Raw genomic sequence first — 109,784 nt, forward strand, 5'->3', positions numbered from 1 at the left:
AATCGTGCCTTCATTTGTCCGTCCTTTTGTTGGGCGGACTCTACACAAATTTGGAGGAGTTTTAGGGGCTCAGGTCACCGCGAACATTGGACAGAACATTCATCCACGATGCAGTATTTCCTACGCTGGAGGTTGGGTAGCGATTAGTTCTCCGAATTCTATGGGACTTCAACAGTCGACAATCGAATAAACATTAAAATTAAGGGCTTGATCGGTGACTGGAGATCGGCAAAAGCTGCAATGCCACCGATGCGCGGTTGCGCAATTGTTCGGAGTTCCAAATGAGAATTTTAAGCGCCTATTTCTTCACTGTTGCTGCTTTTGCCTTTGCTGGTAACTCGACTGCCTTAGCGGCGGACATTCAAATTACGCAGCAAGATACAGCTACACCGTCCATCATCGACATCACGGGACCAATCGAAAGCGGGAATGCCGAAAGGTTCTATGAACTTTCACAGCGAACTGAGAAGGCTATCGTATTTCTCCAGTCGCCGGGCGGTCTCGTAGGCGAGGGCCTGTCAATCGCCGCAGAAATTGGGCAACGTGGCTTTACTACAATCGTAGCGCCAGGGGCCGAGTGCCACTCGATCTGCGCTGTGATCTGGGTCAGCGGTGGCAGCCGAAGAATGGATAGCACCTCAATAATCGGTGTGCACGCGGCTTACCGCAACAAAGCAATGGAAGATGGCACATCACAGAAATCTGAGTCTGGGGTAGCCAATGCCGACATCGGTTCCTTTCTTACACACGTAGGACTTTCGCGGGAAGCTATTCGCTATTTTACAACTGCCGGAGCGAACCAGGTTCTTCCTATAACTCCCGCAATTGCACAGCGGCTCGACATTGACACGGCAGTCACCGACGGCGGTCAGATTATAATGCCGGAGGAAAGGCCGACGCCGCGGCGCATAGCCTTGCAGTCAGTCACCTATTTTGAGCTAAGCGGCGATTGCGCGCCGCTCCTTGATCTCGATGCCGCGTTCTTGCAGCAGCAGGGCAGTCAGAGGCTTAAACTTGGACATGAACTTTTTGGTGGAGAACTCTTTGCTAATCTAGTTCCCGAAATGAACAACCGGGTCAATTCTGAAAAAGTAAGTCTGCCGCTTAAAGATTGGTGCATTGGTGCTGCCAAAGACCTTTACCAAGCGGGAATGTCAGTCGGCATTGTCGGACCAAGCTACGATTGCAACAAGGCAACGACAAGAACCGAGCGCACGATCTGCGGTAGCTTCGAACTGTGGCTGGAGGATCGAGCGTTGGGCTCAATCTACTCCGTACTTAGGACTGCAAGCAACGGTGAAGAGCGAACTACGCTGACAGAGAAGCAGCGCAGTTGGATTAGTCAGCGAGACCTTTGCGGTCATGATGTCGCCTGTATTTTGGACCGCTATAGGGCGTGGTTTTTGGATCTGAGCCTGATTGCAGTGACTGCGAATTAAAAACTAGGGACTTAGATCAGGTCTGAAACGGTGTGGCTCGAAGTTTCATGACCCGACTATTTGAATGCCTGTTTCCGCTTTTGAGGGAAGAACCAAATCCGTTTGGAGCGAATACGCACTGCGGGATGGGCCCTGAAAATAGTGGCTTGGGGTTCATTCGCATGATCTGAACAAATTCATACTGTTAGTCATTCTGACAAATCCCGTTGCCTTTGGCATCGGGACCGCGCCTTAGGCTTACGCCCGAAGCCCCCCTACCCTGTTCGCCCTGTGGCCTGAAGCTGCGGAATCTGTCTCTCCGAGCCAGTTTCCACCGCGGCCACATGGTCGATTAGGGCAGTGTGTCTTCGCCCTTCGGGTAACAGTCGCTTTTGCGGATTGGGGCACTTTATGACGCGTGGGTCATAGTCGTGTGACGTTCGACAGCCGCTTTCGTTTCTTGGGCCAGCGGGATTTGGACAAGCCAAACGCCCCTGGCCGTCAGGGTGAGGGCGCTGCCCTCCCCCTCGGGCAACCCCATTAGACAGGGCCGTGTCCTCGGCTGCGCCTGCGGGCCGCACCAACCCTGTCGAATAGCATTGCCTCGCCCCCTCCCGCGTTCGCCACGTGGCAGATCAGCAGGAACAGGCGGCTTCGCCGTCTGATCTGCAAATCAGCCCTGATTTTCCGAAAAGGAAGTCAGATTAAACGAAACCGCTTGCAGGAGCATGAAATGAGGAAGTTGGGTCAGTTTGTGACGCAAAGGTCAAAGTTGTCTGACATTCAACAATGGGAAAATGGCGCTCTGGGGAGGATTCGAACCCCCGACCCCCTGATTCGTAGTCAGGTACTCTATCCAGCTGAGCTACCAGAGCGCGTTATGTGGGCGGTCTAATAGTAACCGCCGGAGGGTGCAAGAGCAAAATCTGAAAAAAATTAGATTTCTGCAACATCCCCTTTTGGAAGGATGATTTCAAAGCATGTACCCTGCTCATTGCTACCTTTCAAAGCCAGGCTTCCGCCATGTCCTTTGATGAGTTCAGCCGAGATTGCGAGCCCCAATCCAGTACCACCTTTTCTCATACCGCCCTGAAATGGCTGGAATAAATACTCGATCGCTTTGGGTGGAAGTCCTGGACCTGTGTCACTTACCGTTACCTTCCAAGCATCATCTGTTGCAACGGCCGCAACCATAATCTCACCGGCTTTGCCGGTCGCCACAATCGCCTGTCGTGCATTGCGGACAAGGTTTGAGATCACCCGGAATAGCTGCTCTGAGTCGGCGCGCAACATTAGACCATCGGGAATGTCCTCGCTAAGGCTGAGATCAAAGTCTCCGACGGCCAACCGCTCGGATTCTAGGACATCCTCTACCAATTCAGGCAAGTTAACCTCGGCCAAGCGTGGTGCAGGCTCTTCGGCCTTTCCGAATGCCAAGGTACTTTCGCATAGGTGCACAGCCCGCGTGATTGAGTTCACAAGCTTTGGAGCCAAGCGTGTCACGGTTGGGTCTTCGGACATCTCAATGCGGTCAGTGAAGAGCTGTGCCGAAGTCAGGATATTGCGCAGATCATGGCTTACCTTAGCTACAGCACCACCCAATTGCGCCAATCTATCTTTTTGCCTCAACGAAGCCGTGAGTTCGACTTGCAGTGACTGCAGCGCTTCTTCTGCTTCGCGCAGCTCTGTCACGCCTGACTGCGGCTGAATAATGCGGCGCGCATCCTCTGGTGCTGCTGCGTAACTTTGCATGTACCCCACGACCCCCTTGATCGGTCTAACCAAGATCAATCGAACAGCGACGAATAGCAAAGACGCCGTAAACGCAGAAATCACCGCGGACAGAAGAAGAATATTCAATCCATAGTCGATCATCGCCGCACGAAGATCTTTGGTCCATATCGTGACTTCGATCAATAACCCAGCTTCACGAACAGGTGCCCCAAGGACACGAATGACTTCAGGTTCAGGCTTAAACAGCCGGTCCATCGCATCCATAATCAACTGAAAGGCCGTTGGGTCGCGCAAATCAAACGTAGCATCAATAGGGGCAGGCATCGGAGAGGACAAAATCAGCTGACGGATTTCATCTCGTCTAAGCACCACATTATAGACCTCTGCGTTTCGCAACAGCTCTGCTTCAAGGTCGGCATCAATCATGTCATCAGCCAAAAGGGCCAATGAGGCGATTTGCGCCCGCTCTAGGCGGGACAACAAATAATCTTCGCGGAACCGCGCGACGGACGGCACGAAAATCAAGATTTCTCCCAACATCACAAAGATGATGGTTAAAAACAAAAATCGCCCTGAAAGAGTCTTTAACATGGCCCCTCGCCTAGTCGTTTATGGAAGCCAGCGTTGAACAAAGCCAACGATGCGTTTCACTTTAGGGTTCTCAAATAGTCTTGGTGTGAAATATGCGCCTGCTGCACGTTTATTCAACTCACCCACGGTCGGATAAGGCGCCACCATATTGGCGACGTGGCTCATCTTTAACTTATTCGCAATCACCAAAGCCCAAAGGTTGATCAGCTCGCCGGCCTGAAAGCCCGCGATTGACGCGCCAATTGGGCGACCTTTGACAACCATGACTTTGATCAGCCCCACGGTTTTACGTTCGGCAATGGCCCGGTCATTGTGACTGAAGGGAAAACGCACCACCTCTAGCGCATCGCCATGTTGCTCTTTTGCTTGCGCTTCTGTCAGGCCAACATGTGCGAGTTCGGGGTCCGTATAAGTTGCCCAAGGGATATGGTCCGTGCGTTGCTTTGCAGGCAAGCCAAACAAAGCGGAACGAATAATAAGACCGGCGTGATAACCCGCTACATGCGTGAATTGCAGGCCACCGGCGACGTCACCAATGGCATAGACCTTGCGATTAGTGGTCCGCATGCCCGGATCAACTTTGATCCCTGCCCGCGTGGTTTCAATCCCAGCAGCTTCTAGGTTCAGCTTGTCGATGTTTGGTTTACGGCCCACGGCCATCAACAAATGCGTGCCTTTGAAAATGCGGCCATCCTTGGTTTCCACTTCGATAGCGCCGGCAGTTCCGCGGATTTCCTGCGCCAATGCGTCTTCTTCAATCTGAATGCCTTCGCCTCTCAGGTTTTCGAGTACAACCGCTGCCATTTCAGGGTCGTCTTTGCCCAGCGCTTTCATTCCCTCAATCACAGTCACTTGGCTGCCAAGGCGGCGATGTGCCTGTGCCATTTCCAAGCCGATTGGGCCGCCACCAATAACCAACAGGTGCTCGGGCTGCTCACGCAATTCAAACAACGTTTCGTTGGTTTCATAGGGTACGCTGTCCAGACCCGGAATAGGCGGTACAAACGGCGAAGACCCGGTAGAGATGACAACGCGGCGTGCTTTGATCAGGTAATCACCTGCTTTGACTTCAGTCGCTGAAACGAATTCCCCAAACTCTTGAATGACACGTACGCCCAAGCCTTCGAACCGCTCAACAGAGTCATTCGGTTCGATTTCAGCAATTACACTTGCAACGTGATCTTTGGCAGCTGCGTAATCAACAGAAGGAACGACATCCGCCACACCGTACTTATTGGCATGAGCTTGCCCCCAAGCGGCCTTACCGCTGGCAATCAGAGCCTTTGAAGGGACGCAGCCAAAGTTAAGGCAATCGCCGCCCATCTTATGGCCTTCGAGCAAGACAACGTCTGCACCCATCTGTACGGCCCCTGCCGCTACAGACAACCCACCAGAGCCTGCTCCAATGACAAGCAAATCAGTCTTTATCTTTTGCATGAGAGTCGGTCCTTATTTGCCGCGAATGGCTTTGATAGCAATCGGAAGAGCGGCCAGCAGACAGAGGCCTAAGATTGGGAATAGAATTTGAGGTTCAAAAATGATGCCTAGGTTCGGCGTTTCGCCACGCTCAAACACTTCGCCAAGCCCTGCGCCCACAGAAGTATAGACCACACCACCGGGGATAATGCCAATGAATGTCGAAATTGCGAAGCGGCGCAGAGGGACACCAACCAAAGCAGGTACAAGATTGGCAACAAAGAATGGAACCGCAGGAACAAGCCGGATCAAGAACAGCATGGACCATTGGTTCTCATCAATGCCATCTTTGATCTTTTTAACAGCCCCTTCTGAGCCTTCCATTTTAGCTGCGAGCTTTTCACCGAGCCCCCACCGCGCGGCCATGAAAATCAGGATCGCACCGATGGTAGCGGCCGTGACGTTAAACAATGCGCCTGGGAACGTCGCAAAAAGAAACCCGCCAGTCAGGGTCGCAATAGTGGCACCTGGCAAACTAAAGGCCACAATCACAACATAGGCCAGAATAAAGATACCAACCGTTGCCGCATAATTAGCGTCTCGAAACGCCAACAATGATTCTCGGTTGTCGCGCAACGTTTCAAACGTCAGGTAGTCACGCAAAGTAAATGCGCCAATGACAGCGACCGCCAGAATCGCAATCAAGGGAAGGCGCTTGGCAAATCCGCTTTTGGGTACGTCAGTCATATCACTCATCTTTAAGGTCTCTCTCATTCCGGTTTCTCTCAAGATGCGGATCAGAGCAACAAATGGGTAGGTATCTCACAGGCCGTTGATGAAGATCACGACTTCTGTGATCAGAAGAGGGTGTTTTGACCCAAATTGAAACATTGCAGAGAGTATCTTTATATTTTTGTTGCAAAACCGCCGTCAGAGGTTTGACATAGTTTAATCCGCCACCTATAGACCGGTCTTCGAATAGACAGCTTGCCCGCACTGAGTCGCGGCAGGCAGAGAAACAAAGTACGGAGACGGAGCGATGAAACGCACCTATCAACCATCGAACCTGGTTCGCAAACGCCGCCACGGCTTCCGTGCGCGCATGGCCACCAAAGCTGGCCGCAAGATCTTGAATGCGCGCCGCGCACATGGTCGTAAGTCTCTGAGCGCGTAAGCCTCAGAACTTTTGCGAAAAGACATGACGCCGTCGGAGGCCCCTAAGGATGGTATTACCAGCCACAGGGATAAGCCTCCGGCGGCGTCTTCGCGTTCAGAGGGTAAAACTTTGCGTATCCTAAAAACCCGAAACGAATTTCTTGCTGCAGCCCGCGCTAGAAAGCGTGGTGTTGGTTCCATGATGGTCCAAGCTCGCAAACGCCGCGAAGATGAACCGCATCCAGCAGACGACATTGGCGTGGGGTTCACTTGTTCAAAGAAGGTTGGGAACGCCGTTGCACGAAACCGTGCAAAACGCCGGATGCGTGAAGTTGCACGGGCCATTTTACCGACTCACGGTCGTCCAGGGTGGGACTATGTACTAATCGGACGCGCCGAAGCCACTGATGCGCGCCCCTTTGAAGACTTAAAAGGTGATCTTATGTATGCTTTGAAAAAGCTACATGAGACAAAGTGATGTCACCCCTCGCCCATATCATTGCGCTACCCATCAGAGCCTACCGCCTGATATTCAGCCCGTGGGTGGGATTTAACTGCCGATACCAGCCAACCTGCTCTGCCTACGCTCTAGAAGCGTTAGAGAAACACGGCCCCGTTAAAGGCACTTACCTTACAGTACGTCGATTGGGGCGGTGTCATCCATTGGGTGGCGATGGATACGATCCAGTCCCGCCACATAAAGACAAATCACAACCAGAGCGTGTTTCTTCAGCAACAGAAACCTCTGATTAACCCCTTTGTGAGAATTCCTGTTGGCGCGTGATCCCGAATTGCTATGGTCGCGCTGTGTTCAACCATCAACCGCAGGAGGCGAATCATGACTTATTCATTTCTAGTTCGACAATTGTGGTACGCCAAATTTGCGGGTTTCGCTTCGTAAGCCTGTAACCACGGGTATCCATGATGCCGAACACATATTTCAACCAAACCTAAATCACACGCCTCTGTAACCCAGAGTCCGTTTATTTATTGATCAGGAGTCCGTCTCTCTGTGACGGAATACGCATATGACACGTTACGATACACCCACCGGCATTGCCGACCTGAATGCTTCTGTTGCCAGTCTAATGCAGCAATTTGGTCGGTGGACGGCCTTGCGCGAGGTGATCCGCCAGTTCTTTCGGCACAGGAGCAAGCCGCCGGATTCGATTGGCATCCTTAGCGACCATCACCGCAAGGATGTCGGATTACCACCTATCCCCCCTGCTGCAGAGCGTTGGATGCCGCCTAGATTCTAAGGGGTAATTTTAGCAATAGGCAAAGCGCTGATGCGCTTTGCTCTTCCCACAAAGCCGTTCTAATGGCATATGCGCGCCATGCTTGATGATGATCTAGATGATATTCACCCGCTGTTTCATGGCGCCCCCTCTTCTGCTAGCTATAAAAAGCTGCGTAAGCGGATTGTTCGGTATACGCGTGAGGCGATTGAACAATATGGCATGATCGAACGGGACGCCCGTTGGTTGGTATGTATGTCTGGTGGCAAAGACAGCTACACGCTTTTGGCCGTACTATACGAACTAAAATGGCGCGGCTTGCTGCCTGTCGATTTACTGGCATGCAATCTAGATCAAGGGCAACCAAACTTTCCGGCGACCGTGCTTCCAGAATTCCTAAAGAAAATGGGCGTGCCGCACCGAATTGAATACCAAGACACCTATTCCATCGTAAAAGACAAAGTCCCGGCGGGCCGCACCTATTGTGCCCTCTGCTCGCGTCTGCGCCGCGGAAACTTGTACCGTATCGCGCGCGAAGAAGGATGCTCTGCGGTCGTGCTCGGCCATCACCGCGATGACATCCTTGAGACCTTCTTTATGAACCTATTTCACGGCGGCCGCTTAGCAACGATGCCACCGAAATTGGTCAACGAAGAAAAAGACCTGTTTGTCTACCGCCCCCTCGCCCATGTGGCCGAGGAAGACTGCGCCAAGTTCGCCAATGCGATGAACTATCCAATCATTCCTTGTGACCTTTGTGGCAGCCAAGATGGATTGCAACGTCAACAAGTTAAGCAAATTCTCGATCAGTGGGAAAAAAACAGCCCTGGCCGTCGTCAGGTTATGTTCAGAGCTTTGATGAACGCACGGCCCTCACATTTGCTCGACCCAAAACTCTTTGATTTTGCAGGACTTTCCCGAGACTTACTAAAAGTCGAAGAAGATTCTGACGACATTCCTCTGCTGCGTTAAACCGGCCCTTACATCCTGCTCTTAGGTTCTCCTGACAGTGTGGTTCGCCACAAGATCAAGGAAGCATGGGATGCAATTGCGCAAGGCATTGGAAATTGTCCTGCAATCAGTAGGCGCAGGCTCACGGCAGCTGCGCTATGATGTGGTCGGGATAGGTCTCAGCGTGCTATGCCTATTGGCATACCTTATCGGCGGTGAGCGCCTTTTATTGACCTCAGCACTCGTCTTACCTCTCATGGTTTTTTTCATTTTGCAGAAAACAGCCCTAAATGCGCCACCTAACAGCGACCTGGATGGCCTAACTGGGCTAAAATCAGTTCAACACCTCGAAAAACAAGTCCAAAGCTGGCTCGCGCAGATGGACGTAAATCAACGTAAAACCGCCTGCTTTCTTATTAGGATCGATGAATTTCCAGAGTTGATCGCCCGACACGGCGAAACCGCGTCGCAGCAAATCCAGCGCGCGATTGCTGCACGAATATTGCTTGGCTTACGCGAGGACGACATCCTAACCAGAACCCGCGAGGGCGAGTTCATGTTTGTTTTAACACCCGTCAGGCACTTGGATTTGGAAATATGCGTCCAACTCGCGACACGCTTGAAAGCCACGATTGAGGGTGCCATTCCAGTCGGTAAATCCACAATACGAATAACCGCGTCGATAGGTTTTTGTCGCAACGACCAAATTCCAGACTGCACATTTGCAAACCTATCAGAAGCTGCCAAGATAGCTTTGCGAGATGCCCGCCGAAACGGGGAAAGCTCTTTGCGGGCTTATTCAGAAAGCATGCGCAAACGCGAAGAGGGCTTTCAAAAGCTATCCTCCGAAGCCGCGCGCGCGTTGCAACAGGGCGAAATCCACGCATGGTTCCAGCCTCAGGTTTCCACGGAAACCGGGGCAATCACTGGGTTTGAAGCCCTAGCGCGTTGGCAACACCCGGAACGCGGCGTCGTCTCGCCGGCAGAGTTTTTAGATACATTGGCAGAAACCGGCCAGCTTGAAAGGTTGGCGGACCTTATGCTCCAACGCGCACTGGAGGCACAAAACAATTGGGAACGTCATGGCTATAATGTACCCCATGTGGGTGTGAATTTCGCTGGAGAAGAGCTTCGCAATCCCATGCTTGTGGAAAAAATCCACTGGGAATTGGATCGGTATGAATTGTCACCGGACCGGGTCGCCATCGAAGTTTTGGAAACCGTCATAGCTGACGCCGCGGATGGCGCTGTGTCGCGTAACGTGAATGGGCTTGCCAATTTAGGGTGCTATATTGATCTAGACGATTTTGGGACAGGCCACTCTTCCATCAGTTCCATTCGCAAGTTTGCGGTGTCTCGTCTGAAAATTGACCGTTCATTTGTGATGCACGTTGATACAGACCCCGAACAACGGCGTATGGTCTCCGCCATTGTAACGATGGCCGAACGGCTGGGATTGGAAACCTTGGCAGAAGGCGTCGAAACCGAAGCAGAGCATGCAATGTTAGCCCAATTAGGCTGCTCGCATGTCCAAGGGTACGGCATCGCTCGCCCCATGCCATTTGAACAAACGATTCCCTGGATGAAGGAATATCTTGCCAGCATCCCAGCTACCCCTGCGATTGCTCGGCGGTTTGAGGGTTAGCGCCGAAAAACATCAAGCAAAACACCCGCAAACGGTGCTGAAACCGGAATCCACTTGACCTTTTGGGCCTACCTCTGTTGAACCACCTTGAGCCAAAGTGCCTATACCGTCCCTTGGGACGCCAAAAGGCGCTTCGAACAGAATAGGTCAAGAACGCATCCGAAACTGGCATCGCGTTCGAAGAGACAGGTGGCCCCGCGCAATGGACGACAACAATAAGAACCTCATTTTAGCAACCGTACTCAGTTTCGTTGTGATTCTGGTCTGGTTTGTGATGTTCCCACCGCCGGAGCAACCGGCAGATGCAGTGACGGAAATCGTCGCAACAGAGGCCGCTCCAGTAGCAGCCGCACCCTTAACAACCGCGACCAACCCAGCAACAACTGAGGCTGCGTCCACTGACGTAGAAGCGCCACGCGTGAAAATTGAAACAGCTCGCCTGAGCGGTTCGATTTCCTTGCAAGGCGGTCGCATTGATGATCTGGCTCTGAAAGATTACCGCGAAACGCTCGCGGAAGATTCCGAAACCGTTCACCTATTCAAGCCGCGCAGCAATCCTAACAGCTATTACGCGCTATATGGCTGGGCTCCGGGTGCTGGTCTGGGCCTAGACACGGTTCCAGGTGCCAACACCATTTGGACAGTCGAAAGCGGCGACACGCTGACAGATACCTCCCCAGTGACCCTAAGCTGGGACAATGGTGCCGGTCTGACGTTCCGCCGGGAAATCTCGATTGATGCGAACTTTATGTTCTCGGTCTCGCAAAGCGTCACCAACACCGGTGCTGGCACTGTTTCCTTGGCCCCATACGGCATTCTGGCCCGTCACGGTCAGCCAGCGGACCTAAAGAACTTCTTCATCCTGCACGAAGGCCTTGTGTCTATGTCTGATGGAGAGCTGAACGAAACAGACTACGACAGCATCGCCGATCTGGACTTTAATCAGTCCGAAGGCGCGCGCGCAGAAGTTACTCAGGTAACGGAAAGCGGCTGGATCGGCTTTACCGATCACTATTGGATGGCAACGCTTATTCCAGAGCAGACAAGCCCGTTCAAATCCGTCGCAAAATACGACGAACGTCGCGATATTTACCAAACCGAAGCGGTCCTACCGACCCAAACGCTGGCAGATGGTCAAACAGTGACTGTGAACAGCCAACTGTTTGCCGGTGCCAAAGAATGGGCACAAATTCGAGCGTATGAAACTGACGGTGGCGTCAACGGCTTCTTGGACAGCATCGACTGGGGTTGGTTCTTTTTCCTGACAAAGCCAATGTTTGCGCTGCTGCACTTCTTGCAGTCATTCATCGGTAACATGGGCTGGTCCATCATCGGCTTGACCGTACTTATCAAGATCATCGTTTTCCCACTGGCATACAAATCCTATGCCTCCATGGCGAAGATGAAAGAGCTTCAGCCAGAGATGGAGAAGATCAAAGAAAAAGCGGGCGACGATCGTCAAGCGATGCAAAAAGCCATGATGGAGCTTTACAAGAAGGAAAAGGTCAACCCAGCCTCTGGCTGCTTGCCAATCCTGATCCAGATTCCTGTCTTTTTCTCGCTGTACAAAGTGATCTTTGTCACGCTTGAGCTGCGCCACGCACCTTGGATTGGTTGGATTAATGACCTCTCAGCGCCTGATCCAACTTCGATCCTGAACCTATTTGGCCTACTGCCTTACTCAACACCAGAGCCAGGTTCATTGTTCTTTATCCTAAGCTTAGGCGTTTTGCCGATCCTTCTGGGTCTGTCCATGTGGCTACAGCAAAAGCTAAATCCAGCCCCAACAGATCCAACGCAAAAAATGATCTTTGCATGGATGCCTTGGATTTTCATGTTCATGCTGGGCAGCTTTGCGTCTGGTCTGGTCATCTACTGGATTGCGAACAACACCATCACGTTCATCCAACAGTATTCGATCATGCGCTTCCACGGCTACAAACCCGACGTATTTGGTAACATCCTCAGCAGCTTTAAGCGCAAGCCAAAGGCCGCTGACGAATGAATGTGACTGTTACCGCCCTTTGGCGTCACCCGATCAAAGCACATGGCCGTGAAGCCCTTCAGCGCGTAGCGCTGGAGGTTGGCAAGTGCATGCCTTGGGACCGTCATTGGGCTGTAACGCACGAGGCCACAAAGGCTGATGGCTCTGAATGGGCGAAATGCATTAACTTCTCCCGCGGCGCGAGCTCGCCGCGGTTGATGGCTATGACGGCAACTCTGGATGACACAGCGGGTTTTGTTACACTGTCTCATCCTGATCTGCCGAATCTCACGTTAAATCCCGATTCAGATGGGCAAGCATTTGCGGATTGGGTGAAACCCATCATGCCCGCAGATCGTCGCCAATCAACTGGAATCCTAAAGGTGCCAGGCATCGGGTTGACGGATTCAAGTTGGCCGTCACTCAGCCTATTGAATCTTCAAACAAATAAGGCACTTGGCGCGACCTTTGATGCTGAACTATCAATGGATCGCTGGCGCGGAAACATCCACTTGGATGGGCTTGAGCCATGGCAAGAATTTGAATGGGTCGGTAAAGCGATCCGCATCGGCACAGCGGAGTTTGAGGTTCGGGAACGCATAGAGCGTTGTACAGCCACAACCGTTGATCCGCTGACCGGTGAACGCGACTATGATACGCTAAAGAGCCTGCGCGAAAATTTCGGGCACAAGGACTTTGGCGTCAAAATTTATGTGTCCAAAGCAGGCGAAATCGCCGTTGGCGACACTGTTGAGGTACTGTGATGCAACTTCCCTTTCCACTGGTCGAAGAGCCAGATGATGCGAGCCGTGAAAAGGGCCGTAAACTGTTTGTAGGCAGCAACGCTGACTTCCTAAAAGGCGTCGTCGCCATGGATGGCCTACCCGGTGATGACCGTGTCGAGGTTTGTTTCGCCGGGCGTTCAAACGTCGGTAAATCCAGCTTGATCAATGCCTTAACGGGCCGCAAAGGCCTTGCGCGTGCTTCAAACACGCCCGGACGGACACAAGAGATCAACTATTTCACTTTGGCTGAAAGCCATTACCTTGTTGACCTTCCGGGCTATGGTTTTGCCAATGCTCCGTTGCCGGTTATCGAAAAATGGCAACGTCTACTGAAACGGTATTTGTCTGGACGCGTTAGCCTGCGTCGTGCCTTTGTTCTAATCGACAGCCGCCACGGTGTGAAAAAAGTCGATGAAGAGATCATGTCGCTGCTGGATAGCTCGGCGGTGACCTTTCAAGCCGTGCTGACCAAAGCCGATAAGGTTAAGGAAAAAGAGCGCGAAAAGGTTCTGGATCAAGTGCGTGGTGCATTGTCAAAGCACCCGGCCGCTTTCCCGGAACTCATTGTTACTTCTAGCGAAAAAGGCTGGGGACTTGAGACAATGCGATCCGTGATCGCCAATCTGCCATAAGCAATTCTTAACAAGACTTGGATGACCACACCCAAACGGCTAAGACTTTCGGCCAAGGGGAACAGCACATGAAGAAGCAAAACATGAATCGCGATTGGATCGCCACCGCCCGTACCTTGTCACAAGCCCTGCCCTATTTGCAGCGCTATACAGGTGCGATTGTTGTCGTAAAGCTGGGCGGTCACGCCATGAGCAGCGACGAGGCGATGGACGAATTCGCGCGTGATGTTGTGCTGATGCAGATGGTTGGTATTCACCCTGTTGTGGTGCATGGCGGCGGGCCGATGATCAATACGATGTTGGAACGTCTTGAAATTAAATCCGAATTTGTGAACGGGAAGCGTGTGACCGATGCTGCAACTGTTGAAGTTGTAGAGATGGTTCTGTCCGGCACCGTGAACAAACGGATCGTTCAGGCGATCAACCGTCAGGGCGGCAAGGCTGTTGGTCTGTCTGGCAAAGACGCCAACTTGATCACTTGCGAACAAACCAACCCAGATTTGGGCTTTGTTGGTACACCTTCCGAGATGAACCCCGAAGTTCTGCACGATCTTTTTGCCAAAAACACCATCCCTGTGATCGCGCCTTTGGGTGCTGGTCAGGACGGAGAAACGTTTAATATCAATGGGGATACGGCTGCGGGCGCGATTGCGGCATCATTGAATGCAGATCGTTTGTTGCTGTTGACGGACGTGCCGGGCGTTAAAGGTGCGGATGGCAATGTGATGACAGAGCTAAAGGCCGCGCAGATCCGGGAAATGACGGAAAGCGGAGTGATCGCGGGTGGGATGATCCCGAAAACCGAAACTGCGTTGAACGCGATTGAAGGTGGTGTTCGGGCTGTGGTTATCTTGGATGGGCGCGCGCCGAACGCGTGTTTGCTCGAGCTTTTCACCGAACATGGTGCCGGTTCTTTGATCCGAGGCGACGGCTAACTCTGTTGTGATCCATGACGAATTGACTTGGCGCTGCATGGCCTTAGTCTGAATTCATGGAACATGAAGCCCTTATCCGATTATCCATTTTCTTTGTACTTTTCATAGCCTTAGCTGGTGTGGAAACCCTATTACCGCGGCGCGTACGGGCGATCCCGCGGCGCAAGCGGTGGGTTACCAACTGGTCTGTTTCAATTCTCAATACTTTGACGCTTCGTTTGATGGCTTTTGCGTTGCCTGCGTTGGCGGCTGGGGCGGCTTTTGATGCGCAGACGCAGGGTTGGGGTCTGTTGCAACACTTTGCGCTTCCTGCGTGGTTTGAGGTGGTGATTGCGATATTGATTTTGGATTTCGCGATTTGGTTTCAGCATTTGGTGACACACAAAGTGCCGATCCTTTGGCGGCTACACCGGGTGCATCACGCGGATCGGGACATGGATGTGACGACCGCTATTCGGTTCCATCCGATAGAGATCGCGCTGTCTATGTTATTGAAAATAGGGCTAGTTTACGCGTTGGGGCCAAGTGTATTGGCGATCATTCTGTTTGAAATTATCCTGAACAGCACGGCGATGTTTAACCACGCGAATATACGGTTGCCGCTGTCTTTGGACCGTTGGGTTCGGCTGATTTTGGTGACGCCTGACATGCACCGCGTTCATCATTCTGTGCATAGACATGAGCATGACAGCAACTATGGATTCTCTCTATCGATTTGGGATCGGATGTTTAAAACCTATATCGCGCAGCCCGAAGCGGGGCATGACGAGATGCTGACAGGTCTAAGATGGCAGGATGAATCGCCCGCGAAATTGGGGTGGAGCCTGTTACTTCCGTTCAAAAAGAACAACTAAGTCAAAGGGTTAACTCGTGAAAACGCTCATTCTTACACGGCATGCAAAATCAAGTTGGGACAGTCCGGGACACGATCATGATCGAGTTTTAAATGCGCGTGGACGGGAAGTAGCCCCGAAGATTGGGCAGTGGATACGCGATCAGGGTCTACAGCCGGATGCGATTCTTTGTAGCTCTGCGGCGCGTACTCAAGAGACATGCGCCCTGTTAGGCTTTGATATTAAAGCAAAATTCCTGCGTGAACTGTATCTAGCACCAGCCGAGGACATGCTGCAGGCCCTCAAGGGGGCCGAGGGCAATTGTGCCGTTATGATTGGGCATAACCCCGGCATCGCAGATTTCGCGCATCGCCTTATAAATAAGGCCCCTGAGCACCCAAGGTTCTATGATTACCCGACCTGCGCGACCACTGTAATGACCTTTGACATCGACAATTGGAGCGAGGTGTCATTCGGGGTCGGAAATGCGGTTGATTTTGTCATTCCCAAAGAACTGCCCTAGGGCAACGCGCGCGTGTTTTATTCTCTGTAAATGTGAAATTCGTGCGTTTGGCGCGCTGAAACGTACGATTCGAGATTAGCTGCCTTTCTGCACGGGCCACGGCCCTAGTTTGCCCCACAAAAATACATCGAATTTGCATCCGTTCCCAAAATGGCAAAAAGCCCCGCACAATGGCGGGGCTTTCTGAATTTCTGTGATCTTGGGCTTAGAAGAGTAATTTGCGGTTAAACCGCAATTTACTTTAGTGGCCGAGGATCTGGCTGAGGAACAGTTTGGTCCGCTCGCTCTTTGGATTGTTGAAGAACTCTTCTGGTTCGTTCTGTTCAACGATCTGGCCTTGGTCCATGAAGATCACGCGGTTCGCAACCTGACGGGCAAAGCCCATCTCGTGCGTCACACAGATCATTGTCATGCCTTCTTCGGCAAGCTCGATCATGGTGTCTAGAACCTCTTTGATCATCTCTGGGTCCAGAGCGGATGTAGGTTCATCAAACAACATGATGCGTGGCTTCATGCAGAGCGAGCGGGCGATTGCCACACGCTGCTGCTGACCACCGGACAATTGGCCCGGGTACTTGTGGGCTTGATCCGGGATCTTAACCTTTTCAAGGAAGTGCATCGCTGTTTCGATGGCTTCTTTCTTGGGTGTCTTACGAACCCAGATTGGAGCCAACGTGCAGTTTTCCAGAATGGTCAGATGTGGGAACAGGTTGAAGTGCTGGAAGCACATACCAACCTCAGAGCGCACCTTGTCGATGTTCTTGAGGTCAGAGGTCAACTCTGTGCCGTCCACGATGATTTGGCCCTGCTGGTGCTCTTCCAAACGGTTGATACAGCGGATCATTGTGGACTTACCGGAGCCGGATGGGCCCGCGACGACGATACGCTCGCCTTCGTTTACGGTCAGGTTGATGTCTTTCAACACGTGGAACGAGCCGTACCACTTGTTCATATTGGTGATTTGAATCGCCGTTTTATCGCTTACCTGAAGCTTCGAACGGTCGACGTTACGGTCAGTTGCAAGATCAGACATTTTAATGATCTCCTATCGTTTGTGACCAGTCTGAAGCTTGCGCTCCAGATACATGGAATAGCGGGACATGGAAAAGCATACGACGAAGAACAGCAGCGCGATGAACGCGAAGAGTTCCCAATAGATACCATTCCAAGCGGTGTCGGCACGAATTGCTTGAGACAAGCCAATCACATCCAGAAGTCCAATGATAGACACGAGGGTCGTATCTTTGAAGATACCGATAAAGTTACTGACAATACCTGGGATAGATATTTTCAATGCTTGCGGCATGATGATGAGGCGTTGTGCCTGCCAGTAGTTCAGACCCAAGGAATCTGCACCTTCGTACTGACCCTTTGGAAGGGCTGCGAGGCCGCCTCGGATTGTCTCTGCCATATAGGCCGCAGAGAAGAGCGTCATCATGATCATAACACGTAGGATGATGTCGAAGTTCGTACCCGGTGGCATGAAGACGTTCAGCAGAAGCGACGCCACAAACAACAGGGTGATCAGCGGCACGCCGCGTATGAATTCGATAAAGCCAACGCAGATCGCTTTGACGATCAAGAGGTCAGACAGACGACCAAGGGCAAGCAAAATGCCGATTGGCAATGACACACCAATTGCAACAACACCCAAGAGCAAGGCCAACATGAAGCCACCGAACTTACGCGATTCAACGGATTCAATGGACAGGCTTAGGATGCCGCTGAGTGTATCAGCCACTGGGCCAGCCAGAACCAACCACCAGACCAAGACTGCAATGACAGTTGCGATCATTGTGACCAAGCCGCTTTGGACTTTGGAAACAGTTACGAAAACAAAGTAACCCACAACGAAACCAAGTGCAGCAACCACAGGCGCCCAGATGGTGCCGCCCCATAGAAGCCATGGCATCAAGAATGGGTATGCCATTGTCAGGTAGAGGAACTGCTTTGGTGTTTTTTCTGAAAACAGAATGGGTGCCAAGGCCGCAAAGGTGAGGACCAGCGTGAGGTTCACGCGCCAGTACAGGTGATCAGGATAGAAGCCATACAGAAGCTGTAGCCAACGATCATTCACAACACCCCAGCAGGCGTGGCCATGCGAGGTACCGTAAGTGGCGTTGAACAGTTCACGGCATTCTGTCAGGGACTTTGATGTCCAGGAAGACTGGAACATCCAAGGCAGAAGACCCACAAGAACATATGCAATGAAGGCAAAGGACAAGAGTGTCACGACGCTGTTTAGAACGCTAGAGAACAGGTTCTCGCGTGCCCAGCCAACAAGACCGACGGTCGATGCTGGTGGTGCTTTTTCTTCAAGCATTTCTGTGCGGACGAAAGATGTATCGCTCATATTACCGCTCCACCAATTTAACGCGGCTGTTGTACACGTTCATCGCGCCGGAGATTGACAGGCTGATGACAAGATACACGGCCATTAGAAGCACAACACATTCCAGCTCTCGGCCGGTTTGGTTCATGGTGATACCACCCATTGTGCCGGTGATGTCCATGTATCCAACCGCAATCGCCAGAGACGAGTTTTTGGTGAGGTTCAGATAGTTGGAAATCATTGGCGGGATGATGACACGAAGTGCCTGAGGTAGAACAACAAGGCTCATGATGCGGCCAGAGCGCAGACCCAAAGCGCCAGCGGCTTCGGTTTGACCATGGCTGATAGCAAGAATACCACCGCGCACGATTTCTGCGATAAAGGCTGCAGTGTAGAGGGACAAAGCCAACCACAATGCGAGCAATGAGTTCCGCATGTGTGTGCCGCCTTGGAAGTTGAAACCCTTGAGTTCAGGGTAACCAAGGTGGAAGCCGAGTGCGACTAACACAGCGATCAGCGGGATGAAGACGACTCCGAGACGTTTCCAAATGGTTGAGGGCCGAATACCGGTTGCCTCTTGGATTTTGTCAGCGCTCTGTTTGATTTTGCGGCTAAAGAACAAGCCCGCGATCAGCACAGCCATGATGGCCATGAAATCGAGAGAGATGTCAAAACGCAGGGAGCTGTCACCCAAAACATGAATATCGCCAAGAGAACGCGAGAAGAGCGCTTCGGGGATATACACGCCGCGGTTGGTGACGGCGACTGTATCAAACACCGCCATAGACGCTTCGGGGTTTTCACCGCGGAAGTCACGTGGGCTTGGAAGTGCTTCGGTCAAGATGGCCATAGCCACGATGATCCACAGCAAAACCGGCACGTTACGGAACATTTCCACGTAAACGGTCATGATGCGCGCAACAATCCAGTTCTTGGAAAGACGCAGAACACCGATAAACACACCCAGAACTGTGGCTGTGATACAGCCCAAGACTGCGACAACCAACGTATTCAACAGGCCAATGAATGCAGCCCGGAGGTGAGAATCGCGGTTTTGATAATCAAGGAGGCGCTGGTTGATGTCATATCCAGCGGGTTCGGAAAAGAAACCAAAGGTGATTTCTTTGCCCAGCGAGTTCAAGTTATTGATCGTATTGTTGACCAGCCACGCTGCCGCGAGCATGAAAAACAGAAGTGCTATAACTTGGATTGTCGCCGAACGATACCGGGTGTCGTAAATCAGCATAGATAGCCGAAACGACTCCTTCGGAGGGTCGGTGAGAGTTGTCATTAAGGATGTTCCCCGTGTTTCGGCCCATTTATTTTGCACGTCTAAAGCATGCAGGCCGATCGTTTATTCGTCGCGAATAATATGCGAGGGGCGCGAGATTTCTCTCGCGCCCCAGGCACTTAAGTTCTTAGCGGAAAGGTGGAGAGTAGATCAGACCACCATCGGTCCACTGAGCGTTCAAACCACGCGCCAGACCGATTGGAGTGTTCTCGCCGATGTTCTTTTCGAACACTTCGCCGTAGTTACCACCCGCCATGATAGCGTTTTTCGCCCAGTCAGCGGACAGACCCAGCATCTCGCCCAGGTTACCTTCGGTACCCAACAGACGGTTGATTTCTGGGTTCTCTGTACCTGCGCCCATCTCTGCGATGTTTGCAGAAGTAACACCCAGCTCTTCAGCTGTGATCAGAGCATTCAGAGACCAACGAACGATGTCGCCCCACTCGTTGTCGCCGTGACGTACCAATGGGCCGAGTGGCTCTTTGGAGATGATTTCTGGCAATAGAGTGTGATCGCCTGGGTTTTCGAACGCCGCACGTGTCGCAGCCAAGCCGGATGCGTCAGTTGTGTAAACGTCGCATGCACCAGCTAGATACTGCTGCTGTGCTTCTGCGTTTGTTTCGATTGGCACTGGCTCATAAGAGATGCCGTTTGTGCGGAAGAAGTCCGCCAAGTTCAGCTCTGTTGTTGTACCAGTTTGGATACATACAGTTGCGCCATCGAGTTCTTTCGCAGAGGACACGCCCAGTTCTTTTGGAACCATGAAGCCTTGGCCGTCATAATAGTTCACACCAACGAAGGTGAACTTCAGGTCAACGTCACGGGAGAATGTCCATGTGGTGTTACGTGCCAACATGTCGATTTCACCGGAAGCCAACGCAGTGAAGCGTGTCTTACCAGTTGTTGGAACGAAATCTACAGCTTTCGGGTCACCCAAAACTGCGGCTGCAACAGCACGACATACGGAGACGTCAAAGCCGCCCCATTCGCCGTTTGCATCCGGAGTAGCAAAGCCCACAAGACCAGATGCAACACCACAGCTTAGTTTGCCGCGTGCTTTAACATCGTCCAGTGTGCCAGCAGAAGCGCCAACAGCCGACAAGCAAGCAACTGCCGCGGCGCTTAGAATTACGGATTTATTCATTTTTACCTCTTCCTGATTTACCGCACATTTTTGCGCGGATTTCCCCAACCCATTCGGGTCAGTTATTATCGCCTTATAGGGTCTCGCCCCCTTAGCGAGCCTCAGTTTGGGCGGAATCATCAGGAAAGGTCAAGTGCTGGATCACCATTTTTGATCAATTGAAAGTTAGACACCAATATTGCGCTAAATTCAGGCAACACCCTTTATTTATTACACAATTTATAGAATCTTGCTGCGTGAATAAAGGCTGCGCGCTTTGTTTCTGCTAATGCGTGTGCTTCTTCATCAAAGCCCCAAAGCTCTTCTTGCCAGAGTTCATCGACCCTAGAATACTCCCAAAGGGTTTCAATAGGAGAATATTCTAGAATCGCTGCGAATCCTAGGACAAGTGATCCTGAGAGGCTTACGAGGTCGTGAAAGGCTGCCAATTCGAAATTCGAGAGCGCGTGAACACGGGTTTTGAGCGCTTGTAAAGCGGCCTCGTCCTGAGCGTGAAACATAACCCCCTGCGTGGCCGTCAGACGGGCGCCTAATTCGGTAGCGGCCCACTCTAGAATTGGGTCCCAAGTTTTGGCCTGACGCTCGATCAATTCAACAGGCTCTGTCGCGCGATAGCTTAGAAGGTCCGTGCCACCATAATCGGCCAGCATGTCGGCGACCTCGGCTTTTTGCAGAGCCACTTTATCAAGGGCTGAGTTCGCCGTGCGGGTGACCGGCATGGTCATCGGGTCAACTTGTTCACCCTGTGCTTGCCATTCTTGGGCAATCGCCTCTGCCAGCGCTTGGGTTGGTACAACAACCGGTGTTTTAGCAGGGGTTTTCAGCGTGCGACCATCCAAGGTGATGGCTAAGCCACCCTCTGTCGCCTGATAGCTTGCGTTTTCCCAAAAGCGTTTATTGGTGTTCCAGCCTGACATTGATTAGCCCCAAAACGTATCCAGCACAGCGTGCAATTCATGAAAGTGAGAGATGACCACATCTGCGGCGGTCAATTGTTCGGCGCGGTGATAGCCCCAAGTGACGCCAATCGCAAACAGACCGGCGGCTTTGGCCATCTCCATGTCATATGAGGTGTCACCAATCATCACCGCATTTTCCCGCGCTACGCCGGTATCTGCCAATGCTTGGTGCAGCATGGCGGGATGCGGTTTGGAGGGGTGAAAATCAGCAACCTGTTGGGTGACAAACAGATTTGATAATCCGTGGCTCTCCAGCATTTTATCCAACCCACGTTTGGATTTACCGGTGGCAATGCCAAGCAAGGTCTCGGGCTGGGCATGAAGCGTGTTCACAACATCCAGGGCGCCGGGATAAAACTGTACGCCGCCTGTTGGGCCTGCCTTGATACGGTTATGCATAAAAGCATCTTTGTAGCCCTGAACCAATGCCGCGTGCAGTTCGGCACTGCCATCCGGTACAAGATTGGGAAAGATCACCTCAAGCGATAGCCCAACCTGCCCTAGCACCTGCTCACGCGGTGGCATGGTTAACCCCTGCCCACCAAAAGCCAATTGCATGGCCGCTAGGATATGCGCTTGGCTGTCGATAAGGGTTCCATCAACGTCAAAGATAACAAGGCGGAGGTCGGTCAATGCAGTTCCTCAAAGGGGTCTTCTGCGGCCATGTCCGGCGCCCAACCCAAGTTATCAAACGTATTGCCCATATGCTCTGGCAGAGGCGCATGAAAGGTCATGACCTGACGTGTGGCAGGATGTTCAAAACTGATGGTGCGCGCATGCAGATGCAGCTTTTTGCTGATAATGCCACCCAATTGGGCACCCCATCCATCGCCAAGGTTTTCCTGACCAGAGCCGCCATATTTGCCGTCACCGGCAATGGGATGACCGATTTCAGCCATATGCACACGCAGCTGGTGCGTCCGGCCGGTGATGGGTTCCATCGCGACCCAAGAGGCGCGGCTGCCAACGCGGTAGAGCGTTGCATATTGAGTGATGGCCCGCTTCGCGCCTGGCGTATTGGAAACCTCGCGCGGATGCAGGGCAACCATCTTTTCGCCCTCGCCGTTTTTGCCATGGCCGCCCGCCTTGACCAGACCATATTTGATCTCACCCAAATACGGCGTTGGCACGCCGGCCACAACCGCCCAGTAAATCTTGCGCGTCGCGTGGTGACGGAACGCAGCTGTTAGGTCGCTTGCCATCTTGCGGGTACGGGCCAGAACCAGAACACCAGATGTGTCTTTATCCAAACGGTGCACCAGACGCGGCTTTTCGTCCATGTCAAATTTCAGCGCTTCAGACAGACCATCCACGTGGCGTGACTGGCCGCTGCCGCCCTGCGTGGGCAGGCCCGCTGGCTTGTTCAAAACGATCAGATGATCATCGCGATACAAAACGCAGGATTTGATCAGCTTTTCATCGGCTGCAGAAATCCGGGTTTCGGTGTGCGGCTTGCGCTCAAAATAATCCGGGATCGGGGGAATGCGCAGATTCTGACCTTCTTCCAAACGGGTCGCAGGTTTCACACGGCCCCCGTCAATGCGCAGCTCGCCCTTACGGCACATCTTTTCAATGCGGATCTGGTTGATCTGCGGGAACTTGGCTTTCAGCCAACGGTCAAGCCGCATCTCTGCATCATCTGCAACGATCGTAATATTCTGAACACCACTCATGCCCATACTCCTCGTGCGAGCCAAAACCCTAGCATCAATGCCAAGATCGAACCGATCACCGAGATCAGAACATAGCTCATTGCGGCACTGGTCTGGCCGCGTTCAAACAAAGTGACCGCTTCTAGCGAAAAGGCTGAAAAGGTGGTGAAACCACCCAAAAACCCGGTCATTAACAATGGGCTGAACTGCATCAGGCCACGTTTGGCCAGCATCACAGCCAAGACGCCCATTGCGAATGACCCGATGATATTCACCGTGATCACACCCAAAGGAAATCCTGTCCCCAAAAGACGCCCAACACCCAATCCGGTGAGATACCGCAGCATAGCGCCGCCAGCCCCGCCAAGGGCCACATATATCAGGTTGATAAGCATCCCGCGTCTCTGTCGTCTGACCGATCTTTTGTCAAGCGAAACACCCCCTCTTCATCTTTCCCAAAATACTCTGGGGGGAATTGAGCCACAGGCTCAAGGGGGGCAAAGCCCCCTTATCCGTTTCGCTTCTCGCGCAGCTTGGCGAAATACTCGACACGTTTCTTCAGATCACGTTCAAAGCCACGTTCTACCGGCTCATAGAACGCGGGGCGCTTCATGCCGTCGGGGAAGTAGTTCTGGCCGGAAAACCCATCCTCGGCGTCATGATCATAGTCATAGCCTTTGCCGTATCCCTGATCTTCCATCAGTGAGGTCGGCGCATTTAGGATGTGTTTGGGCGGCATCTGTGATCCGGTTTTACGGGCAGACACACGCGCGGCTTTGTAGGCTTTGTAGACACCATTGGATTTCGGGGCGAGCGCAAGATAGACCAAGGCCTGCGCCAGCGCCAATTCACCCTCGGGAGAGCCGAGGCGTTCGAATGTGTTCCATGCCTCAAGGCAAACGGATTGCGCTTGTGGGTCTGCGAGACCTACGTCTTCGACAGCCATTCGCGTGATCCGGCGCGCCAGATAGCGGGGGTCTTCGCCGCCTTCGAGCATGCGGGCAAACCAATAGAGCGCCGCGTCAGGATCAGAGCCGCGCATGGATTTATGCAGGGCTGAGATCAGGTTGTAATGCTCTTCGCCATTCTTGTCGTATTTGGCGGCGCGTTTCATCAGGCGTTTGCCTAAGTCTTCGCTGTTTAACGCGACGCTGACTTTCCAAGCGGCCACTTGTTCGATGAGGTTGAGAAGCGCCCGCCCATCGCCGTCTGCCATATTATGCAAGGCCGCGCGGGCGCCTGCGTCTAGGGGCAGAGGTTTGCCAAGGTCTGCTTCAGCGCGTTGGGTCAGGGCCTCAAGGTCGTCGTCGCCAAGGCGTTCCAGCACGAGCACCTGTGCGCGTGACATGACCGCGGCGTTTAGTTCAAAGCTGGGGTTTTCGGTGGTGGCGCCGACAAGCAGGATGGTGCCGTCTTCCATGTGCGGCAAGAACCCGTCCTGTTGGGCTTTGTTAAAGCGGTGGATTTCGTCCACGAACAGCAGGGTGCCCTGCCCGTTTTGGCGGCGGATTTTGGCGGCTTCGAAGACTTTGCGCAATTCAGGCACGCCGGTGAAGATCGCGCTGATTTGCACGAAATGCAGATCGGTTTCTTGTGCCAGCAGCCGCGCGATGGTGGTTTTACCCACGCCCGGCGGGCCCCAGAAAATCAAAGAGCTTAGGGAGCCAGATTCCAGCATCACACCAAGCGGCGCATCAGGGCCAAGGACTTGAGCTTGGCCGATCACTTCGGACAAGGATTTTGGGCGCAGCCGATCCGCTAAGGGACGTGGTGCGTTTGATGCCTCGGCTGCGGGTGGGTCTCCGAAAAGGTCGGTCATGGATTATAGTCTAAACCGCATCACAACGCGTTGCGAGCCTCGTTGTACTTCGATGGCCAAGCGACGTTCTGCTTGGCGTAGGGCTGCTTCCACAGAGGCAGGATCGGTGATCTCTGTGCCATCGATACTGCGCAGGATGTCGCCACGGCGCAGGCCAGCGCGGGCGCCGATGTCGCCGGGGTTTTCGACGATCACACCGTTGATATGCAGCGGCAGATTGTAGGCGGCGATGATGGCAGGGTTGACGTTGGATAGCACCATGCCGGGGATCGCAGAACGGCGGGTGGTTTCGATGGTGTCGCGTGCCGGGGATTCTGGGGCGGCTTCAAGGGCGACCGTGACAGTGCGCGGTTCGCCATCAATGATGCCCGAGATTTTGGCGGTGGTGCCTAGACCTGCGACGGACATGCGAAAGACCATTTCAGCGCCATCTGTGACTGGCAGACCATCGACCGCAAGGATCACGTCGCCTGCGGAAATACCAGCGGCTTTGAATGGGCTGGCGGGGTGAAGATCAGAGATTAACACGCCGATTGGGCGATCAAGGCCGATGCTATTGGCGATGTCCGCATCCACGGGTTGGCCGGATGCGCCCGCCCATGGTTTTTCAAATTGCTCATTGCCTGCTTTGGCTTGCTTCACGAATTGCGCGACCAGATTGGCCGGGATCGCAAAGCCGATGCCGTTGCTACCGCCGGAGCGCGTGAGGATGCGGGTGTTGATGCCGATCAGATCGCCGTTCACATCCACAAGCGCGCCGCCGGAATTGCCCGGGTTAATCGGTGCGTCGGTTTGGATGAAATACCCCTGCCCTGTGCCTGCGGCCGCGCCAGAACGCGCAAGGCCCGAGACGATGCCGCTGCTGACAGTTTGGCCAACGCCGAATGGGTTGCCGATGGCGAGGGTGAGCTCGCCCACTTCGACGTTATCGCTGTCACGAAGCGGAAGGTATGGCATGTCTTCGGCCGCATCCATTTGTAGGATGGCAAGGTCGTTGGCCTGATCCGAGAGCAGGACTTGGGCTGTGAATTCGCGGCGGTCGTTCAGCACCACCCGAATGTCTGTGGCCATGCCGACGACGTGGTAGTTCGACACGATGATGCCGTCGGCAGATAGGATCACGCCTGAGCCGAGAGAGTTCTGAACCTCTGGCCGGGTGGTGCCGAAATCGCGGAAGAGGTTTTGGAAAAACGGATCGCCGTTAAAGGGACTTTCGCGCACGGCCACCACGCGTTTGGCGTAGATGTTCACCACAGCGGGGGCGGCTTGTTTCACCAAAGGGGCGAAACCAAGTGAGATTTCGGCCTGACTTGTTGGGATTTTCGTCTCGGCGGATGCGAGGGTGGCAAGGCTGAGGGTAAGAGCCGTTAGGACTGCGCGGATCATGGTCTCTCCTGACGTGTTATTCAGGATATGCGGTGAAGATCGTGCGATTGCAAGGGGATCACGCAGTTGGGAAGTGGACGGCGCTTTGCCCCGCCTGATTGGAAAGAGGGGCTGTGCCCCTCTGGGCCTGCGGCCCATTCACCCCAGAGTATTTTTGCAAAGGTGAATGGGCGGGTTTTGGATCAGCGATCGAGGCGCGCTTTGATTTTGTCGGGAATGGCGACGCGTTCAAAGAGGAGGTTTGCCAAGTGTTGCAAGCCGACGCCGGTGCGGATTTCGAATTCTTCGTATTTAAAGCGGCGCGCAGAGACGCCGTTTTTGCGGAAGTCTTCGATGAGCGTTTTGCGCATGGCTTTGGGGCCGCAGAAGGCGACGGTGAGGTTGGCGGGATCTTGGCCGGTGATTTGCAAGAGCTTGTCTGCCGTAGCGCGGCCGTTGGATTCAGAAGCATGAATGTGCAGCGTCAGGTTAGATTTAGCTGCGGCAAGTGCCGTGAGTTCGTCGATATGGGCTGCGGCGTCTTCTGATTTGACGCAATAGACCAGATGGATGGGATCATCGGTTGCTGTCAGGGCCTGCGCCCAAGCGAGGAAGGGTGTGATGCCGACACCGGCTGCGATCCAGAGTTCCTGGTGACCTTTGCCTTTGGAGCGGCGCTCGAAGTGGCCAAAGGGGCCCTCGATCTGCACGGAGGCATTGGGATTTAGATTGCGATGTAGGCGCGTGGTGAAATCACCGAGCTTGGCCACAGAAAGGCGGATTGTGCCGTCATCGGTTGGCGCTTTGGAAATTGTGAATGGGTGCGGCTCTGCACCGTCAAAGCTGGCGAATACGAATTGGCCGGGGCGGTAGCGCAGTTTAGAGGCGGTTGGTTTGAGCGTGATCGCCAATGCGTTGCCGGTTTTTTCACTGGATTGCACAGCGTAACGGCGCGAGGGGCGCAGGCGTGACGGCAATAAGCGATAGCTGAACGCAAGGATGCCAAGCGCGCAGAAAGCCGAAACATAAAGACCAAGTGGATCGCCGTTTTTGAACGGTTTTAGAATGAACAGGTAATGCGCGGCCCCTGCCATAAAGAAAAAACCCATCAAGCGATGTGTCCAACGCCACAGGTGATAGGGGATGAAGGTCGCGATTGTGATGACGACGAGGATCAAGAGGCCATAGAGGCTGAGTTCGCCCAGAGTTTCGGCAAGCTCTTCGAGCCAGTTTTGCCCACCTAGGTGGCGCATTTCGGCATCAATGGTGTCATGCAGAAGGATGAAGACCATCGCCATAATGCCAAGCCACTTGTGCAGCACGTAGCCTTGGTCAAGGCTGCCAAAGATCATCTCTGTCACTTTGAAACGCGTGGCGATGAGTTGCGAAATGGCCATCGCGATGAGGGCGGCGATGCCCATGTACTGCGAAAAGAGCGCCAAGGTATCTCGGCCGTGGTTCAGCGCGGGGAGCCAGATGATCGGTAGAAGAATGGCAATGGCGGTGAGCAGGAGCCCGATCGGATTGAGACGCATTGTGTGACCCTTGTTGGCTTGGCCCACGTGGGCTTGGCTATTGGGTCACTGGTCTGCGGATTGGGGTGATTTAAGTCAACTGTTTTTGCGGGAAAGACAGGGATTTTCCTTATAAACTTGGAAGGTTATGGGATTTGATTTGCAATGGCAGCTGCGTTCACCCGTTTAGAACGCACAAAACCTACTGAAAGGTTTTGGCAGGAGCCTATCCTATCATTTACACACACCTTCAGGGCTGTAATAGCTTTGGGTATTCATTTATTCGCCGCATGGTTCCAACCTGCGTTACCTCGGTTTTGGGGCACCTCTTTTTTAAGGATCTTGGCATGCTGAACATGTCGCTTTGGGCATTACTGGCCTTGCTTTGGGGCAGTTCATTTTTGGCGATTGGTGTTGGGGTTGAAACCCTGTCCCCTGCTCTGTTGGTCGCGGGTCGCATGGTGATTGGTGCCGGGATTTTGGTTGTGGGCCTGTATCTGTTGGGCCGTAATCTGCGTATGGGGCGGCGCGGCTGGATTATTGCATTTGTGGCCGGAATGACCGGAAATGTCGCGCCGTTTTTATTGATCAGCTACGCGGGGCAGACCGTAGATAGCGGATTGGCCGCGTTGATCATGGGGGTTGCGCCGATTGCGACGGTTACTTTGGCGCCTTTGGTGCATCCGGATGAAACACTGGGGTATCTCAAGATTATCGGAGCAGCCATTGGGTTTAGCGGTTTGTTGCTGTTGTTTGGTCCGCATGTTTTGAGCGGACTTGGCGCACAGCTTGTGCCCCAGTTGGCCTTGTTGATCGCAGCGCTGAGTTATGCGTCGACCTCGCTATTTTCGCGGCGGTTTCCGCATAGTGATCCGATGCAGATGGCGGCGGCCTCTGTGTTGGTGGGGGCGATTGTGATCTGTGGCTATGTGCTGGCGCAGGGCGGCGATCTGACGTTTGCGACGATGTCGACAAACTCTTTTATTGCAATGATTTACCTAGGCGTTGGACCAACGGCTTTGGCGGCGGTGGCTTATTTCTACCTGCTGCCGCGTATTGGGGCGGGACGGTTGCAACAAGTGAACTACGCGGTGCCGGTGATTGGTGTTTTGCTGGGAGTGGTGCTGTTGCATGAGCGCCCAGAATGGAATGTCTGGGCGGCCATGCCGGTGATCTTACTTGCCGTGTTTTTCGTGACGCGAAAAGCGTGAGGTTTTGCTGACTTAGCTGGTCAGCGCCTCTGGCGTTGGGGTGCTTTGTTCGATGCGAAAGTTCCAAGCGACCATAAGGTTCATGATGGCCGCACCGATGAAGGAATAGATCAGCTGCTCGGTAGAGATCACCGTTGCGGCCCCTGCGAAGATCATGAAGTCCACAGTTAGCTGCGTCCATCCGGTTTTGATGCCGAGCCTTTGCTCGATCACCAAGGACAACACCGACATGCCACCCGCCGAAGCGTTATGGCGGAACATCGCGATCACGGCAAAGCCCGCACAGGCCCCTGCAAGGACAGAGGCCAAAAGGGGATCAATGTATTCGAACACGATGAGCCGTGACACGATTGGCGTGAAAACGGAAATACAGGTTACCGCAAATAAAGTGCGCATCGCAAAGACGACCCCGCGCTGGAGCCAGCCTAGCAGAAAGAACGGAAAGCTAATCGCGAAGAACAACAGGCCGAAATCGACACCCCAAGCATAGGACAACAGTAACGCCAAGCCAGAGGTTTGCCCGGTCACCAGCCCTGCCCCTTTGAGCAATAGCATCGCGACGCAGGCTAAAATAATCCCAAAGCAGAGGCCCTGGAGGTCATAAAAAGAGATCACATGTTTCAACGAAGGGCGCGGCATAACAGAGAGTCCGAAAAAATTTGAAAGTGGCCGTTATTTCAAACAGCCGGTGACTTCTCCCTGCCGCGATAAATAGACAGCATTGCTGACGTATTCAAGGCGCAAATTCGGTTACACCGCGCTTTTTGTGGGATGGGCTGATGTATCGCTTTACCAAAGTTCACGACTGCGAAAATTTTTAGGCCTGCAAAACAAACTGTGGTTTGTCGCTATTGGCAATGCGCGACACGAGTGCCTTTTGCTCTTTGTCTTTTGGGATCAAACAAGCGGATTTTGAATGTGTGTCTTGCATTTGCAGTTCTGGGAAAATGGTAAACAGCTCTTCGCGAGCTTCATCTGAAATTGCGCGCATCGCCTCGGGGCCGGTGAAGAGGCTCTCGGTCGCTGCGCCTTCGGCATAGATGATCTCGTGTTGCTGAAAGACCAAATGGTAATAGGACACACTTGTAAGGGTATCGTCTACGTAGATGCCTGGTAAATCCGTGAGCTTGATCGCCGCGATTAACGCTTCGTTTTGCCCAAACATTCGCTCTACAATCGGTGTGTTGACCAACATGCGATGTTGTCGAGATACGATCAAATCCTGTTCCGGAAGACCATTCCCTAAAGCGCCGGCGACGATCCTTACCGGGCACAACCGTGGGTTTCTGGCCATTTCACGGGCAGAATATGTGGCGTTTAGGACCACACTCAGATTTAGGATTTTGTCTTTCTGCCCAATAACCGACATGCCAGATTTGAGCGTTTCTACCGGCACAGGGCCGAGCGGTGTGCTGACGTTTGTTCCGGCGGTTAGGCAAGGTGGGCCGAGTTCTTTGACGCTTAGGGGCGCGGCTGTGTAGCCGTATTTCGCGCCCATGAATGCGCCGTCTTCTAGGACAGAACCATCGGTTGGGGTGAAAACTGACGATCCGTCGAATAAATAGAATGTTGTTCCAGTAACTTCTAGTGATGAACCATCTTCGAGCTCTACGACGACAACCTCACCCGGATACGCGACAGCCACTTGAGAGCCATTGATTGTATCGCTGGTGCCAATATCCCCATCATCATCTTGATCGGTGAGCGTATACTTTTGAACCGTGAGTTTTGAGCCAATCGCGGGTGGAACCGCTGCGTCGACGATCCAAAATTGATCTACATATTGTGTTGGCATCTCAAGCACCTCTGCGGTTCTTGGGACTTACTAGTATCAACTTGATATTAAAGTTATGTTAAATTCAATTATTAATATATTAACCCAGCCCGGGTGACCTAAAAATTTCGACTAACGGCAGGCTCTTTGTGAGAGGTGGATGCGATACAGAAACGAAAAACCCCGCCTGTTTCCAGACGGGGTTTTCTATTTCTTTAGAGAGAGAGCAGTTTATTCTGCGTCTTCGATCTCTACCAGGCGGGCTTTGTCGCCTGCGCCTTTTGCATCAACGTCGCGGTCAACGAATTCGATGATCGCCATTGGTGCCATGTCGCCATAACGGAAACCGGCTTTGAGGATGCGGATGTAACCACCGTTACGCTCTGCCATGCGTGGGCCAAGAACGTCGAACAGTTTCGCAACGTACTTGTCTTGCTTCAGACGGGACGCGGCGTTACGGCGAGAGTGAAGGTCACCCTTTTTCGCCAGAGTGATCAGTTTTTCAACGATCGGGCGCAGTTCTTTTGCTTTTGGCAAAGTTGTTTTGATCTGCTCGTGCTCGATCAAAGAGCCGGCCATGTTTGCGAACATCGCTTTACGGTGTTCGTGTGTACGGTTTAGGCGGCGGTAACCACGTGCGTGACGCATTTTAATATTCCTTTTATGTGCCTTTGGTCAGGCGATGCTTTGTCTGGCGTCCCATGCGGGTGGGCCGCTCTCCTTGGGGCAGGATGCCCTTGAATTCCCCACTATTGTGGGCATTTGAGCGGGCCGTATAAGCGGCCCGCCCGAATTTCGCAAGACGTTCTTTAGAACGCGTCTTCGAATTTTTTCGCCAGATCTTCGATGTTGTCGGGCGGCCAGTCCTCAACGTCCATGCCAAGGTGCAGACCCATGCCGGACAGTACTTCTTTGATCTCGTTCAAAGACTTACGGCCGAAGTTCGGTGTGCGTAGCATTTCTGCTTCGGTTTTCTGGATCAGATCGCCGATGTAAACGATGTTATCGTTTTTCAGGCAGTTCGCAGAACGTACAGACAGTTCCAGCTCGTCCACTTTCTTCAGCAGAAGTGGGTTGAACTCGAGACCATCGTCTTCGTCCTGACGGCCAGCCGCTTCTGGTTCGTCGAAGTTCACAAAGATAGACAGTTGGTCCTGCAGAATACGCGCAGCATAGGCTACGGCGTCTTCTGGTGTCAGGGAACCATCTGTTTCGATCTTCATGGTCAGCTTGTCATAGTCCAAAACCTGACCTTCACGAGTCGGCTGAACATCATAGGACACGCGCTTAACAGGCGAGTAGATCGCATCGATCGGCATAAGGCCGATTGGCGCGTCTTCTGGCTTGTTTTTATCAGCGGAGACATAGCCTTTGCCGGTGTTCACGGTCAGTTCAACGAACAGATCCGCGCCATCGTCGAGGTGACAAAGAACCAGGTCTTTGTTCAGCACTTCGATGCCAGCTGAGTCAGAGATGTCGCCAGCCGTTACCGCACCTGGACCTTTGGCGTTGATGGATAGGCGCTTAGGGCCTTCAACGTCCATACGCAGGGCAACCTGCTTAAGGTTCAGAATGATGTCAGTTACGTCTTCGCGAACGCCTGCAACCGAGGAGAACTCGTGCAGAACGTTGTCGATTTGAACGCTGGTGATGGCCGCGCCTTGCAGCGAGCTCATCAGAACGCGACGTAGCGCGTTGCCCAGTGTCAGACCAAAGCCACGCTCGAGCGGCTCTGCAACAACAGTCGCTTGACGCGCTGGGTCGTTGCCTGGCTTGACTTCAAGCTGTGTCGGCTTGATCAATTCAGCCCAATTTTTATGGATCATGCGTCCCTCCATTCTTGTCTTACCCCCATGTTCCGAAAGGGTCAGACTCCCGAGGTTTCAAAACGACGAACTGGGGCCGTGAAAAACACGCGGCCCCAGCTGCAATATATTGGATTAAACGCGGCGGCGCTTTGGTGGGCGGCAGCCGTTGTGTGCCATTGGTGTAACGTCACGGATAGATGTGATGTTTAGACCAAGTGCAGCCAATGCGCGCAAAGCGGATTCACGACCAGAACCTGGTCCTTGAACTTCCACTTCCAGAGTTTTAACACCGTGATCTTGCGCTTTTTTGCCTGCGTCTTCTGCAGCCATCTGAGCCGCATAAGGCGTAGACTTACGAGAGCCACGGAAGCCCATGGTGCCTGCAGAGGACCAAGAGATTGCGTTACCCTGAACGTCAGAGATCAAGATTTTGGTGTTGTTGAAGGAAGAGTTTACGTGAGCTACGCCCGCCGCAATATTCTTCCGCTCTTTTTTCTTAGTACGAGTCTTTTCGCGTGCCATGGATCAAACCCTCCCCTTACTTCTTCTTACCAGCAATGGCCTTTGCAGGACCTTTGCGAGTACGAGCGTTGGTGTGAGTACGCTGACCACGAACTGGCAGGTTACGACGGTGACGCAGGCCACGGTAGCAACCAAGGTCCATCAGACGCTTGATGTTCATTGTCACTTCACGACGCAGGTCACCCTCAACGGAGTAGTTTGCATCGATGTGCTCACGAACGGCTAGAACTTCTGCGTCAGACAATTCGTTCACACGACGTGTGGAATCGATTTTGACTGCTTCGCAGATTGCTTTTGCAGAGGTATGACCAATACCAGTGATGTAAGTCAGGGCAATCGGGACCCGTTTATGGGTCGGGATGTTAACGCCGGCGATACGTGCCACGTGTTATCTTCCTTTTCGTTGCGGTTCCGTAGCTCCAGAACCTTTTTTCACAACATAAGCCCGAGGCGTTGAGGCCACCGGGCTACAGCTGATCAGGTGATCTGTTACTCAGGTGCGACCCGAATAACTAGAATTTGATTCTCTAATAGAGATACGCGTGGATACGGATGAATTGCGGGCGGGTCAAGAGCCGATCTTTAAGTCACGAACAACACACGTTTTCGACAGCTTAGACCAGACATTTCCCTGGAAATTTACAACGCTTAGTTGAAAGGGCGTGATTTCCAATTTTATCCACTTTGCCGCATCCATTTCTTACATTCAAAATATTTGGAGAATTGAAATGAACATCCAAAAGGGACTCGCGTTAACAGTCGCGCTTGGCCTTTCGGCGGCAACAGCACAAGCCGAAGGATTCTACATCAGCGGTAATATCAGCGCGACCAGCAGCGGCCACACTCTAGAACGTAACGCGTCCACCCCTGGCCTACCTGTTACCGATACTGCAGGCGTTGGCTTTTCAGAGACCACCGATATTTCCGGCGGTATCGCACTTGGTTATGAAAAAAATATTGGCAACGGCCCATTCTTTCTAGGCGCTGAAGCGTTCTACAATTTCGAAGATGCTAGCTCTCGGAATATCGTCGGCGTGTTGGCCACAGACGTCAGCCTGAACGCCAGCTACGGTGCGCGCCTTTTGCTGGGTGTCGAAGTGGCGCCTAAACTCTCGCTTTATGGCCATGTTGGTTATACGACGCTCGATTTCGACCTGCGCAATTCCTACACATTTGCACCACCCGTTAGAAACGCCTCTCGTAACGAGGGTGCTGTGTCCTTTGGTGCAGGCGCGCGTTACGCGGTGAATGACAAATTCTCTGTCTTCACAGAATTCACACAGGTTGCAGATGTAGACTTTGACGGCATCGCAGAAGTGGCGGGCGGCACAGGTCGTGTGAACCCAAATCGCCTCTCTCTGAACAAAGTTAGCTTTGGTGTGAAGTACGATTTCTAATTACGAGTGCAACACGTAACGAGTAACGAGGGGTGGCCACGGTCGCCCCCAGTCATTCAGAGCTCTGCGGCGACGAACATACTGCCCCTCTTTGCGCGTCCGAATGGGGAACTATGCGCAGGCACCGGCTTTCAGGTCATAGAACGAAAAAACCCCGCCTCAGGGAGACGGGGTTTTTTGAAACTTTGCTGAACTGACGTTAGTCGAGCGCTTGCGCGATCTCGGCCTGTACGTCTTTGATGTCAGCCAGACCATCTACCCAGACGAGATTACCTTTTGCGTGGTAATAGCCGATAAGGGCGTTGGTCTTTTTGTAGTATTCCATCAAACGGATCTTGAGGCTTTCCTCGTTGTCATCCGCACGGGCTGTTCCACCAGCAGCGACTGCTTCCGCTGCGCGGCCAACGATACGGTCCACCAAGACTTCGTCGTTCACAGCCAATGCAATCACAGCATCCAGTTTTTCGCCAACCTCTTGCAGTAGCTCCTCCAAAGCATCTGCTTGAGTCAAAGTCCGTGGGAAGCCGTCAAAGATGAAACCACCTTTTTTGTTTCCTTCGAGCTTTTCGCGGATCAGACCGATGACGATGTCATCAGTGACCAACTCGCCAGCATCCATAATCGCCGCAACTTTTAGACCCATTTCGGTACCGCTACTTTTAGCTTCCCGAAGCATGTCGCCAGTGGACAGCTGGATCATGTCACGTGTTTCTACGAGATGGCTGGCTTGCGTTCCCTTACCGGCACCTGGTGGTCCTAATAAAATAATATTCATCGACGAGCAGCTCCCTTTCTACTGCGCTTCTTGCTGCCTTTGCCACGCAGCTGAGACTTTTCAATCAAGCCTTCATACTGGTGCGCAAGCAAGTGGCTCTGAACCTGTTGAATGGTGTCCATGGTCACTGAGACCACGATCAGAACCGAAGTACCGCCAAAATAGAAAGGAATTGCCAATTGGCCACGAATAACTTCAGGCAGGAGACAAACTGCCGCAAGGTAACCAGCGCCAAGGACCAAAACGCGGGTCACAACGTACTCTAGATACTCGGCTGTCTTCTTACCTGGGCGAATACCAGGGATGAAACCATTCTGATTCTTTAGGTTCTCTGCAACTTCGTCAGGCTTGAAGGACACGTTGAAGGTGTAGAAAAACGCGAAGAACACGATCATTGCCACGAAGAACAATAGATACAGCGGTTGGCCCGGGCCAAAGTACGCCAGAATGGTCGACATGATTGGACCAGTTTGGCTGCCAGAGAAGGTGCTGATTGTTGTTGGCAATAGCAGCAAAGAGCTAGCAAAGATCGCTGGGATAACGCCCGCTGGGTTTACTTTTACAGGCAGGTGGGATGAGCCACCGTCGTAAACTTTCATACCAACTTGGCGACGTGGGTATTGAATATGGATCTTGCGTAGCGCGCGTTCCATGAACACCACAAAGGCGATGGTCCCAACGACCATGACCAATACACCCACAATAACCGCTGGGCTGATGGCGCCAGAACGACCGGATGCGAAGAACTGTGCAAGTGCTGCAGGCACTTCGGCGATGATGCCGACGAAGATGATCAAGGAGATACCGTTACCGATGCCGCGTGCTGTGATTTGCTCACCCAGCCACATCAGGAACATTGTACCGCCGATCAGCGTGACCATGCAGGAAACAAGGAAGTAGAGACCCGGGTTTGTGACCAAATCACCGGATTGTAGCGAAACAGCTAGGCCATAAGACTGCAAAGTCGCCAGAACCACGGTGCCGTAGCGCGTGTACTGGTTGATCTTTTTGCGGCCTGCGTCGCCTTCTTTTTTCAGCTGCTCCAGCGCTGGGACCATAGAGGTCAGCAGCTGGATAATGATCGATGCCGAAATATACGGCATGATACCCAGAGCAAAGATGCCCATACGGCCCAATGCGCCGCCGGTGAACATTGTCAGAATGCCGCCAATACCGCTCGCAGCCGAATCCATGAATTCACGCAGGGCATTTGCGTCAATGCCAGGTACAGGAATGTATGTACCCAGGCGGTAGACGATCAAAAGACCGATTGTAAACAGAATACGATTGCGAAGATCGGTGGCTTTACCAAGCGCGGCCCAGCTTGTGTTGGCCGCCATTTGCTCTGCTGCAGATACCATTCGGATCTCTCTTCAAATGACAACGCCGCCAAGAGCGTTTTCCGGCTCTGGCGGCGTCTTTAGGAAAACTCAGAGTGTATGTAAGCGGACAAAGGCCCGCTCACAACCTCTTATTCAGCCGCTGCCGCGGTTGTGACTGTCAGAGAGCCGCCAGCTTTCGCTACCGCTTCTACTGCTGACGCGGATGCGCCTGTCACTTCGATTGTGGCTTTGGCAGTGATTTCGCCTTTCGCCAGCACACGAATGCCGTCTTTCGCACGACGAACCAGACCGGAAGCAACCAGTGCTTCTTCGGTGATTGTTTCTTTTGCGTTCAACTTGCCTTCGTCGATGAATTTTTGGATCAGGCCCAAGTTTACAACAGCGAATGCCTTGCGGTTTGGCTTGTTAAAGCCACGCTTTGGCAGACGTTGGTACAATGGCATTTGACCGCCTTCGTAGCCTTTGATCGCAACACCTGAACGGGATTTCTGACCTTTGATACCACGGCCAGCCATTTTACCCTTGCCGGAGCCAGGACCACGCGCAACGCGCATACGTTTTTTGGTTGCGCCAGGATTGTCGCTAAGTTCGTGCAGTTTCATTTCGCTTCTCCTTGCCGGAACTGACCCCTGAAGCGTTAAGCGGGCCAAACACGGCTTTTCTTGATTTGTGATTCGAGACCCAATACGGGCCACTGGGCGCGTATAGACTTGGTTTCACGTTAGATCAAGCGGACATCCCCTTTCTGCAGGGGTTTACCAAAAATTTGGGAAGGTCTTACGGCAAGTTTCTACTATTAATTTAGTTACAATGCACAACCATTACCGTTGTTTATAAGTGTATAATTAAATAATCCTAAATGCAACTATTTAGTTGCGATAGGAACTATCTCTCACTATTCAAGTACCCACTTTTGCGGACAGTGGAGGAAATATGCAAAAAACGACCATACAAGCGATAATTGCGGCAACGATAACGATTGCCCCGATCGCTGCTAAAGCAGAATTAACTTTTTCTGGCTCAATTACAGCCGGTTACGTCAGTGGCTATGATGAACAGAATAGCTTCCCTTTTAACCCCGTCATTACGACGCCACACGTGAATCAAAGTGGTGCTTTTGTTCTGGGTGATTTTGGAATCAACTACGAAGGCGCCTTTGAGGGAGGAACCGCAGGGTTCAAGATTGATCTGGATGTTGGGTCTTTTGAATACAGTGATCCAGATGCGTCTATCTTGGATGACTACACGCTATTCTTGGATCTGGAGGAATATGGCCGCCTAGAGTTCACATCCGAAAACCGGGTTGTTCCTTGGCAAGCGCCATTCATCGACGGTAACCTCATTAACGCTGACGAAAACAACTTTTATGGCGGCGGTACATACTCTGTCATGACCGGTATTCCGGGTGCATTTCGTGGCGTTGGTTTTGCTGGTGCAGGTAACTATGTCACCAAGGATTACCTGAAATACTCCAACAAGTTTGGCGCAGTCGGCTTTGAGGCTTTTTACGATCCAAACATCGGTGGTGAAACGGTTTATGGCGGCACAGCAGCGAGCACATCGCTGAGCGGCTATTCCGAATGGGAACTTGGGATAAGCTATGCCAAGCCCGGCAAATTCAAACTGTCTGCTAATGTGAATGACCAGGAAGACATCAAACTAGGAGCAGTCATCCCTGTTCCAAGTGCAAATCTTGCTTTCATTGCCAACTATGAACGCCTGGGCAGCACGTTTGCGAACCCATTGGGCGCTGGCCCAGCATCGTTTGCTGTAGAAGGCTATACACGCAGGACAGCTGCGGTTGTTTGGAAACCCAAAGATTTGGGATACTTCAAAGGTGGTGTTTTCGTTTATCAAGACCGCAGCACACCAACCACTACGGGCGATAACTCTGGCTACGTTGTTCAAGCAAAGTTCGGCGACAAAAAGTGGGCGGCTACGTTTGCAATGGATGACGAAGGCGACTTTGCTGCAGAAGGATCTTATGCATTCTCTGACAACTTAGACTTCTTGGTTGCCTATGATGCCGGCTGTGGCGCGTCTGATTGCTTTAACTCTTCTGCCCCGGGTGCAGGTGCTGGTGCAGCCCCTGCATCGGCAGAAAGCATCGAAATCGCTTTGCGTTATAAGTTCTAAACTTTTACGCGGTGAAAGGGCGGGCACATGACCGCCCTTTCATATTCTAGGACTTAGGCTTCTAGCGCTTCGATCATTTCAACGCGAGTGCCGTGGCGCCCGCCTTCGAATTCAGCAATCAAGAATGCGTCAACGATTGTAAGAGCCAGCTCTTCACCAACAACACGCGCGCCGATGGACAGCATGTTGGCATTGTTGTGCTGACGGATCATGGATGCGGACAGTGGTTCCGAGCAAACACCGCAACGCACGCCTTTGACTTTGTTGGCAGCCATCATGATGCCCTGCCCTGTGCCACACAGAATGATACCAAACTGGCAATCACCAGATGCAACAAGTTCAGCCGCCGCCGCGCCGTGCTTTGGGTAATGGGTGCTTTCAGGAGTGGTTGGGCCGATATCGACCGCTTCCCAGCCTTTTGCCGTGATATAGTCGGCAATGGTCTGTCTAAGCTGAATGGCCGCGTGGTCGCTAGAGAGCGCGATGCGCTTGTTGTCTGTCATGGGAAATTGTCCGAGTCGCTTGAGGGATTTGGCCGCGTTAGACCAGTTGCGCAGGGGTTCGTCAATTTTCCTGTGTGACGCCCCCTGACTTCCACATCAAAGCGCCTAGAAATGCAAAACACCCCCGGATGGCCAGAGGCGTTACTCAGTTTAAAAAGCTAAAGCGTATTTACTGACCGTAAACATGTGCCTGAGCGATGTCGCGAAGATCGTAGCGGTTCATACCAAGGTCTTCTAAGTCGCGATTGGTCAGAGCATTCAGCTCTTTGTATGTCGCGATATAGGCCACGCGCTTTGTGCGGTTGGATTTGAATTCTTCGTAAGCCGCGCGAATGCGGGTCGTTAGACCGAAGCCCAGTGTTGGCGTGCTGATTGCATGTGCCATGTGTCATTTCCTATTCAATCAAACTGGGACGTATTTCCCAGCAAAGTTTCTGTTCATTTCGATAGTGAAAAGATAAGCGGTTTGTTTGCGCTAACAAGATTACAATTGCGCAGATCCGCCATGCGTTTGACGAAAGGCTCAAACGCAAAACGCCCCCGATCCATCGGAGGCGTTCGTCATTCGAATGGTCTTTGGACTTATTTGCCGTAGACGTTCTCGCGTGCAAGGTCTTTGATTGCCCAGCGAGAAATACCCAGATCTTCCAACTCGCGTTGGGACAAGTTGTTCAGCTCGTTACATGTTGCATTGTATTTTGCGCGCAGCGCCAATGCTGCTTTGAATTCTGTGAACAGGCCACGGATGCGATCAGCCAAAGTCACGTGGGCGTAGTTTGTGTTCAATACGGTTGCCATATTGCAAATCCTTTGAGAGATGCTGAAACGTATTTTTCAGCGGTTGTTGTTGTCTCCTCGTGATTTGAAATTAGCCACTCTCGTTATCGCTAACAATGCCCGTTTCGGAAGAGCTGTTATGCACTTGCAGCATGGCTAAATTCTTGATTTGCTGCTTAAATAAGCGTGTCGTGAACTTTCGCGGCGATCGGCGAAAGCTTTTCCCGTTCTAGCGGGGCTACGACGAAGAAAACCCACGGTCCGTCCTGCCAACGCACGGTTGTCAGGTCGTCATCCTCTAGGAATCGCAGCGATGTGCGCGCCTCTGCTGCGGTGCGGGCCATATACACTGTGACCCTTTCGCCTTGGGCATCCTCGTACATGTACTGCGCAGCGGCCTGCCCGCCAGAGGGCAACAAACGACCGCCAATAAAGGTCAGACCGTGGTCATCCAATTGCGGCACGATCATCTTTCGGCCCATGCGCTTTTCAAGCCATGTTTCCAGATGTTCGGTTTCGTCCGGGCCGACCTCTACCGCATGGCGCATCTCGACCGTGAAGAGGCGGTGTGCCGATGTAGCGTCCATCGTGGCCTGCACAATCAAGATTTGGGCTGAATCATCGGTCTGACGCAATTCATTCAGGCCAAAGCCCCCTGCCCCGCCGAGCATAAACACCAACGCAAGGCCCGCGACTTTGCGCATTGGCCAGCGTGGTTCAGTCGGGCGGTTGGCGGCCATCAAGCCATCCATGTGGCTTTCAGACGGCATTGGCACCATGGATTGCACCAAGTCGTCGGTCGCCGTCCAATTAGCGGCACGTTCTGCTACGCTTGGATCATTCTCTAGCAGCTCTTCGAAAGCGGCGCGTTCTTCGGAAGTCATTTCGCCATCCAGATAGGCGCTCATCCGTTCTTCGATTGTTTTGAAGTCGGTCATGTCACGCTCCTTAGTCCAGAGGCTTGGGAATTCGCTGTTTCGTTTAGTTTGGTGCGCGCACGTGCAACGCGGGAGAGGACGGTGCCAATCGGGACACTCAGCACGTCAGAGACCTCGGCGTAGCTTAGGCCACCAAACGCGACAAGCTCTAACGCTTGGCGTTGGCTTTCGGGCAGTGCCTGCATCCGGTTCACAACGGCGGCCAATTCATTACGATCCTCAACCGTTGTATCCACGGTCGCACCGGCATGATCGTTTACAAAGGGAACCTCTGCAAGTCGTGCGCGGCTGCGGTATCGATCACGAAAAAGGTTCAGAAGAATTTTCATAAGCCACGGACGCAGGGGCTGTGTTTCATCCCACATCGCCTTTTTGCGCAGCGCACGCTCAATACAATCCTGCACCAAGTCATCAGCTTGCGCCCGATCTTGGGTCAGAGAAAACGCATAGCGCCATAAGTGGGGCAAAGCATCTTTGAGTTGGGCCGTGAACCGGGGCATCTGATCTTTCGCATTGTGTCAAAGAGATAATGCACGGGCTGGCGCCAGGAGACCAGCCCGCGATGCAAGTGTTAGGGCTTTGCGATATGCCAAACACCTTGCACGCCGTCGCCAGTTGTTTGGCCTGGCTTTTTATCTTGGATCCAGAGGTAAAGCGGCTGATCTTTGTAAGCGATTTGCATGTCGCCATTCTTGCGCTCAATGGCTGTAAAACCATCCGGCAATTCCGCACCTTCTTTTGCCATCAATGGTGGCCATGCTTTGGCACAACCGCCGTAACAGTTAGATGTGCCAGCAGCGTCTTTATCAAAGGTATACAGCGTCATATCTGCGGCGTCGGTGAAATAGCCAGCGTCAGAGGTTTTAACGGCGGCACCGTGACCAGCGGCATAGGCTGAACATGCTGTCAGTGTGGCGGCTGCGGTCGCGATAATCAAAAAACGGGTCATTGGGTTTGCTCCTAAATGTCGGGCCCTTTCGAAGGGCTGGTATGAGACATACGAAGCAAGTTCGGGGTTTATTCCCGAGTTTCGAAGTTTTTTATAAAAAAACGCCCCCGGAAAACCGAGGGCGTTTCTAAATCTTAATCGAAAGAGGCGATTAGCCTTTTTCTTCGATGATCTTAACCATGTGTGGGATCTTGTTGATCATGCCACGTACGGAAGGTGTATCTTCCAGTTCACGAGTTTTGTTCATCTTGTTCAGACCCAAACCGATCAGCGTTGCGCGCTGGTCTTGTGGGCGACGGATCGGGGAACCGATCTGCTTAACTACGATAGTTTTAGCCATGATTCAGTCTCCTCTTACGCGTCTGCGTCTGCTGGTGCAGCGGCAGGTGCTTCGTCCTTACGAAGGATTTCAGCAACTTTTTTGCCACGACGTGCGGCTACCTGACGTGGGCTAGACTCTTTGGTCAGGCCGTCCAGGGTTGCGCGGATCATGTTGTATGGGTTCTGAGAACCGATAGACTTAGATACAACGTCTTTTACGCCAAGCATTTCGAATACGGCACGCATCGGACCACCGGCAATAATACCAGTACCTTCAGGTGCTGTACGCATAACGACTTTACCAGCGCCATGACGACCATTTACGTCGTGGTGCAGGGTACGGCCTTCACGCAGAGGCACGCGAACCATTTGACGTTTCGCTTGCTCAGTCGCCTTGCGGATCGCCTCAGGTACTTCTTTCGCTTTACCTTTGCCGAAGCCAACACGACCTTTTTGGTCACCAACAACAACAAGTGCTGCAAAACCAAAGCGCTTACCACCTTTTACGGTTTTAGATACGCGGTTGATCGCAACCAAGCGGTCTGCGAATTCTGGTGTTTCGTCTTCGCGGTTACGACCGCGGCCACGACGATTTTCACGTTCTGCCATTTGGCATTCCTTCAATTTCTGGCGCTAAGCGCCTTTGTCCAATCCTAGTGAGCGAAACCGCCCCCGGATCATCGGGGCATCCCAAAAGACACCCACAAATAGAAATAGCGCCCCCCGTAAAGGGGGCGCCAATAATCAGACTTTCAAACCTGCTTCACGCGCAGCTTCGGCCAAGGCCTTTACTTTGCCGTGGAAGAGGCGGCCGCCGCGATCGAAATACGCTACGGAGTGACCAGCTTTGACTGCGCGCTCGGCGATAGCCGTGCCCACTTTTGTCGCTGCTTCGATGTTGTTCTTGCCAACAACGCCCAGATCTTTTTCCAAGGAGGAAGCGGATACTAGGGTTACACCGTTTACATCGTCGATCAGCTGAGCGCTGATGTTTTTGTTCGAGCGGTTCACGGACAAGCGCAGCTTGCCAGTGTTTACCTTGCGAAGTTTGTTCCGGACGCGCAGGCGGCGCTTGAGGAACAGTTCCCGTGTGCTGTTTGCCATTACTCTGGTCCTTACTTCTTCTTACCTTCCTTGCGGAAGATATACTCGTCTTTGTATTTGATACCCTTGCCTTTATAAGGCTCAGGCTTACGCCATTCGCGGATGTTTGCCGCGACTTGACCAACGAGTTGTGCATCAGTGCCTTCGATAACGATCTCAGTAGGCTTAGGTGCGGTGACCGTCACGCCTGCTGGAACTTCGAAGTTAACGTCATGTGACAGGCCTAGGGCCAGTTTCAGAACATTGCCCTGCATTTGTGCACGGTAACCAACACCAACGATCTCAAGCTCTTTTTTGAAGCCTGTGGTCACGCCGGTGACGAGGTTTTGTACAACTGTGCGGGACATGCCCCACTGCTGACGAGCGCGTTTGGATTTGCCGCGAGGCGTAATCGAAACAACGTTATCTTCAACAGTTAGTGTCACATCGTCGGTTGCGGTGAAGGAATGAGTCGCTTTCGGACCCTTAACTTCGATGGTCTGGCCGGAGACAGAGGCAGTTACGCCGCTGGGCAGCTCGACCGGTTTCTTACCAATACGAGACATTCTAAGCTCCTTAGAAGACCGTGCAAAGTACTTCGCCACCAACATTGTTGGCACGAGCATTTGCATCCGACATCACACCTTTAGGGGTGGAGACAATCGACACACCCAGGCCCTGACGGACGACTGGAATGTCATTGACGCTCATGTAAACGCGACGGCCAGGTTTAGAAACCCGCTTCACTTCGCGAATGACAGGAGTGCCTTCGTAGTATTTTAGGCTAATTTCGATTGCCGGGTGGCCATCGGAACCAGTCGTTTTTTCGTAGCCACGGATGTAACCTTCGTCAGTCAGTACATCCAGAACCCACGCACGCAGTTTAGATGCAGGCGAAGACACTGTGGACTTGCCGCGCATTTGACCGTTGCGGATACGGGTCAGCATATCGCCGATAGGATCGTTCATTTTCTAACCCTCCTTACCAGCTTGACTTAACCATGCCGGGGATTTGGCCATTCGAGCCAAGTTCCCGCAGCGCGATCCGGCTAACCTTAAGCTTACGGTAGTAAGCATGAGGACGACCGGTCAGTTGGCAACGGTTGTGCAGACGTGTTGCCGAGCTGTTGCGCGGCAGTTTTGCAAGCTTCAGGCGAGCAGTGAAACGCTCTTCCATTGTCTTGCTTTCGTCGTTTGCGATTTCTTTAAGCTCGGCACGTTTGGCAGCGTATTTTGCAACCAACGCTTCGCGCTTTTTCTCGCGTGCGATCATAGATTTTTTAGCCATGATATCCTCTCCCGCGCTTAAGCGTTGAACGGCATGTTGAAGTGCTTCAACAGGCTTTTCGCTTCGGCGTCGTTATCGGCGGTTGTCGTAATTACGATGTCCATGCCCCAGTTTTCGTCAACTTTATCAAAGTCGATTTCTGGGAATACGATGTGCTCTTTCAAGCCAGTGGCAAAGTTGCCGCGGCCATCAAAGCTCGGCTTCACGCCACGGAAGTCACGAATACGTGGCATCGCAATGGTGATCAGACGATCTAGGAATTCGAACATACGGTCGCCACGAAGAGTAACTTTGGCACCCATTGGCATGCCTTCGCGAACGCGGAAGCCAGCAATAGAGTTTTTCGCCACAGTTGTCATAGCTTTTTGACCAGCGATCAAAGTTAGGTCTGCTTGCGCGGACTTCGCTTTTTTGCTGTCTTTAACCGCTGCGCGACCACAACCGATGTTCAGAACGATTTTTTCGAGTGCAGGGATCTGCATGTCGTTCTTGTAACCAAACTCTTCTTTCAGAGCGGCACGGATGGAATCTTTGTACAGCGCTTTTAGACGCGGAGTGTAGTCAGCATTATCAAGCATCGATCACATCTCCTGTAGTCTTTGCAAAACGAACTTTTTTGTCGCCTTCGATTTTGAAGCCAACGCGTGTTGCTTTACCGTTTGCATCCAAGAATGCCAGGTTGCTCAACTGGATCGGCATTGCCTTAGGCACGCGACCACCTTGGTCAGTCTGGGATTGCTTGGTGTGGCGGATGGCCATGTTAACGCCGTCTACCACTGCTTTACCGGCTTTAGGATCAACAGAAGCGATAACGCCCTCTTTACCCTTGTCTTTGCCAGCAAGTACGACAACTTTGTCGCCTTTTTTCAACTTAGCAGCCATCTTACAGCACCTCCGGCGCGAGTGAGATGATTTTCATGAAGTTCTTTGCGCGCAGTTCACGAACAACTGGGCCAAAGATACGTGTACCCACTGGCTCACCTGCGTTGTTCAGGATCACTGCAGCGTTGCGATCAAAGCGGATCGCTGTACCGTCTTCACGGCGAACTTCTTTAGCGGTGCGTACAACAACGGCCTTACGGACGTCGCCTTTTTTAACGCGACCACGTGGGATAGCTTCTTTAACCGAGACGACGATAACGTCACCTACGGAAGCGTACTTACGCTTAGAGCCACCCAGAACCTTGATGCACTGAACTCGGCGAGCGCCAGAGTTGTCAGCAACATCCAGGTTTGTTTGCATCTGGATCATTTGGTTTCTCCCGACCTTTGGGAACTGACGATGCGTGTCAGCTATGTTCCCAGGGTTTCGACTTTGTTAAGTCGTCCGGGAAGCTTAGATTTAAGCTTCCAGAACTTCCCAACGTTTCGTTTTCGACTTTGGTGCGCACTCAATGATTTTGACTTTGTCACCAACGTTGAAAGCATTCTGCTCATCGTGAGCCCGGTACTTTTTGGACTTACGGATGGTTTTCTTTAGAACTGGGTGTGTAAAGCGACGCTCTACAGATACAGTTACGGTCTGTTCGTTTGCGTTGCTTGTTACAACGCCGCTCAGGATACGCTTAGGCATGTCTCAAAGCTCCTTATTCTGCGGCTTGCGCGGCTTTTTCGTTCAAAATGGTTTTCACGCGGGCAGCGTTACGGCGAGCCGCTTTGATGCCTGAAGTGTTTTCCATTTGACCGGTAGCCTGTTGAAAGCGCAGGTTGAAGCTTTCTTTTTTCAGGTTTGCGAGTTCGTCGCGGAGCTCTTCCGCAGACTTCTCACGAAGTTCATTGGCGTTCATGCGCCTTTTCCTTTCTCAAAACACCAGAAGGCCCCGAACGGTATGCTTAGGGTCACCTTTTAATCTGGTGGAAGACATTCACACACACGAATCCCGTCGCCGGGAATCCGTGAGATACGCGTCTATAGGTGGGGCATGCTTCTAGGGCAAGCGAAAGATTCAATTTTCTCGCAAAAAACGCAATAAAACTTAGGCTATTCGTTATCCGCCAAACACCCGATCCTGAAACCAAATCAGGCTCGGGTATGCACAGAGCCAAATCCAGAAAAAGCGGTTCAATCCGAACAGGCAGGCATTCGCCAGATGGAAAGTCGCCGCGATGGCCATTCCGATCCATAGGGCAACTGGGTGCAGTAAGGCCAAGGGGAAGATCACCTCGAACCCCATCACACTCCAGCTCATCAGCCATAGCAACCGTGGGCGCGCGGCCCAGCTGCGCAGGCTCTCAGAGACTGGATAGGCCGAAAAGCGGAACACATCGACCAGCGCTCTGCCTGAGCGCCACTCGGGGTTCACGATTTTCACATAGCCCGACACGAAATAGGACAGCACCAGTTGCACCGCCAAATAGGCCATCGCCAACTCCTGCCACTGCCCCGGAGGCGCAAGGTGCGCCGCCATCAGGCAGGTGGTGATCAGCATCGTCATTTTATCCGCGCCGCCATTATATGGCCCGTTGAAGCGATGCAGATAGACCAAGCCGGTCAACCAAAGCGTCACAACCGCCCCGTCGCTATGCCAACCGGTTAACATCCAAAGACACGCAAGGATGCGCACGCCAAACAGCGCGCGGTCGCGACCTCCTAGGAAATGCTCGACTGATTGCTGTAGAACGGCCAAGGCCAGCATGATTTCGGTCAGGCGAATGATGGCGTCCAAACTCATAGCGTCACCTCGGCCAAGGACACCGGAGTGCTTTCATACAAGACCTCACCCACGATCTGATCCCCTTCGGGCACGAGGAACATTAGGCGAAACTGCAAGTCTCCTGCCTGCCCTACTAGTCGTTCCGCGATCATCCGGTTCAACTCGCCTACCGAATGATCCACAACGCCGGACACCAGCCGCTCGGATAAGGACACCATATACAGCTGCGTATTACGTTCAGGGTTCCAGACCATACGCCGCGCCATCTGGCCAAGCGACACCCGTTCGGGGATTGGATGGCTTTCTTGCCACGCCCCCTCTTTTCCTTGGACAATTAAGCGATACTCCACCCGAGGCGACGGGCCAACGGTTTTGAAAAAGCGCCAACTGGGAAAGAGCACAGGCAAAAGCAAAGACACGGTTTTTAACAACATGCTTCACATGTAGCCGGTGCGGTTTTCAAAAAGGTTTCTGAAATGCGAAAATCAACGAACTGCGGAATTTTGTCAGGAATTCAAGTAGCCCGCCGTCAGCGAGATAAACGCGCCGACATGCACCAGCATAATGGCGCGGTCTTTCCACATGACGCCAACCGCGAACCACAGAAGAATGCCGATGATGAAAAAGAAAACGTTCCATGGAACAATGTTCAAACCTGTCAGCCCATAGCCCACCAACTGAATAGCCGTAGCAATCCACTTAACGATGTCGACGGTTTTCATACGCTTCCCCTTTGGCACAGAGGACGATGTTAACTGAATTTCAATCGCGCTCATCCAAAAAAACGCCAGATCATTCGTTATTTTCGCCACAAGGCTCGCGCTTTGGAAACGGCTCAGCTAACACAGGATTATGTCCCAGATTGAATCGCTCTTCGTGACCCGCCTGTATCGTGCTGCTTTGTCAGAATTCGGCCCCGCTGTTGATGCGGCCGAGATGGAAAACTCTTGCCTTGTGATTGCGCAAGATGATGAGGCCGGCCAGGAATGGTGTGAAGAACACGATTTTCCGGGCTACACCTCTTATGCGTCTTTGACGGACCTGCCGTGGCGCTTTCCGATCTTTGCTGATCTGGTAAAGTCATTGGATGAACACGTCGCGGCTTTTGCCAAAGATTTGGATTTCAATCTTGATGGCCGCAAATTGGTTCTCGAAGATCTGTGGATCAACATCCTGCCCGAAGGCGGCAGCCATTCGGCCCATATCCATCCGCATTCAGTGATCAGCGGCACAACCTACGTCGCGATGCCTGAAGGCGCGAGTGCGCTCAAGCTCGAGGACCCACGCCACGCAATGATGATGGCCGCCCCACCCCGTATCAAAGACGCCCGCCGCGAGATGCAGAACTTTATCTACGTCAAACCAGATGTGGGTGACGTGCTGCTTTGGGAAAGCTGGCTACGCCACGAAGTTCCTATGAACATGTCTGAAGACGACCGGATTTCGGTGAGCTTTAATTACCGGTGGGAATAGCGCCGCCTGGGATTTGGTGAGCGCTCCTTGCCCAGCGTAGTTCTTTCAGCACATATTGCTTACCAAAATCTGACACGGAATACGTGTTTCGGAAATGAAACAGTACCGCATTTCATGCAGCTTCATCTTGCCATTCAGAGTGTATTAACGAATAAGAAGCGCATTCGAAGCCAAGCACAAATTTAGGTACAATATGAAACTAGTTCCCCTAACTGTCATTCTCTCTCTGCCTATTTTGGGTGCATGTGGCCCAACCGGCTTCGCATCCTCAGCAACTGCATCGCGAGTTGCGCCAGCCTCAGGCGGAACGGTCAATCTAAGCCTTAGCAGTGAATCTAACCGTTCTGTTAGCCGTGCAGGCGTTGGTACAGTTGCTTACGTTTCTGGTACCGACGTAGACCGTGGCCAAATCGTCGCCGCAGCAGGAATTTCTGGCACACCAAATGTCGGAGCGGCTCGCACCTCTGGCAGCGGCACCTACACAACGCGATATCAATATGTCGTGGTCGACAATATCACCAGAACAGATACGCTGATCTCTGGAACGCGCGGCGAGGAAGCGGGTACAATGAGCTTGGCTGCCGATTTCGATGCTGGCACACTAACTGGCTCCACAAGTGAGTTAACCGTGAACGGTACAATTTCAGGCTCCGATGTCGGCGGCAACGTAACTGCAAACTACTCGGGTAGCGTTTTGGGCGGCGGCACAATTTCAGGCAGCGTTAATGGAGAGCTAGCAGGTGATATTGGAACAAACGGCGTAATCGCCACGTTCCATGGATCTGATAATAATACAGTCATGGCAGGAGGGCTTGTAGGGTCTGCAGATTAAGTCGCCCCACTAGGCTAAATAATCATGGCATTTGAATGAAACATAAATCCCTTCGATTGACCTTAACAGCCATGGCATTCGCCATGGCTGTTCCCGTTTTTGCCTCTGAAGAAAGCCCTACGTTAGAAAGCCGTCTAGCAAGCCTAATCAACGTTGGACAGATTGATGAGGCACGCTCACTTCTCGAGACGTCCCCTCATGAAAAGGCAGATCGCCTATTACTCGAAGGACGTATTCACAAGGTTGAAGGGCGCTTCGCGCTTGCCTCCGACATACTAGAAAAGGCACTTCGTTTACGTCCATCGGATATTACCATCCGCAGAGAGCTAGCGCATACGCAATACCTGACTGGACAACTCGGTCGGGCGAAATTTCATTTAGAGCGCCTACAGCGAGATGACTCCTCGCCCATACTACAAAAAAGTTATGCAGGGTTTCTTACAAAAATTTACCAAGAACGCCCGCTTTCATTCCAGGCAAATATTACACTTGAACCCTCAACGAATCTTACCAGAGGCACATCGGCAACTGTGCTGGCAACAGCCGGAGCGGATATAGCGATTTCAGAAGAATCGAGATCTCAATCAGGTGTGGGACTACAGGTTGGTCTTGGTGCAAACTACAACGCATTTGCCTCGCCAAATCAGCGCCTCAGCTTCGGTCTGGAAGTTCGCGAATTGCGGTACAGTGTTAAGAATGATCTGGGGTATACAGGCACGGAGATCAGTCTACGATACGACCTACGACAGGGCCGCACACGGCTAAGCCTTCAGCCATACATGCGCCTCCAAGACCGGAACGATGGCCTGCGCACGACATCGCAGGGGTTACGTCTGAATTCAGATTTCACGCTGTCTAAGCGAAGCCTATTGCTTGCAGAAACAAGCGTGGAACACCAGAAGTTTCGCGATGCATCTCAAAGGAATGGCTGGTCTGCATCCGGTAATCTAGGCGTGAAATTTCAAGCAACGAAACGCACACGCATGACATTCGGTATCGCATTAGAAAGCAACAAAACGAATTTACCGCATCATCGTTACAGCGGAACCGGGATTTTTGCGTCTATCGACAGCTCTCTTTCAACAGGCTTGAACCTGTCCGCGAAGCTCAGTTTGGGCCAGCGCGATTTTAGCGACGAGTTCCCTTTACTTGGATACGCAAGACACGACGAGTTTGCGCAAGTGACGGTTAGCGCTTGGAGTCCGCGCTGGCACATTGTGGGCTTCAGCCCGACTGTTAGCTGTAGCCACGTAATCAATACATCCAATGTTACCCTATACGACTACCAAGCAACCGGATGCCAAATCGGATTCTCCCGGAACTTTTAGTCAGCTGCGTCTTTACTCAAAACAAAAAAGCCCCCGCCGCATTCGCGCCGGGGGCTTTCATTATTTCGTAGGGTGCGCGGTTAAGCGCACCGAAACGTTTACCAGTCTTCGCGAACAACAACGCGGGTTTTCACCGGCAGTTTCATCGCAGCCAAACGTAGCGCTTCACGTGCGATATCTTCGGCAACGCCGTCGATTTCAAACATGATGCGACCAGGCTTAACTTTGCAGGCCCAATAATCCACGGAACCTTTACCTTTACCCATACGAACTTCGACAGGCTTAGAGGTAACAGGCAGATCCGGGAAAATACGGATCCAAACACGACCCTGACGTTTCATGTGACGAGTCATCGCACGACGAGCCGCCTCAATCTGACGTGCAGTGACACGTTCTGGCTGAAGTGATTTCAGACCAAAGGAACCGAAGTTCAGAGTGGAGCCACCCTTTGCATCGCCTTTGATCCGGCCTTTGTGGGCCTTACGAAATTTAGTACGCTTTGGTTGAAGCATCTTTCAGTTCTCCCTTAGCGACGACCGCCGGCACCACGAGGTGCAGGGCCATCTTGTACTTCTTGGGACTTACGGTCACGCGCTTGTGGATCGTGTTCCATGATCTCGCCTTTGAAGATCCAGGTTTTGATCCCGATGATGCCATAAGCAGTCATCGCTTCGGAGTGAGCGTAATCGATGTCGGCACGCAGAGTATGCAAAGGCACACGACCTTCACGATACCATTCTGTACGCGCGATTTCTGCACCACCCAGACGGCCAGCTACGTTTACCTTGATACCCAAGGCACCCATACGCATAGCGTTCTGTACGGCACGTTTCATCGCACGACGGAAAGAAACACGGCGTTCTAGCTGCTGAGCGATAGACTCGCCAACCAGCTGAGCGTCGAGCTCTGGCTTACGTACTTCAACAATGTTCAAGTGCAGCTCGGAGTCAGTCATCGAAGCAATTTTCTTGCGCAGAACTTCAATGTCTGCACCTTTTTTGCCGATGATAACACCAGGACGTGCTGTGTGGATTGTGACGCGGCACTTTTTGTGCGGACGTTCAATGATCACACGAGCAATACCAGCTTGCTTGCACTCTTTTTTGATGAATTCACGGATTTTAATGTCTTCAAGCAGAAGATCACCGAAGTCCTTGGATTCCGCATACCAGCGGCTGTCCCAAGTACGGTTGATCTGCAGGCGCATGCCGATTGGATTGACCTTATGTCCCATTACGCTTGCTCCTCAACTTGACGCACCTTGATGGTGATCTCCGAGAACGGTTTGATGATTTTGCCGAAACGACCACGGGCACGAGGACGACCGCGTTTCATGATCAGGTTCTTACCAACATAGGCCTCTGCAACGATCAACTCGTCAACGTCGAGGTTGTGGTTGTTTTCAGCATTGGCGATTGCGGACTGAAGGCATTTCTTCACGTCTGCAGCAACACGCTTGTTGGAGAAAGTCAGCTCAGTCAGAGCCTTTTCAACTTTCTTGCCACGGATCAAGCCTGCGACCAAGTTCAGCTTTTGCGGGGAGGTACGGAGCATGCGCAGTTTTGCCATTGCTTCGTTGTCTGCCACGCGGCGGGGATTCTTTGCCTTGCCCATGACTTACTTCCGTTTCGCTTTTTTGTCAGCAGCGTGACCGTAATAGGTACGAGTCGGGGAGTATTCACCGAACTTCTGACCAATCATGTCTTCTGTGACGTTTACAGGAACGTGTTTTTGACCGTTGTACACACCAAATGTCAGTCCAACGAACTGAGGTAGGATAGTGGAACGACGAGACCAAATCTTGATCACTTCGCTACGACCCGATTCACGAGCAGCTTCTGCCTTCTTGAGGACATAAGAGTCAACAAAAGGGCCTTTCCATACAGAGCGAGACATAGATTAACGTCCCTTCTTCTTGGCGTGACGCGAGCGGATAATAAGCTTTTGCGACGCTTTGTTCTTGTTGCGTGTACGTGCACCTTTAGTCGGCTTACCCCAAGGAGTAACCGGGTGACGACCACCAGATGTACGACCTTCACCACCACCGTGTGGGTGATCGACCGGGTTCATAACAACACCACGAACAGACGGGCGAACGCCTTTGTGACGCATACGACCGGCTTTACCGTAGTTCTGGTTCGAGTTGTCTGGGTTAGAAACCGCACCAACAGTTGCCAAGCATTCCTGACGGACCATGCGCAATTCGCCAGAAGAAAGGCGGATCTGAGCGTAGCCACCGTCACGACCAACGAACTGAGCATATGTACCAGCCGCACGAGCGATTTGACCGCCTTTGCCTGGTTTCAGTTCAATGTTGTGAATGATGGTACCGATTGGCATGCCAGAGAACGGCATAGCGTTACCTGGTTTGATGTCGGCTTTGGCAGAAGCAATAACTTGGTCGCCAACAGCCATACGCTGTGCCGCCAAGATGTACGCTTGCTCGCCATCTTCATATTTGATCAATGCGATGAACGCGGTACGGTTCGGGTCATATTCGATCCGCTCTACGGTTGCCGCGACATCAAATTTGTTACGTTTGAAATCTACGATCCGGTACAGACGCTTTGCGCCACCGCCACGACGACGTGATGTGATCCGTCCGGTGTTGTTCCGGCCGCCCGATTTAGTCAAACCCTCAGTGAGAGACTTGACTGGACGTCCTTTCCAAAGCTCCGAACGGTCGATCAGAACCAGCCCGCGCTGGCCCGGCGTCGTCGGTTTATACGACTTTAATGCCATGTTTACTGTCTTCCGTTTTAGCAGTGCGAGAGGGCCTTATGAGGTGCCGTTCCCGCGATGTTAGCCCCCCGAAGGTGGCCAGTATGAAGGGCCCCGAAGGTCCCGTTAGAAATAGCAAACAGCCCCAGAACGAATCTGAGGCCGATTACCACTCGCGCGGAGTAACAGGGAATGGGGATGGTGGCAATAACTCTTTGGAAATTCGCCTATCCCGCTATGGCAAACCACGCTCGCGCAACCACTGATCTACAGCATCTGTGTAATCTCCCGGCCGCCCGAGCGAAGCATTAACGCCACGATGATCCCGATCGACTGGCAGGACAGAAACCTGCGATGCCAATGCTGCGAACGCGCGGGCGGATTGACATGGCCAGGCTCGATTTGTAGCGCAGGCAAATAATAACGGAGGATCTGCTGGGTCCATGTAAGTCGATGGTGATGCAGCCCTCCAAAGGGCCTTGTCTGACCCAAAGAACCTCCGCAAGAAACCCGAAGGTGATTTCGCCATAGTCACCTCAATATCGATCACCGACGTATCGAGCATTATTGCCCCCACAGGTGCTATTGCCCCTACCCGCTCCAACAATGCCTGACGCGTTGCGACGAGCGAAGCAATATGCCCCCCGGAAGAATGCCCCATCAGGATTACGCGATCCTTATCACCACCCCATTCGTGCGCATTCTTTTGGACATAAGCCAACGCCGCCGCGAAATCTTCGGCCTGATCCAACTGATCAGCCTCCGGTAAAAGACGCGTACGCGCCGACACGAATATGTACCCTTTGGGCAACCAATGTTTTGCTTTCGCAAACCAAACATCGGGCCATCGCTTACTACCCGATGACCATGATCCGCCATGAAGCATCAAAATGATCGGCGCATTTTCGGCATTTGGCATCGAATAGACATCAAGCCTGTGTGACGGGCTTTCGCCGTAAGCATGCTCATCAACAATGACAAACCAAGCAAGCACAATCAAACCAAGAAGCGCAGCGATGAAATAGAGAAAGCGGATCATTCAAATACATACCAAAAAACTTCAGCTCTGCTCATAGAACACCAAAACCCAACAAAAAAGGCCCCCGCAAATGCGAGGGCCTTCTTCAATTCATAAAACCTTACGACTTACAGTCCGGTGGACACGTCGATTGTGTTGCCCTCTTCAAGCATCACGTAAGCTTTTTTGACATCCTTACGGCGGCCGATTGTGCCTTTGAACCGTTTGGTTTTGCCTTTGGTGATTGTCGTGTTAACCGCTTTAACCTTTACACCGAACAAAGCTTCAACAGCTTGTTTGATCTGTGGTTTGTTGCTGTCGATTGCCACTTCAAAAACAACCGCACCGTTTTCAGATGCCATAGTCGCTTTTTCAGTGATGATCGGCTTGCGGATCACGTCGTAGTATTCAGCCTTCGCGCTCATTTCAGTCGAGCCTCCAGTGCTTCGATACCTGCTTTTGTGATCACGAGTGTGTCACGCTTCAGGATATCATAGACGTTTGCGCCCATCGTTGGCAGGATATCCAAACCTTCGATGTTGCGAGCTGCTTTCAAGAAGTCCTGATTGGCTTCCGCACCGTCGATGACCAGCGCACGTTTCCAGCCCAGGTTCTTAACCTGTTTCGCCAGAGCAGATGTCTTGCCTTCAGACGCTGCATCTTCAATCACAACCAGTTCGCCAGCTTTCGCTTTAGCGGACAGTGCGTGACGTAGACCCAGTTTACGGAACTTCTTAGGTAGCTCGTGGCCGTGGCTGCGAACAACTGGACCTTTGTAGATACCACCACCGCGGAAGATCGGCGCGTTACGGTCACCGTGACGAGCGCCACCGGTACCTTTTTGGCGATAGATCTTCTTAGTAGAGTAAGAAGTTTCAGAACGTGTTTTCGTCTTGTGCGTACCCGCTTGCGCGTTGTTACGCTGCCAACGAACGACACGGTGCAGGATGTCTGCACGCGGCTCTAGACCGAACAGGTCTTCGGACAGTTCAACGGAACCGGCTTTGCCGCCGTCAAGTTTGATCACGTCAAGTTTCATGCTTCACCACCTTCCGCAGGTGCTTCTGTCGCAGGTGCTTCAGCTGCAGCGGATTTAAGACCAGCTGGGAACGGAACGTTCTCAGGCAGTTTCTTTTTCACGGCGTCCTTAACAGTCACCCAACCACCTTTGGAGCCAGGTACGGCGCCTTTGATGAAGACCAAGCCACGATCGGCGTCAGTTTTCACAACTTCAAGGTTTTGAGTTGTCACGCGAACAGCACCCATGTGACCGGCCATCTTCTTACCTTTGAAGACGCGACCAGGGTTTTGACACTGACCTGTAGAACCGTGTGAACGGTGAGAGATCGAAACACCGTGAGACGCACGCAGACCGCCAAAGTTGTGGCGCTTCATCGCACCGGCAAAACCTTTACCGATAGATGTGCCCGCAACGTCAACTTTCTGACCTTCAACAAAGTGCTCTGCAGAGATTTCTGCACCGACTTCGATCAGGTTAGCTTCTTCGACGCGGAATTCCGCAACCTTGCGCTTTGGCGCAACGTTTGCTGCCGCAAAGTGACCGCGCATCGCTTGGGATGTACGCTTTGCTTTAGCTGCACCGGCACCCAGCTGAACCGCTGTGTAACCGTCTTTTTCAGAAGTACGCTGAGCAACGACTTGTAGCTCATCGAGGTGAAGAACAGTAACAGGGATCTGTTTGCCGTCTTCCATGAACAAGCGGGTCATGCCCACTTTTTTAGCGATAATACCAGAACGCATCATTAAGACCCCTTAAACTGAGATCTGAACGTCAACGCCAGCCGCCAGGTCGAGCTTCATCAGCGCGTCCACAGTCTGTGGTGTTGGGTTTACGATGTCGAGCAGACGCTTGTGCGTACGGATCTCGAACTGGTCACGAGATTTCTTGTCAACGTGTGGACCACGTAGAACTGTGAATTTCTCGATTTTGTTTGGCATAGGGATCGGGCCACGTACGTCAGCGCCGGTGCGCTTTGCAGTGTTTACGATTTCCTGAGTGCTGGCGTCCAACACACGGTAATCGAATGCCTTGAGCCGAATGCGAATATTTTGGCTTTGCATATTCAATTGCCTTCTTAGGCTTAGAATTGAGAGGTCGAGGTCACATCATTGCGCCCCCACTTCGAATCCCACATGGGCCAAAACGAATCTCAGCCCACCATTCACAAGGTGTGAATTGGTGCGACGTACACGGGAAACGCCTATGTGGCAAGGGGGTTTCGGCCAATTCAGCCGGGTTCACACGGGAACCACAAGACCTAGGGTTTTATACCACAGATTCCCCCCAATGTACGAGCATGACAAGAGGGCGATTCCAACCGTTCGGCGGCTTTGGGGGATGTTAAGAGGTCATCATGGCGAATCCACGAGGCCCACTTGGGACGGTGGGGTAACGATTGAGTCATCTGGAAATTCGTACGTTTGGAGGGGTGAAACGTACGATTCGAGGATTGGAGGAATTGGAGGGCAACAGTCTCAAGCGACCCAAATGCAAAATCAAAGATTTTGCAGCGCCCGAACCGCCCCCACGGGGCGGGCGCTTTGCGCCCTTCCCTCGGTTCGTGCGCGGCGTTAATCTGTTTTCGCACTTTTTAGGACTTATGGTTTGCTCGATCTGAACCTCTTTGAAGACAAATTTTGCCGGCCGCCAGCACTGAAACCCATTGGATATGGCGGACTCTCCGTGGAGGCCTTCAACGCGTAGCTAGAACGCAACCAATCGGCAGTTGGACACCTACCAGCAGAACTTCTTGAACAATGGGTTTACCGTCACTGGTCTGGAACAGTGGCAGGATTTATCCCTCTCGAAGATTTAAGTGCACAAGTGGAGTTATGGACTCCGTCCAGTTTTTTAGAAAATGTCGCAACGATTCGTGATATGGAAGAAATGGATCCTGTTTTTGACTACGAGGTATTTCAAGGCAGAGAAGTAGGTTCAAAACTTCCTACAGCCATCGCTCTTGACGAAGGAGCTTGGGACTACGCACCGATAGTTATGCCTGTGCGGGGTGGAGTGAGAGATTCACTTGGTGAGTTGAAACGCAGGCCCTATTTTCTGGTAGAGGGACATCAACGACGCAGATACCTAAACGCTCTAATCTCTCAAGGACGAGAGTTAAGCCATCAAAGAGTGCTGGTTCTGAAAAGCCCAACAATCGCAAATTTCTCATAAATCAGAGGCTTTTTCGAAGAGCCACCCTTCTTTCCATGCCAGCGAATGTGGCTGAGCCTGCTTGCGCTGCCGAAAGAGGACACCGTTCCGTAAACTCGTTTTGGCGGGCTGAAGCCCGCCCTACGGATCGTCTGATGGTGCGCATGAATGCGCACCCTACAATGCAAAAGGGCGCCCCGAGGGGCGCCCTTTCGTAAGTCTGTCGATGGCGGGGTGAAACCCCACCCTACCGATCTTACTCAGTGATTTTGGAAACATCTTTGATTGTGCGTCTCGGGATCACAGAGTTCATACAAAAAGGGCCGCTCGAATGAGCGGCCCTTTCCGTCTGATCATCAACAGAGTTGATTACTCAGTGATCTTTGACACAACACCGGAACCAACGGTGCGGCCGCCTTCGCGGATCGCGAAGCGGAGGCCTTGCTCCATCGCGATTGGTGCGATCAGCTCAACGTCGAATTTCAGGTTGTCGCCTGGCATAACCATTTCTGTGCCTGATGGCAGAACAACAGTACCGGTGACGTCAGTTGTACGGAAGTAGAACTGTGGACGGTAGTTCGCGAAGAATGGTGTGTGACGACCGCCTTCTTCTTTTGTCAGAATATATGCTTCTGCTTCGAACTTTGTGTGAGGCTGAACAGAACCTGGCTTACACAGAACCTGACCACGCTCAACGCCGTCACGGTCAACACCACGTAGCAATGCGCCGATGTTGTCGCCAGCTTCGCCGGAATCCAGCAGCTTGCGGAACATTTCAACACCAGTACATGTGGTTGTTGTGGTGTCACGGATACCAACGATTTCAATGCTGTCGCCAACGTTGATCACGCCACGCTCAACACGACCGGTTACAACAGTACCACGACCAGAGATCGAGAACACGTCTTCGATTGGCATCAAGAATGGCTCGTCAACCGCACGTGGTGGCTGTGGGATGTACTCGTCAACCGCTTTCATCAGCTCAGCGATTTTCTCTTTGCCGATGTTGTCGTCACGATCTTCGAGTGCTGCCAGAGCAGAACCTGCAACGATAGGAATATCGTCGCCTGGGTAGTCGTATGTGGACAGAAGCTCACGGATTTCCATTTCGACGAGCTCTAGAAGCTCTTCGTCGTCAACCTGGTCAACTTTGTTCATGAAAACAACCATGGCTGGGATACCAACCTGGCGACCCAGAAGGATGTGCTCACGTGTCTGTGGCATTGGGCCATCAGCTGCGTTCACAACCAAGATCGCGCCGTCCATCTGAGCGGCACCGGTGATCATGTTTTTCACGTAGTCGGCGTGGCCTGGGCAGTCAACGTGTGCGTAGTGACGACCTTCGGTCTCATACTCAACGTGCGCTGTGGAGATGGTGATACCACGTGCTTTTTCTTCTGGCGCGCCGTCGATTTCGTCGTACGCTTTGAAGTCACCATATTGCTTGGTGATCGCTGCTGTCAGTGTTGTTTTACCGTGGTCAACGTGGCCGATTGTGCCGATGTTGCAGTGCGGTTTGGAACGCTCAAACTTTTCCTTAGCCATCTCGAGGCGCCTTCTATGTTAGGGGGGCCTCAGATTGGCCCAATTGGTCTTCCGGGCGCGATGTATTGGGTTGCGCGCCAAAAATCAAGCATGTGTTTGCGTCAACAATCCACTCTGGGCAAAGTTGTGATCAGAGCGCACGTGTTGACGCGTAAAAATCAGCTGGATTGTGCTGGTTTCTTGTCTTTCCAGCAGTTTTTAAGCTCTTTTTCCGTCGGTTCTTCGCGCAGGCAGGCTGCGTTTTCTGCCAGCCATTTTTCGATGGCACGAGCGGCATTCAGGGTGAGCCCCTCAATTTGCTCTTCGCGAGTCTGTGTGTGACCCGATCCGATGATCAGAGATTCGCCGAGGTTTTCCAGAACGATCACCTGCTTGGGTTCTTCGTGGAACTTGGTGCCAGCCCGGTCATCCCAGACGGTTACATTCATCGCCAGCACGGATTTCGGCGTATAGACCAGCGGCACGCCACCGCGAGCCAAGACATAGGCGCCGATGTTCACACCGATATGCACCAGACGGTCGCCTTCGTAGCGACCCAGACGTTTATCAAGCTGCGCTTTGAGGGAGGCTGTTAACTCTTCGGGGGTTGCATCCCGCGAGGTTGGGCCTTTTTTCAGGTCCGGGGCCACGACGATGTTATGGCCCAGCGCGAAATCGCCCAGATCCAATTTCTCTGGGTTCGCGCCTTCTTTGGCACATCCGGCCAAGGCCACGATCAAAGCCCCAAGGGCGATCAGACGTTTCATGTGCGTTCCTTTGACAGTTTGCAGTTGCATAGCCCAAGGGAGGCCTTGGCGCAAATGATCCTAAGGTATGCACGGATTGATCCGGCAATTTCATGCTGTTGCGCCCCAAAATGTGGGATGTTAGCCTCAGGGTATGATTGCTTGATATTTCCCCTTTTGGCTTCACGACAAAAGCATTTGCTGCGTTCCCGGTTTGGGCACGCCATTCAAAACACATGCAAAGAGATATCAATGATCGGTTATATCACACTTGGGTCAAATGACCTGACCGCAGCTGCGGCCTTTTTCGACGAAATCTTCGGCAAACTGGGCGCAAAACGCGCCTATAGCTTGGACAATTTGATTGCCTATCAGACGGACCCAAAGGCCCCGATGATCGTGATCAACACCCCCTTTAACAAAGAACCTGCGACCCACGGCAATGGCAGCATGGTCGCGCTTGCGGCGACATCCGCCGAGCAGGTCGATGAGCTACACGCCTTGGCGCTGTCCCTTGGGGCAACCGACGAAGGCGCGCCGGGGTATCGAGGGGAACGGTTCTATGGGGCCTATTTCCGCGATTTAGATGGGAACAAGTTTGGGGTGTTTGTTTATATGTAAGTTGCGATTGGGAACCAACGTGAATGGCAGCAATGTTCGCCTTGCTGTCATTTCCCATGCAACGCTTCGTAAATCCCCGCTGCTAAACATAGGTCCCAATCATCGCTTGGCGCGTACCGCCATGCACCCTCTTCCCATTTTCCATTAATCCATTGCGCAAAGAAGCACCGCACAAAATCTGGTTTGTTACGGCACGGAAACCCCGACAACCTCTCCCTCGCATTGCCGGGGATTGTTGCCAGAACTAAATCTACGGTTTCTTGAGGTGCAGTCTCAAAATCATCCAAATCCCAAACGTTATGACGCACTAACCAAGGGCCAAAGTCGTCATTCCAAATAAAAGAGTTTGCGGAAGTAACTTTCATGTATCCGCATTCAACCATATCTCTACAAACGTCCTGCAAGGCAGGTTTTGTTGGGGAAACGGCCTGATGGCGCTGAAATAAATCCCTGGAATTATGAGAATGGCAAGCAAGCCCATCTAGAAGGTGATCAAGGTCAGTGCGCGTATGTGGCTCCGCAAAGACAAAGCCATCGCTCCTAACTTCTTGCACACGCCAATAGCCATCTTCGGAAACAAACATACCTATTCGCGCTAATGCGCTACAACTTATCTCATAATTACTTTGTGCCAAATCATACAAAAGTTCTGCCGAAGGCGACACATCGGTAAGATGCAACACCATCTCTCCACGCAGCCAAATAGCTACAGTTTTAAGGAGAGAGTTTTCTTTGTCAGTGAGCTGTCGGTCCACCTGATAATCCAAATCTAATAATAAAATACATCCAAATCGACACTGGTTGATCGCGCAACATTTGGCAATCAGGCACCCAATTATCATTAAAGGGCCTACACTCTATCATTCCGCCCCAAGCGCCCTAATATTACCCTTAGAGGTGTCCTATGCTTGATCGTCCTGCCCTGCCCGTTCATCCGGATTTGCACAAAGTGCCGCTTGGTCTGTTGGCCAGCCTAAAGGCGGCGCGGAATAATTTGTTGGAGATTTTGCCTTATATCGCCGTCAAACAGCCGATGGTCTCGGGCAAGACCGGCCTAAGGTGGCATATGGTTATGGACCCCGAGGCGATCCGGCGGATGTTGCTGGAGAACCTTGATAATTATCCGAAATCCAATGCCACCAAGAACCTGCTAAAACCAGCGATTGGCAATAGTATGTTTGTGGCCGAAGGGGCCGAATGGCGTTGGCAACGGCGGGCGGCGGCGCCGGTGTTTTCGCATCGGAATGTGACGGCTCTTGGTCCCGTCATGAGCCTTGCGGCGCAGGATTGTTGTGATCGTTTGGCACACGGTGGCAAGGGTGCCGTCAATATGATGGACGAAATGGTGCGCACCACCTTTGATGTGATTGCCGAGGTCACGTTTTCGGGCGAGGGCAGCTTTGATGCGGCCAGTGTGCACAATGCGATTGATGCCTATATCGCTGAGGCAGGTAAGATTTCGTTGTTGGATATGATCGGCGCGCCGGATTGGATACCGCGGCCGGGGCGATTGATGTCAGGCTCTGCTGTGCGCGACATGCGGCGGGTGGCGGATACGGCGATTACGGAACGCAAGGCGCGTGGGGCGCGGGATATTCCGGATTTACTGGACCTGTTGCTAGAGGGCGTGGACCCAGAGACCAAGCGCAGCATGAACACGGCAGAGCTGCGGGATAATCTGTTGACGTTCATTGTGGCGGGGCATGAGACAACGGCGCTGTCACTGTCTTGGGCGCTGTATTTGCTGGCCTTTGATCCGGCGATCCAAGATCGCGCGCGGGCCGAGGTGCAATCGGTTCTGCAAGGACGTGCGGCGACGGGTGAGGATGTGGCCAACCTACCCTTTGTGCGCTGCATTATTGACGAGGCTTTGCGGATGTATCCGCCGGCGGCCATTGTGTCGCGTACGGCTTTGGCGGCTGATACGCTCTGTGGCCGAGATATTCATCCGGGGGATACGGTGATGATCCCGATTTATGCGCTGCATCGGCATGAGATGTTATGGGACGATCCAGATGCCTTTCGCCCGGATCGGTTCGCGGATCGAAAGGCGATTGATCGCTATGCCTATTTGCCGTTTGGCGATGGGCCACGGATTTGTATTGGGGCGAGTTTTGCCATCCAAGAGGCGGTGATCATTCTGGCAACGCTGTTGGCGCAGTTCAAATTCCACGCGGTGCCGGGCAAAGACCCGGACCCGGTGATGATCTTAACCCTGCGCCCCGAGGGTGGGGTGTGGTTGCAGGCAGAGCCGATTTAGCGGCAGATGCCTTTGAGCGCTGTCCATTGTTGATCTGTCAGCAATGGGGTGTCGGTGAAGCCTGTGGCTGTGACCTCTGCCTGACGCGCGCTGGAGTTTGCGATGCGGTCGCCCAGTTTGGGGTGGCTTAGGAAGTGGGCCGAGGTGCCCTCGGCATCGCCGTATTTGTCTAGGAACTTCTGGAACATATCCCCTAAGGCCCCCGGTCTGACCTCTGCGTTTTCGAGCGTGGCCATCGCAAAGGTATCGGCGTTGGCTTCGGCAGCTTGGGAATATTGCGCCTCGATCAGGCGTTCAGTCAGGAAGAGCACGACGGCACCGCCAGCAAAGTCGCCGAATAGCAGGCCCAGCACACCGATGGAGCCTGCGGAGCGCAGGGCGTGGCGGGTGGGATCGCGACTGACGACGTGGCCCATTTCGTGGGCAAAGACAGCGCCAAGTTCTTCGGGGGTTTCGGCGGTGTCGATCAGGCCTTTGAAGAACACGATATGCCCGCCCGGCAAGGCAAAGGCATTGACCATCGGGTGATCCAATACGTGCACGCTGAGCGGCACAGGTAAGTTCGCCGCATCAGATAGGCGTGTTTCCATGGCTTTTAGCGCCGCGACGCCCTCGGCGTTTTCGCAGAATGGCAGCGGCTCTAGGTTTGCTTGGTTCATCGCGGTGCGGATTTGGCTGAGGGTGGTTTCCCCCAATGCCTTCTCGCCCTCGGGCGGGATGTATTCGGCCAGTTGGTCGGCCATGCGTGGCACCAGCACAAAGACGATCAAGGCCACCGAGGCCAAGGCCGCCATGGCCCAACCCAACACGCGGCCGCGTTTGACGTGGGAATTGCGGCGACTCAAGTTGGGGCAACGTTGGGCGAGACGGTGCTCATCGGTTACCAAACGCACAACAGGGTCGCCGGCCAACGCCAAGACAAGCTGCTCGCGGTCGGCTTGATCCGGTACGCGGCGGATGTCGGTCAAGGGCCAGACCTTTTGCTGGCCGCGAACTTCGATCACCAGCACTTGTTGACCCTCTTCGATGCGCAAACGGGCGGGTTGGGCCTCGGCTGTTTCGCCATCAAAATAGGTGCCGAGCGCGCCAAGGGCTGCGGGGCGTGGGCCGACGTGGATTGTCATGGTGTCACTCATATCGCAGCCCCTACGTCTAAGGCTTCGGCAAAGCCCTCTGCCTCGCCAAACTCATCGCGTGGGCGTTGGGTGATGGCATTCAGTACAGTTGGGTTTGCGATTTGAAAACTCTCGGCATAGTGGCGCATCAATGGGAAGCGGATAAAGGCGTGCATCAGGACGGACCACATCAGGAACAAGAGGAAGTACGAGCCAATTGCGATGGCTGTCATGGCGACTTGGGATAAATGCCCCATTGCGCCCAACTCTAGCCCAATCTCTGCCCCTAAGCCCACCGCTGTCGCAATCGCAACGATCGCGATCGGCACCAAAAGGATCATCGCGACGAGGCTTGCCAGCGTATATCCCCAGAAATAGATGCCGGTTACCCGCCAGAAGCGTGGCGCAAGGGATAGCTGGGCGCCGGCCAAGTGCTTGTTGGACGTCAGATAGCGCAGGCGTTTGACGTTGTAGTTGATCAACGCCAATGGCTGCCAGATCAAATAGATCACCACCAATGCAGGCAACATTTGGAACAAGGATGCCTCGGCGCGGTGGACCATATCATTTTCCAAGGCACCGGGTGTCAGCGGACCGTCCAACTGGGGAATAGAAGAGATAGCATTGGTTTCAAAATAGATCACTGCTGCGGTACATACGATAGCTGCGATCAACGGTAACCACACCCCCAACCAAGGCCGCAATAGGCCGGTCCACTTGCCGCCTTGCTCCATCGCCTCGGCACCAAAATAGGTGCGGTCTGTGATATATTTTTCTAGGTAAAACGCCTTGCGCGGCCAAAGGATGCCAAGGGTCACAATCGCCAGAAACCAATGCCACAAGGCACGACCGGCATAGCCCCAGGCCCCCGGTGCCAGCCCAAACCGAATGCCCCGCCAGCGCGTGCGCGCCAGAACGTAGCGACGAGCGCGATAGCTGGCATAGAACCACAGCGGGATCACCCCGATAAAGCTAAGGACATAGGCCGCGACATTGCCGTTAAACAGCGAAAAGCTGGCGAACATCAGCAAGAGGTTCACGACTCCGATGTAAAACGCCAGAAACACAACGGCGATCAAGAAACCCAGCAGTTTTTCCCACGGGTCACCCACGTATTCCAATGGATGGCCCATTGGGCGAAACGCAGACCAATACCAACGCCGCAGCCGTGTTTTCATCCAGAACCGGTACATGCCCAATGTCAGAACGGTTAAAAAGCCCAGCTTTAGCGCCAGCCAAAACAGCCGCCCCCGTCGCCCAGAGAACTCTGTTTCAGCGGGCGTATCTGGCGCCTCGGTCATGGACTTTGCCGCGTCCCATGGAGATATCACCTGCACGTCAGGCTCCTGTGTGATGCCAGTCGCCCAGCGCTTGATCTGAAAGTGGCAGGCACAGGGAGGCGGCTCAATACCAAAATGAATTTAATTTCAAATAGGTGGCTGTAAGCACTGGTTACAAACGAAAAACACCGCCGAGACCTTTCGGTCCGGCGGTGTTTTAATGACGTTTTGCTTGTCGATCAGCTTGGTGTGAGCAGCGGCTTGGCTTGTGCAAAGGACAGCAGGCGTTTGGAGTTTTCGTCCCACAAATGCAGCCGTGCGTTGGCGAAGCTTTCGCCGATGGTCATTTGGTTGCCTTCGGCCAGCTCTGGATTGTCGCGCAGCACTTCGGGCAGGCGATAGAACGGGATTCGGCTGTATAGGTGGTGAACATGGTGAATGCCGATGTTTGCACTGAGCCATTGTAGGACCGGAGGCAGCACGTAGTGCGAGCTGCCGTGCAGCGCGGCTTCGTGCAATTGCCAGTTCTCGTCGTTGTCCCAATAGGTCTCTTCGAATTGGTGTTGCACGTAGAACAGCCACATACCTGCGGTCGCGGCCAGAATGGTGGTTGGCAAAAAAATCAGCAGGATTGGCATGATGCCGCCAAAGTAGAGGATCGCCAGCAAGGCCGCGAAGAGCACGATGTTGGTGCCCATCGCGCTGACCCAATAGCGAGCGTGCTGTGTAAGGCCCAATGGCAGGCGGTTTTGCAGCAAGAATAGATAGCTAGGGCCAAATCCAAATAGGATAATCGGGTTGCGATAGACCCGGTACATCAACCGTTGAAATCCGCTAAGCGCTTGATATTCAGCCACTGTTTTGGTGTGAATGTCACCGATGCCACGGCGGCCCAGATTGCCAGAGCTGCTGTGGTGAATGGAATGCGAACGGCGCCAAACGTCGTAGGGAGTGAGTGTTAGAACACCCAGCCCGCGACCAAGCCAATCGGCGGCGGTGCGGCTGCTAAAAAAGGCACCATGTCCGCAATCATGTTGGATGGCAAAGAGGCGCAGCAGGAAGGCTGCGTTCACGGTGGCCAGACCAAGGGTCAGCCAATAGCTGACACTAAGTGACAGCCAAGCCAAGGTCCACAACGCAACAAACGGCCCTATGGTCACCACAAGCTCAAAGATGCTACGCGACGCGCTGGCATCGCGGTAACCCGCTAGGACTTTGACCCACTCTTTTGCGGATTTTGCGTCTGAGGTGATCTCAGAGGTGTCAGTTTGATCGAACATATGCCTGCTTTTTATCTGTGTTGCCTGACGTCCTATACGACAAATGCATCGTTGAACATGCTGGTTCTCTCAGTATTTCGTGAAATTCGACCTTGGAAACGGCTTGGTATTCCTGACGAGATCGTCGGCAGGGAACAGCGGACGTCGCCGTTCCAGCGCCTGAGTAAAGAAAAATGACCCGACGCATCGTGCACCGGGTCATCTTAATATCAGTTGAATTTATTGTCTCTTGGGAAACCTCGTGGGGCCATCCGCCCTGCTCCAGCACGCTTGCCTGTCCACTCGGCAAGCTCGGTTTCGGTGCGCGTTCGTCCGGCTGGGTCTTTCCAGCTTAGGCCTGCTTCCATCACAAATGTCGTGGCGTCACTTAGCCCGCCATCTTTGTATTTCTGCAAACGCACACCTTTGCCGCGCGCCATTTCTGGCAATTCGTCGATGTCAAACACCAGCACCTTGCGGTTTTCCCCCACACAGGCCACTGCGTTGCCAAAGACCGGCTTACAGATCAGCGCTTTGGTGTCACCACGCACGTTCAGAACCTGTTTCCCTGTTCGGGTTTGCGCGAGCACTTCGTTTTCGGCCACAACAAAACCGTCACCTGCAGAAGAGGCGACAAGCAGTTTGCGGTCGGCCTCGTGGGTGAAGATATCGAGGATCTCGGCCTCGTTTGGCAGATCGACCATCAAGCGCAGTGGCTCACCCATGCCGCGCCCGCCAGGAAGGTTGGCCGCAGAGAGGGTGTAGAACCGTCCGTTTGTGCCAAAGACCAACAGACGATCCGTGGTTTCCGCGTGGAAGATGAACTTTGGCCCGTCGCCATCTTTGAACTTTAGCTCGCGGGTCAGGTCGATATGGCCTGACATCGCCCGGATCCAGCCCATTTGCGAACAGACAACTGTGATCGGCTCTTTGTCGATCATGGCTTCGATTGGCACGTCTTCGACTTCGCCCGCTTCGGCGAATTGAGTGCGGCGCGCGCCGCCGTCGAAATCTTTGCCAAACTTCTTTTTGGTCTCTTTTAGCTGTTCGCCGATCTTAGACCATTGCAACCCATCGCTGGCGAGCAAATCTTCAAGGCCTGCGCGCTCTTCCATCAGGGCGTCACGCTCTTTGACCAGTTCGATCTCTTCCAAACGACGCAAGCTGCGCAGACGCATGTTCAGGATGGCTTCGGCCTGAACCTCGGTCAGCTCGCCCTCGCCCTTGGCAGGCAGCGGCGAGACATAATCGTCTTCGGACATGGCGCGTACGAAATCGCCGCCCCATTCCTGTGCCATCAAGGCCTGTTTTGGTGCGTCGTCATAGCGGATGATGTCAATCACGCGATCCAAGTTCAGGAAGGCGATGATGAAACCTTCTAAGACCTCTAAGCGGTGATCAATCTTTTCAACGCGGTGCTCAGAGCGGCGTTTTAGAACTTCGCGGCGGTGATCCAAGAAGGCTTGCAGCACTTCTTTCATGCTGCAGACTTTTGGCGTAACGCCATCAATCAACACGTTCATGTTCAGGCTGAACCGCACCTCAAGGTCACTGTTGCGGTACATCATGTTCATCAGAACTTCGGGTTCGACGTTCTTTGAGCGTGGCTCAAGGATCACCCGGATGTCATCGGCTGATTCATCGCGGATATCCGCGAGAATTGGCACCTTTTTCACCTGGATCAGTTCAGCGATCTTTTCGATCAGCTTGGATTTTTGAACCTGATACGGGATCTCGGTGACAACGATCTGCCATTGACCACGGCCAAGGTCTTCGACCTCCCACTTACAGCGCAGGCGGAAAGAGCCGCGGCCGGTGCGATAGGCGTTCGCGATATTCTCTTTGGGTTCCACAATCACGCCGCCGGTCGGGAAATCCGGGCCGGGCACGTAATTCAGCAGCGTATCATCCCGCACGTCTGGCGTTTTGATCAGATGCAGACAGGCATCCACCAGTTCCGCGATGTTATGTGGCGGTATGTTGGTTGCCATGCCCACCGCAATCCCGGCGGCCCCATTGGCCAGCAAGGTTGGGAATTCGGACGGCAACACAACCGGCTCTGTCAGGCGGCCATCGTAGTTGTCGCGGAAATCTACGGCATTTTCATCCAGACCGTTCAGCATGGCCTCGGCGACAAAGGTCATCCGGGCTTCTGTATATCGAGAGGCCGCTGGGTTATCGCCATCAATGTTGCCAAAGTTACCCTGACCATCGACCAGCGGATAGCGCACGTTGAAATCCTGCGCCAAACGCGCCATCGCGTCGTAAATCGCCGCGTCCCCATGCGGGTGGAAATCCCCCATGGTGTCACCGGAAATCTTGGCCGACTTCAGGAACTTTCCGTTCGACGCCAATTTCAACCGACTCATCGCATACAAGATTCGGCGGTGAACAGGCTTTAGCCCGTCCCGCGCATCGGGCAGGGCCCGGTGCATAATCGTGCTTAAAGCATAGGTTAGATAGCGGTCACCAATGGCACGGCGCAGGGTCTCATTAACCTCATGCGACGGAACAGCATCTTCATCAACAATATCATTCATATGAAAGTGATACAGGCCCGTCTATTTCCCGACAAGCGAGGTTACGGGGAAAACTTCTGATTTTTTCCGCCAGACCGCCAAAGTCTAAACGCAGTATAGTCAATTTGTGATGTTCAACGGCGTATGAGTCGCCAGCGAATATGTGGGAGTTGGGTAAGTGGTAAAGTATATCGTATTGTCATTCCTCTTTATGGGGTGGGCGTTTTATGAGTTGAGCGGCGGGTCCGATTTTGATCCGGCAGCACAGAAACTGTCGGAACCTACGCCCGCCGCTGCAAACCCAGCGGCTGCCGCTGACGTGACCGTTGCCGAACTTGCCCCAGCGCAAGAGCCAGCATCTGCTGCGACAACATTTGCTCCACAACAAGACGATGCTGTTGTGACTTTGGCCTCTTCTGTGCCAACCACACGTTTGGTCGGCGCGCCGAAACCAACGCCAACGGCGGAACGCACCAAGCTTGGCCCATCCGAAACGGTGGCGCGGGCTGATACCTCTGCGACCAAGCCTGTGTTTAGCTTGGCCCAAGAGTCTGCAGGCAGCATTGATTTTCGCATTGTCACCGGCACACGTGTGAATATGCGAAATGGTCCGGGCACGGATTATTCTGTGATCGCGACCTTGGTGCAAGATTCCCAAGTTGAAGTGCTGCAAGACCCCGGTCTTGGTTGGGTGAAACTGCAAGTTCTGGAGTCTGGTCGCATTGGCTGGATGTCCGCAAAGCTTTTGGCAAAAATCGACGAGTAATTCGATTGCCCCTTAGCCCTGCCCCGGCATAGGCTGCGCTAAAAGCAGCGGCAGGCGAACATGACACAGAAATCCATTCTTATTACGGGATGCTCTTCGGGCATCGGCTATCACGCGGCCCTTGGGCTAAAGGCCGATGGCTGGCGCGTCTTTGCCTCTTGTCGCAAAGAAGAGGATTGCCAAAAGATGCGCGCCTTGGGTTTCGAAAGCCCGCGCATTGACTATCAAGACACGCAAAGCATCACCGAGGGTTTGGCCAGCGTATTAGCGGCTACTGGCGGCACATTGGACGCGCTGTTTAACAACGGCGCCTTTGCCATCCCCGGCGCGGTTGAGGATTTGCCAACAGATGCGCTGCGCTCTGTGTTTGAGGCAAATGTTTTTGGCTGGCACGAGTTGACCCGCCAAACGATCCCCGTGATGCGCGCCCAAGGTCATGGGCGGATTATCAACAACTCTTCTGTTCTGGGGTTTGTACCCGCGCGTTGGCGCGGTGCCTATGTCACCACGAAATACGCGTTAGAAGGATTAACCGATGTGCTGCGCATCGAAATGCGCGACACGCCTATTCATATCATTCTGGTGGAACCCGGCCCGGTTACGTCCAAAATTCGCGTCAATTCCATTCCGCATTTTGAAAAGTGGATCAACTGGAAGGATTCGCCCCGTGCAAAGCAATACCAATCCAGTCTGCTAAAGCGCCTGTATGAAAGCCGCGGTCCTGATCCGTTTGAATTGGCGCCCGAAGCCGTGACGCGGAAATTGCGCCACGCGCTGTCGTCCGGCCGCCCGCGCCCACGCTATTATGTGACCACCCCAACCTATCTGATGGGGGCCTTGCGTCGACTTTTCCCGACCCGCGCGTTAGATTGGTTAATCGCCAAAGGCTAACGCGGCATTTTCGCCCCTCGTCTTTTGGAATTCAAACGCTATCTAGGGCATAAGACCAAAAGGAATGTCCCATGTTGCAAGACCCTCTGTTTATCGTGGCCGCCATCGCCTCTGTCGCTGTTCTGATCATCTTGATGGTCGGCATTGGTGGCTTTGCTAAGGGCGGGGAGTTTAACCGGAAGTACGCGAATAAAATCATGCGCCTGCGCATCGCGGCACAGTTCGTGGCTGTTCTGCTGATCCTTGCCTTTGTTTTGCTACGTAACGGAGGCTGATATGGTCGTTCTAAACAAAATCTACACCCGCACCGGCGACAAGGGGACCACTGCCCTTGGCAATGGGGATCGCGTTGCCAAACACGACGCCCGTGTGAATGCATATGGCACATCTGACGAGCTGAACGCCTTTGTTGGTGTCGCCCGTTTGGCGGCATCGGGTGATATGGATGATCTGCTGGCACTGATCCAAAACGATCTATTCGACCTTGGCGCTGACCTGTGTCGCCCTGATTTGGCCAGCGATGCGACTGCGGAATACCCGCCCCTGCGCATGGTCGAGGCTCAAGTCAAACGGCTCGAATCCGAAATCGACGCAATGAACGCCGATCTGGAACCGCTACGCAGCTTTATCCTGCCGGGTGGCTCTGCGCTTGCGGCACATCTGCATGTTTGCCGTACCGTTGCCCGCCGTGCCGAGCGCCTTGCGACTGATCTATCCACAGATGCCGAAGTGAACCCGCATGTGATCACCTATCTTAATCGCCTGTCAGATTGGTTCTTTGTCGCTGCCCGGATCGCCAATGAAAACGGCACCACAGATGTGCTTTGGGTGCCTGGCGCAAACCGCTAACTGTTAGCGGCACCACCAAACTTTTCGCCAGTGAACACGAAATATTCTGAAAAAACGCGACGTCCTGACGCCACATTGTGACGATTTTCGCCTGTTTCTGCCCCGCCTGAACGGCTATCAAAGCCCAGAGAGCTTTTTGCGCGAGTCGACCACGGCTCGCACCATCTTAGGAGTTTACCGCTATGAAGGTCATCGTACCTGTCAAGCGCGTGATTGACTATAACGTGAAGGTCCGCGTCAAAGCGGACGGCAGCGGTGTTGATCTCGCCAATGTGAAAATGTCTATGAACCCATTCGACGAAATTGCTGTCGAAGAGGCCATTCGTCTGAAAGAAGCAGGCAAGGCTGACGAGGTTGTTGCGGTTTCCATCGGTGTGAAACAGTCACAAGAAACACTGCGCACAGCCCTTGCGATGGGTGCAGATCGCGCGATCCTTGTGGTTGCGGCAGATGACGTGCACCAAGACATCGAGCCACTGGCCGTTGCCAAGATCCTTGCGAAAGTGATCGAAGAAGAGCAGCCAGGTCTGGTGATTGCAGGTAAGCAAGCCATCGACAACGACATGAACGCCACTGGCCAAATGTTGTCTGCGCTACTGGGTTGGTCCCAAGCGACATTCGCATCCGAAGTCGACATCGAAGGTGACAACGCAAAAGTCACACGCGAAGTAGACGGCGGTTTGCAAACCATCTCTGTCAAATTGCCAGCGATCGTCACCGCTGACCTGCGTTTGAACGAGCCGCGCTATGCGTCTTTGCCAAACATTATGAAAGCCAAGAAAAAGCCGCTGGACGAAAAGACCGCTGCTGATCTGGGCGTTGACGTGACCCCACGCTTGCAGGTTGTCAAAACCGAAGAGCCAGCGACACGTTCCGCAGGTATCATCGTGGGCTCTGTTGATGAGCTTGTAGAGAAACTTAAAGAAGCGGGGGCTGTATAATGGCTGTACTTCTTCTAGCTGAAGTCACCGCTGGTGAACTGGCACTGGACGCAACTGCAAAAGCTGTGACCGCTGCAAAGGCACTCGGCGACGTAACCGTTTTGGCCGCTGGCGCAACTGCAGCTGCAGCAGGCGAAGCTGCTGCGAAAATCGACGGCGTGTCCAAAGTATTGGTTGCCGAAGACGCATCCTTGGGTCACCGTCTTGCGGAACCAACGGCTGCGTTGATCGTTTCCCTAGCAGGCGACTATGATCACATCATTGCCCCGGCAACCACTGACGCGAAAAACATCCTGCCCCGCGTGGCGGCATTGTTGGACGTAATGGTTATCTCTGAAGTGACCGCCATCGTAGACGGCGACACATTCGAGCGCCCTGTTTACGCCGGTAACGCGATCCAAACTGTGAAATCCACCGACGCGAAAAAAGTCATGACCATCCGGACATCGACCTTTGACGCAGCGGGCGAAGGCGGCGCGGCTTCTGTTGACACCATCGGTGCCGCAGAAAACCCAGGTCTGTCTGAATGGGTCGAAGACAAGGTTGCTGAATCTGATCGTCCAGAACTGACATCTGCGGGTGTTGTTGTGTCTGGTGGTCGTGGTGTTGGTTCCGAAGAAGACTTTGCGATCATCTCTGCATTGGCTGACAAACTGGGTGCCGCTGTTGGCGCATCCCGTGCCGCGGTTGACTCGGGCTATGCCCCGAACGACTGGCAAGTTGGTCAGACCGGCAAAGTGGTTGCTCCGGACCTTTACATCGCTGTTGGTATCTCCGGCGCGATCCAGCATTTGGCTGGTATGAAAGACTCCAAAATCATCGTCGCGATCAACAAAGACGAAGAAGCACCGATCTTCCAAGTTGCAGACTTTGGTCTGGTTGCTGACCTGTTCGAAGCAGTGCCCGCACTGACTGAAAAACTCGGTTAAACGAATCGTACGTTTCAAGCGCTGAAACGTACGAATTTCCAGATTTAGTGATTGTTAAGGGCCCGTTCAGACGGGCCTTTTTCTTTGCGATTTAGTTAATAGTGGCCCCAATTGGTTAACAAGAACACGCGCCGCTTCTTCATGTGCTAAAGGTCCAAGCATCTGTTTGGCGGCCGGTTTTTCCATAGCGCCATACCGCATTCCAGCAGTGCCCGCGCCCTTGGCAGAGCCGCTAAGCTGCACCTGCGCCACCCCATCAACCAATGGCCTTAAATCCTCGATCATAGTGGCATCCACAAATAGGGGATCATGGCCGATCGCTGATTTGGGCAACTGCAACGGCGGGCTATGTTCGGCAAACCACAGCAGGATTTTGCGCCCCGGGAGCCGATCTAGCAACGTCTTCATCCGGGCGCACCATGCCCCTCTGAGTTCTTCGCGTACAAAAGAAAACCTGTCGCTCGCTTGGTCCGATAGCCCCTTTAGCATGTGGCGCGTAAAGCTAAACTCGCTGAAGTCTACGTCGCGAAACACCGATTGCATTAGGGCCGAGGCCGTCACGAACCGATCATTGCGGCGCGGATGCACGCGGTAAAATCGGTTCGACATATTCTGCGCACCTAGAATTTGGACCACCGTCACTTCGGCCCCTGCGGCGGCGGCCAGCACGTCAGAATCGTGTAAAAACACATCTAAGCCCGCGTTCACACAGCCGAAATTCACGCATGGCACACCTAGCGATTGTTCGACCAAATTGGGAAACGGCGACTGTATGAACTTACCATATGTCTCTGTCCCACCCAAAAATGCGATATAGCGGCCTTTTAGTTCCCTCTTAGGACCACGAAAGTTAATGCGCGACGCCCCGTACCGGCACGGACGATAATCCAATGCACGGTGTTCTCTGTCCGTAATAGACATTTCACCCACCTAAATTTTACTCACCCATTCAGGAATTTGGGCGATTCCCGTTGCGAAAAACTTAAGGTGCGAATTTTGATAAACTTGTATGGGCCTGCAGCTCTTGTGAAAGCCCTGCTACCCCGCGTAAAGTCCGGCTAGAGGCAAGAGGATCAGACAAATGGAAATCAAATCAGTTGGCGTCATCGGCGCAGGACAAATGGGTAATGGTATTGCTCATGTCATGTCTCTGGCAGGCTATAACGTTGTTTTGAATGACATTTCTCAGGACAGCCTTGATGCTGCTGTTGGACGGATTGATAAGAATATGGAACGTCAGGTCGGCCGTGAATTGATCACTGCGGACGACAAACATGTGGCGATGTCGCGTATTTCTACGACGCTTGCGCAGGCCGAAGTGGGTCAAACTGACCTGATTATCGAAGCCGCGACCGAAAACGAGCAAATTAAGTATAAAATTTTCGAAGGTCTTTTGCCGCATATTCAGCCGCATACGATCCTGACCTCAAACACCTCTTCTATTTCGATCACGCGCCTTGCCAGCCGTACAGATCGCCCAGAAAAGTTCATGGGCTTTCACTTTATGAACCCAGTTCCGCTGATGAAACTGGTAGAGCTGATCCGCGGCATTGCGACCGATGATGAGACCTATCAGACCTGTCTGGGTATCGTTGAGAAGCTAGATAAAACCGCAGCCTCTGCCGAAGATTTCCCGGCCTTTATCGTGAACCGGATCTTGATCCCAATGATTAACGAAGCCTGCTACACCCTATACGAGGGCGTGGGCAACGTCGCGTCGATCGACAACGCCATGAAGCTTGGCGCGAACCACCCAATGGGCCCGCTGGAACTTGCTGATTTTATTGGATTAGACACCTGCTTGGCGATCATGAACGTGCTGCATGACGGTCTGGCCGATACGAAGTATCGCCCCTGCCCCTTGCTGACCAAATATGTTGAAGCTGGCTGGTTGGGGCGCAAATCTAAACGTGGATTTTATGACTATCGCGGCGAGACGCCTGTCCCGACGCGTTAAGTCGCGTCAGGATTGTTGGGCAAATTTAGCGTATGATCCCGAAGCCACGCCATAAAGCCGCGTGGATCAGAATGCAGCATCGCCATTTGCTCATCCGTTAGTGGTTTACCGATGACAGGTTTTTGTGGGCGATTGCAGGTCTTTACAATCTCGCGCAACAAAAGGCCCTGCCGCAAGGTCGCAGAGATGCGGTTGGCGATTTGGTACATGCGTGTGTTTTCACCCGGGTAGAAAATAGGCACAACACGCGCGCCTGAGCGGCGGATCATCTGCGCGGTAAATACATTCCATTCACGTTCATGCACGGGGCCAAACATGGTGTCAGAAGAGGCAACAACCCCAGATGGGAACAACGCCACGACGCCGCCATCCTTGAGATAAGACATTGCTTTTGAACGCATCTCGACCATTTTGCGTTGCGCATCAGGGTCATGTGGAAACGGTACGGGGATCATGAAAGATGTCGCGGCCTCGTCCAGCCCGGTCAAAACAGAGCGGGTCAGAATACGGTAATCTTCGCGCACGCGGCCAATCAACTCTGCGAAAACCATTCCATCAACCAAACCATGCGGATGGTTGGCCACAACGACCACAGGGCCGTCTTGAGGGATATTTTCGATCTGCTCTTGTGGGGTTTCCAGCGTCACGCCCATGACGCCCAGAGCGCCTTTCCAGAAGGCCTGACCACGGTGGTCGGCATTCATGCGCTCAAACTTATTAACCATACGAATAATCGGGATCTTACCGGTAAACCATTCAATGGTTTTGATGATGGTAGATGTCCAATTGTTATCAAAAGAATGCGCGTAGGTTAACGTACGGCGGTCGTACGTTTCACCCTCTTCTTCAGAGGAGCCCTTAACTTGCGAAGACTTATCCAACACGCTCAACTTCCTGCCCGGTACACAAAACTCTGAAAGCCCTTTGAGGGCCTATCAGAAGCCTTCTCCGAACTTATCCGCGACCAATGTCTCAATCGCATCTGCTAGCGCCCCAGCATCAGGACCATTGGTACGAATCTCTATCTCCGTACCTCGTGACGCTGCAAGCATCAGCAATCCCATAATACTGTCACCGCCCGCACTCAACCCATCCTTGGAAACTTCTGCCGTGGCGTCATATCCTTCGACGACTTCGACCAGCTTTGCGGATGCCCGTGCATGCAAGCCTTTTTCGTTCACGATTTTCAGGATACGTAGATTGGTATCTGGCATGAATTCATTAGTCCGTTTTGATATTCTGGCTGTCTATGTATTTTCGCCCCGCATCCAGTGCCACACGCACTGCATCCGGCACGGAAAGATGCCTACTTTTGGCCAGTTTTATCAACATCGGAAGGTTCGCGCCATAGACGATACGGCGATTTTCGGGTGCGCAGGCCCTTAGGGACAAATTGCTGGGAGATCCGCCGAACATATCGGTTACGACGACAACGCCATCACCCTGATCAACGGCGTTTGCAGCAACACAAATCTCGTCTTGCTTAGAGCCACGGTCGCAATCGGCTTTGATGGTTATGGCGCGGATGCCTTTTTGGGTGCCGACAACATGTTCGACCGCCAACAAATATTCATGCGCCAGCCCACCATGGGCCACGATAACGATTCCGATCACGCTTTTGCTACTCCGCTACCAGCATTGCTGGACCCAGACACGCTCCTCCCTTCGTGTCGATCCATTTCGCGATGCCTAATTGACACCCGCCAGCCTTGTTGCGCAAGGGCCTCTGCCAGTTTTTCTGTCACAAAAACCGAGCGGTGTTGCCCCCCAGTACATCCAAAGCCAATGCTGAGGTGTGCTTTGCCTTCGTCGCGATACGCCGGAAGGAGAAACTCCATAAAATCATTCAACTTTTGCAGGAAAGTCGCGAATCTCTTGTCTTGGCTGACGTAGTCGGCGACAGCCGAATGTCGGCCATCAAATTCACGCAATGCAGGCTCCCAATAAGGGTTCCGCAGAAAGCGGCAATCGTGAACCATATCTAAGCCCTGAGGCAAGCCGCGTTTGTAGCTGAAGCTGGTCAAGGTGATGGCTAGAAACTTGCCCCCACCAGTCTTGGAGAATTGGCGGCCAAGCGCGTCCCGTAACCCATGAACGGTTAGTTCAGATGTATCTATCAAGGCATCAGCGCGGTCACGAAGGGGCACCAAAATCTCTTTTTCACGGTCGATGCCAACAATCGCGCTTTCGCTGGGTGCCATCGGGTGCCGACGGCGCGTTTCGCTATATCGGCGCTGCAAGATTTCGCGATTGCAGTCGAGGAACAAAAGCTCTGGATCCTGCGCATCAAGGCGTTCAAGCAGGTCCAACAACGCTTGCGGTGAAAAATCGCGATTTCGCGTATCCAAGCCCAATGCGAGTGGTCGCTGCAAGGGCTGGCCCACAAACAGCCGTTCCACCAAGCCTAAGGGCAGATTATCAATCGCTTCAAAGCCCAAATCCTCGAGTGATTTAATCGCAGTGGAGCGCCCGGCACCAGAAGGGCCAGTGATGAGAACCAGTCGATGTTTCGGCGGCGAAGAAGGGGCTTGTGTCATATTTATTCGCTTCGTCCATGTGACAGATATTGCAGTATTGCAGGAGCGAAATGTGGGTGCGGTACATTAAATAGCAAGGGAAGCGTAACCCCAAATCGCGCGATTGTGTGCCACTGTGGCAGTCGGTGGTCTTCGGTCTGATCCAGGTCAATCACCAGTTTCACCGGTGTTTCTGGCGCCGGATCTGCATTGAGAATACCAACGCCCCGCGCCTCTATCTTGCCCTTGATTGCATCTGGAGCGGAGGCGATCAGGGTATCGCCCTTTAGTAAGAGTTGCGTTTGGTCGTCTGCGACGAGCTGCGCGCCTCTGCTCATTAGCTCCAATGCCAGAGTGGACTTGCCGCTGCCGGATGCACCTAGGATCAAGGCGGCTTTACCTTGCAGGGCAACACAGGAAGCATGGACGGTGATTGGATGCAAAAGGCCGCCTCCTTTCGGGGACGGCCTTTGTGATTCAGGAATTGGCTTCGGCATTTCTTAGATTGGCAAACCTACGACGAAACGTGCGCCGAGTGGTTCAGACGTAATATCCGCCTCTGTCGGACGAATGTTTTCCGCCCAGATCACACCGCCATGGGCTTCTACGATTTGCTTGGAAATCGCGAGGCCGAGGCCGGAGTTATTGCCAAAGTCATGCTCAGGGCGTTCTGAATAGAAGCGGTTGAAGATTTTATTCAACGCCTGATCAGGAATGCCCGGACCGGTGTCTTCGACGACAACAAGAACGCGGTTTTGACGTTTACGCACCCAAACGCGGATCGCGTCGCCATCTTCGCAGAAGCTGATCGCGTTCGTGATCAGGTTCACAAAGACCTGTGCAAGGCGTGCCTCGAGGCCCGTAATCTCAATCGGTTTACCCGGAAGGTCAGAGATAAAGTCGATGCCTTTTACCTTTGCGTCCTCGCCAAGGTATTGCGTGAGGTTGCCGATCATGTTGACGAGGTTGAAGAGTTCCTCGTCTTCTTTGACCAGCTCTGCGTCCAACCGGGATGCGTTTGAAATGTCGCTGACAAGACGGTCCAAGCGGCGCACGTCATGTTCGATGACGTCCAACAGCTTTTCCCGGTGATCTTCGCGCTTCACCATACGCAATGAACCGACGGCCGACCGTAGGCTGGCGAGTGGGTTCTTGATTTCATGTGCAACGTCGGCTGCGAACTGTTCGTTGTTGTCGATCCGTTCGTACAATGCGCCAACCATGCCACGCAGCGCGCTGCTGAGGCGGCCAATTTCGTCTGGGCGTGCTGTCAGATCAGGGATGCGAACTCGCCCCGGATTGACTTGCCGCGCATCACGGTCACGACCAATTTCCGCCGCCGCCGCAAGATCGCTGAGAGGGTTGGAAATGGTAGAGGCCAACACAACAGAAAGCCCAACAGAGATGACAATCGCCACGAGGAACATCTGTAACACGCGTTCGCGTTGCTCGCGTACCAAGGCATCAACCTCGCCCGCTGCGCTGGTCATCACAACGACACCCACGGCGCGACCGGCTTGTTCAAGAACCGAGGCTGCCGCGAAGATCGTTTCATCATTCGCATTGCTTAGGGTGACAAAGGATGTCTCGCCGTTCAGCGCGCGTTCCGCGAAAGCAGCGATTTCTGCATCTAAGGCTGCATCCCCTTCGGCAGTGCTTGTTTCGCTTTTGCCACCGAATATGCTGCCCAATCCACTGAGAGCATCGGTTAATGGCGTAGACCGTTCATTTGTTTGGTCGACAGCGGCACCGTTATTCACCGCAATCAAATTACCAGCTGTGTCGATCACTTGGACCTGAGTGCCCGCCCGCAAAGGAAGCTTTGTGAGGGTTGCCTCGACATCGACACCGTCGCCGGTGATCAGGTTCACTGGCGCACCTGCTGGCATCTGCACTTCTATGGCGCCGTCAATCAACTGTGCTTCGGAACGCAGGCTTTCACTGCGTTGATCCACAAAGTTTGCACGCGCGGAATTCAGATACAGAATTCCGGCAACCATGAAGCATAAAGCGATCAGATTGAATGTTATGATTTTCCGCGCCAGTGGGGACCGGCTTAACGGCGTCAGGCGGCGACGTTCGCGACGCCCCCGCATTTCCCGTTCAACAGTAGATTCTGGTGCGACCCAGTCGTCCCCAAGGACGACATCGCCTTCTCGCCCTTGCGACATGCTGCCTGCACTTATGTTTTCGGCTAACGCCATTACTCTTCGTTATACCTATATCCGATGCCATACAGCGTCTCAATCGCGGAGAATTCTGAGTCCGCTGTGCGCATCTTTTTGCGCAAACGTTTAATGTGGCTATCGATTGTCCGGTCATCCACATAGACCTGATCGTCGTAAGCGACATCCATCAGCTGATCACGTGACTTAACAAAACCAGGACGCTGCGCGAGCGCTTGAAGCAGAAGGAATTCGGTTACTGTCAAAGTAACGTCTTTGCCTTTCCAGCTTACAGAGTGGCGCAGCGGGTCCATCGTAAGTTCGCCGCGTTCCATAATTTTGGTGTCTTCAGTATCGCCCGCAACGATTGTGCCATTCTGTGCCTCTTGGCGGCGCAGCAATGCACGGATGCGTTCAACGAGCAGACGCTGGCTAAATGGTTTTTTGACGTAGTCGTCAGCACCCATCCGTAGGCCAAGCACTTCGTCGATCTCATCATCCTTGGATGTGAGAAAGATCACTGGCATTGATGTCTTCTGACGCAAGCGTTGCAGAAGGTCCATGCCGTCCATGCGGGGCATCTTAATGTCCAGCACAGCCATATCGGGGAGTTTGCGGTTAAACGCGTCCAGTGCCTGCTGGCCATCGTTATAGGTTTCAACTTCGAAACCCTCCGCCTCAAGAGTCATGGAGACTGACGTCAGGATATTCCTGTCGTCGTCCACCAAAGCGATCTTGGACATTGGTAAATTCCTTTATACTGCTCTTATTGCTATTTTTTCGTCCATTATGCGCCGTTTTTCGCCGATCAATCAATCCCAAACAGCGAATCACACCGTTAGCGCACTCATTTTTTCCAGAAATGCTTAACCGGGCGCTAATCTGCAACACCTTGGTTCGATTGTTTCAATTCGTTTGCGTTAACATGCATTTGATTGCGCTAACGACCCGAAAGCGCCCTATTCAAGCTCAGAAAGCCCGTGTTAATAGCCCATTTATCGGCCATGCTTATGTGACCGTACAGGCTTGGGTGAGACCCCCAAGTTTGGATTAAGGACCGCCGCACCAGCGCGGCTACAGGAGTTAGAATAATGACATTTGGACGGGTAAACCCGCAGTTCCGCCTCGAAGATCAAGGAATCGAAGGTCTGGGAAATGTCTATTACAACTACATGGAGCCAGCGCTCGTAGAGACAGCGCTCAAGAACGGCGAAGGAACACTTGGTAACGGTGGCGCCTTCCTAACAACGACTGGGAAATTCACTGGTCGTTCGCCGAAAGACAAATTTGTTGTGAAAACAGATAGTGTCAAAGACACGATCTGGTGGGAAAACAACGCGCCAATGACCCCAGAAGGGTTTGACGCACTTTACGAAGACATGCTCGCCCATATGAAGGGCAAGGATTACCACGTGCAGGATTTGGTTGGTGGTGCGGATCCGCGTCACTCTATCAATGTGCGCATGGTGACCGAGCTTGCGTGGCATGGCCTGTTCATCCGCACAATGCTGCGTCGCCCGGATCGCGAAGATCTGGACGATTTCGTTTCCGATTTCACAGTCATCAACTGCCCAAGCTTCTCTGCTGATCCGGCAAAGCACGGCTGCCGCACAGAAACTGTGATTGCATTGAACTTTGATCGTAAGATGATCCTGATTGGCGGCACAGAGTACGCAGGCGAAAACAAGAAATCTGTTTTCTCTTTGCTGAACTACTTGCTTCCTGAAAAAGGCATCATGCCGATGCACTGCTCTGCCAATCACGCCAAAGGCAATCCAGTGGACACTGCTGTGTTCTTTGGTCTGTCTGGTACAGGCAAAACCACGCTCTCTGCTGACCCTGATCGTATCTTGATCGGCGATGACGAGCACGGCTGGTCTGATCAAGGTACTTTCAACTTCGAGGGCGGTTGCTACGCGAAAACGATCAATCTGAACCCAGAAGCAGAGCCAGAGATCTACGCGACAACAACCAAGTTCGGCACAGTCATCGAAAACATGGTGTTCGACGAAGAAACCAAGGAATTGGATTTCGAAGACGACAGCCTGACAGCCAACATGCGTTGTGCCTACCCGCTGCACTATATTTCGAATGCGTCTGAAACTGCGATTGGCGGTCACCCAAAGAACATCATTATGCTGACATGTGATGCCTTTGGTGTTCTTCCTCCGATCTCTCGTTTGACACCTGCGCAAGCGATGTATCACTTCCTATCGGGCTTTACGTCCAAGGTTGCTGGCACAGAGCGTGGCGTTACTGAGCCTGAGCCAACATTCTCTACCTGCTTTGGTGCGCCGTTCATGCCGCGCCGCCCAGAAGTGTATGGCAACTTGCTACGTGAAAAGATCGCGAAGCACGGTGCGACTTGCTGGTTGGTGAATACTGGTTGGACTGGTGGCGCGTATGGCACTGGCTCTCGTATGCCGATCAAGGCTACACGCGCCTTGTTGACCGCTGCACTGGACGGTTCGCTGGCAACATCTGAGTTCCGCAAAGACCCGAACTTTGGTTTCGAAGTTCCTGTCACTGTGCCGGGCGTTGCAGAGGTTCTGCTAGACCCACGTCGCACATGGGACGACAAAGCAGCCTATGACGCGCAGGCGGCGAAGCTGGTTCAGATGTTCTCTGACAACTTTGAGCAATACGTTCCTTACATCGACAACGATGTAAAAGCGGCAGCTATCGGTTAAGCCAGCTACATACTAATATGAAAACCCCGGATCATGTGATCCGGGGTTTTCTTTTTGTGCAGATAATAATGTTTGGCGGTCTAAGCTTGGTCGCGATCCAAAAACTTTCGGCAGAACATGTCGGTTGCGGCATGCAGACACATCGTCAGGATGGCCAAGACGATCAAACTAGCGAACATCAAGTCAATTTTGGCGCGGCCATTGGCCAATAGCATCAAGTAGCCAAGCCCTTTGCTGGCCCCCACCCATTCACCAATGATGGCCCCAATGGGCGCGTAGACAGCGGCGAGCCGTAGGCCAGACGCAAAGCCCGGCAAAGCCGCAGGAATGCGGATGTGCCACATGATCCGGCGACCAGAGGCCCCCATGACCCGCGCGAGGCCCACCCAATCTTGATTGGTCCGCATAAGCGCATCAAAGAACGATGAGGTGACAGGGAAATAGATGATGATCAAAGCCATCGCGACTTTGGACCACAGCCCGTACCCCAACCAGAGCGTCAGAATAGGAGCCAAGGCAAAGACCGGGATCGCCTGACTAAACACCAGCATTGGGCGCACGAGCGCACGTGCCACTGGGGACGCCGCCAAACCAATGGCCGACAATCCGCCAAGCACGGCCCCCAAGAACAAGCCGATTAGGACCTCGGAAAGCGTGATTAGAGCATTATCAAAAATAGTGACACGGCTCTTCCAAAGCGTTTCAACGACCAGACCGGGACCGGGCAGAATGAATTTGGGCAGGTCACCGATCCAAACGATCGCCTGCCAAATCGCAACGCCCAAAAACGCCGAAGCTATGCCCGCGCGCCAACCGGTCATTTTACAACTGGAAACCCAGCCCAAGCCGCATCAAAGAAGCTGCGTTCGCGACGGGTGGCTTCTTGGAAGAAATCCTCGACCATATCGCGTTGAACTTGATCAAGTGTCTCCCAAACTTTGTCGAGCTGCCCGCGCAGATATTCGACGACGCCCTGAAACCCTTCGCCCGCATGCAAGGTGATCCATTCACCCAGCCAAAACGGTAAGTCATCAGCTTTGTCTTCAAATGGTGTGGCCCAATCCAGATAAACCCATTCAGCGACACAAAGGACAGCCAACATAATTTCATAGCGGCCAGATAAGCGGGCTTCTTCCATTAGGATTTGGAAGTTACGTGTTGCTGGTTCTGCCTCGGCATGAGCTGATACGTTCAATGCTTCGAAGCTGCGCAGGAAGTACGTGTTTTCCGGCCCGGTAACGACACCCAAGAATTGGGCAGCAGGCACACTATCGGCCAAGGTCGGGGCGTGGGCGATGGCTGTCGCCAAGAGCCGTACAAACTGGTCCACGAACAAGTAATCTTGCTGCAAGTAGCCAGCCATCTTTTCCGCAGATAACGAGCCATCTGCAAGGGCGTCGGTAAAAGGGTGCTTCGTGGCAATGAGCCAATTTTCCCCAGTTAGGGATTTCAAATGATCTGTCGCGCGCATTAGTTGTCCTCTCTTAATCTTGCTAAAAGGCTTGCTTGGACGCGCAATGCCTCTGGGTCTTCAACTGAACGCGGCACCGCAGCTGTTGGCGGCGTTACGTCTTCAATTCCATGTTCTGTCATTACGTGAATGACATGGCCTAATCGCGCTGCTTCTGCCGGATCATGCGTGACCAGCAAAACGGTACGACCGTCTAATACTTCGGCGGTGAGTTCCTGCATACGTGAACGCGTCTTTGCGTCCAGTGCTGAAAACGGTTCGTCCAGCAGAACAACTGGGCGATCCTCCATCAATGTTCGCGCAAGAGCGACACGCTGCCTTTGCCCGCCCGAAAGCTCGGCAGGTTTGCGTGCGGCCTTATCTGAAAGGCCGACACGCTCTAATACTTTGGCGACTTTGGCAGGGTCCGGCGTTTCAGCGCGCAGCTTTGCACCAAGTGCTACGTTTTCAGACACGGTCAGCCACGGCAAAAGCAAATCGCTTTGTGCCATTAGGGCGATCCGCCCCTCTAGCGCGCCGTCAGACGCGCCATACTCGCCCTCGAAATCAACGTGTTCGCCTAGACCCGCAAACAGCTTGAGCACCGTGGATTTCCCTACGCCGCTAGAGCCAAGCAAACAGGTCCACTGCCCCGCCACAACGTTAAGCGAGAGGCCTTCAAAGATTGAAACATCGTCAATCTCTGCACGCCCGCGCATATATAGTGACGGAGCTTTGGTCATGGTTTTAAACCCATATCCCAAAAGCCGACTTCTAACTTTGTCGCCATATCAAAGCGCTTGCATAGATGCGCCCAGCGCGGGCTGGCTTCTGGATCATCCCCCAAACGCCGCTTTACGGCCGCGTCGATCAATGCCCCAACATCATTGCAGACATCTTGATATTCTGTGCTGCCGTAGGTGCCGATCCATTCGGCATACGGTGTCTCGCCAGCTTCGGCCAAAAGCCGTGCGCCGATTTCACCGTAGCCCATGACACAGGGTGCCAAGGCGGCCAGCAGATCAAGGAAATCACCGGAATGGCCCGCGTCCAACACGTAGCGTGTATATGCGAGGTTTTCAGGGCGTTCTTCGGCGGCAAAAAGCTCTGCTTCGGAAATCCCGGCTTCGGCACAGGTCTTCACGTGCAGCGAGATCTCTTCGTTGATCAGCGCATTCACGGTGCCCGCACATAGGCGCATTTCTTCGACGGTTTCGGCTTTGGTCACAGCCAACGCCCAAGCGCGAGAGAAATGGATCAGGAATACATAATCCTGCACGAGGTAGTGCAAGAAGGCTTCGCGCGGGAGTGAGCCGTCTTTGAGGCCTCGCACAAAGGAATGGTCTACATAGGCGGGCCAGTTCTGGCCCGCCGCTGCCCGCCAAAGCGGAAATGTATTACCGTAAGGCATCGTTATTGAGCGCCCAGGTCGATCGCCAGTTCAGATACAGGGCGTGTGCCCTCTACCAATTTGGCGTCTGCTAGGAATTGCTCGAAACGGACATAACGACCTTCGTCCAGTGCTTCTGGGCGCAGAGCGAAACGTGGCAATGTGTCTGCCCATGCTTTTTCGTTCAACTCGTCCTGAAGTTCTGCAGAGGTGCCAGAGAAGATTTCCCAGCTCTCTTGAGGGTGGTTCACGATGTACTGTGTCGCCAGTTCAGTTGCGCGCAGGAAGCGACGTGTTTTGTCGACATCCATTTTGTCTTTGTTCGCAACGTAGATCAGCTCGTCATATGTCGGCACACCTTCTTCTTCAATGTAGAAGCATTTGCCTTCGACGCCTTCGATTTCCATCTGATTCAGTTCAAAGTTCCGGTACGCACCCAGAACCGCATCAACCTGACCGGACATCAAAGATGGGGACAAAGACCAGTTCACATTCACCAGCTCGATGTCATCCATGGTTAGGCCATGTGTTTTAAGGATGGTGCCAAGCAGCGCTTCTTCAACACCCGCAACAGAGAAGCCAACTTTGCCACCTTTAAGGTCTGCGATTTCTTTGATTGGGCCGTCTTTTAAAACCAACAAGCAGTTCAACGGTGTCGCAACCAAGGTACCAACGCGCACAAGTGGCAGGCCTTCAGCAACCTGCAAGTGCAGCTGTGGCTGATAGGATACTGCGAGTTCAGCTTGACCAGCTGCTACCAACTTTGGCGGGTCAGATGGGTCTGCCGGTGCAACGATTTCAACTTCTAGGCCCTGGTCAGCAAAGAAGCCCTTTTCTTGTGCTACGATGATTGGACCGTGGTCAGGGTTGATGAACCAATCCAGCAGAACGGTCATTTTGTCGGCTGCAAATGCCGGTGTTGCGGTCATAAAGGCCGCTGCCATAAGTAGTTTTTTCACGCTTTTTCTCCTGTTAATCCCTCACCCATCGCCTAAGGCAACAAGTGCTATGTCTCCGTCCCAGACCTGCGCCAATCGCTCAGCGGCTTGCCACGCCCGAAGGCCTGACTTGCATGCCAAAACGGCACGTTGTGTGCCTTCGGGCTTGGGTCCGTTTTCTCCGAAATCCGTTACGACATGGCGCAATGCGCCGTCTAATGCTGGGCCAGCTTCGTCAGCGGCTCGCAAGTCGATCAAGAAATCTGAATTCGTAATATTGTCTGATGCGATAAAGCGATGGCCGCCCATCGGCTCTGGTGCTTTGCCAAAGCGGAACCCGCCAAAGCGCATGGCCACTGCATCGTAGCTGACAAGTTGTCCCAGAGGCGAAGGATCGATGCCCGTTAGGACAGCAATCGCCATCTGCGCCTGCAAGCCGCCGATCACACCGACTGAGGGGCCAAGAACGCCGTCTGCGTCGCAGCTACCTAAGCGATCTGGCAAATCTGGGAACACGGCGCGCAGGCTTGGGCTTCCGCCGCAGAAGCCGCCGCAATATCCTTCGGTGCCGACAACGGACGCGCTGATCAAAGGCAGGCGTGCACCGAGGCAATGATCGCTTGCGACATAGCTTGCGGCAAAACTGTCAGCACAGTCCAAGACCAGATCAACACCCGCGCAGAACTGAGCTGCGTTACTTGGATCAAACCGGGCGACCCATTGTTCGATATGCGTCTCTGCGTTGAGCTGCTCCATATGCAGCGCTGCAGCCTCGGCCTTTGCGACGCCCACGTCGCTTTCGCGAAACAGCGTTTGGCGATGCAGGTTGGAAAGTTCAACGCGATCCGGGTCGATCAAACGGATATATCCAACACCCGCGCCAACCAAATACTGCAAAACCGGAGCCGCCAAGCCACCCGCGCCAATCACCAGAACCCGCGCTGACCGAAGTCGCGCGTGTCCTTCTGGACCCATCACAGGTACTGCGATTTGGCGGGCATAACGGCTCATGCGCAGGCCTCTAGCCACTCGCGAACGCGCGCTTCTGGATCATCTTTTAACGTGATGTCGGTTACCGCGGCCACAATATCAGCACCAGCGTCAAACGCACCAGCCGACCGTTCCACGGACATTCCACCAATCGCGACCAAAGGCAGATCGCCCATGATCTCTTTCCATTCAGTGAGCTTCTCTAGCCCCTGCTGGTGCCACTTCATCTTTTTCAGGATGGTTGGATAGACAGGGCCCAGCGCGATGTAGTCGGGATTTAATGCCAAAGCGCGATCCAGCTCTTCGCGATCATGGGTCGAAACACCCAGCTTTAGGCCCGCTGCCTTGATTGCGACGACATCTGCGACATCCAAATCTTCTTGGCCCAAATGCAGCCAATCACAACCCAGCTCAATCGCAAGCTGCCAATAGTCATTCACAACCAGTACGGCACCATGTTCATCACACAGTGCTTTGCCTTCTTTCAGTTGCGCCCGGACAACATCCATGGGCTGATCTTTGATCCGTAACTGCACCAATTTCACGCCCAGCGGAAGCGTGCGGCGCAGCCATTCGACATCATCAAAAACGGGATAAAACGGGTGCAAGCTCATTCCAAAAACGCCTTTCCAAGCACAGGAGTAGATGGGGCGGCCATATCACGTGGCTCCATCGGGTCGGCCTGATAGGCCAAGGCGCCGGCCTCTACAGCCATTGCAAAGCCCTTGGCCATTGCGACAGGATCGCCGGCCTTAGCAACTGCGGTGTTTAGCAAAACAGAGTCATAGCCCATTTCGATCGCTTGCGCGGCTTGTGACGGCACACCAAGACCCGCATCCACGACCAAAGGCACATCCGGGAAATGCGCACGCAACGACCGGAGGCCATAGACATTGTTCAATCCAAGACCCGTGCCAATTGGCGCGCCCCAGGGCATAAGAACCTGACAGCCTGCATCAAGCAGTTTGTCACACAGCACCAAGTCCTCTGTGCAGTATGGGAAAACTTGAAACCCATCCTCGGACAGGATGCGCGCGGCTTCGACCAGGCCAAAGACATCTGGCTGCAGCGTGTCTGCATGGCCGATGACTTCGAGTTTGATCCAAGGCGTGTCGAACAATTCGCGGGCCATATGGGCCGTAGTCACGGCCTCGCGCACGGAATGGCAACCGGCCGTGTTTGGCAACAGGGCGACGTCCAGCTCTTTGATCAACTCCCAGAACGCTTGTCCGGCTTTATCCGATCCAGCTTCGCGGCGGACGGATACAGTTGCGATCCCTGCAGCGGATTGGCGAAAGGCATCCGCCAAAATCGCAGGTGATGGATATTGCGCGGTGCCCAGCATCAAGCGCGACTCGATCTCTTTTCCGTAGAACGTTGGCATGGTTATCCCCCCTGCCGTGGCGCGACGATCTCTACCCGATCACCTGCGTCCAATTCAGTTGTCTCGCGCAGCGCCGCTGGTACGAAATCTTCGTTCACCGCGGTTGCGACTTTGGCCCCACCATGGCCCAACTCTTCAAGAACAGCCGCCAAAGTGGTGCCCTTTACGTCAATTTTTTCACCGTTAACTACGATCTTCATGCCACACCTCCGGTGTTTTGCCATCCAGCACCAATTGACCCACCATCCGCGCCATCGCGGGGGCCAGCAAATAGCCGTGCCGGAACAATCCATTCACGTAAATCTTGCCATTCTTGCCAGTGATCCTAGGCAAGTTATCTGGAAACGCAGGGCGCGCATCGACGCCGATTTCCAACAGTTCAGCCTCGCCAAAGGCGGGATGCAACGCATAGGCTGCATTCAGCAATTCCATCACAGAACGCACAGTTGCGCGGGTCCGCTCGCCGCTTTCAAGTTGGGTTGCGCCCAGCATGAAAACACCGTCGCCACGCGGCACGATATACAGCGGGAATCGAGGATGCAGCAGGCGCACAGGCCGGGCCAGTTCAACATCTGGCGCGCGTAAAATCACCATTTCGCCTTTCACGCCGCGCAGTTCTGACAAATCGTCCATCGCGGCGAGGCCACGACAATCAATCACTTGGCCAGCGGCCTGCCCCTCTTTCACGAAAGTCACGCCATCGGCTTTCAAACGCTTGCGCAATGCTCGTAGTGTCACACGCGGGTTCAAATGTGCTTCGGCTTGCATGTGCAACGCGCGAGCGAACCGATCTGCAAGCTGCGGCTCCAAAGCCTCAAGTGCTGTTTGATCCAGCAATGTATGGTTTTCTGTTCGACGTGCGAACCGATCCAGTTCCTGACGATCCCGGCCCAGCGCGACAACAACAGAACCTTTGTAGGTCAATTCCGCGCCCTGCGCCTGCCACCAATTGGCAGCCTCGCGTCCTAGGCGGACAACCAGTTCCTCGGCAACTTCGCCTTCGCAATCCGCGGCCAACATACCGCCAGCCCACCAAGAGCACCCATGTGGTCCCGGTTTGCCATTCGGGTCGATCACCGTCACATCGCAGCCACGGCCAGAAAGCTCTGCCGCTACAGTCAAACCGACGACACCGCCGCCAAGAATGGTGACTGTTTGGCTCATGTCCAAGTCTCGTGAAAATGATGCACTGGCCCGTGACCATGGCCGATGTCGATGTGATCGGCAGCCTTAATTGCACCGTGCAGCCATGCATGCGCCCGCGTTAGGGCACCTTGCAAATCAGCACCTTTCGCCAGTTCTGCGGCAATCGCGGATGACATGGTGCAGCCAGTGCCATGTGTATTACGAGTTTGGATGCGCGGCGCTTCAAAATGAATTGCGCCTTCGGAGGTGACAAGCCAATCGCGACAAATCTCGCCTTCGGCATGTCCGCCTTTCATCACAACCGCTTTTGCACCCAACGCCAAAATACGTTGGCCTTGCGCCAATACGGTATCATCGCCAACTGCTTCCGCTTCGCCCAAGATACGCGCAGCTTCGGGCAAGTTTGGCGTCAGTACCGTGGCGCGTGGCAATAGCAATGTAACGAGGGCCTCAACCGCATCATCCGGCAACAAAGCCACGCCGGATTTCGACAACATCACCGGATCCAATACAACAGGCCCCGCAAAGTCTGCCAACGCATCCGTGACGGTTTGAATCAATTCTGGCGAGCCAAGCATGCCGATCTTTACAGCGTGGATGTCGATGTCGTCCAAAACCGCTTTGATCTGGGCTGCGACAACCGCGTTCGAGATTGGCTCAACAGCGGTTACGTCTTGCGTGTTTTGTGCCGTGATAGCCGTGATTGCGCTGGTGCCAAAGACACCCAATGCTGAAAACGTTTTAAGGTCCGCCTGAATACCGGCACCGCCGCCACTATCAGATCCCGCAATTGTAAGAGCCGCTTTCGCCACGCCAAGTCCTCTGTCGTTGTGGTCTTAGGGCTTTGGGGGAGATCATGAGCGGTCGAGCCGCTGTGCCATGGTCCGTTCCCTCCGCCGGTATTGACCGGATCAGGTTCGATGGGTTGGCTATGGCCTCTCAGCTTGCACGCAAGCACCCCAACGGATGGCATGCCCATACCAATTGCGGCCTTGAAACGCAAGGCAAGCACGCGACTGGACTCCTACCAGCGGAATTCTGGTCTCAACATCTTTAGGGGGTGTTAACGGCACATGTCATGCCTATGTTACCTCTGTCTGACACCCCATTTCAGAACATGAATTTGACGAGGCCCCATGCAATTTCAACGCTATGCCATCTACTACACCGCTCCTCCGGGCCCACTGGCAGATTTTGGCGCAGCTTGGCTGGGTTGGGATGTTGCAACCGGCCTGCCTGTGCGCCATCCGATCATTCAGGGTTTGAAAGACAACATCGCAGAGATCACGGAAACACCGCGTAAATATGGATTTCACGGCACCATTAAACCGCCGTTTCGACTAACCGAAGGCTACACAAGCCACGATCTGGCCATCAGCACAAAAGCCCTCTGTCGCGAGCTTGCACCGGTTACCCTAGACGGGCTTGAGTTGGCTCAACTGGGACGCTTCCTTGCATTGGTACCCAAAGGTGACACCACAGCACTGGCGGATTTGGCTGCTGCCGCGGTTCAAACACTAGACCAATTCCGCGCCGCGCCGTCAGATGCAGAGCTTGCGAAACGACGCCAAGCCAATCTATCCGCGCGCCAAGATGCCAATCTAGTTAAATGGGGCTATCCCTATGTGATGGAAGATTTCCGCTTTCACCTCACCCTGACGGGAAAGCTGGAGAAAAAGCGCGCAGCGCGTGTTTTGCAAGCGCTAGAACCTGCGTTGGTCAACACATTACCCAAACCGTTTGAGATCAATCACCTAACCCTCGCAGGCGAAGACAGCGCAGGCCGGTTTCACACAATTGAGCAATTCGAGCTTAAAGGTTGATAGCCTAGAGCGGGCCTGCTTCAAACAGTTTCACCTTTAGTCCGCCATGCGGAATGGGTGGACCGTTTCGCAGACCCGGCAACCCGGTTGCCCGTGCCAAGCCAGTGTCACTGGTAATGATACCCACGCGCCAGCCTTTGAAATCTTCTTTCAGCTTTTGTCCAAGCGAACCGTATAGGCCAAACAACAGCTTCTTATTCCCGATCCGGGCACCATAGGGCGGGTTCACTATGACCAAACCCGGTGCGCAATCAGGGCGTGTCATGTCGCTGATAGCTGCTTTATGAAATGCCGTTACTTCGGCAACTCCGGCTCGTTCCGCATTCGCTTGAGCATTCGCAATCGCGCCTTCGTTGCGATCCGATCCAAAGAAGCGCAAATTCGCAGCCTGCAGTTCATTCGTTTTCAGCGCCTCAAATGCGTCTTGATCAAACGTCGCCAATTGCTCAAATGCGAATTCACGCGAACGACCGGCTTGCAAACCCAACGCCATTTCTGCGGCTTCGATCACAAAGGTTCCTGATCCACACATAGGATCATAAACCGCCTGCGTGCCGTCATAGCCGCAGGACTTCAGAAACAGCGCCGCCAAGGTTTCGCGCATTGGGGCCTTACCAACGGCTTCTTTATGGCCGCGTTTGTGTAATGACTCGCCAGAGGAATCGACACTGATCGTGACCGTATTGTCATCAATCCGTACCTTGATGCTGACAGCGGCCTCGGCCGAAATCTCAGCTCCCAGCTCTTCGGTGATCGCCCGTTCGATCCGCTGTTTTGCCGCACCGGCGTGATAGATCTTAGAGCGCTTGCTCACCACATCCACGCGAACCGGCACGTCAGATCGCAGAATTTCTCCCCACGGAAATTTCCGCGATCGCTTATCCAATTGCGCCGGATGAAACGCCAGAAAGCTACCAATGCGAACCAAAACACGGGTTGCACCACGGAGCTCTAAATTGGCGCGCCAAACATCGGGCCAATCGCCTTCAAACTCCACACCACCCGGTACGGAATGGGCATCAGCCCAGCCCAAACCCTGCGCTTCGTCGCGCAATATGTCTTCGAGACCCGGAGGGCATGCTAAGAAAATCGTCTTGGTGCTGGTCTGTGTCATGGGCCGTCGGTAGGCCGAAATCCGATCAAAGACCACCAGATTGTGCAGAAAAACCAATTTTCTAGAAAAGAAACGTTAGGTTTTTAAGAGTTTCTCTTGAATGGAAGTCTAAAATAGATAAAAAAAACCCAAAGCGACAAATGTTGAATAAATTATCTATAAAGTGAGCCCATGCTAGACAATCCATCCACGCTACGCACCGACTGGACCCGCGAAGAAGCAGACGCGATCTACAACCTGCCCTTTATGGACCTGCTGTTCCGCGCCCAAACTGTACACCGCGAACATTTTGATCCAAACCAAGTACAGCGCTCCAAGCTGTTGTCGATCAAAACCGGCGGTTGCGCCGAAGATTGCGCTTATTGCTCTCAATCCGCACGCAACGGTGCGCAGCTCTCAGCCTCTAAGCTGATCGAAGTTGAGCGTGTGATCTCTGAAGCCAAAAAAGCCAAGGCTGGTGGCGCGACCCGTTATTGCATGGGCGCTGCGTGGCGCTCGCCAAAAGATCGCGACATGGATGTGCTTGAGGCAATGGTGCAAGGCGTCAAAGACCTTGGCATGGAAACCTGCATGACATTGGGTATGCTGGAAGACGATCAAATCTTCCGCCTGCGCGAAAGTGGCTTGGATTACTACAACCACAACATCGACACGTCAGAGCGTTACTATTCTGAAATCATCACCACCCGCACCTTTGCCGACCGCATCGACACGCTAAACCGCGTCCGCGAAGCAGGCATCAAAGTCTGCGCCGGTGGTATTGTTGGCATGGGTGAACAACAAATGGACCGTGTGGACATGCTGCTTGCTTTGGCCACATTGAAAGAGCATCCAGATTCAGTGCCAGTGAACATGCTGATTCCAATCGCTGACACGCCATTGGCTGACGTTGAAAAACTCGACCCAATCGAATTTGTGCGCACCATCGCGCTAGCCCGTATTCTGATGCCAAAGTCGCACGTCCGCCTATCCGCGGGCCGCACTGACATGACTGACGAGTTGCAAGCGATGTGCTTCTTTGCCGGCGCGAACTCAATCTTTGTGGGTGACACCTTGCTAACCGCAGACAACCCCGAAGAAGATCACGATACCAAGCTGTTTGAAAAACTGGGCATCACCGCAATGGCTGTGGGGTGTGACGGCTCCAAATGACCGCCTTCCCGCGGCATCAAGGGGCACTTGATCTGCTAAAGCAGCGATCTCGTTACCGAAGCCTCATGCCCCGCGCGGGGCATGATTTCGCCTCCAACGACTATCTCGGCCTCGCCGGATCAGACCTCTTGCGCCAAGCTGCGCAAGAGGCTTTGGCGCGTGGCGTGCCTGTTGGGGCTGGTGGCTCGCGATTGTTGCGCGGGAACGATGACGAACACAGCTTGCTTGAAACCGAAGCGGCCGAGGTTTTCGGCACAGAACGCGCGCTGTTTATGGGTGGCGGGTTTCAAGCCAATACAGCAATATTCGCGACGCTCCCCGGCCACGACGACCTGATCCTGCACGACGCATTGATCCACGCCAGCGCCCACGACGGCATGCGCCTAGGTCGCGCTAAAACGCAGGCCTTTGCTCATAATGATCCGGCAGCTGCGGAACAGGCGATCCTTGATTGGCAATCCACCAATACGGGCCGTATCTGGCTGGCCATCGAAACCGTCTATTCCATGGATGGTGATAAAGCACGCGTTGCTGAGTTCATGGTGCTCGCCAATAAATACGACGCCGTGCTTGTGGCTGACGAAGCCCACGCGACCGGTGTGTATGGCGCGAATGGGCTTGGCCTAACGCACGCGTTTGCAAGCAACGCCAACTTGCTCACACTACACACCTGCGGCAAAGGCCTTGGCGTATCCGGCGCGCTGATCTGCGGGCACAGTGCATTGATCGATACGCTGATCAACAAAGCCCGCGGTTTTATCTTTGCAACCGCGCCGTCGCCACTAAACGCGGCCATTGTACGTGTCGCCCTGCGCCACCTCGCAGAGAGCACCGATTTGCAGCACCGCGCGCATGACACCATTGCCCACGCACATACCGAGGCCGCGCGGCTTTGCGGTCTCACCGATCCCGAGACGCAGATCATACCAGTCATCATCGGCAAAGATGCCCCAACCATGGAATGCGCCGCTGCAATGCAATCCAAAGGCTACGACATTCGCGGCATTCGCCCCCCAACGGTGCCACGCAACACGTCACGTCTGCGCATTTCGATCACTGGAAACGTCAGCAAACAAGTCATCACCAAAATGTTCACCGACCTCGCACCGCTATTAGAGGCAACATCATGACTAAAATTATCGTCGCAGGCACCGATACGGGCATTGGCAAAACTATCTTTTCAGCAGGCCTAACCCAAGCCCTGCAAGCCACCTATTGGAAGCCCGTTCAAGCCGGCCTTGAAGAAGAGACCGACACAGAAATCGTTGCGCGCCTGACGGGTCAGCCCACCCTACCCGAAGCGATCCGCCTTAAAATGCCCGCCTCGCCGCATCTTTCTGCCGAGGCCGAAGGCCTGATCATCAATCCGACAGCCCTGTCACCACCTACGGTCAAAGGCCCACTTGTGATCGAAGGCGCTGGTGGTCTGCTTGTGCCAGTGAACCGCGATACGCTTTACATTGATGTCTTTGCGACATGGCAACTGCCGGTGATCCTCTGCGCACGCACCCTGCTGGGCACTATCAATCACAGCCTGCTTTCACTGCGCGCCCTAAAAGCGGCGGGGTGCCCTGTTGCAGGCATCGCCTTTATTGGCGACCCGGAACCAGAGGTTGAAGACACGATTACCCAATTCGGTGATACGAAGCATCTTGGCCGCCTTCCTCGCCTCGACAACATCACCAGCGCAACACTGGCAGCGGCCTTTCAAAACATCGATGTCACCTCTATTCGCGAGGCTATGCAATGACCCCGCTTGAATTTGACCAGCATCACCTCTGGCATCCCTACACCAATGTCGCCAAACCCGGCCCGACCTTCCGCGTGTCCGAGGCCGAAGGCGTACACATAACTTTAGACGACGGCACAAAGCTGATCGACGCAATGTCCAGCTGGTGGTGCATGCTGCATGGTCACCGCAATCCATACATCACACAGGCCATTCATGACCAAGTGGACAAGCTTCCGCATGTGATGTTTGGCGGCCTAACACATGATGCGGCCATCGACCTTGGGCGCACCCTTCTCGACATCACACCTACGTCGATGCAGCGGATATTCTATTGCGACAGCGGGTCTGTCGCGGTTGAGGTCGCCATGAAAATGGCTGTGCAATATCAGCATTCCATCGGCCAGCCGCAGCGGTCCAAGTTCCTGACAATTCGCTCGGGCTACCATGGCGATACGTGGAAAGCGATGAGCGTCTGCGATCCCGTCACCGGTATGCACCATCTCTTTCAAGGTGCGCTATCAATCCAGCACTTCGTGCCAAAGCCGCCTGTACAATTGGGTGACGACTGGCCAGAGGACGAAAGCCATAACGGCCTCGCCGAACTGCGCCAAACACTAGAGGCCAATCAAGACATCGCTGCATTTGTCCTTGAACCCATCGTTCAGGGCACCGGCGGCATGTACTTCTATCATCCGGAATACTTGAACGCCGCGCGCCAGTTATGCGACGAACACGGCGTCTTGCTGATCTTTGATGAGATTGCCACAGGCTTCGGCCGCACTGGCAAGCTTTTTGCGACCGATTTCACCAATATAGAGCCTGATATTCTCTGCCTCGGCAAAGCCCTAACGGGCGGCCACATTAGCTTTGCCTGCACTATGACCAACGATCGTGTGGCCAACGGCATCGGCAACGGTAAACCAGGCATCTTTATGCATGGCCCAACATTTATGGCCAACCCAATTGCCTGTGCCGCTGCCAAAGCATCGCTAGAGCTTTTGGGCCAGAATAACTGGCAGGCCCAAACCCAACAGATTGAATCCCAAATGGCCGAGGAACTGGCACCCGCCAATGACCTACCCAACGTTGCCCAAGTCCGCACCCTCGGCGGGATTGCCGTGATCGAAATGGACCATGTCGTCAGCGCGGATCAAGCCCACGGTCTGGCCAAAGAAACCGGTGTTTACCTGCGCCCCTTTGGTACTAAGATTTACACCATGCCGCCGTTCATCAGCACACCCGATGACCTATCTCAGATTAGCGCGGCCATGCTGCGCTTGGCTAAGGAATTGTAATGCAGGCGCGTTGGCTCAAACAATCGAGTGCATCAGAGGTGATTGTAGTCTTCGGCGGTTGGGCTCTTGGCACTGCACCTTTTCTGCATCTCGCGGGCCAGCAAGATGTCCTATTCGTGGACGATTACCGCGAAAACGCTCCACTGCCTGATCTTAGCAACTACGAACACCGAACTGCTGTCGCCTATTCCTTTGGTGTCGCCGCTTTTTGCCATTGGCAAGATCAATTCGCGCAGCAGTTCCACCGTAAAATCGCGATCAATGGCAGCCCCTCGCCTATCGACCGCAAGCTAGGCATCCCGCCGATCATCTTTGACAAAACCCATGACGGGTTAACCACAGATAGCTTTCAGCAATTCCTTGGCCATTGCTACAATGCGGACCAACCGCACCTAGACATAGATGTCGACGCCCGCAAAGCAGAGCTTGCCGCCGTCAAGTCCCGCGGACCAACCCCCGCGCCCCAATTCGATAAAATTTGGATCAGCACCGCAGATCGCATCTTTCCAGCGGCCAACCTGCGTCGCGCTTGGGCTGCGCAGGCCGCGAATATCCAAGAGCTAGACGCACCTCATGTGCCGTTCGCGCATTGGGACAGCTGGAACGAGGTAATCAAATGAAAGACCTCCCCACGCAGCCAAACCAGACACGCGTTCAACAAAGCTTTCGTCGCGGTTTAGACACCTATCATTCCGCCGCAACGCATCAGGCCGACATCGCAAATCGTTTGGCCGAGTGCCTGGCAACCGTCGCTCCAAACGCCTTAACCAACGTATTTGAATTCGGCGTGGGCACCGGCCATCTGACCCAAGCGATACAAGACCGCTTCACCGTCAACAATTTGCGACTGAACGACCTTGTTCCTGAATGCGCGGCCTTTGCACCAAGCACGGCCACCTTCTTAGACGGCCCAGTGCAACAAGTTCCGCTACCAAATGACCTCGACCTGATCTGTTCTGCAAGCACCGTCCAATGGCTCGACGACCTACCAACGACAATCAGTCAGCTTTCCAACCATCTACGCACCGGTGGCTGGCTCGCCCTGTCCAGCTTTGGCACCGCTCAGTTCCACGAGCTGCGCAGCCTAGGCTCCAACGCGGCAGCTCCGAGCTATTGCGACGCCGAAGATTGGCGCGCCATCTTGCCCAAAACAATGAAGATCAAACACCTGTCCCAAGCACGGCGAGTGGAATGGTTCCCCAATGCCATCGCTTTACTGCGCCATTTGCGGGACACAGGCGTCAACGGCGCAGCATCGCAAAAGTGGTCAGCGAAAGACTTAAAAGCCTTCGAAACAAGTTACAGAGACCGCTTTGGCACTCCGCAAGGCTTGCCGCTGTCATATGACCCCGTATGGGTCATCGCCCAAAAGGCCTAGGCCAGCCGCGTTAAGTGCCGTTGTAAAACCGAAACAGCCGCATCGACATCCCGCTTATGGATCGCCAGCATAATCGCCCGATGATCCCGGTCTGTCCGTTCTACCCAATTCTTGGAATAGGTCGCCAACAAATGTCGTGCGCTCAGCAGCTGTAAATCAACCACCTCTGCCAGCAAGCGCGGCATGCCACAGGCGGCTAAGATCGCCAGATGAAACCGCCGGTTTTCACGTTCCCACGTTACGATGTCTTTCGCTGTGTCACAGGCCACACGCGCGTCTTCAGCTTTGGCACGTTGCTCGGGCGTCAATCGCATCACGGAATGTCGCAAAGCAACAGGCTCTAACGCCAACCGCATCTCACGCACCTCTTGCATATCTGCCGGATCAAAGGGCGCAACTCGCACACCACGGCGCGGCAGGCTAACCGCCAATCCACGTGCTTCCAGGCGAAGCAATGCCTCACGAACAGGCACATGGCTGGTTTCAAAGGTTTTCGCGATATGATCCTGGCGCAGCTTTTCATCCGGCACCAAATCACCGCGCACAATCTGCTCGGTCAATGCCTGCATGATCTGATCAGAAATCGTAATTTTGGTCGTTTGCGCCATGCGTTACTGTTAAGAACGCGGCACTCCCATGGCAAGACTGAATGCGCTCAATAACCCGGCGATTAAGGGTGTTCAAAAATCTCAAACGGCCCTTCGGTCAGCTCTAGCCAGAATTGTCGGCAAAATTCCCAAACATCCGGCGTATGCGCCAAATGATGTGTCAGCAGGCCAAATGGCTCGGTATTGTCCAACTTCCCTTGCCTGCGTTTTTTCAACAGTCGCTCTGTCTTTTCGATAATCAACTGTGGCGCAGACAACCCGCGCGATGGCCGCCAATACAGCGGATCAATATGCGTGTTGATCTGCAGCAAGCCTTCGGCCGCCTCAACGTTCTCGCGCGGATGGCATGTCGAGACTGATTTATACCCAAGCTGCGCCAATTCAGGCAGGAAGCTTACGGGAATACGGTTCCAAGGCGGCACAAACATCGGTGTCATAGAGTCGCCAAACATCTCTGTCAGGCGACGCAATCCTTCGCCTGCTTCTTCGCACCGAATGTGAATTGGCCGGTTCTCTCCGAATTCACCACGCGTCTTTTCAGCAGGCTGATGATTTGTATGTGACCAACCATGAACGACAGGACGTAAATTCGATCTGTCACGCACATATTCGGCTAAACCCATCGTGGCATCGCGCGGAATGACGGCCAAATGCACCGGGACACCAACGGAATCGGACAACACGGCCAGCTCATCCAACGCTTCGGTTGGACGGGTCGCATCATCATCGCGCCACCAAATGGGATACTGCATCCCTTTGCGTCGCCACCGATCAAGCTCCACCCGTAAAGGTGTCCAATCTAGGTTCATGTGCTTCTTACTCCGGTTCCGGAAAATAGCCGTAACCACCTCGGTTAGCCTAATAAATTAAGACCAACTTGCGCTTCTAAAGCAGCAAAAGCAATTCTTACACCCTTAGATTGAATTACTTGAGAGCTAAACCGCGCGCGCGGTCAGCTGGCGCAAGTGACGCGCGCAGCCTTTCAAAGCGGCGAAGTCGTCTTCGATCAAAATAACAGGAAAAGAACCAGCCAGCTCAGAGAACCCGCCCTTATCCGCCATTGCCGCTTCAAATCCCAACGCGGACATATGTGGCGCAATCGCACGTGAAACACCCCCCGTCAGGTAGATCCCACCAAAGGGAAGATGGGATAGCGCGTAGTCCCCAATAACGGCGCCCAGCAACGCCATGTAATCCGCCATTGCGGCACGGGCTGCAGGCTCTTTCGCATCAAATTCCGCCATAATCTTGGCAGCAGACAACGCCGTGCCATTATGGAATCTGTACAAATTTTCAATACCTTGTCCCGCCAGCGCGACCTCAATTGACGGGTATCCACATTCCTGCTTTAGCCAGTCGCACAAGGCTGCCTGATCCGCACGATATGGCAAACTTGCGTGTCCGCCTTCACATGATGGCGCGACCAATTCACCCCCGACCCGGTGGACAGGGACGATATTCATACCGGTGCCTAAACCAACAACCAAACGTGGGCCATCTGATGCTGTGCCCTCTTTTAAAACGCGCGTCGACGCTTCGGTCAGATCATCCAGTGCCAGACCTTGCGCTGGCAGGTCGTTGATCACATCCGTGACTTTTGCGCCGGTCATTTTCTGCAAAACGTTGTAGTCAATGTGCCAATCAAGGTTGGTCATTTGCGCAACCCCCTGTTGCACGGGACCAGCCGCGCCAGCACAAGCGCCAGCCAACTCACCCGGCTGAGCGTCTTGCAAATAGGCCTCTAGAACTGTTTCAAAGCTGGCATTCTCGGCATTCTGGTATCGGCGTGTCGTTGCCTCAATCAAGCCAGTATCATCCGCCAACCCCACCCGGGTATTTGTGCCACCAATATCAGCAACAAGGTATTTTCCAGCCATGATGGACCTCCGACGTCTATTAATGTTGGCGCTAACTTGCATGGCATATGCTGAATTAAATCAGCGTTCCAGTGGTTTGGATTCAACGTGTAACAAATCAACAGCTTTTCACAAATCCGCCCAAGTACCCGACTAAATAAATCAACAATTGACTCTTCCGACAAAAATAGTCAGATATTATATATCTACAGCGAGAGGACACGACTCATGAATATGCAAACCCCTATTTCCGATCTTTTCTCAGACACCCCAATTCACGATGCCAATGCAATGACTGGCCAAAATGGCTTGGCCCGGATCGTGCTAAACGACCAAATCTACACCCTACGCATCACCCGCGCCGGTAAATTGATCCTAACAAAGTGATCAACGAAAAAGGGCGGCCCTAAGACCGCCCTTTCGCTTTGTCGGTGTAAAGGAATTAACCTTTGCCTTTCCAAGGCACCAAAGTCCGCTCGGCATAGCGTATCAGGATAATCCCCATAATCACGATATCGGTGTTCTGGAACTTGGACGCAGCAATTTCGAACGCCATGCGGCGACAAGAGCAGTGTCGTTCTTAGCAAAGCCATCACCTGGCTCTACTGCGATTCCTTCGGCGCTTTCGCCTGCACGATGAACGCGGAAAGAAACGATTGCGTCATCCCTGCTGCCGTCCGAAGCCTCCGCCGTATAGGTAAACGACGTGTCACCACATATGGCCCGGGCGCGTGCAAGAAGCCGACAAAATGTGCCTTAAGCTTCATCTTCAATTAGCTCCCGTGTAAGGGCCCCGTCTTTAAAAAACGGCAATATTGGCTGCGCAGTCTTTTAATTTTGCTGTCTTGCCGTTCATCCGGTCAGTTTGCTCGGACAACTATGATCCGCACGGAAAAAGGGCCTGGCGGTCAATATTTTTTCACCAAACCGTGCACGTGCGCTCCAAATGAAATCACGCGCAACAGCGCCGAGTTTTCATTTTTTCATTATTTTTCAATGAAATAGCATTTACCTCTCCACTCAAACCTCATCACACTTCAGGATTCTGGACTTAATTTCAAAATGCACTGGCCCTATTTAATCACCTTATTTTGCGGCGAGGATAGACCTATCAACTGGCCAGCGACTCTGGTCTCATTTCTGTTCCGCGCATGAAGCGCTGCAAATAAGGTGATCCACCATGGATGGTTCCTATACTGACAATGACCTATCAAAGGTCATCGCCGCCGATAAAGCCAATGTTTGGCACCACTTAGTCCAACATAAGCCCTTTGAGACAAGCGATCCGCGTATCATTGTCGAAGGTAAAGGCATGCGCGTCTGGGATCAGAACGGCAAAGAATTTCTTGATGCCGTTTCCGGAGGCGTCTGGACTGTTAATGTCGGCTACGGCCGCGCAGCCATCGCAGATGCGGTGCGCGACCAACTGATGAAACTTTGCTACTTCGCACAAACTGCGGGCTCTATCCCGGGTTCTCAATTCGCGGAAAAGCTCATCAGTAAAATGCCGGGCATGACCCGTGTTTATTACACAAACTCTGGATCCGAGGCGAACGAGAAAGCCTTCAAGATGATCCGCCAGATCGCCCATAAAAAAAATGGCGGCAAAAAGCACAAAATTCTCTACCGCGACCGTGACTATCACGGCTCTACCCTTGGCTCTATGTCATGTGGCGGCCAAGATGAGCGCAACGCACAATACGGGCCATTCGCCCCAGGGTTCGTGCGTTTCCCACACTGCATGGAATACCGCAAAGAAGAACTGGGTCTTGGCCACTTGTCGGGCAAAGACTTCGGTATCGCAGCAGCGAACCTGATCGAAGACGTTATTCTGAAAGAAGGCCCAGAAACTGTTGGTGCGCTTTGCTTTGAGCCAATCACCGCAGGTGGTGGCGTCATCGAAGCACCAGAAGGCTACTGGCCACGCGTCGCAGAAATTTGCGAAAAGTACGACATCCTTCTGCATATCGACGAAGTCGTTTGTGGCGTTGGTCGGACCGGCGAATGGTTCGGTTACCAGCACTACGGTATCAAACCTGACTTCGTCACAATGGCAAAAGGTGTGGCGTCTGGCTATGCAGCCATCGCGTGCCTTGTCACCACAGAAGAAGTCTTTGACCATTTCAAAGACGACGCTTCCGATCCAATGAGCTACTTCCGCGACATTTCTACCTTTGGTGGTTGCACTGCGGGTCCAGCAGCGGCTCTGGCAAACATGCAGATCATCGAAGATGAAAGCCTCCTAGAGAACTGCAAAGAAATGGGTGCGCGCATGAACGCAAACCTACATGCACTCATGGAAAAGCACAGCGTCATCGGTGATGTGCGCGGCAAAGGCCTGTTCCAAGGCTGTGAACTGGTCGCGGATCGCGAGACCAAAGAACCTGTGGCAGAAGCAGACGCGCAAAAAGTTGTCGCTGAATGTGCTGCGCAGGGTGTGATCATCGGCGTGACCAACCGCTCCATTCCGGGTCGGAACAACACGCTGTGCTTTAGCCCTGCATTGATCGCAACAGCAGACGACATCGATCAAATCACAAATGCCGTCGATGTTGCACTGACCAAGGTCTTCGGGTAAATCCGGCTCGCCAGCGCCAGAAATGGCGCTGGCAGTCTCATTAACCACCGAAAGCCTCTCCATGTGGCCTGCTCCTAAATTACTTTGTGGTACGCGCGTGTCGCTACTGCCCCTATCGCATACCCATGCGACCGGGCTTTGCATGGCATCCAAGGCACAAGACCACATGCCCAAGGGCTGCCGCATTCCACCAGCACACGACATCCCCGGCGAGGTTTCATACCTACTAGAACGCCAAGCCGATGGTCTTGCGCTGCCATATGCCATCCAAGCAAGCGATGATCGCATTTTAGGCATCAGCGGTTTCTCTCACATTGACCGTGCGCATAAGCGGCTAGAAATTGGCGGTACTTGGCTAGCAAAGGCATCTCCGGCGGAATTTACAGAAATGATGGTCATGCTGCTGACCTACGGATTCCAAATTGCAAAAGCCGCCACCATTCAGATGCGCGCTCCAGCCGATCACGCCGCGCACCGTCAACTTTTGTCAGACCTCGGCGCCCAATTGGATGGAATCCTGCGGGGCGAGACCGTCGCCAAGGACGGCACACCCCAAGACATCGCGGTCTATTCAATCATCATGTCAGAGTGGTCAAATACCCGCGACGTGCTGTTAGCTAAACTGCAATAAATCAATCACATACCCTAGAATTCAATCGTACGTTTCGCGACTCGAAACCGGCGAATTGTCACATCGGTTGCAATCTCGCCAAAAACACTGAAAAATGAATTCATGGTCGCATAAGTCCAGTTTTCCAACGCAAACAGACCAGATGAAGGGCGCGCATGTCGATCTCAGTGGATACCTTCTTTCTGAACCCACAGTTTCAGGGAACTCTGCAATCGCAGATCCAACAGATGATCGCAGAAGGCATTCTGTCTGGCCGTTTTCGTCAGGGTGAAAAACTCCCCTCAACGCGCAAGCTCGCAAAACACCTTGGCGTTAGCCGAATTACTGTAACGCTCGCCTACACCGAATTGCTGGCTAATGATTACCTATCGTCCCGAGGACGCTCTGGGTATTTCGTATCCGAAAACGCACCTGAGCCGCCCCCGTTTCACGCCGTGCGCCAGAATGGCGACATGGTCGATTGGTCCCGTGCAATTGGCCGCCGCTACACAGGCGGTGACACCCCTCGCAAGCCGATAGATTGGGCCAAGTTCAAGTATCCATTCATCTACGGCCAGACCGATGCCAGCCTGTTTGACCATGCCAACTGGCGCCTCTGCGCGATTCAAGCTCTTGGCCAAAAAGACTTCGCTGCGCTCACCACGGACTACTGTGACCAAGATGATGAACGCCTTGTGGAGTTCATTGTACGCCATACGTTACCGCGCCGCGGGATCGTTGCCCGTCCCGAAGAAGTACTCGTCACACTTGGTGCACAAAACGCGCTCTGGCTAACCGCCCAAGTGCTTTTGACCCAAAGACGCACCGCGGCCATCGAAGATCCCTGTTACCACGCTTTGCGCGACATTCTCACGCAATCTCGCTGCCACCTTGTACCGCTGCCGGTGGATCGGGATGGCCTGCCACCACACGCTATCCCCCCGGAAACAGACGTTATTTTCGCGACGCCAAGCCATCAATGCCCCACAACGGCAACCATGCCGATGAGCCGTCGCGAAGCATTACTGGACCGAGCACGCGAGCTAGACGCCCTTATTGTCGAAGACGACTACGAGTTCGAGATGTCCTTCCTCAATGCCCCGTCTCCTGCATTGAAATCATTGGATAAAGACGGTCGTGTCATCTACGTCGGCAGCTTTTCCAAGTCGATTTTTCCGGGTCTTCGTCTAGGCTACCTCGTCGGCTCAGAAAGCTTCATCAACGAAGCCCGCGCGCTTCGCGCTTCGGTCTTGCGTCACCCACCTGGCCACACCATGCGCACCGCCGCATACTTTTTATCGTTGGGTCACTACGATGCTTTGATCCGACGCTTGCGTATCGGCCTCAAGGAACGTCGCGAGATTATGCAAGAGGCCATTCACGAACACGGGCTGACAATCGCCGGCCAAGGTGCCCATGGTGGCAGCTCACTCTGGATGCGTGCACCGCAAGGCACCAATACCGAACATTTGTATAACGCCTTGCAGGCCAAAGGGGTCTTAATCGAACCTGGCCGTCCCTTCTTTTACGGCGACCACCGTCCAAACGAATTCTATCGCCTTGCCTACTCGTCGATTCCAACGAACCGCATTTCTGACGGCATTCGCATTATTGCCGAAGAACTCAACCGTTAAGCCAAGACCACAAATCCACATCCCACGAGCCAACCTTCAGCCCCAAAAGGGTTCAAGAAGATAGATGCGGTGTGTCGTGTAAGATTGTTTGACTTTTGAGACTAAAAGTGTCAATAATCACCCGGATAGCAAAATACCTTAACGTTTGCGGGGGAATCGGTGGAATCAGCATGCCTAAATCAACTGGCTATATCCCGGACAGTTTATTGGGCCTACTGGCACTATTGATCACCACGTAATCTAACCCAGCCCGAGTAACCCTCGACCTTTTCTCATTCTCAGGAGATGAACCCATGAAAATGACCACCGAAGAAGCCTTTGTAAAAGTGCTTCAGATGCACGGCATCGATAATGCTTTTGGTATTATCGGCTCCGCAATGATGCCGATTTCCGATCTTTTCCCTGCGGCTGGGATCAAATTCTTTGACTGCGCGCACGAATGTAATGCCGGCATGATGGCCGACGGTTACACACGTGCAACCGGCAAGATGTCCATGATGGTTGCCCAAAACGGCCCAGGCATCACTTCCTTGGTAACACCGATCAAAACAGCATACTGGAACCACACTCCACTGCTGGTCGTGACACCACAGGCTGCAAACAAAACCATCGGCCAAGGTGGCTTCCAAGAAGTAGAGCAAATGGCTCTTCTTGAAGACATGGTTGCATACCAAGAAGAAGTTCGCGATCCATCCCGTATCGCCGAAACTCTGAACCGCGTTATCCTACAAGCGAAACGCGCATCTGCACCTGCACAAATCAACATCCCTCGTGACTTCTGGACTCAGGTTATCGACATTGAGCTTCCAGCGATTGTTGAATTTGAGCGCCCACAAGGTGGCGAAGAGGCTGTTGCAAAAGCGGCTGAGCTTCTGTCCAATGCGAAATTCCCAGTAATCTTGAACGGCGCTGGCGTTGTTCTTGGTGGCGCAATCGAAGATTCTGCTGCACTTGCAGAGCGTCTGACTGCTCCAGTTTGTGTTGGCTACCAGCACAACGATGCGTTCCCTGGCTCTCACCCACTGTTTGCTGGTCCTCTGGGCTACAACGGCTCCAAAGCAGGTATGGAACTGATCGCGAAAGCGGACGTTGTTCTAGCTTTGGGTACACGCTTGAACCCATTCTCCACTCTTCCAGGCTACGGCATCGACTACTGGCCACGTGACGCGAAGATCATCCAGGTTGACATCAACCCTGATCGTATCGGTCTGACTAAGCCAGTTACTGTTGGTATCGTTGGCGACGCAAAGAAAGTTGCACAAGGCATCTTGTCTCGTCTGACTGACAATGCAGGTGAAGAAGGCCGCGAAGAGCGCAAGAACACTATCGCTCAGTCCAAGTCCGCATGGGCACAAGAACTGACATCCATGGACCACGAAGACGACGATCCAGGCACAACTTGGAACGAACGTGCGCGTGACCGTGAGCCAGGCAAAATGTCTCCTCGTATGGCATGGCGCGCAATCCAAGCTGCTCTGCCTAAAGAAGCGATCATCTCTTCTGACATCGGCAACAACTGCGCAATCGGTAACGCATACCCAGCGTTCGAAGACGGTCGTAAGTACCTTGCACCTGGCCTATTCGGTCCATGTGGTTACGGTTTCCCAGCGATCTGTGGCGCGAAAGTGGGTTGCCCTGATGTTCCAGTTGTTGGCTTTGCTGGCGACGGCGCGTTCGGTATCTCCATGAACGAAATGGTTTCGGTTAACCGTGATGATTGGCCTCCAATCACAATGGTTATCTTCCGTAACTACCAGTGGGGTGCTGAAAAGCGTAACACCACACTTTGGTTCAAAGACAACTTCGTTGGTACAGAACTGTCCCAAGAAGTGTCCTACGCAGGCATCGCAAAAGCATGTGGCGTTCACGGTGTTGCAGTAACTTCCATGGAAGAGCTGACAACTGAGTTGGACAAAGCGGTTAAGCGTCAGATGAATGAGAAAGAAACAACATTCATCGAAATCTTGCTGAACCAAGAGCTGGGTGAACCATTCCGTCGTGACGCGATGAAACCACCAGTATCCGTTGCGGGTATCAACCGCGACGACATGAAATCTCAGTAATATAGTCGAATAAGGACGGACCCTATGACACTTCTGCCGCAAGAACTGCTGCAATCATCGGCTCCGTCCGAACGGCCTGTTATTTCCTTATGCGAAGGCAGTGATCCCCGCGTTGTCGCGGGGGCGCTCGCCGCCCACCAAGCCAATCTGGCTGATATTATTCTCGTTGGTGATGCTGATGCGATCCGCGCCGAGCTTTCCGCTCAGGGCGCGTCCGAGAGCGACGGCATTCAAATCCACGACCCGATGACCTCTCCACTTACACCAGAATTTGCAGCGGCCTTTCATGAGCTGCGCAAACACAAAGGTGTCGACGAGGCAAAAGCCCTAAAGACAGTGCAAACTGCAGTCGTCTACGCCGCGATGCTTGTGCGTTTGGACTATGCCACAGGCACCGTTGGCGGCGCAGTACACACAACCGGCGATATTGTCCGCTCTGCGATTCAAGTCATCGGCATGGCACAAGATGCAGCCATGGTTTCCAGCTTTTTCCTGATGTACCCGCCGAAAGACGCCCCAGAAGGCGCGCGCGCGATGCTGTATTCCGATTGCGGCTTGGTCATCGACCCCAGCGCAAAAGAGCTGTCAGAAATCGCAAAAGCCTCTGCACAATCTTGCAAAGCTCTTCTGCGCCAAGACCCAAAGATTGCCTTCCTGTCCTTCTCAACAATGGGCAGCGCTAAACACCCAGCCGTCGATAAAGTCTCCGAAGGTCTGTCTTTGCTCAAAGAAGCGGCGCCAGAGATCGAAGCAGATGGCGAACTTCAATTTGATGCGGCCTTCACAGCCTCCGTCGGTCAACGCAAAGCACCAGAATCTACTGTTGCAGGCCATGCCAACGTCATGATTTTCCCAAATCTAGATGCAGGCAACATCGGCTACAAGATCACACAACGTGTGGGCGGATACGCGGCCATCGGCCCGGTCATGCAAGGCCTCGCAAAGCCCGCAAACGACCTGTCACGAGGGTGCAGCGCCGAGGATGTAACGCAAATGATCGCGGTAACCGTCTTACAGGCGCAAAATGGGTAACAGATGTCGCCATTCGCCTTGACGAACGGCCCTACTTCGTCGCCCATACGCAGAACCAAGTTCGGGGACATGTCGGCAAATCGGAATAAACGACCACCTAATCAAGAAGTGTAGAAAGATATCCTAGCAATGACTTCATTGGAAAACAAAAGCTCCCAGCTCTTTGCCAGGATGACACAGCAGACTCGCATCAATTTCCCAGGTGTGATCGTCGCAATTATGGTAGCAATCGCCGCCAAATTTCTGTCCGAACACTACGCAACACCTGCCATGCTTTTGGCCCTGTTGCTTGGAATCGCACTAAGCTTCCTTTCAGAAGACGGCAAAACCGTTGCCGGAATCGGATTTTCCGCGCGTACCCTACTACGGACCGGCGTTGCACTCTTGGGGGTCCGGATCTCAATCGACTTGATGTCGGGCCTCGGATCAGAGCTCATTCTTCTGGTTATCGCAGGCGTCATCGCCACGATCGCCTTTGGCCTTTTGACAGCACGCATCTTTGGTCACAAATGGCGCTTTGCTTTTCTGACGGCGGGTTCCGTTGCAATCTGTGGCGCATCGGCTGCGATGGCGATCATTGCAATCCTTCCGCGCGACGAACGTTCTGAAGAGCGCCTGATTTTCACTGTCATGGGCGTTACCGT

At 53.3% G+C, this 109,784-nt stretch carries 127 protein-coding genes, 1 tRNA gene and 1 riboswitch (1 of these 129 running past the window's edge); of the genes, 44 read left to right on the plus strand and 84 right to left on the minus strand.

Annotation, left to right across the window (positions count from 1 at the left end):
* Window positions 1-281: 281 nt before the first annotated feature.
* On the plus strand, window positions 282-1,439 hold the full coding sequence (locus tag Q4544_RS12310) for a lysozyme inhibitor LprI family protein (RefSeq protein ID WP_303506709.1): 1,158 nt from the start codon (window positions 282-284) through the stop codon (window positions 1,437-1,439).
* Between the two features lie 777 nt (window positions 1,440-2,216).
* Here Q4544_RS12310 and Q4544_RS12315 read toward each other — a convergent pair.
* From Q4544_RS12315 to Q4544_RS12330, 4 genes are all read right to left on the minus strand, one after another.
* Window positions 2,217-2,293, minus strand: a tRNA-Arg gene (locus Q4544_RS12315).
* A 61-nt stretch (window positions 2,294-2,354) separates the two neighbouring features.
* Complete coding sequence (locus tag Q4544_RS12320) at window positions 2,355-3,743, minus strand: HAMP domain-containing sensor histidine kinase (RefSeq protein WP_303506711.1); 1,389 nt, start codon at window positions 3,741-3,743, stop codon at window positions 2,355-2,357.
* A gap of 18 nt (window positions 3,744-3,761) precedes the next feature.
* A complete protein-coding gene (locus tag Q4544_RS12325) occupies window positions 3,762-5,180 on the minus strand; it encodes an NAD(P)/FAD-dependent oxidoreductase (RefSeq protein ID WP_303506713.1) in 1,419 nt (472 codons plus the stop codon).
* A gap of 12 nt (window positions 5,181-5,192) precedes the next feature.
* Complete coding sequence (locus Q4544_RS12330; protein WP_303506715.1) at window positions 5,193-5,906, minus strand: TVP38/TMEM64 family protein; 714 nt, start codon at window positions 5,904-5,906, stop codon at window positions 5,193-5,195.
* Between the two features lie 292 nt (window positions 5,907-6,198).
* Here Q4544_RS12330 and rpmH point away from each other — a divergent pair, with 292 nt between their 5' ends.
* From rpmH to Q4544_RS12390, 12 genes are all read left to right on the plus strand, one after another.
* Complete coding sequence (gene rpmH, locus Q4544_RS12335) at window positions 6,199-6,333, plus strand: 50S ribosomal protein L34 (protein ID WP_223424089.1); 135 nt, start codon at window positions 6,199-6,201, stop codon at window positions 6,331-6,333.
* Between the two features lie 24 nt (window positions 6,334-6,357).
* Entirely contained in the window at window positions 6,358-6,792 is a 435-nt protein-coding gene (rnpA, locus tag Q4544_RS12340) for a ribonuclease P protein component (RefSeq protein WP_303506721.1), read from the plus strand.
* Window positions 6,792-7,067, plus strand: a complete 276-nt coding sequence (yidD, locus tag Q4544_RS12345; protein WP_303506723.1) for a membrane protein insertion efficiency factor YidD — start codon at window positions 6,792-6,794, stop codon at window positions 7,065-7,067. The genes rnpA and yidD overlap by 1 nt, the downstream gene beginning before the upstream one ends.
* A gap of 275 nt (window positions 7,068-7,342) precedes the next feature.
* A complete protein-coding gene (locus tag Q4544_RS12350) occupies window positions 7,343-7,573 on the plus strand; it encodes a hypothetical protein (protein WP_303506725.1) in 231 nt (76 codons plus the stop codon).
* Window positions 7,574-7,651: 78 nt separating this feature from the next.
* Entirely contained in the window at window positions 7,652-8,524 is an 873-nt protein-coding gene (gene ttcA / locus Q4544_RS12355; protein ID WP_303506727.1) for a tRNA 2-thiocytidine(32) synthetase TtcA, read from the plus strand.
* A 70-nt stretch (window positions 8,525-8,594) separates the two neighbouring features.
* Window positions 8,595-10,148 (plus strand): bifunctional diguanylate cyclase/phosphodiesterase, encoded by a 1,554-nt coding sequence (locus tag Q4544_RS12360; RefSeq protein WP_303506729.1) that lies wholly within the window; start codon window positions 8,595-8,597, stop codon window positions 10,146-10,148.
* A gap of 202 nt (window positions 10,149-10,350) precedes the next feature.
* Entirely contained in the window at window positions 10,351-12,153 is a 1,803-nt protein-coding gene (gene yidC, locus Q4544_RS12365) for a membrane protein insertase YidC (RefSeq protein WP_303506730.1), read from the plus strand.
* A complete protein-coding gene (locus Q4544_RS12370; protein ID WP_303506731.1) occupies window positions 12,150-12,896 on the plus strand; it encodes an MOSC domain-containing protein in 747 nt (248 codons plus the stop codon). The genes yidC and Q4544_RS12370 overlap by 4 nt, the downstream gene beginning before the upstream one ends.
* Complete coding sequence (gene yihA, locus Q4544_RS12375) at window positions 12,896-13,549, plus strand: ribosome biogenesis GTP-binding protein YihA/YsxC (RefSeq protein ID WP_303506733.1); 654 nt, start codon at window positions 12,896-12,898, stop codon at window positions 13,547-13,549. Before Q4544_RS12370 ends, yihA begins: the two co-directional genes overlap by 1 nt.
* Window positions 13,550-13,617: 68 nt before the next feature.
* On the plus strand, window positions 13,618-14,484 hold the full coding sequence (gene argB / locus Q4544_RS12380) for an acetylglutamate kinase (protein ID WP_303506735.1): 867 nt from the start codon (window positions 13,618-13,620) through the stop codon (window positions 14,482-14,484).
* 56 nt (window positions 14,485-14,540) lie between these two features.
* Entirely contained in the window at window positions 14,541-15,338 is a 798-nt protein-coding gene (locus Q4544_RS12385) for a sterol desaturase family protein (RefSeq protein ID WP_303506736.1), read from the plus strand.
* A gap of 16 nt (window positions 15,339-15,354) precedes the next feature.
* Window positions 15,355-15,840, plus strand: a complete 486-nt coding sequence (locus Q4544_RS12390) for a histidine phosphatase family protein (protein ID WP_303506737.1) — start codon at window positions 15,355-15,357, stop codon at window positions 15,838-15,840.
* A 241-nt stretch (window positions 15,841-16,081) separates the two neighbouring features.
* Here the strand turns inward: Q4544_RS12390 and Q4544_RS12395 are convergent, their stop codons facing one another.
* The 11 genes from Q4544_RS12395 to Q4544_RS12445 form a co-directional block, all read right to left on the minus strand.
* Entirely contained in the window at window positions 16,082-16,873 is a 792-nt protein-coding gene (locus tag Q4544_RS12395) for an amino acid ABC transporter ATP-binding protein (protein ID WP_303506738.1), read from the minus strand.
* A gap of 12 nt (window positions 16,874-16,885) precedes the next feature.
* Window positions 16,886-18,193 (minus strand): amino acid ABC transporter permease, encoded by a 1,308-nt coding sequence (locus tag Q4544_RS12400; protein ID WP_303506739.1) that lies wholly within the window; start codon window positions 18,191-18,193, stop codon window positions 16,886-16,888.
* A 1-nt stretch (window position 18,194) separates the two neighbouring features.
* A complete protein-coding gene (locus Q4544_RS12405) occupies window positions 18,195-19,463 on the minus strand; it encodes an amino acid ABC transporter permease (RefSeq protein ID WP_303506740.1) in 1,269 nt (422 codons plus the stop codon).
* 127 nt (window positions 19,464-19,590) lie between these two features.
* Complete coding sequence (locus tag Q4544_RS12410) at window positions 19,591-20,607, minus strand: amino acid ABC transporter substrate-binding protein (protein WP_303506741.1); 1,017 nt, start codon at window positions 20,605-20,607, stop codon at window positions 19,591-19,593.
* 203 nt (window positions 20,608-20,810) lie between these two features.
* On the minus strand, window positions 20,811-21,524 hold the full coding sequence (locus Q4544_RS12415; RefSeq protein ID WP_303506742.1) for an ATP12 family chaperone protein: 714 nt from the start codon (window positions 21,522-21,524) through the stop codon (window positions 20,811-20,813).
* A gap of 3 nt (window positions 21,525-21,527) precedes the next feature.
* The gene (locus Q4544_RS12420; RefSeq protein WP_303506743.1) at window positions 21,528-22,199 is read right to left on the minus strand and encodes an HAD-IA family hydrolase; all 672 of its coding nucleotides are present in this window, start codon (window positions 22,197-22,199) and stop codon (window positions 21,528-21,530) included.
* Window positions 22,196-23,239: an RluA family pseudouridine synthase gene (locus tag Q4544_RS12425; protein ID WP_303506744.1), complete on the minus strand. Its 1,044-nt coding sequence runs from the start codon at window positions 23,237-23,239 to the stop codon at window positions 22,196-22,198. The genes Q4544_RS12420 and Q4544_RS12425 overlap by 4 nt, the downstream gene beginning before the upstream one ends.
* Window positions 23,236-23,613: a fluoride efflux transporter CrcB gene (gene crcB / locus Q4544_RS12430; protein WP_303506745.1), complete on the minus strand. Its 378-nt coding sequence runs from the start codon at window positions 23,611-23,613 to the stop codon at window positions 23,236-23,238. The genes Q4544_RS12425 and crcB overlap by 4 nt, the downstream gene beginning before the upstream one ends.
* A 113-nt stretch (window positions 23,614-23,726) precedes the next feature.
* Window positions 23,727-25,037, minus strand: coding sequence for a replication-associated recombination protein A (locus Q4544_RS12435; RefSeq protein WP_303506746.1), 1,311 nt, complete (start codon window positions 25,035-25,037; stop codon window positions 23,727-23,729).
* Window positions 25,038-25,040: 3 nt separating this feature from the next.
* The gene (locus Q4544_RS12440) at window positions 25,041-26,423 is read right to left on the minus strand and encodes a trypsin-like peptidase domain-containing protein (protein WP_303506747.1); all 1,383 of its coding nucleotides are present in this window, start codon (window positions 26,421-26,423) and stop codon (window positions 25,041-25,043) included.
* A 182-nt stretch (window positions 26,424-26,605) separates the two neighbouring features.
* The gene (locus Q4544_RS12445; RefSeq protein ID WP_303506748.1) at window positions 26,606-27,937 is read right to left on the minus strand and encodes a ferric reductase-like transmembrane domain-containing protein; all 1,332 of its coding nucleotides are present in this window, start codon (window positions 27,935-27,937) and stop codon (window positions 26,606-26,608) included.
* A gap of 326 nt (window positions 27,938-28,263) precedes the next feature.
* Here Q4544_RS12445 and Q4544_RS12450 point away from each other — a divergent pair, with 326 nt between their 5' ends.
* Window positions 28,264-29,127: a DMT family transporter gene (locus Q4544_RS12450; RefSeq protein WP_303506749.1), complete on the plus strand. Its 864-nt coding sequence runs from the start codon at window positions 28,264-28,266 to the stop codon at window positions 29,125-29,127.
* 12 nt (window positions 29,128-29,139) lie between these two features.
* On the opposite strand, the gene Q4544_RS12455 is transcribed toward Q4544_RS12450, so the two are convergent.
* The 6 genes from Q4544_RS12455 to rpsM all read right to left on the minus strand — a co-directional run bounded on the left by Q4544_RS12455 (window position 29,140) and on the right by rpsM (window position 33,616).
* Window positions 29,140-29,766, minus strand: coding sequence for a YitT family protein (locus tag Q4544_RS12455; RefSeq protein ID WP_303506750.1), 627 nt, complete (start codon window positions 29,764-29,766; stop codon window positions 29,140-29,142).
* Window positions 29,767-29,944: 178 nt separating this feature from the next.
* Window positions 29,945-30,922: a Hint domain-containing protein gene (locus Q4544_RS12460; protein WP_303506751.1), complete on the minus strand. Its 978-nt coding sequence runs from the start codon at window positions 30,920-30,922 to the stop codon at window positions 29,945-29,947.
* Between the two features lie 210 nt (window positions 30,923-31,132).
* A complete protein-coding gene (gene rplQ / locus Q4544_RS12465; protein WP_303506752.1) occupies window positions 31,133-31,549 on the minus strand; it encodes a 50S ribosomal protein L17 in 417 nt (138 codons plus the stop codon).
* Window positions 31,550-31,710: 161 nt separating this feature from the next.
* A complete protein-coding gene (locus Q4544_RS12470; protein WP_303506753.1) occupies window positions 31,711-32,727 on the minus strand; it encodes a DNA-directed RNA polymerase subunit alpha in 1,017 nt (338 codons plus the stop codon).
* A 114-nt stretch (window positions 32,728-32,841) separates the two neighbouring features.
* Window positions 32,842-33,231, minus strand: a complete 390-nt coding sequence (rpsK, locus tag Q4544_RS12475; RefSeq protein ID WP_303506754.1) for a 30S ribosomal protein S11 — start codon at window positions 33,229-33,231, stop codon at window positions 32,842-32,844.
* A 16-nt stretch (window positions 33,232-33,247) separates the two neighbouring features.
* Entirely contained in the window at window positions 33,248-33,616 is a 369-nt protein-coding gene (gene rpsM, locus Q4544_RS12480) for a 30S ribosomal protein S13 (RefSeq protein ID WP_303506755.1), read from the minus strand.
* Between the two features lie 343 nt (window positions 33,617-33,959).
* Here rpsM and Q4544_RS12485 point away from each other — a divergent pair, with 343 nt between their 5' ends.
* On the plus strand, window positions 33,960-34,628 hold the full coding sequence (locus tag Q4544_RS12485; RefSeq protein ID WP_303506756.1) for an outer membrane protein: 669 nt from the start codon (window positions 33,960-33,962) through the stop codon (window positions 34,626-34,628).
* Window positions 34,629-34,827: 199 nt separating this feature from the next.
* On the opposite strand, the gene Q4544_RS12490 is transcribed toward Q4544_RS12485, so the two are convergent.
* The 3 genes from Q4544_RS12490 to rplO form a co-directional block, all read right to left on the minus strand.
* Window positions 34,828-35,403, minus strand: coding sequence for an adenylate kinase (locus Q4544_RS12490; RefSeq protein ID WP_303506757.1), 576 nt, complete (start codon window positions 35,401-35,403; stop codon window positions 34,828-34,830).
* Window positions 35,400-36,764 (minus strand): preprotein translocase subunit SecY, encoded by a 1,365-nt coding sequence (gene secY, locus Q4544_RS12495; RefSeq protein ID WP_303506758.1) that lies wholly within the window; start codon window positions 36,762-36,764, stop codon window positions 35,400-35,402. The genes Q4544_RS12490 and secY overlap by 4 nt, the downstream gene beginning before the upstream one ends.
* Window positions 36,765-36,874: 110 nt before the next feature.
* Complete coding sequence (rplO, locus tag Q4544_RS12500; RefSeq protein WP_303506759.1) at window positions 36,875-37,348, minus strand: 50S ribosomal protein L15; 474 nt, start codon at window positions 37,346-37,348, stop codon at window positions 36,875-36,877.
* A gap of 331 nt (window positions 37,349-37,679) precedes the next feature.
* Between rplO and Q4544_RS12505 the strand changes: the two genes are divergently transcribed.
* Window positions 37,680-38,882, plus strand: a complete 1,203-nt coding sequence (locus Q4544_RS12505; protein ID WP_303506760.1) for a hypothetical protein — start codon at window positions 37,680-37,682, stop codon at window positions 38,880-38,882.
* 53 nt (window positions 38,883-38,935) lie between these two features.
* Here Q4544_RS12505 and rpiB read toward each other — a convergent pair whose 3' ends face one another.
* The 20 genes from rpiB to Q4544_RS12605 form a co-directional block, all read right to left on the minus strand.
* On the minus strand, window positions 38,936-39,385 hold the full coding sequence (gene rpiB / locus Q4544_RS12510; protein ID WP_303506761.1) for a ribose 5-phosphate isomerase B: 450 nt from the start codon (window positions 39,383-39,385) through the stop codon (window positions 38,936-38,938).
* 169 nt (window positions 39,386-39,554) lie between these two features.
* Window positions 39,555-39,770 (minus strand): DUF1127 domain-containing protein, encoded by a 216-nt coding sequence (locus tag Q4544_RS12515; RefSeq protein ID WP_303506762.1) that lies wholly within the window; start codon window positions 39,768-39,770, stop codon window positions 39,555-39,557.
* Between the two features lie 197 nt (window positions 39,771-39,967).
* On the minus strand, window positions 39,968-40,183 hold the full coding sequence (locus Q4544_RS12520; RefSeq protein WP_303506763.1) for a DUF1127 domain-containing protein: 216 nt from the start codon (window positions 40,181-40,183) through the stop codon (window positions 39,968-39,970).
* A gap of 155 nt (window positions 40,184-40,338) precedes the next feature.
* Window positions 40,339-41,100, minus strand: coding sequence for an anti-sigma factor (locus Q4544_RS12525; protein WP_303506764.1), 762 nt, complete (start codon window positions 41,098-41,100; stop codon window positions 40,339-40,341).
* The gene (locus Q4544_RS12530; protein ID WP_303506765.1) at window positions 41,097-41,600 is read right to left on the minus strand and encodes an RNA polymerase sigma factor; all 504 of its coding nucleotides are present in this window, start codon (window positions 41,598-41,600) and stop codon (window positions 41,097-41,099) included. The genes Q4544_RS12525 and Q4544_RS12530 overlap by 4 nt, the downstream gene beginning before the upstream one ends.
* A 71-nt stretch (window positions 41,601-41,671) precedes the next feature.
* Window positions 41,672-42,049: a hypothetical protein gene (locus Q4544_RS12535; protein WP_303506766.1), complete on the minus strand. Its 378-nt coding sequence runs from the start codon at window positions 42,047-42,049 to the stop codon at window positions 41,672-41,674.
* 151 nt (window positions 42,050-42,200) lie between these two features.
* Window positions 42,201-42,389 carry a 50S ribosomal protein L30 gene (gene rpmD / locus Q4544_RS12540; RefSeq protein ID WP_303506768.1) on the minus strand — a complete coding sequence of 63 codons (189 nt, stop codon included), beginning with the start codon at window positions 42,387-42,389 and terminating at the stop codon, window positions 42,201-42,203.
* 14 nt (window positions 42,390-42,403) lie between these two features.
* The gene (rpsE, locus tag Q4544_RS12545; protein ID WP_303506769.1) at window positions 42,404-42,979 is read right to left on the minus strand and encodes a 30S ribosomal protein S5; all 576 of its coding nucleotides are present in this window, start codon (window positions 42,977-42,979) and stop codon (window positions 42,404-42,406) included.
* Between the two features lie 135 nt (window positions 42,980-43,114).
* Entirely contained in the window at window positions 43,115-43,474 is a 360-nt protein-coding gene (gene rplR, locus Q4544_RS12550) for a 50S ribosomal protein L18 (RefSeq protein WP_303506770.1), read from the minus strand.
* Between the two features lie 11 nt (window positions 43,475-43,485).
* Window positions 43,486-44,019 (minus strand): 50S ribosomal protein L6, encoded by a 534-nt coding sequence (gene rplF, locus Q4544_RS12555; RefSeq protein WP_303506771.1) that lies wholly within the window; start codon window positions 44,017-44,019, stop codon window positions 43,486-43,488.
* Between the two features lie 10 nt (window positions 44,020-44,029).
* Window positions 44,030-44,422 carry a 30S ribosomal protein S8 gene (gene rpsH, locus Q4544_RS12560; protein ID WP_303506773.1) on the minus strand — a complete coding sequence of 131 codons (393 nt, stop codon included), beginning with the start codon at window positions 44,420-44,422 and terminating at the stop codon, window positions 44,030-44,032.
* A gap of 13 nt (window positions 44,423-44,435) precedes the next feature.
* Window positions 44,436-44,741 carry a 30S ribosomal protein S14 gene (gene rpsN, locus Q4544_RS12565; protein WP_303506774.1) on the minus strand — a complete coding sequence of 102 codons (306 nt, stop codon included), beginning with the start codon at window positions 44,739-44,741 and terminating at the stop codon, window positions 44,436-44,438.
* Between the two features lie 17 nt (window positions 44,742-44,758).
* Window positions 44,759-45,319, minus strand: coding sequence for a 50S ribosomal protein L5 (rplE, locus tag Q4544_RS12570; RefSeq protein WP_303506775.1), 561 nt, complete (start codon window positions 45,317-45,319; stop codon window positions 44,759-44,761).
* Entirely contained in the window at window positions 45,312-45,623 is a 312-nt protein-coding gene (rplX, locus tag Q4544_RS12575) for a 50S ribosomal protein L24 (protein ID WP_303506776.1), read from the minus strand. The genes rplE and rplX overlap by 8 nt, the downstream gene beginning before the upstream one ends.
* A gap of 1 nt (window position 45,624) precedes the next feature.
* Window positions 45,625-45,993 carry a 50S ribosomal protein L14 gene (gene rplN, locus Q4544_RS12580; RefSeq protein ID WP_035248467.1) on the minus strand — a complete coding sequence of 123 codons (369 nt, stop codon included), beginning with the start codon at window positions 45,991-45,993 and terminating at the stop codon, window positions 45,625-45,627.
* A gap of 90 nt (window positions 45,994-46,083) precedes the next feature.
* Window positions 46,084-46,314 carry a 30S ribosomal protein S17 gene (gene rpsQ / locus Q4544_RS12585; protein WP_303506778.1) on the minus strand — a complete coding sequence of 77 codons (231 nt, stop codon included), beginning with the start codon at window positions 46,312-46,314 and terminating at the stop codon, window positions 46,084-46,086.
* Between the two features lie 13 nt (window positions 46,315-46,327).
* Window positions 46,328-46,528 (minus strand): 50S ribosomal protein L29, encoded by a 201-nt coding sequence (gene rpmC / locus Q4544_RS12590; RefSeq protein ID WP_303506779.1) that lies wholly within the window; start codon window positions 46,526-46,528, stop codon window positions 46,328-46,330.
* 201 nt (window positions 46,529-46,729) lie between these two features.
* On the minus strand, window positions 46,730-47,413 hold the full coding sequence (locus tag Q4544_RS12595; RefSeq protein WP_303506780.1) for an HTTM domain-containing protein: 684 nt from the start codon (window positions 47,411-47,413) through the stop codon (window positions 46,730-46,732).
* Complete coding sequence (locus tag Q4544_RS12600) at window positions 47,410-47,829, minus strand: hypothetical protein (RefSeq protein ID WP_303506781.1); 420 nt, start codon at window positions 47,827-47,829, stop codon at window positions 47,410-47,412. Before Q4544_RS12600 ends, Q4544_RS12595 begins: the two co-directional genes overlap by 4 nt.
* Window positions 47,830-47,901: 72 nt before the next feature.
* Complete coding sequence (locus Q4544_RS12605) at window positions 47,902-48,117, minus strand: DUF6552 family protein (protein WP_303506782.1); 216 nt, start codon at window positions 48,115-48,117, stop codon at window positions 47,902-47,904.
* 130 nt (window positions 48,118-48,247) lie between these two features.
* On the opposite strand from Q4544_RS12605, the gene Q4544_RS12610 reads away from it, so the two are divergent.
* The 3 genes from Q4544_RS12610 (at window position 48,248) to Q4544_RS12620 (ending at window position 51,028) form a co-directional block, all read left to right on the plus strand.
* Window positions 48,248-48,868, plus strand: a complete 621-nt coding sequence (locus Q4544_RS12610; RefSeq protein ID WP_303506783.1) for a 2OG-Fe(II) oxygenase family protein — start codon at window positions 48,248-48,250, stop codon at window positions 48,866-48,868.
* A 193-nt stretch (window positions 48,869-49,061) separates the two neighbouring features.
* On the plus strand, window positions 49,062-49,700 hold the full coding sequence (locus Q4544_RS12615; protein WP_303506784.1) for a hypothetical protein: 639 nt from the start codon (window positions 49,062-49,064) through the stop codon (window positions 49,698-49,700).
* Between the two features lie 35 nt (window positions 49,701-49,735).
* Window positions 49,736-51,028, plus strand: coding sequence for a porin family protein (locus tag Q4544_RS12620; protein ID WP_303506785.1), 1,293 nt, complete (start codon window positions 49,736-49,738; stop codon window positions 51,026-51,028).
* Window positions 51,029-51,126: 98 nt separating this feature from the next.
* On the opposite strand, the gene rplP is transcribed toward Q4544_RS12620, so the two are convergent.
* The 10 genes from rplP to rpsJ all read right to left on the minus strand — a co-directional run bounded on the left by rplP (window position 51,127) and on the right by rpsJ (window position 56,849).
* Window positions 51,127-51,540 (minus strand): 50S ribosomal protein L16, encoded by a 414-nt coding sequence (gene rplP / locus Q4544_RS12625; RefSeq protein WP_303506786.1) that lies wholly within the window; start codon window positions 51,538-51,540, stop codon window positions 51,127-51,129.
* Window positions 51,541-51,554: 14 nt separating this feature from the next.
* Complete coding sequence (gene rpsC / locus Q4544_RS12630; protein WP_303506787.1) at window positions 51,555-52,262, minus strand: 30S ribosomal protein S3; 708 nt, start codon at window positions 52,260-52,262, stop codon at window positions 51,555-51,557.
* Window positions 52,262-52,642, minus strand: coding sequence for a 50S ribosomal protein L22 (gene rplV / locus Q4544_RS12635; RefSeq protein ID WP_303506788.1), 381 nt, complete (start codon window positions 52,640-52,642; stop codon window positions 52,262-52,264). Before rplV ends, rpsC begins: the two co-directional genes overlap by 1 nt.
* A 3-nt stretch (window positions 52,643-52,645) precedes the next feature.
* Window positions 52,646-52,924, minus strand: a complete 279-nt coding sequence (rpsS, locus tag Q4544_RS12640; protein ID WP_303506789.1) for a 30S ribosomal protein S19 — start codon at window positions 52,922-52,924, stop codon at window positions 52,646-52,648.
* Between the two features lie 3 nt (window positions 52,925-52,927).
* Window positions 52,928-53,770 carry a 50S ribosomal protein L2 gene (gene rplB, locus Q4544_RS12645; protein WP_303506791.1) on the minus strand — a complete coding sequence of 281 codons (843 nt, stop codon included), beginning with the start codon at window positions 53,768-53,770 and terminating at the stop codon, window positions 52,928-52,930.
* A gap of 214 nt (window positions 53,771-53,984) precedes the next feature.
* Window positions 53,985-54,788: an alpha/beta hydrolase gene (locus tag Q4544_RS12650; protein ID WP_303506794.1), complete on the minus strand. Its 804-nt coding sequence runs from the start codon at window positions 54,786-54,788 to the stop codon at window positions 53,985-53,987.
* Between the two features lie 107 nt (window positions 54,789-54,895).
* Window positions 54,896-55,192, minus strand: a complete 297-nt coding sequence (locus tag Q4544_RS12655) for a 50S ribosomal protein L23 (protein ID WP_303506795.1) — start codon at window positions 55,190-55,192, stop codon at window positions 54,896-54,898.
* A complete protein-coding gene (rplD, locus tag Q4544_RS12660) occupies window positions 55,189-55,806 on the minus strand; it encodes a 50S ribosomal protein L4 (RefSeq protein ID WP_303506796.1) in 618 nt (205 codons plus the stop codon). Before rplD ends, Q4544_RS12655 begins: the two co-directional genes overlap by 4 nt.
* The gene (gene rplC, locus Q4544_RS12665; RefSeq protein WP_303506797.1) at window positions 55,803-56,528 is read right to left on the minus strand and encodes a 50S ribosomal protein L3; all 726 of its coding nucleotides are present in this window, start codon (window positions 56,526-56,528) and stop codon (window positions 55,803-55,805) included. Before rplC ends, rplD begins: the two co-directional genes overlap by 4 nt.
* A gap of 12 nt (window positions 56,529-56,540) precedes the next feature.
* Window positions 56,541-56,849 carry a 30S ribosomal protein S10 gene (gene rpsJ, locus Q4544_RS12670; protein ID WP_271844305.1) on the minus strand — a complete coding sequence of 103 codons (309 nt, stop codon included), beginning with the start codon at window positions 56,847-56,849 and terminating at the stop codon, window positions 56,541-56,543.
* 724 nt (window positions 56,850-57,573) lie between these two features.
* Here rpsJ and Q4544_RS12675 point away from each other — a divergent pair.
* Entirely contained in the window at window positions 57,574-57,960 is a 387-nt protein-coding gene (locus Q4544_RS12675) for a hypothetical protein (protein WP_303506815.1), read from the plus strand.
* Window positions 57,961-58,308: 348 nt separating this feature from the next.
* On the opposite strand, the gene tuf is transcribed toward Q4544_RS12675, so the two are convergent.
* Window positions 58,309-59,484, minus strand: a complete 1,176-nt coding sequence (tuf, locus tag Q4544_RS12680; protein ID WP_303504043.1) for an elongation factor Tu — start codon at window positions 59,482-59,484, stop codon at window positions 58,309-58,311.
* A 158-nt stretch (window positions 59,485-59,642) separates the two neighbouring features.
* Window positions 59,643-60,230, minus strand: coding sequence for a hypothetical protein (locus Q4544_RS12685; RefSeq protein WP_303506817.1), 588 nt, complete (start codon window positions 60,228-60,230; stop codon window positions 59,643-59,645).
* Between the two features lie 231 nt (window positions 60,231-60,461).
* On the opposite strand from Q4544_RS12685, the gene Q4544_RS12690 reads away from it, so the two are divergent.
* Window positions 60,462-60,830, plus strand: coding sequence for a VOC family protein (locus tag Q4544_RS12690; protein ID WP_303506819.1), 369 nt, complete (start codon window positions 60,462-60,464; stop codon window positions 60,828-60,830).
* 47 nt (window positions 60,831-60,877) lie between these two features.
* Here Q4544_RS12690 and Q4544_RS12695 read toward each other — a convergent pair whose 3' ends face one another.
* On the minus strand, window positions 60,878-61,585 hold the full coding sequence (locus Q4544_RS12695; protein WP_303506821.1) for a hypothetical protein: 708 nt from the start codon (window positions 61,583-61,585) through the stop codon (window positions 60,878-60,880).
* A 149-nt stretch (window positions 61,586-61,734) separates the two neighbouring features.
* Between Q4544_RS12695 and Q4544_RS12700 the strand changes: the two genes are divergently transcribed.
* Window positions 61,735-63,090 (plus strand): cytochrome P450, encoded by a 1,356-nt coding sequence (locus Q4544_RS12700; RefSeq protein WP_303506824.1) that lies wholly within the window; start codon window positions 61,735-61,737, stop codon window positions 63,088-63,090.
* Here the strand turns inward: Q4544_RS12700 and Q4544_RS12705 are convergent.
* The 4 genes from Q4544_RS12705 to Q4544_RS12720 form a co-directional block, all read right to left on the minus strand.
* Window positions 63,087-64,226 (minus strand): M48 family metallopeptidase, encoded by a 1,140-nt coding sequence (locus Q4544_RS12705; RefSeq protein ID WP_303506826.1) that lies wholly within the window; start codon window positions 64,224-64,226, stop codon window positions 63,087-63,089. The genes Q4544_RS12700 and Q4544_RS12705 overlap by 4 nt on opposite strands.
* Complete coding sequence (locus tag Q4544_RS12710) at window positions 64,223-65,542, minus strand: DUF898 family protein (protein ID WP_303506828.1); 1,320 nt, start codon at window positions 65,540-65,542, stop codon at window positions 64,223-64,225. The genes Q4544_RS12705 and Q4544_RS12710 overlap by 4 nt, the downstream gene beginning before the upstream one ends.
* A 182-nt stretch (window positions 65,543-65,724) precedes the next feature.
* A complete protein-coding gene (locus Q4544_RS12715; RefSeq protein ID WP_303506830.1) occupies window positions 65,725-66,765 on the minus strand; it encodes a fatty acid desaturase in 1,041 nt (346 codons plus the stop codon).
* 209 nt (window positions 66,766-66,974) lie between these two features.
* Complete coding sequence (locus Q4544_RS12720) at window positions 66,975-69,284, minus strand: DNA topoisomerase IV subunit A (protein WP_303506832.1); 2,310 nt, start codon at window positions 69,282-69,284, stop codon at window positions 66,975-66,977.
* Between the two features lie 157 nt (window positions 69,285-69,441).
* Here Q4544_RS12720 and Q4544_RS12725 point away from each other — a divergent pair, with 157 nt between their 5' ends.
* From Q4544_RS12725 to Q4544_RS12750, 6 genes are all read left to right on the plus strand, one after another.
* On the plus strand, window positions 69,442-70,029 hold the full coding sequence (locus tag Q4544_RS12725) for an SH3 domain-containing protein (protein WP_303506834.1): 588 nt from the start codon (window positions 69,442-69,444) through the stop codon (window positions 70,027-70,029).
* Window positions 70,030-70,089: 60 nt separating this feature from the next.
* Window positions 70,090-70,920 (plus strand): SDR family NAD(P)-dependent oxidoreductase, encoded by an 831-nt coding sequence (locus Q4544_RS12730; RefSeq protein ID WP_303506836.1) that lies wholly within the window; start codon window positions 70,090-70,092, stop codon window positions 70,918-70,920.
* A 71-nt stretch (window positions 70,921-70,991) separates the two neighbouring features.
* The gene (locus Q4544_RS12735; RefSeq protein ID WP_303506838.1) at window positions 70,992-71,195 is read left to right on the plus strand and encodes a twin transmembrane helix small protein; all 204 of its coding nucleotides are present in this window, start codon (window positions 70,992-70,994) and stop codon (window positions 71,193-71,195) included.
* Window position 71,196: 1 nt separating this feature from the next.
* Entirely contained in the window at window positions 71,197-71,769 is a 573-nt protein-coding gene (locus Q4544_RS12740; protein ID WP_303506840.1) for a cob(I)yrinic acid a,c-diamide adenosyltransferase, read from the plus strand.
* Between the two features lie 182 nt (window positions 71,770-71,951).
* Complete coding sequence (locus Q4544_RS12745; protein ID WP_303506842.1) at window positions 71,952-72,710, plus strand: electron transfer flavoprotein subunit beta/FixA family protein; 759 nt, start codon at window positions 71,952-71,954, stop codon at window positions 72,708-72,710.
* Window positions 72,710-73,639 (plus strand): electron transfer flavoprotein subunit alpha/FixB family protein, encoded by a 930-nt coding sequence (locus Q4544_RS12750; protein ID WP_303506843.1) that lies wholly within the window; start codon window positions 72,710-72,712, stop codon window positions 73,637-73,639. Before Q4544_RS12745 ends, Q4544_RS12750 begins: the two co-directional genes overlap by 1 nt.
* Window positions 73,640-73,705: 66 nt before the next feature.
* On the opposite strand, the gene Q4544_RS12755 is transcribed toward Q4544_RS12750, so the two are convergent.
* Window positions 73,706-74,560 carry a DUF6473 family protein gene (locus Q4544_RS12755; RefSeq protein WP_303506845.1) on the minus strand — a complete coding sequence of 285 codons (855 nt, stop codon included), beginning with the start codon at window positions 74,558-74,560 and terminating at the stop codon, window positions 73,706-73,708.
* Window positions 74,561-74,720: 160 nt separating this feature from the next.
* On the opposite strand from Q4544_RS12755, the gene Q4544_RS12760 reads away from it, so the two are divergent.
* Entirely contained in the window at window positions 74,721-75,596 is an 876-nt protein-coding gene (locus Q4544_RS12760; protein ID WP_303506846.1) for a 3-hydroxybutyryl-CoA dehydrogenase, read from the plus strand.
* On the opposite strand, the gene Q4544_RS12765 is transcribed toward Q4544_RS12760, so the two are convergent.
* Genes Q4544_RS12765 through Q4544_RS12795 form a run of 7 tightly spaced genes read right to left on the minus strand, consistent with a single transcriptional unit; the run spans window position 75,593 to window position 81,020 of the window.
* Window positions 75,593-76,480, minus strand: a complete 888-nt coding sequence (locus Q4544_RS12765) for a lysophospholipid acyltransferase family protein (protein ID WP_303506847.1) — start codon at window positions 76,478-76,480, stop codon at window positions 75,593-75,595. The two genes, Q4544_RS12760 and Q4544_RS12765, sit on opposite strands and share 4 nt — an antisense overlap.
* A 51-nt stretch (window positions 76,481-76,531) precedes the next feature.
* Window positions 76,532-76,810: an HPr family phosphocarrier protein gene (locus Q4544_RS12770; RefSeq protein WP_303506848.1), complete on the minus strand. Its 279-nt coding sequence runs from the start codon at window positions 76,808-76,810 to the stop codon at window positions 76,532-76,534.
* Between the two features lie 7 nt (window positions 76,811-76,817).
* Window positions 76,818-77,210, minus strand: a complete 393-nt coding sequence (locus Q4544_RS12775) for a PTS sugar transporter subunit IIA (RefSeq protein WP_303506849.1) — start codon at window positions 77,208-77,210, stop codon at window positions 76,818-76,820.
* Window positions 77,207-78,133: an RNase adapter RapZ gene (gene rapZ / locus Q4544_RS12780; RefSeq protein WP_303506850.1), complete on the minus strand. Its 927-nt coding sequence runs from the start codon at window positions 78,131-78,133 to the stop codon at window positions 77,207-77,209. The genes Q4544_RS12775 and rapZ overlap by 4 nt, the downstream gene beginning before the upstream one ends.
* Before the next feature lie 2 nt (window positions 78,134-78,135).
* On the minus strand, window positions 78,136-78,555 hold the full coding sequence (locus Q4544_RS12785; protein WP_303506851.1) for an HPr kinase/phosphorylase: 420 nt from the start codon (window positions 78,553-78,555) through the stop codon (window positions 78,136-78,138).
* 57 nt (window positions 78,556-78,612) lie between these two features.
* Complete coding sequence (locus Q4544_RS12790; protein WP_303506852.1) at window positions 78,613-80,283, minus strand: sensor histidine kinase; 1,671 nt, start codon at window positions 80,281-80,283, stop codon at window positions 78,613-78,615.
* Between the two features lie 32 nt (window positions 80,284-80,315).
* Window positions 80,316-81,020 (minus strand): response regulator transcription factor, encoded by a 705-nt coding sequence (locus Q4544_RS12795; protein ID WP_303506853.1) that lies wholly within the window; start codon window positions 81,018-81,020, stop codon window positions 80,316-80,318.
* Window positions 81,021-81,368: 348 nt separating this feature from the next.
* On the opposite strand from Q4544_RS12795, the gene Q4544_RS12800 reads away from it, so the two are divergent.
* Window positions 81,369-82,967, plus strand: coding sequence for a phosphoenolpyruvate carboxykinase (locus Q4544_RS12800; RefSeq protein ID WP_303506854.1), 1,599 nt, complete (start codon window positions 81,369-81,371; stop codon window positions 82,965-82,967).
* A gap of 80 nt (window positions 82,968-83,047) precedes the next feature.
* Here the strand turns inward: Q4544_RS12800 and Q4544_RS12805 are convergent, their stop codons facing one another.
* From Q4544_RS12805 to thiD, 11 genes are read right to left on the minus strand one after another with little or no spacing between them, the layout of a single operon-like run.
* Complete coding sequence (locus Q4544_RS12805; protein WP_303506855.1) at window positions 83,048-83,788, minus strand: ABC transporter permease; 741 nt, start codon at window positions 83,786-83,788, stop codon at window positions 83,048-83,050.
* Complete coding sequence (locus Q4544_RS12810) at window positions 83,785-84,438, minus strand: TenA family protein (RefSeq protein ID WP_303506856.1); 654 nt, start codon at window positions 84,436-84,438, stop codon at window positions 83,785-83,787. The genes Q4544_RS12805 and Q4544_RS12810 overlap by 4 nt, the downstream gene beginning before the upstream one ends.
* On the minus strand, window positions 84,438-85,160 hold the full coding sequence (locus Q4544_RS12815; protein WP_303506857.1) for an ABC transporter ATP-binding protein: 723 nt from the start codon (window positions 85,158-85,160) through the stop codon (window positions 84,438-84,440). Before Q4544_RS12815 ends, Q4544_RS12810 begins: the two co-directional genes overlap by 1 nt.
* Window positions 85,157-85,828 (minus strand): thiaminase II, encoded by a 672-nt coding sequence (gene tenA, locus Q4544_RS12820; protein ID WP_303506858.1) that lies wholly within the window; start codon window positions 85,826-85,828, stop codon window positions 85,157-85,159. The genes Q4544_RS12815 and tenA overlap by 4 nt, the downstream gene beginning before the upstream one ends.
* A gap of 2 nt (window positions 85,829-85,830) precedes the next feature.
* Window positions 85,831-86,751: an ABC transporter substrate-binding protein gene (locus Q4544_RS12825; protein ID WP_407063046.1), complete on the minus strand. Its 921-nt coding sequence runs from the start codon at window positions 86,749-86,751 to the stop codon at window positions 85,831-85,833.
* 36 nt (window positions 86,752-86,787) lie between these two features.
* Window positions 86,788-87,756: a HesA/MoeB/ThiF family protein gene (locus Q4544_RS12830; RefSeq protein ID WP_303506861.1), complete on the minus strand. Its 969-nt coding sequence runs from the start codon at window positions 87,754-87,756 to the stop codon at window positions 86,788-86,790.
* Window positions 87,753-88,349 carry a thiamine phosphate synthase gene (locus Q4544_RS12835; protein ID WP_303506862.1) on the minus strand — a complete coding sequence of 199 codons (597 nt, stop codon included), beginning with the start codon at window positions 88,347-88,349 and terminating at the stop codon, window positions 87,753-87,755. Before Q4544_RS12835 ends, Q4544_RS12830 begins: the two co-directional genes overlap by 4 nt.
* Entirely contained in the window at window positions 88,346-89,119 is a 774-nt protein-coding gene (locus Q4544_RS12840; RefSeq protein WP_303506863.1) for a thiazole synthase, read from the minus strand. Before Q4544_RS12840 ends, Q4544_RS12835 begins: the two co-directional genes overlap by 4 nt.
* A gap of 2 nt (window positions 89,120-89,121) precedes the next feature.
* Window positions 89,122-89,319 carry a sulfur carrier protein ThiS gene (gene thiS, locus Q4544_RS12845; RefSeq protein WP_303506864.1) on the minus strand — a complete coding sequence of 66 codons (198 nt, stop codon included), beginning with the start codon at window positions 89,317-89,319 and terminating at the stop codon, window positions 89,122-89,124.
* On the minus strand, window positions 89,303-90,283 hold the full coding sequence (locus Q4544_RS12850; RefSeq protein ID WP_303506865.1) for an FAD-dependent oxidoreductase: 981 nt from the start codon (window positions 90,281-90,283) through the stop codon (window positions 89,303-89,305). Before Q4544_RS12850 ends, thiS begins: the two co-directional genes overlap by 17 nt.
* The gene (gene thiD, locus Q4544_RS12855) at window positions 90,280-91,077 is read right to left on the minus strand and encodes a bifunctional hydroxymethylpyrimidine kinase/phosphomethylpyrimidine kinase (protein ID WP_303506866.1); all 798 of its coding nucleotides are present in this window, start codon (window positions 91,075-91,077) and stop codon (window positions 90,280-90,282) included. Before thiD ends, Q4544_RS12850 begins: the two co-directional genes overlap by 4 nt.
* Before the next feature lie 59 nt (window positions 91,078-91,136).
* Window positions 91,137-91,237: riboswitch (TPP riboswitch) on the minus strand.
* 164 nt (window positions 91,238-91,401) lie between these two features.
* Between thiD and Q4544_RS12860 the strand changes: the two genes are divergently transcribed.
* The gene (locus Q4544_RS12860) at window positions 91,402-92,088 is read left to right on the plus strand and encodes a DUF1045 domain-containing protein (protein ID WP_303506867.1); all 687 of its coding nucleotides are present in this window, start codon (window positions 91,402-91,404) and stop codon (window positions 92,086-92,088) included.
* Between the two features lie 4 nt (window positions 92,089-92,092).
* Here the strand turns inward: Q4544_RS12860 and Q4544_RS12865 are convergent, their stop codons facing one another.
* Window positions 92,093-93,202 carry a class I SAM-dependent RNA methyltransferase gene (locus Q4544_RS12865; RefSeq protein WP_303506869.1) on the minus strand — a complete coding sequence of 370 codons (1,110 nt, stop codon included), beginning with the start codon at window positions 93,200-93,202 and terminating at the stop codon, window positions 92,093-92,095.
* Window positions 93,203-93,373: 171 nt separating this feature from the next.
* Here Q4544_RS12865 and bioB point away from each other — a divergent pair, with 171 nt between their 5' ends.
* Genes bioB through Q4544_RS12895 form a run of 6 tightly spaced genes read left to right on the plus strand, consistent with a single transcriptional unit; the run spans window position 93,374 to window position 98,759 of the window.
* Entirely contained in the window at window positions 93,374-94,354 is a 981-nt protein-coding gene (gene bioB, locus Q4544_RS12870; RefSeq protein ID WP_303506870.1) for a biotin synthase BioB, read from the plus strand.
* The gene (locus tag Q4544_RS12875; protein WP_303506872.1) at window positions 94,351-95,484 is read left to right on the plus strand and encodes an 8-amino-7-oxononanoate synthase; all 1,134 of its coding nucleotides are present in this window, start codon (window positions 94,351-94,353) and stop codon (window positions 95,482-95,484) included. Before bioB ends, Q4544_RS12875 begins: the two co-directional genes overlap by 4 nt.
* Window positions 95,481-96,104 (plus strand): dethiobiotin synthase, encoded by a 624-nt coding sequence (gene bioD / locus Q4544_RS12880; protein WP_303506873.1) that lies wholly within the window; start codon window positions 95,481-95,483, stop codon window positions 96,102-96,104. The genes Q4544_RS12875 and bioD overlap by 4 nt, the downstream gene beginning before the upstream one ends.
* On the plus strand, window positions 96,101-97,381 hold the full coding sequence (gene bioA / locus Q4544_RS12885; RefSeq protein WP_303506875.1) for an adenosylmethionine--8-amino-7-oxononanoate transaminase: 1,281 nt from the start codon (window positions 96,101-96,103) through the stop codon (window positions 97,379-97,381). Before bioD ends, bioA begins: the two co-directional genes overlap by 4 nt.
* Window positions 97,381-98,001: a pimeloyl-ACP methyl esterase BioG family protein gene (locus tag Q4544_RS12890; RefSeq protein ID WP_303506877.1), complete on the plus strand. Its 621-nt coding sequence runs from the start codon at window positions 97,381-97,383 to the stop codon at window positions 97,999-98,001. The genes bioA and Q4544_RS12890 overlap by 1 nt, the downstream gene beginning before the upstream one ends.
* The gene (locus Q4544_RS12895; RefSeq protein WP_303506878.1) at window positions 97,998-98,759 is read left to right on the plus strand and encodes a methyltransferase domain-containing protein; all 762 of its coding nucleotides are present in this window, start codon (window positions 97,998-98,000) and stop codon (window positions 98,757-98,759) included. The genes Q4544_RS12890 and Q4544_RS12895 overlap by 4 nt, the downstream gene beginning before the upstream one ends.
* Here the strand turns inward: Q4544_RS12895 and Q4544_RS12900 are convergent.
* The 3 genes from Q4544_RS12900 to Q4544_RS12910 form a co-directional block, all read right to left on the minus strand.
* A complete protein-coding gene (locus Q4544_RS12900; RefSeq protein WP_303506879.1) occupies window positions 98,756-99,367 on the minus strand; it encodes a GntR family transcriptional regulator in 612 nt (203 codons plus the stop codon). The two genes, Q4544_RS12895 and Q4544_RS12900, sit on opposite strands and share 4 nt — an antisense overlap.
* Before the next feature lie 62 nt (window positions 99,368-99,429).
* The gene (locus Q4544_RS12905) at window positions 99,430-100,176 is read right to left on the minus strand and encodes a polysaccharide deacetylase family protein (protein ID WP_303506880.1); all 747 of its coding nucleotides are present in this window, start codon (window positions 100,174-100,176) and stop codon (window positions 99,430-99,432) included.
* Window positions 100,177-100,302: 126 nt separating this feature from the next.
* Complete coding sequence (locus Q4544_RS12910; protein WP_303506882.1) at window positions 100,303-101,244, minus strand: ROK family protein; 942 nt, start codon at window positions 101,242-101,244, stop codon at window positions 100,303-100,305.
* A 207-nt stretch (window positions 101,245-101,451) separates the two neighbouring features.
* Between Q4544_RS12910 and hemP the strand changes: the two genes are divergently transcribed.
* The 7 genes from hemP to Q4544_RS12945 form a co-directional block, all read left to right on the plus strand.
* Window positions 101,452-101,610, plus strand: a complete 159-nt coding sequence (gene hemP / locus Q4544_RS12915) for a hemin uptake protein HemP (protein ID WP_303506884.1) — start codon at window positions 101,452-101,454, stop codon at window positions 101,608-101,610.
* 793 nt (window positions 101,611-102,403) lie between these two features.
* A complete protein-coding gene (locus tag Q4544_RS12920; RefSeq protein WP_303506886.1) occupies window positions 102,404-103,801 on the plus strand; it encodes an aspartate aminotransferase family protein in 1,398 nt (465 codons plus the stop codon).
* A 22-nt stretch (window positions 103,802-103,823) separates the two neighbouring features.
* On the plus strand, window positions 103,824-104,432 hold the full coding sequence (locus tag Q4544_RS12925; RefSeq protein WP_303506888.1) for a GNAT family N-acetyltransferase: 609 nt from the start codon (window positions 103,824-103,826) through the stop codon (window positions 104,430-104,432).
* A 155-nt stretch (window positions 104,433-104,587) separates the two neighbouring features.
* On the plus strand, window positions 104,588-106,045 hold the full coding sequence (locus Q4544_RS12930; protein WP_303506890.1) for a PLP-dependent aminotransferase family protein: 1,458 nt from the start codon (window positions 104,588-104,590) through the stop codon (window positions 106,043-106,045).
* Window positions 106,046-106,338: 293 nt separating this feature from the next.
* Window positions 106,339-108,108 (plus strand): sulfoacetaldehyde acetyltransferase, encoded by a 1,770-nt coding sequence (xsc, locus tag Q4544_RS12935; RefSeq protein WP_303506892.1) that lies wholly within the window; start codon window positions 106,339-106,341, stop codon window positions 108,106-108,108.
* 24 nt (window positions 108,109-108,132) lie between these two features.
* Entirely contained in the window at window positions 108,133-109,140 is a 1,008-nt protein-coding gene (gene pta / locus Q4544_RS12940) for a phosphate acetyltransferase (protein ID WP_303506894.1), read from the plus strand.
* 171 nt (window positions 109,141-109,311) lie between these two features.
* Window positions 109,312-109,784, plus strand: the beginning of a protein-coding gene (locus tag Q4544_RS12945; RefSeq protein ID WP_303506896.1) for a YeiH family protein. The gene runs 517 nt beyond the window's last position; only the first 473 of its 990 coding nucleotides appear in the window; it begins with the start codon at window positions 109,312-109,314; the stop codon falls past the right edge of the window.

This window comes from Cognatishimia sp. 1_MG-2023 (genome assembly GCF_030548175.1).
GTDB lineage: Bacteria > Pseudomonadota > Alphaproteobacteria > Rhodobacterales > Rhodobacteraceae > Cognatishimia.

What these genes read in the sequence shown, in the direction of transcription:
- Q4544_RS12310 (WP_303506709.1), top strand. Translation starts at nt 282, where the DNA reads ATGAGAATTTTAAGCGCCTATTTCTTCACTGTTGCTGCTTTTGCCTTT.
- Q4544_RS12320 (WP_303506711.1), bottom strand. Translation starts at nt 3,743, where the DNA reads ATGTTAAAGACTCTTTCAGGGCGATTTTTGTTTTTAACCATCATCTTT.
- Q4544_RS12325 (WP_303506713.1), bottom strand. Translation starts at nt 5,180, where the DNA reads ATGCAAAAGATAAAGACTGATTTGCTTGTCATTGGAGCAGGCTCTGGT.
- Q4544_RS12330 (WP_303506715.1), bottom strand. Translation starts at nt 5,906, where the DNA reads ATGACTGACGTACCCAAAAGCGGATTTGCCAAGCGCCTTCCCTTGATT.
- rpmH (WP_223424089.1), top strand. Translation starts at nt 6,199, where the DNA reads ATGAAACGCACCTATCAACCATCGAACCTGGTTCGCAAACGCCGCCAC.
- rnpA (WP_303506721.1), top strand. Translation starts at nt 6,358, where the DNA reads ATGACGCCGTCGGAGGCCCCTAAGGATGGTATTACCAGCCACAGGGAT.
- yidD (WP_303506723.1), top strand. Translation starts at nt 6,792, where the DNA reads ATGTCACCCCTCGCCCATATCATTGCGCTACCCATCAGAGCCTACCGC.
- Q4544_RS12350 (WP_303506725.1), top strand. Translation starts at nt 7,343, where the DNA reads ATGACACGTTACGATACACCCACCGGCATTGCCGACCTGAATGCTTCT.
- ttcA (WP_303506727.1), top strand. Translation starts at nt 7,652, where the DNA reads ATGCTTGATGATGATCTAGATGATATTCACCCGCTGTTTCATGGCGCC.
- Q4544_RS12360 (WP_303506729.1), top strand. Translation starts at nt 8,595, where the DNA reads ATGCAATTGCGCAAGGCATTGGAAATTGTCCTGCAATCAGTAGGCGCA.
- yidC (WP_303506730.1), top strand. Translation starts at nt 10,351, where the DNA reads ATGGACGACAACAATAAGAACCTCATTTTAGCAACCGTACTCAGTTTC.
- Q4544_RS12370 (WP_303506731.1), top strand. Translation starts at nt 12,150, where the DNA reads ATGAATGTGACTGTTACCGCCCTTTGGCGTCACCCGATCAAAGCACAT.
- yihA (WP_303506733.1), top strand. Translation starts at nt 12,896, where the DNA reads ATGCAACTTCCCTTTCCACTGGTCGAAGAGCCAGATGATGCGAGCCGT.
- argB (WP_303506735.1), top strand. Translation starts at nt 13,618, where the DNA reads ATGAAGAAGCAAAACATGAATCGCGATTGGATCGCCACCGCCCGTACC.
- Q4544_RS12385 (WP_303506736.1), top strand. Translation starts at nt 14,541, where the DNA reads ATGGAACATGAAGCCCTTATCCGATTATCCATTTTCTTTGTACTTTTC.
- Q4544_RS12395 (WP_303506738.1), bottom strand. Translation starts at nt 16,873, where the DNA reads ATGTCTGATCTTGCAACTGACCGTAACGTCGACCGTTCGAAGCTTCAG.
- Q4544_RS12400 (WP_303506739.1), bottom strand. Translation starts at nt 18,193, where the DNA reads ATGAGCGATACATCTTTCGTCCGCACAGAAATGCTTGAAGAAAAAGCA.
- Q4544_RS12405 (WP_303506740.1), bottom strand. Translation starts at nt 19,463, where the DNA reads ATGACAACTCTCACCGACCCTCCGAAGGAGTCGTTTCGGCTATCTATG.
- Q4544_RS12410 (WP_303506741.1), bottom strand. Translation starts at nt 20,607, where the DNA reads ATGAATAAATCCGTAATTCTAAGCGCCGCGGCAGTTGCTTGCTTGTCG.
- Q4544_RS12415 (WP_303506742.1), bottom strand. Translation starts at nt 21,524, where the DNA reads ATGTCAGGCTGGAACACCAATAAACGCTTTTGGGAAAACGCAAGCTAT.
- Q4544_RS12425 (WP_303506744.1), bottom strand. Translation starts at nt 23,239, where the DNA reads ATGAGTGGTGTTCAGAATATTACGATCGTTGCAGATGATGCAGAGATG.
- crcB (WP_303506745.1), bottom strand. Translation starts at nt 23,613, where the DNA reads ATGCTTATCAACCTGATATATGTGGCCCTTGGCGGGGCTGGCGGCGCT.
- Q4544_RS12435 (WP_303506746.1), bottom strand. Translation starts at nt 25,037, where the DNA reads ATGACCGACCTTTTCGGAGACCCACCCGCAGCCGAGGCATCAAACGCA.
- Q4544_RS12440 (WP_303506747.1), bottom strand. Translation starts at nt 26,423, where the DNA reads ATGATCCGCGCAGTCCTAACGGCTCTTACCCTCAGCCTTGCCACCCTC.
- Q4544_RS12445 (WP_303506748.1), bottom strand. Translation starts at nt 27,937, where the DNA reads ATGCGTCTCAATCCGATCGGGCTCCTGCTCACCGCCATTGCCATTCTT.
- Q4544_RS12450 (WP_303506749.1), top strand. Translation starts at nt 28,264, where the DNA reads ATGCTGAACATGTCGCTTTGGGCATTACTGGCCTTGCTTTGGGGCAGT.
- Q4544_RS12455 (WP_303506750.1), bottom strand. Translation starts at nt 29,766, where the DNA reads ATGCCGCGCCCTTCGTTGAAACATGTGATCTCTTTTTATGACCTCCAG.
- Q4544_RS12460 (WP_303506751.1), bottom strand. Translation starts at nt 30,922, where the DNA reads ATGCCAACACAATATGTAGATCAATTTTGGATCGTCGACGCAGCGGTT.
- rplQ (WP_303506752.1), bottom strand. Translation starts at nt 31,549, where the DNA reads ATGCGTCACGCACGTGGTTACCGCCGCCTAAACCGTACACACGAACAC.
- Q4544_RS12470 (WP_303506753.1), bottom strand. Translation starts at nt 32,727, where the DNA reads ATGATCCATAAAAATTGGGCTGAATTGATCAAGCCGACACAGCTTGAA.
- rpsK (WP_303506754.1), bottom strand. Translation starts at nt 33,231, where the DNA reads ATGGCACGCGAAAAGACTCGTACTAAGAAAAAAGAGCGGAAGAATATT.
- Q4544_RS12485 (WP_303506756.1), top strand. Translation starts at nt 33,960, where the DNA reads ATGAACATCCAAAAGGGACTCGCGTTAACAGTCGCGCTTGGCCTTTCG.
- Q4544_RS12490 (WP_303506757.1), bottom strand. Translation starts at nt 35,403, where the DNA reads ATGAATATTATTTTATTAGGACCACCAGGTGCCGGTAAGGGAACGCAA.
- secY (WP_303506758.1), bottom strand. Translation starts at nt 36,764, where the DNA reads ATGGTATCTGCAGCAGAGCAAATGGCGGCCAACACAAGCTGGGCCGCG.
- rplO (WP_303506759.1), bottom strand. Translation starts at nt 37,348, where the DNA reads ATGAAACTGCACGAACTTAGCGACAATCCTGGCGCAACCAAAAAACGT.
- Q4544_RS12505 (WP_303506760.1), top strand. Translation starts at nt 37,680, where the DNA reads ATGCAAAAAACGACCATACAAGCGATAATTGCGGCAACGATAACGATT.
- rpiB (WP_303506761.1), bottom strand. Translation starts at nt 39,385, where the DNA reads ATGACAGACAACAAGCGCATCGCGCTCTCTAGCGACCACGCGGCCATT.
- Q4544_RS12515 (WP_303506762.1), bottom strand. Translation starts at nt 39,770, where the DNA reads ATGGCACATGCAATCAGCACGCCAACACTGGGCTTCGGTCTAACGACC.
- Q4544_RS12520 (WP_303506763.1), bottom strand. Translation starts at nt 40,183, where the DNA reads ATGGCAACCGTATTGAACACAAACTACGCCCACGTGACTTTGGCTGAT.
- Q4544_RS12525 (WP_303506764.1), bottom strand. Translation starts at nt 41,100, where the DNA reads ATGACCGACTTCAAAACAATCGAAGAACGGATGAGCGCCTATCTGGAT.
- Q4544_RS12530 (WP_303506765.1), bottom strand. Translation starts at nt 41,600, where the DNA reads ATGCCCCGGTTCACGGCCCAACTCAAAGATGCTTTGCCCCACTTATGG.
- Q4544_RS12535 (WP_303506766.1), bottom strand. Translation starts at nt 42,049, where the DNA reads ATGACCCGTTTTTTGATTATCGCGACCGCAGCCGCCACACTGACAGCA.
- rpmD (WP_303506768.1), bottom strand. Translation starts at nt 42,389, where the DNA reads ATGGCTAAAACTATCGTAGTTAAGCAGATCGGTTCCCCGATCCGTCGC.
- rpsE (WP_303506769.1), bottom strand. Translation starts at nt 42,979, where the DNA reads ATGGCAGAACGTGAAAATCGTCGTGGCCGCGGTCGTAACCGCGAAGAC.
- rplR (WP_303506770.1), bottom strand. Translation starts at nt 43,474, where the DNA reads ATGGCAAACAGCACACGGGAACTGTTCCTCAAGCGCCGCCTGCGCGTC.
- rplF (WP_303506771.1), bottom strand. Translation starts at nt 44,019, where the DNA reads ATGTCTCGTATTGGTAAGAAACCGGTCGAGCTGCCCAGCGGCGTAACT.
- rpsH (WP_303506773.1), bottom strand. Translation starts at nt 44,422, where the DNA reads ATGAACGATCCTATCGGCGATATGCTGACCCGTATCCGCAACGGTCAA.
- rpsN (WP_303506774.1), bottom strand. Translation starts at nt 44,741, where the DNA reads ATGGCTAAAAAATCTATGATCGCACGCGAGAAAAAGCGCGAAGCGTTG.
- rplE (WP_303506775.1), bottom strand. Translation starts at nt 45,319, where the DNA reads ATGCTTGATAATGCTGACTACACTCCGCGTCTAAAAGCGCTGTACAAA.
- rplX (WP_303506776.1), bottom strand. Translation starts at nt 45,623, where the DNA reads ATGGCTGCTAAGTTGAAAAAAGGCGACAAAGTTGTCGTACTTGCTGGC.
- rplN (WP_035248467.1), bottom strand. Translation starts at nt 45,993, where the DNA reads ATGATCCAGATGCAAACAAACCTGGATGTTGCTGACAACTCTGGCGCT.
- rpsQ (WP_303506778.1), bottom strand. Translation starts at nt 46,314, where the DNA reads ATGCCTAAGCGTATCCTGAGCGGCGTTGTAACAAGCAACGCAAACGAA.
- rpmC (WP_303506779.1), bottom strand. Translation starts at nt 46,528, where the DNA reads ATGAACGCCAATGAACTTCGTGAGAAGTCTGCGGAAGAGCTCCGCGAC.
- Q4544_RS12595 (WP_303506780.1), bottom strand. Translation starts at nt 47,413, where the DNA reads ATGAGTTTGGACGCCATCATTCGCCTGACCGAAATCATGCTGGCCTTG.
- Q4544_RS12600 (WP_303506781.1), bottom strand. Translation starts at nt 47,829, where the DNA reads ATGTTGTTAAAAACCGTGTCTTTGCTTTTGCCTGTGCTCTTTCCCAGT.
- Q4544_RS12605 (WP_303506782.1), bottom strand. Translation starts at nt 48,117, where the DNA reads ATGAAAACCGTCGACATCGTTAAGTGGATTGCTACGGCTATTCAGTTG.
- Q4544_RS12610 (WP_303506783.1), top strand. Translation starts at nt 48,248, where the DNA reads ATGTCCCAGATTGAATCGCTCTTCGTGACCCGCCTGTATCGTGCTGCT.
- Q4544_RS12615 (WP_303506784.1), top strand. Translation starts at nt 49,062, where the DNA reads ATGAAACTAGTTCCCCTAACTGTCATTCTCTCTCTGCCTATTTTGGGT.
- Q4544_RS12620 (WP_303506785.1), top strand. Translation starts at nt 49,736, where the DNA reads ATGAAACATAAATCCCTTCGATTGACCTTAACAGCCATGGCATTCGCC.
- rplP (WP_303506786.1), bottom strand. Translation starts at nt 51,540, where the DNA reads ATGCTTCAACCAAAGCGTACTAAATTTCGTAAGGCCCACAAAGGCCGG.
- rpsC (WP_303506787.1), bottom strand. Translation starts at nt 52,262, where the DNA reads ATGGGACATAAGGTCAATCCAATCGGCATGCGCCTGCAGATCAACCGT.
- rplV (WP_303506788.1), bottom strand. Translation starts at nt 52,642, where the DNA reads ATGGGCAAGGCAAAGAATCCCCGCCGCGTGGCAGACAACGAAGCAATG.
- rpsS (WP_303506789.1), bottom strand. Translation starts at nt 52,924, where the DNA reads ATGTCTCGCTCTGTATGGAAAGGCCCTTTTGTTGACTCTTATGTCCTC.
- rplB (WP_303506791.1), bottom strand. Translation starts at nt 53,770, where the DNA reads ATGGCATTAAAGTCGTATAAACCGACGACGCCGGGCCAGCGCGGGCTG.
- Q4544_RS12650 (WP_303506794.1), bottom strand. Translation starts at nt 54,788, where the DNA reads ATGATCCGCTTTCTCTATTTCATCGCTGCGCTTCTTGGTTTGATTGTG.
- Q4544_RS12655 (WP_303506795.1), bottom strand. Translation starts at nt 55,192, where the DNA reads ATGAGCGCGAAGGCTGAATACTACGACGTGATCCGCAAGCCGATCATC.
- rplD (WP_303506796.1), bottom strand. Translation starts at nt 55,806, where the DNA reads ATGAAACTTGACGTGATCAAACTTGACGGCGGCAAAGCCGGTTCCGTT.
- rplC (WP_303506797.1), bottom strand. Translation starts at nt 56,528, where the DNA reads ATGCGTTCTGGTATTATCGCTAAAAAAGTGGGCATGACCCGCTTGTTC.
- rpsJ (WP_271844305.1), bottom strand. Translation starts at nt 56,849, where the DNA reads ATGCAAAGCCAAAATATTCGCATTCGGCTCAAGGCATTCGATTACCGT.
- tuf (WP_303504043.1), bottom strand. Translation starts at nt 59,484, where the DNA reads ATGGCTAAGGAAAAGTTTGAGCGTTCCAAACCGCACTGCAACATCGGC.
- Q4544_RS12685 (WP_303506817.1), bottom strand. Translation starts at nt 60,230, where the DNA reads ATGAAACGTCTGATCGCCCTTGGGGCTTTGATCGTGGCCTTGGCCGGA.
- Q4544_RS12690 (WP_303506819.1), top strand. Translation starts at nt 60,462, where the DNA reads ATGATCGGTTATATCACACTTGGGTCAAATGACCTGACCGCAGCTGCG.
- Q4544_RS12700 (WP_303506824.1), top strand. Translation starts at nt 61,735, where the DNA reads ATGCTTGATCGTCCTGCCCTGCCCGTTCATCCGGATTTGCACAAAGTG.
- Q4544_RS12705 (WP_303506826.1), bottom strand. Translation starts at nt 64,226, where the DNA reads ATGAGTGACACCATGACAATCCACGTCGGCCCACGCCCCGCAGCCCTT.
- Q4544_RS12715 (WP_303506830.1), bottom strand. Translation starts at nt 66,765, where the DNA reads ATGTTCGATCAAACTGACACCTCTGAGATCACCTCAGACGCAAAATCC.
- Q4544_RS12720 (WP_303506832.1), bottom strand. Translation starts at nt 69,284, where the DNA reads ATGAATGATATTGTTGATGAAGATGCTGTTCCGTCGCATGAGGTTAAT.
- Q4544_RS12730 (WP_303506836.1), top strand. Translation starts at nt 70,090, where the DNA reads ATGACACAGAAATCCATTCTTATTACGGGATGCTCTTCGGGCATCGGC.
- Q4544_RS12735 (WP_303506838.1), top strand. Translation starts at nt 70,992, where the DNA reads ATGTTGCAAGACCCTCTGTTTATCGTGGCCGCCATCGCCTCTGTCGCT.
- Q4544_RS12740 (WP_303506840.1), top strand. Translation starts at nt 71,197, where the DNA reads ATGGTCGTTCTAAACAAAATCTACACCCGCACCGGCGACAAGGGGACC.
- Q4544_RS12745 (WP_303506842.1), top strand. Translation starts at nt 71,952, where the DNA reads ATGAAGGTCATCGTACCTGTCAAGCGCGTGATTGACTATAACGTGAAG.
- Q4544_RS12750 (WP_303506843.1), top strand. Translation starts at nt 72,710, where the DNA reads ATGGCTGTACTTCTTCTAGCTGAAGTCACCGCTGGTGAACTGGCACTG.
- Q4544_RS12755 (WP_303506845.1), bottom strand. Translation starts at nt 74,560, where the DNA reads ATGTCTATTACGGACAGAGAACACCGTGCATTGGATTATCGTCCGTGC.
- Q4544_RS12760 (WP_303506846.1), top strand. Translation starts at nt 74,721, where the DNA reads ATGGAAATCAAATCAGTTGGCGTCATCGGCGCAGGACAAATGGGTAAT.
- Q4544_RS12770 (WP_303506848.1), bottom strand. Translation starts at nt 76,810, where the DNA reads ATGCCAGATACCAATCTACGTATCCTGAAAATCGTGAACGAAAAAGGC.
- rapZ (WP_303506850.1), bottom strand. Translation starts at nt 78,133, where the DNA reads ATGACACAAGCCCCTTCTTCGCCGCCGAAACATCGACTGGTTCTCATC.
- Q4544_RS12790 (WP_303506852.1), bottom strand. Translation starts at nt 80,283, where the DNA reads ATGTCGCAAGGGCGAGAAGGCGATGTCGTCCTTGGGGACGACTGGGTC.
- Q4544_RS12795 (WP_303506853.1), bottom strand. Translation starts at nt 81,020, where the DNA reads ATGTCCAAGATCGCTTTGGTGGACGACGACAGGAATATCCTGACGTCA.
- Q4544_RS12800 (WP_303506854.1), top strand. Translation starts at nt 81,369, where the DNA reads ATGACATTTGGACGGGTAAACCCGCAGTTCCGCCTCGAAGATCAAGGA.
- Q4544_RS12805 (WP_303506855.1), bottom strand. Translation starts at nt 83,788, where the DNA reads ATGACCGGTTGGCGCGCGGGCATAGCTTCGGCGTTTTTGGGCGTTGCG.
- Q4544_RS12810 (WP_303506856.1), bottom strand. Translation starts at nt 84,438, where the DNA reads ATGCGCGCGACAGATCATTTGAAATCCCTAACTGGGGAAAATTGGCTC.
- Q4544_RS12815 (WP_303506857.1), bottom strand. Translation starts at nt 85,160, where the DNA reads ATGACCAAAGCTCCGTCACTATATATGCGCGGGCGTGCAGAGATTGAC.
- tenA (WP_303506858.1), bottom strand. Translation starts at nt 85,828, where the DNA reads ATGCCTTACGGTAATACATTTCCGCTTTGGCGGGCAGCGGCGGGCCAG.
- Q4544_RS12825 (WP_407063046.1), bottom strand. Translation starts at nt 86,751, where the DNA reads ATGGCAGCGGCCTTTATGACCGCAACACCGGCATTTGCAGCCGACAAA.
- Q4544_RS12830 (WP_303506861.1), bottom strand. Translation starts at nt 87,756, where the DNA reads ATGAGCCGTTATGCCCGCCAAATCGCAGTACCTGTGATGGGTCCAGAA.
- Q4544_RS12835 (WP_303506862.1), bottom strand. Translation starts at nt 88,349, where the DNA reads ATGAGCTTGCACCCGTTTTATCCCGTTTTTGATGATGTCGAATGGCTG.
- Q4544_RS12840 (WP_303506863.1), bottom strand. Translation starts at nt 89,119, where the DNA reads ATGCCAACGTTCTACGGAAAAGAGATCGAGTCGCGCTTGATGCTGGGC.
- thiS (WP_303506864.1), bottom strand. Translation starts at nt 89,319, where the DNA reads ATGAAGATCGTAGTTAACGGTGAAAAAATTGACGTAAAGGGCACCACT.
- Q4544_RS12850 (WP_303506865.1), bottom strand. Translation starts at nt 90,283, where the DNA reads ATGAGCCAAACAGTCACCATTCTTGGCGGCGGTGTCGTCGGTTTGACT.
- Q4544_RS12860 (WP_303506867.1), top strand. Translation starts at nt 91,402, where the DNA reads ATGCAATTTCAACGCTATGCCATCTACTACACCGCTCCTCCGGGCCCA.
- Q4544_RS12865 (WP_303506869.1), bottom strand. Translation starts at nt 93,202, where the DNA reads ATGACACAGACCAGCACCAAGACGATTTTCTTAGCATGCCCTCCGGGT.
- bioB (WP_303506870.1), top strand. Translation starts at nt 93,374, where the DNA reads ATGCTAGACAATCCATCCACGCTACGCACCGACTGGACCCGCGAAGAA.
- Q4544_RS12875 (WP_303506872.1), top strand. Translation starts at nt 94,351, where the DNA reads ATGACCGCCTTCCCGCGGCATCAAGGGGCACTTGATCTGCTAAAGCAG.
- bioD (WP_303506873.1), top strand. Translation starts at nt 95,481, where the DNA reads ATGACTAAAATTATCGTCGCAGGCACCGATACGGGCATTGGCAAAACT.
- bioA (WP_303506875.1), top strand. Translation starts at nt 96,101, where the DNA reads ATGACCCCGCTTGAATTTGACCAGCATCACCTCTGGCATCCCTACACC.
- Q4544_RS12890 (WP_303506877.1), top strand. Translation starts at nt 97,381, where the DNA reads ATGCAGGCGCGTTGGCTCAAACAATCGAGTGCATCAGAGGTGATTGTA.
- Q4544_RS12895 (WP_303506878.1), top strand. Translation starts at nt 97,998, where the DNA reads ATGAAAGACCTCCCCACGCAGCCAAACCAGACACGCGTTCAACAAAGC.
- Q4544_RS12900 (WP_303506879.1), bottom strand. Translation starts at nt 99,367, where the DNA reads ATGGCGCAAACGACCAAAATTACGATTTCTGATCAGATCATGCAGGCA.
- Q4544_RS12905 (WP_303506880.1), bottom strand. Translation starts at nt 100,176, where the DNA reads ATGAACCTAGATTGGACACCTTTACGGGTGGAGCTTGATCGGTGGCGA.
- Q4544_RS12910 (WP_303506882.1), bottom strand. Translation starts at nt 101,244, where the DNA reads ATGGCTGGAAAATACCTTGTTGCTGATATTGGTGGCACAAATACCCGG.
- hemP (WP_303506884.1), top strand. Translation starts at nt 101,452, where the DNA reads ATGAATATGCAAACCCCTATTTCCGATCTTTTCTCAGACACCCCAATT.
- Q4544_RS12920 (WP_303506886.1), top strand. Translation starts at nt 102,404, where the DNA reads ATGGATGGTTCCTATACTGACAATGACCTATCAAAGGTCATCGCCGCC.
- Q4544_RS12925 (WP_303506888.1), top strand. Translation starts at nt 103,824, where the DNA reads ATGGCGCTGGCAGTCTCATTAACCACCGAAAGCCTCTCCATGTGGCCT.
- Q4544_RS12930 (WP_303506890.1), top strand. Translation starts at nt 104,588, where the DNA reads ATGTCGATCTCAGTGGATACCTTCTTTCTGAACCCACAGTTTCAGGGA.
- xsc (WP_303506892.1), top strand. Translation starts at nt 106,339, where the DNA reads ATGAAAATGACCACCGAAGAAGCCTTTGTAAAAGTGCTTCAGATGCAC.
- pta (WP_303506894.1), top strand. Translation starts at nt 108,133, where the DNA reads ATGACACTTCTGCCGCAAGAACTGCTGCAATCATCGGCTCCGTCCGAA.